Origin of the sequence: Paenibacillus sp. ACRRX (assembly GCF_022346885.1) — a bacterium.
Classification (GTDB): Bacteria; Bacillota; Bacilli; order Paenibacillales; family Paenibacillaceae; genus Paenibacillus_B.
Genome location: NZ_JAKRNK010000001.1, coordinates 1,211,100 through 1,308,331 on the forward strand (window position 1 = coordinate 1,211,100; position 97,232 = coordinate 1,308,331).

At 44.2% G+C, this 97,232-nt stretch carries 74 protein-coding genes and 1 pseudogene (1 of these 75 only partly in view); 63 read left to right on the forward strand and 12 right to left on the reverse strand.

Translation table 11 applies throughout. The annotated features are described in order from the left end of the window. From MH117_RS05540 to MH117_RS05560, 5 genes are all read left to right on the forward strand, one after another. Window positions 1-105, forward strand: partial view of a non-ribosomal peptide synthetase gene (locus tag MH117_RS05540; RefSeq protein ID WP_239327631.1) — the 3' end only. Its footprint begins 13,275 nt before the window's first position; only the last 105 of its 13,380 coding nucleotides appear in the window; its start codon lies off the left edge, out of view; its stop codon occupies window positions 103-105. Between the two features lie 55 nt (window positions 106-160). Continuing rightward, window positions 161-4,345, forward strand: coding sequence for a type I polyketide synthase (locus MH117_RS05545; protein ID WP_239327632.1), 4,185 nt, complete (start codon window positions 161-163; stop codon window positions 4,343-4,345). Then, complete coding sequence (locus MH117_RS05550; protein WP_239327633.1) at window positions 4,342-9,285, forward strand: type I polyketide synthase; 4,944 nt, start codon at window positions 4,342-4,344, stop codon at window positions 9,283-9,285. Before MH117_RS05545 ends, MH117_RS05550 begins: the two co-directional genes overlap by 4 nt. Window positions 9,286-9,347: 62 nt before the next feature. Continuing rightward, window positions 9,348-9,731, forward strand: coding sequence for an aspartate 1-decarboxylase (gene panD, locus MH117_RS05555; RefSeq protein ID WP_239327634.1), 384 nt, complete (start codon window positions 9,348-9,350; stop codon window positions 9,729-9,731). A 22-nt stretch (window positions 9,732-9,753) separates the two neighbouring features. After that, window positions 9,754-14,412 carry a non-ribosomal peptide synthetase gene (locus MH117_RS05560; protein WP_239327635.1) on the forward strand — a complete coding sequence of 1,553 codons (4,659 nt, stop codon included), beginning with the start codon at window positions 9,754-9,756 and terminating at the stop codon, window positions 14,410-14,412. Between the two features lie 73 nt (window positions 14,413-14,485). Here MH117_RS05560 and MH117_RS05565 read toward each other — a convergent pair whose 3' ends face one another. Together MH117_RS05565 and trhO are read right to left on the reverse strand one after the other, a co-directional pair. After that, on the reverse strand, window positions 14,486-15,550 hold the full coding sequence (locus tag MH117_RS05565; RefSeq protein WP_239327636.1) for a BtrH N-terminal domain-containing protein: 1,065 nt from the start codon (window positions 15,548-15,550) through the stop codon (window positions 14,486-14,488). 283 nt (window positions 15,551-15,833) lie between these two features. Then, on the reverse strand, window positions 15,834-16,730 hold the full coding sequence (gene trhO, locus MH117_RS05570) for an oxygen-dependent tRNA uridine(34) hydroxylase TrhO (RefSeq protein ID WP_239327637.1): 897 nt from the start codon (window positions 16,728-16,730) through the stop codon (window positions 15,834-15,836). Between the two features lie 346 nt (window positions 16,731-17,076). On the opposite strand from trhO, the gene MH117_RS05575 reads away from it, so the two are divergent. From MH117_RS05575 to MH117_RS05595, 5 genes are read left to right on the forward strand one after another with little or no spacing between them, the layout of a single operon-like run. Beyond that, the gene (locus MH117_RS05575; RefSeq protein ID WP_239327638.1) at window positions 17,077-18,609 is read left to right on the forward strand and encodes a spore germination protein; all 1,533 of its coding nucleotides are present in this window, start codon (window positions 17,077-17,079) and stop codon (window positions 18,607-18,609) included. Beyond that, the gene (locus MH117_RS05580) at window positions 18,602-19,768 is read left to right on the forward strand and encodes a Ger(x)C family spore germination protein (protein ID WP_239327639.1); all 1,167 of its coding nucleotides are present in this window, start codon (window positions 18,602-18,604) and stop codon (window positions 19,766-19,768) included. Before MH117_RS05575 ends, MH117_RS05580 begins: the two co-directional genes overlap by 8 nt. Window positions 19,769-19,777: 9 nt before the next feature. Further along, entirely contained in the window at window positions 19,778-19,993 is a 216-nt protein-coding gene (locus MH117_RS05585) for a hypothetical protein (protein ID WP_239327640.1), read from the forward strand. Between the two features lie 16 nt (window positions 19,994-20,009). Further along, a complete protein-coding gene (locus MH117_RS05590; RefSeq protein WP_239327641.1) occupies window positions 20,010-21,107 on the forward strand; it encodes a GerAB/ArcD/ProY family transporter in 1,098 nt (365 codons plus the stop codon). A gap of 34 nt (window positions 21,108-21,141) precedes the next feature. Further along, window positions 21,142-21,636, forward strand: a complete 495-nt coding sequence (locus MH117_RS05595; RefSeq protein WP_239327642.1) for a hypothetical protein — start codon at window positions 21,142-21,144, stop codon at window positions 21,634-21,636. Window positions 21,637-21,869: 233 nt separating this feature from the next. Here the strand turns inward: MH117_RS05595 and MH117_RS05600 are convergent, their stop codons facing one another. Then, entirely contained in the window at window positions 21,870-22,556 is a 687-nt protein-coding gene (locus MH117_RS05600; RefSeq protein WP_239327643.1) for a chitinase N-terminal domain-containing protein, read from the reverse strand. Window positions 22,557-22,806: 250 nt separating this feature from the next. Here MH117_RS05600 and MH117_RS05605 point away from each other — a divergent pair, with 250 nt between their 5' ends. From MH117_RS05605 to MH117_RS05705, 21 genes are all read left to right on the forward strand, one after another. Continuing rightward, window positions 22,807-24,225, forward strand: a complete 1,419-nt coding sequence (locus MH117_RS05605) for an arsenic transporter (protein ID WP_275444491.1) — start codon at window positions 22,807-22,809, stop codon at window positions 24,223-24,225. Window positions 24,226-24,406: 181 nt separating this feature from the next. Further along, the gene (locus tag MH117_RS05610; RefSeq protein WP_239327644.1) at window positions 24,407-25,870 is read left to right on the forward strand and encodes a spore germination protein; all 1,464 of its coding nucleotides are present in this window, start codon (window positions 24,407-24,409) and stop codon (window positions 25,868-25,870) included. Then, entirely contained in the window at window positions 25,851-26,957 is a 1,107-nt protein-coding gene (locus MH117_RS05615; RefSeq protein ID WP_239327645.1) for a GerAB/ArcD/ProY family transporter, read from the forward strand. Before MH117_RS05610 ends, MH117_RS05615 begins: the two co-directional genes overlap by 20 nt. Then, window positions 26,944-28,050: a Ger(x)C family spore germination protein gene (locus MH117_RS05620; RefSeq protein WP_239327646.1), complete on the forward strand. Its 1,107-nt coding sequence runs from the start codon at window positions 26,944-26,946 to the stop codon at window positions 28,048-28,050. Before MH117_RS05615 ends, MH117_RS05620 begins: the two co-directional genes overlap by 14 nt. Window positions 28,051-28,212: 162 nt before the next feature. Continuing rightward, window positions 28,213-29,112, forward strand: a complete 900-nt coding sequence (gnd, locus tag MH117_RS05625) for a phosphogluconate dehydrogenase (NAD(+)-dependent, decarboxylating) (RefSeq protein ID WP_239327647.1) — start codon at window positions 28,213-28,215, stop codon at window positions 29,110-29,112. A gap of 143 nt (window positions 29,113-29,255) precedes the next feature. Further along, on the forward strand, window positions 29,256-29,933 hold the full coding sequence (locus MH117_RS05630; protein ID WP_239327648.1) for a GntR family transcriptional regulator: 678 nt from the start codon (window positions 29,256-29,258) through the stop codon (window positions 29,931-29,933). Between the two features lie 109 nt (window positions 29,934-30,042). Beyond that, entirely contained in the window at window positions 30,043-31,404 is a 1,362-nt protein-coding gene (locus MH117_RS05635) for a GntT/GntP/DsdX family permease (RefSeq protein WP_239327649.1), read from the forward strand. 67 nt (window positions 31,405-31,471) lie between these two features. Beyond that, a complete protein-coding gene (gene gntK / locus MH117_RS05640; RefSeq protein ID WP_239327650.1) occupies window positions 31,472-33,022 on the forward strand; it encodes a gluconokinase in 1,551 nt (516 codons plus the stop codon). A gap of 416 nt (window positions 33,023-33,438) precedes the next feature. Continuing rightward, window positions 33,439-36,582 (forward strand): hybrid sensor histidine kinase/response regulator, encoded by a 3,144-nt coding sequence (locus MH117_RS05645; protein ID WP_239327651.1) that lies wholly within the window; start codon window positions 33,439-33,441, stop codon window positions 36,580-36,582. A gap of 221 nt (window positions 36,583-36,803) precedes the next feature. Next, the gene (locus MH117_RS05650; protein WP_239327652.1) at window positions 36,804-37,418 is read left to right on the forward strand and encodes a superoxide dismutase; all 615 of its coding nucleotides are present in this window, start codon (window positions 36,804-36,806) and stop codon (window positions 37,416-37,418) included. Window positions 37,419-37,537: 119 nt separating this feature from the next. Continuing rightward, the gene (locus MH117_RS05655) at window positions 37,538-38,191 is read left to right on the forward strand and encodes a helix-turn-helix transcriptional regulator (protein ID WP_239327653.1); all 654 of its coding nucleotides are present in this window, start codon (window positions 37,538-37,540) and stop codon (window positions 38,189-38,191) included. Window positions 38,192-38,448: 257 nt separating this feature from the next. Continuing rightward, a complete protein-coding gene (locus tag MH117_RS05660; protein WP_239327654.1) occupies window positions 38,449-39,153 on the forward strand; it encodes a response regulator transcription factor in 705 nt (234 codons plus the stop codon). Then, on the forward strand, window positions 39,146-40,579 hold the full coding sequence (locus tag MH117_RS05665; protein WP_239327655.1) for a sensor histidine kinase: 1,434 nt from the start codon (window positions 39,146-39,148) through the stop codon (window positions 40,577-40,579). Before MH117_RS05660 ends, MH117_RS05665 begins: the two co-directional genes overlap by 8 nt. Before the next feature lie 56 nt (window positions 40,580-40,635). Next, complete coding sequence (locus tag MH117_RS05670; RefSeq protein ID WP_239327656.1) at window positions 40,636-41,166, forward strand: hypothetical protein; 531 nt, start codon at window positions 40,636-40,638, stop codon at window positions 41,164-41,166. Between the two features lie 98 nt (window positions 41,167-41,264). Further along, complete coding sequence (locus MH117_RS05675; protein WP_239327657.1) at window positions 41,265-42,425, forward strand: FtsW/RodA/SpoVE family cell cycle protein; 1,161 nt, start codon at window positions 41,265-41,267, stop codon at window positions 42,423-42,425. Beyond that, window positions 42,422-43,117 (forward strand): phosphatase PAP2 family protein, encoded by a 696-nt coding sequence (locus MH117_RS05680; RefSeq protein ID WP_239327658.1) that lies wholly within the window; start codon window positions 42,422-42,424, stop codon window positions 43,115-43,117. The genes MH117_RS05675 and MH117_RS05680 overlap by 4 nt, the downstream gene beginning before the upstream one ends. A 106-nt stretch (window positions 43,118-43,223) precedes the next feature. Beyond that, window positions 43,224-44,150 carry an EamA family transporter RarD gene (gene rarD, locus MH117_RS05685; RefSeq protein ID WP_239327659.1) on the forward strand — a complete coding sequence of 309 codons (927 nt, stop codon included), beginning with the start codon at window positions 43,224-43,226 and terminating at the stop codon, window positions 44,148-44,150. A gap of 467 nt (window positions 44,151-44,617) precedes the next feature. Beyond that, window positions 44,618-45,151 (forward strand): DoxX family membrane protein, encoded by a 534-nt coding sequence (locus MH117_RS05690; protein ID WP_239327660.1) that lies wholly within the window; start codon window positions 44,618-44,620, stop codon window positions 45,149-45,151. A 98-nt stretch (window positions 45,152-45,249) separates the two neighbouring features. Next, on the forward strand, window positions 45,250-48,432 hold the full coding sequence (locus MH117_RS05695) for an Ig-like domain-containing protein (protein ID WP_239327661.1): 3,183 nt from the start codon (window positions 45,250-45,252) through the stop codon (window positions 48,430-48,432). Between the two features lie 190 nt (window positions 48,433-48,622). Further along, window positions 48,623-49,498, forward strand: coding sequence for an iron uptake system protein EfeO (gene efeO, locus MH117_RS05700; RefSeq protein WP_239327662.1), 876 nt, complete (start codon window positions 48,623-48,625; stop codon window positions 49,496-49,498). Window positions 49,499-49,501: 3 nt separating this feature from the next. Next, window positions 49,502-51,361 carry an FTR1 family protein gene (locus MH117_RS05705; RefSeq protein WP_239327663.1) on the forward strand — a complete coding sequence of 620 codons (1,860 nt, stop codon included), beginning with the start codon at window positions 49,502-49,504 and terminating at the stop codon, window positions 51,359-51,361. Window positions 51,362-51,536: 175 nt separating this feature from the next. Here the strand turns inward: MH117_RS05705 and MH117_RS05710 are convergent, their stop codons facing one another. After that, window positions 51,537-51,692, reverse strand: a complete 156-nt coding sequence (locus MH117_RS05710) for a DUF1540 domain-containing protein (protein ID WP_239327664.1) — start codon at window positions 51,690-51,692, stop codon at window positions 51,537-51,539. 149 nt (window positions 51,693-51,841) lie between these two features. Next, window positions 51,842-52,762, reverse strand: coding sequence for an aminoglycoside phosphotransferase family protein (locus MH117_RS05715; protein WP_239327665.1), 921 nt, complete (start codon window positions 52,760-52,762; stop codon window positions 51,842-51,844). A gap of 374 nt (window positions 52,763-53,136) precedes the next feature. Here MH117_RS05715 and MH117_RS05720 point away from each other — a divergent pair, with 374 nt between their 5' ends. From MH117_RS05720 to MH117_RS05735, 4 genes are all read left to right on the forward strand, one after another. After that, complete coding sequence (locus MH117_RS05720) at window positions 53,137-54,063, forward strand: methyl-accepting chemotaxis protein (protein ID WP_239327666.1); 927 nt, start codon at window positions 53,137-53,139, stop codon at window positions 54,061-54,063. 48 nt (window positions 54,064-54,111) lie between these two features. Then, window positions 54,112-55,731 (forward strand): helix-turn-helix domain-containing protein, encoded by a 1,620-nt coding sequence (locus MH117_RS05725; protein WP_239327667.1) that lies wholly within the window; start codon window positions 54,112-54,114, stop codon window positions 55,729-55,731. Window positions 55,732-55,827: 96 nt separating this feature from the next. Beyond that, on the forward strand, window positions 55,828-56,772 hold the full coding sequence (locus tag MH117_RS05730; RefSeq protein ID WP_239327668.1) for an ABC transporter substrate-binding protein: 945 nt from the start codon (window positions 55,828-55,830) through the stop codon (window positions 56,770-56,772). Window positions 56,773-57,050: 278 nt separating this feature from the next. Continuing rightward, a complete protein-coding gene (locus MH117_RS05735; RefSeq protein WP_239327669.1) occupies window positions 57,051-57,425 on the forward strand; it encodes a TIGR02328 family protein in 375 nt (124 codons plus the stop codon). 156 nt (window positions 57,426-57,581) lie between these two features. Here MH117_RS05735 and MH117_RS05740 read toward each other — a convergent pair whose 3' ends face one another. Both MH117_RS05740 and MH117_RS05745 read right to left on the reverse strand, forming a co-directional pair. Continuing rightward, the gene (locus MH117_RS05740; protein ID WP_239327670.1) at window positions 57,582-58,775 is read right to left on the reverse strand and encodes an oxalate decarboxylase family bicupin; all 1,194 of its coding nucleotides are present in this window, start codon (window positions 58,773-58,775) and stop codon (window positions 57,582-57,584) included. A gap of 119 nt (window positions 58,776-58,894) precedes the next feature. Continuing rightward, the gene (locus MH117_RS05745) at window positions 58,895-59,242 is read right to left on the reverse strand and encodes an EamA family transporter (protein ID WP_239327671.1); all 348 of its coding nucleotides are present in this window, start codon (window positions 59,240-59,242) and stop codon (window positions 58,895-58,897) included. Between the two features lie 308 nt (window positions 59,243-59,550). Here MH117_RS05745 and MH117_RS05750 point away from each other — a divergent pair, with 308 nt between their 5' ends. The 5 genes from MH117_RS05750 (at window position 59,551) to MH117_RS26790 (ending at window position 63,739) form a co-directional block, all read left to right on the forward strand. Next, entirely contained in the window at window positions 59,551-60,594 is a 1,044-nt protein-coding gene (locus MH117_RS05750) for an LCP family protein (protein ID WP_239327672.1), read from the forward strand. 356 nt (window positions 60,595-60,950) lie between these two features. Continuing rightward, window positions 60,951-61,229 carry a CD3324 family protein gene (locus MH117_RS05755; RefSeq protein WP_239327673.1) on the forward strand — a complete coding sequence of 93 codons (279 nt, stop codon included), beginning with the start codon at window positions 60,951-60,953 and terminating at the stop codon, window positions 61,227-61,229. A 91-nt stretch (window positions 61,230-61,320) separates the two neighbouring features. Further along, the gene (locus MH117_RS05760; RefSeq protein ID WP_239327674.1) at window positions 61,321-62,058 is read left to right on the forward strand and encodes an MBL fold metallo-hydrolase; all 738 of its coding nucleotides are present in this window, start codon (window positions 61,321-61,323) and stop codon (window positions 62,056-62,058) included. 288 nt (window positions 62,059-62,346) lie between these two features. After that, a complete protein-coding gene (locus MH117_RS05765; RefSeq protein ID WP_239327675.1) occupies window positions 62,347-63,420 on the forward strand; it encodes a right-handed parallel beta-helix repeat-containing protein in 1,074 nt (357 codons plus the stop codon). 199 nt (window positions 63,421-63,619) lie between these two features. Continuing rightward, on the forward strand, window positions 63,620-63,739 hold the full coding sequence (locus tag MH117_RS26790) for an S-layer homology domain-containing protein (RefSeq protein ID WP_481857246.1): 120 nt from the start codon (window positions 63,620-63,622) through the stop codon (window positions 63,737-63,739). 87 nt (window positions 63,740-63,826) lie between these two features. Here the strand turns inward: MH117_RS26790 and MH117_RS05770 are convergent. After that, window positions 63,827-64,531: pseudogene (locus MH117_RS05770) on the reverse strand (TioE family transcriptional regulator). 289 nt (window positions 64,532-64,820) lie between these two features. Continuing rightward, complete coding sequence (locus tag MH117_RS05775; RefSeq protein WP_481857230.1) at window positions 64,821-64,943, reverse strand: sporulation protein YjcZ; 123 nt, start codon at window positions 64,941-64,943, stop codon at window positions 64,821-64,823. Between the two features lie 805 nt (window positions 64,944-65,748). Between MH117_RS05775 and MH117_RS05780 the strand changes: the two genes are divergently transcribed. Together MH117_RS05780 and MH117_RS05785 are read left to right on the forward strand one after the other, a co-directional pair. Continuing rightward, complete coding sequence (locus tag MH117_RS05780) at window positions 65,749-66,465, forward strand: YiiX/YebB-like N1pC/P60 family cysteine hydrolase (protein ID WP_239327677.1); 717 nt, start codon at window positions 65,749-65,751, stop codon at window positions 66,463-66,465. 186 nt (window positions 66,466-66,651) lie between these two features. Then, window positions 66,652-67,833, forward strand: a complete 1,182-nt coding sequence (locus tag MH117_RS05785) for a hypothetical protein (protein ID WP_239327678.1) — start codon at window positions 66,652-66,654, stop codon at window positions 67,831-67,833. Between the two features lie 172 nt (window positions 67,834-68,005). Here MH117_RS05785 and MH117_RS05790 read toward each other — a convergent pair whose 3' ends face one another. Then, on the reverse strand, window positions 68,006-68,335 hold the full coding sequence (locus MH117_RS05790) for a hypothetical protein (protein ID WP_239327679.1): 330 nt from the start codon (window positions 68,333-68,335) through the stop codon (window positions 68,006-68,008). 90 nt (window positions 68,336-68,425) lie between these two features. Further along, window positions 68,426-69,337 carry a serine hydrolase domain-containing protein gene (locus MH117_RS05795; protein ID WP_239327680.1) on the reverse strand — a complete coding sequence of 304 codons (912 nt, stop codon included), beginning with the start codon at window positions 69,335-69,337 and terminating at the stop codon, window positions 68,426-68,428. A 472-nt stretch (window positions 69,338-69,809) separates the two neighbouring features. On the opposite strand from MH117_RS05795, the gene MH117_RS05800 reads away from it, so the two are divergent. From MH117_RS05800 to MH117_RS05855, 12 genes are all read left to right on the forward strand, one after another. Next, on the forward strand, window positions 69,810-70,550 hold the full coding sequence (locus tag MH117_RS05800; protein WP_239327681.1) for an alpha/beta hydrolase: 741 nt from the start codon (window positions 69,810-69,812) through the stop codon (window positions 70,548-70,550). Continuing rightward, the gene (locus tag MH117_RS05805; RefSeq protein ID WP_239327682.1) at window positions 70,547-71,509 is read left to right on the forward strand and encodes an ABC transporter permease; all 963 of its coding nucleotides are present in this window, start codon (window positions 70,547-70,549) and stop codon (window positions 71,507-71,509) included. Before MH117_RS05800 ends, MH117_RS05805 begins: the two co-directional genes overlap by 4 nt. Before the next feature lie 16 nt (window positions 71,510-71,525). Then, the gene (locus tag MH117_RS05810) at window positions 71,526-72,425 is read left to right on the forward strand and encodes a carbohydrate ABC transporter permease (RefSeq protein WP_239327683.1); all 900 of its coding nucleotides are present in this window, start codon (window positions 71,526-71,528) and stop codon (window positions 72,423-72,425) included. A 55-nt stretch (window positions 72,426-72,480) separates the two neighbouring features. Further along, window positions 72,481-74,076, forward strand: coding sequence for a type 2 periplasmic-binding domain-containing protein (locus tag MH117_RS05815; RefSeq protein WP_239327684.1), 1,596 nt, complete (start codon window positions 72,481-72,483; stop codon window positions 74,074-74,076). Between the two features lie 346 nt (window positions 74,077-74,422). Then, window positions 74,423-76,588, forward strand: a complete 2,166-nt coding sequence (locus MH117_RS05820; protein WP_239327685.1) for a glycoside hydrolase family 3 N-terminal domain-containing protein — start codon at window positions 74,423-74,425, stop codon at window positions 76,586-76,588. A gap of 146 nt (window positions 76,589-76,734) precedes the next feature. Further along, window positions 76,735-80,097 carry a GH36-type glycosyl hydrolase domain-containing protein gene (locus MH117_RS05825; protein WP_239327686.1) on the forward strand — a complete coding sequence of 1,121 codons (3,363 nt, stop codon included), beginning with the start codon at window positions 76,735-76,737 and terminating at the stop codon, window positions 80,095-80,097. A gap of 160 nt (window positions 80,098-80,257) precedes the next feature. Beyond that, a complete protein-coding gene (locus MH117_RS05830; RefSeq protein WP_239327687.1) occupies window positions 80,258-81,253 on the forward strand; it encodes a LacI family DNA-binding transcriptional regulator in 996 nt (331 codons plus the stop codon). 241 nt (window positions 81,254-81,494) lie between these two features. Next, the gene (locus MH117_RS05835) at window positions 81,495-81,974 is read left to right on the forward strand and encodes a DinB family protein (protein ID WP_239327688.1); all 480 of its coding nucleotides are present in this window, start codon (window positions 81,495-81,497) and stop codon (window positions 81,972-81,974) included. 133 nt (window positions 81,975-82,107) lie between these two features. Beyond that, window positions 82,108-84,390, forward strand: a complete 2,283-nt coding sequence (locus MH117_RS05840) for a PA14 domain-containing protein (RefSeq protein WP_239327689.1) — start codon at window positions 82,108-82,110, stop codon at window positions 84,388-84,390. 225 nt (window positions 84,391-84,615) lie between these two features. After that, entirely contained in the window at window positions 84,616-84,966 is a 351-nt protein-coding gene (locus tag MH117_RS05845) for a VOC family protein (protein WP_239327690.1), read from the forward strand. A 203-nt stretch (window positions 84,967-85,169) separates the two neighbouring features. Continuing rightward, window positions 85,170-86,180 (forward strand): ABC transporter substrate-binding protein, encoded by a 1,011-nt coding sequence (locus MH117_RS05850; protein ID WP_239327764.1) that lies wholly within the window; start codon window positions 85,170-85,172, stop codon window positions 86,178-86,180. A 430-nt stretch (window positions 86,181-86,610) separates the two neighbouring features. Continuing rightward, a complete protein-coding gene (locus MH117_RS05855) occupies window positions 86,611-87,264 on the forward strand; it encodes a FusB/FusC family EF-G-binding protein (protein ID WP_239327691.1) in 654 nt (217 codons plus the stop codon). Between the two features lie 356 nt (window positions 87,265-87,620). Here the strand turns inward: MH117_RS05855 and MH117_RS05860 are convergent, their stop codons facing one another. Next, window positions 87,621-88,457, reverse strand: a complete 837-nt coding sequence (locus tag MH117_RS05860; protein ID WP_239327765.1) for a pentapeptide repeat-containing protein — start codon at window positions 88,455-88,457, stop codon at window positions 87,621-87,623. Window positions 88,458-88,782: 325 nt separating this feature from the next. On the opposite strand from MH117_RS05860, the gene MH117_RS05865 reads away from it, so the two are divergent. The 9 genes from MH117_RS05865 to MH117_RS05905 form a co-directional block, all read left to right on the forward strand. Beyond that, window positions 88,783-89,130, forward strand: a complete 348-nt coding sequence (locus MH117_RS05865) for a T9SS type A sorting domain-containing protein (protein ID WP_239327692.1) — start codon at window positions 88,783-88,785, stop codon at window positions 89,128-89,130. A 631-nt stretch (window positions 89,131-89,761) separates the two neighbouring features. After that, entirely contained in the window at window positions 89,762-90,868 is a 1,107-nt protein-coding gene (locus tag MH117_RS05870; protein WP_239327693.1) for a YheC/YheD family endospore coat-associated protein, read from the forward strand. A 264-nt stretch (window positions 90,869-91,132) separates the two neighbouring features. Next, a complete protein-coding gene (locus tag MH117_RS05875) occupies window positions 91,133-91,435 on the forward strand; it encodes an alpha-helical endospore appendage domain-containing protein (RefSeq protein ID WP_239327694.1) in 303 nt (100 codons plus the stop codon). A 40-nt stretch (window positions 91,436-91,475) separates the two neighbouring features. Beyond that, entirely contained in the window at window positions 91,476-91,838 is a 363-nt protein-coding gene (locus tag MH117_RS05880) for an alpha-helical endospore appendage domain-containing protein (protein WP_239327695.1), read from the forward strand. A 110-nt stretch (window positions 91,839-91,948) separates the two neighbouring features. Continuing rightward, window positions 91,949-92,635, forward strand: a complete 687-nt coding sequence (locus MH117_RS05885) for a hypothetical protein (RefSeq protein WP_239327696.1) — start codon at window positions 91,949-91,951, stop codon at window positions 92,633-92,635. Further along, complete coding sequence (locus tag MH117_RS05890; RefSeq protein WP_239327697.1) at window positions 92,598-93,521, forward strand: MBL fold metallo-hydrolase; 924 nt, start codon at window positions 92,598-92,600, stop codon at window positions 93,519-93,521. The genes MH117_RS05885 and MH117_RS05890 overlap by 38 nt, the downstream gene beginning before the upstream one ends. 562 nt (window positions 93,522-94,083) lie before the next feature. Further along, the gene (locus tag MH117_RS05895) at window positions 94,084-95,463 is read left to right on the forward strand and encodes a YheC/YheD family endospore coat-associated protein (protein ID WP_239327698.1); all 1,380 of its coding nucleotides are present in this window, start codon (window positions 94,084-94,086) and stop codon (window positions 95,461-95,463) included. Beyond that, entirely contained in the window at window positions 95,460-96,569 is a 1,110-nt protein-coding gene (locus MH117_RS05900) for a YheC/YheD family endospore coat-associated protein (RefSeq protein WP_239327699.1), read from the forward strand. The genes MH117_RS05895 and MH117_RS05900 overlap by 4 nt, the downstream gene beginning before the upstream one ends. Window positions 96,570-96,607: 38 nt before the next feature. Next, a partial coding sequence (locus MH117_RS05905; RefSeq protein WP_481857231.1) for an alpha-helical endospore appendage domain-containing protein occupies window positions 96,608-97,232 on the forward strand: 625 nt, incomplete at its 3' end.

Consider the following 97,232-nt stretch of genomic DNA (forward strand, 5'->3'; position numbering starts at 1 on the left):
GGCTTGCTGGACTGGGCTAAAATGCGCGAACTGCTGCAACTGATCGTAGAGCTCATGAATCAACTACGTTATGTCACACCGGATGTTGGTGTCATCTCACATTAGACACAAGCAGGGATTGTATATGACTGAACAAATTCATAACTATGGAGGTTCGTTTATGAAAAAGAAATTGTTTGATCTGTCGATTCCTCCAAACGAATCAGCTCGTCCACCTGTTCAGGAAGTATCCAAACACGATATGGCTATTATTGGAATATCGCTTCGGATGCCGGGAGCCGACAACATCCGTGACTTCTGGCAGCTTATGCAGGAGGGAGCAGATTGCATTTGCAAGCTGCCGGAAGCAAGGGAACGTGATGTGCGACGTCTTCAACAACTGGCAAACCGGTCTGAAGCGATTGAATTTGGCGAGGCAGGATATCTCACTGACATCGATGCGTTTGATTATGACTTTTTTGGAATATCACCAAAAGAGGCGGCGCTTATGGACCCACAGCAGCGCTTGTTTCTCCAAGTGGCTTGGGAATCGCTTGAACAGGCAGGTTATGGAGAAGCAAGAGTACGCAGCAGCAGCACAGGAGTCTATGTGGGCTTCAACAGCAATCACGCCGGCATATACCAGCAGATGGTACAGCATGCCGAACCAGAGGCTGTCAATATTGCGTTTGCAGGAAACATGGCGCCAATCATTCCGAGCAGAATAGCTCATTTGCTGGACTTAAAAGGACCTGCAATGTTGGTTGACACAGCTTGCTCATCTTCATTAGTAGCCGTACATCTTGCGTGTCAAGCGATCCGTGCGGGGGATTGTCAGATGGCGATTGCCGGCGGGGTACGAGTACAGCTGCTGCCAGTAAAAAGTGGATTTAAGATTGGAATCGAATCATCTGATGATCGAACGAAGACATTTGATGAGCGTTCTGACGGAACTGGGTGGGGAGAGGGGGTCGCAGCCATCGTGCTGAAGCCTTATTATAAGGCGAAACAAGATGGCGACCCCATCTACGCGATCATTAAAGGTAGTGCAATTAATCAAGACGGACAATCGGTTGGCATAACGGCGCCGAACCGCGAGGCTCAAGAAGAGGTGCTGATGCAGGCTTGGCGGCAGGCGGGCATTCGTCCAGATACACTTGGTTACTGGGAAGCTCACGGAACAGGGACGAAGCTTGGCGACCCGATTGAAATTGACGCAATCCGTAATGCTGTGGCTCGCTTCACTGATCGCAAGCAGTATTGTGCGATTGCTACAGTGAAATCCAATATCGGCCACCTGGATTCGTGTGCTGGTATTGCAGGCGTGATTCGCGCTGCATTGGCGCTTTATTATAAACAGCTGCCGCCGATGGTTCATTTTCAAACGCCGAACCGACAGATTAACTTTACAGATTCGCCTGTCTATGTGGAGACGGTATTGCAAACATGGGAGAGCACGCCAGACCACCCACGCCGATGCGGGGTTAGTTCCTTCGGTTTAAGCGGGACCAATGCACACCTTGTCATGGAAGAAGCACCGCAGCTTCAGTCTGCTTCAGGTGTGCAGCAACGGACTGGGTTCCATCTCTTTACGGCGTCTGCGCGCAATCAATCTCAGCTGCGCGTCCTGCTTAGACATTATCTGGAGCATCTTATGGCAGACGGTTCTGAATCAAGTCAATGTCTTGGTGATTGGTGTTACACCGTCAACACGAGTCGAGGTCATTATGCTTATCGTGCTGCCGTAGTTGTCGATACGTTGGAACAGCTTAAGCGAGTGCTGGAGCACATGGTTCTGGAAGGGACTGATCGAGTAGAACAATCAGATGGGATCTACTATGGTGACGGAGGGCTCGCGACAACTCAAGTCCATTCGTCCAGTGCAAATGAAGTTGATGATCATATGTATGATCGGTCGTTAGCTTTTGACTATAGCATGTGCGACGAGGCTTCACTTCATGTTCTTGCACAACGCTATGTAGACGGGGAAAGACTAGACTGGTCAGCCATGTATAACAATCAGATGTATCGCCGACTACACTTACCTGTTTATCCGTTTGCAAAACTGCGCTGCTGGATTAATCTGGGTCAGGACGTAAATGAAGGAGCTGATAATTGTGATGGTGCCGACTTGCCCGATCTTTATGTCCGCGCCTGGATCCCGTGTGCACCAACTTCATCTGAGGAGGATCATATAGCGGATTCAAGGCTGCCGGGTCAAACAGGAACCTCCCTGCATGCTTTTTCTGGAAGAAGGGTAATGCTTGTGCACCGTGGTCAGGTACGAGCACAGCAAGTAAAGGAATTGTTGTGCTCACGTGGTGTTCGTGTCACAGATCTGAAGCTAGGTACTGCATTTACAGCCCTATCGAAGGATGAATATGTTGTACGCGGCACACAGCATGATTACACGGAAGTGTTAACGCAAAGCGGTACAGACAATGAATATATAACACAAGTCATATTTGATATGACCCCTGATAACGAGGATGGAGATGCCAACGTGATGAACAGCAGGGCTCTGTTTACTCAGAGCCTGGAATGGGGGGTGTACACACAGTTTTCATGGATAAAAGCTTATTTAACTGCAGGTTGTTCACAGCTTTTAGACATGCTAACCATCGTGAGCCATGCCCATCTCGTCACACAGGAAGATAGACTCGTCAGACCGGAATATGGACCGGTTATTGGCTTTACCAAGTCTATTCCGCTTGAATATGGACACATCAGCACCCGGATTTTTGATTGCGACGCATTTACCACGGCTGAAGAGATTGCTGCTGAATTAGCTAACAGATTCGAGACTGCTGTAGTTGCACAGCGAAACAGCAAGCGATATCGAGAACAGATCCAAACGTTAGTATCATGGAATGATGTAAACACGGCATCTGAAGGGAGCGCTGAACTTCGATCACCTGCTATTCGCGTAGAGACGGATTTCTCTTGTGCCAATGGTCGGCAGCTTGAATCTGATGCGACTGCGGCCTCATACCAACAGTTTGATAGCAATCAGATCTTAAAGTCAGATGGTGTATATGTCATGACTGGTGGGACTGGTGGTATTGGACTCACGTTGGCGAGACACATTGCAAGTCAGCATCACATCTCAATTGCATTAATTGGGAGAAATATACCCAGCCAGTTGTTGCAAAGGAATGATGCAGCTGAAGTTTATTTGACTGACGATGCTTCGTATCCACCTAAGCTCTTAGATAAGCTGCGCACAGCTGCACAGGACATCGAATCGCTTGGGTCGCAGGTATATTTCTACTCTGTTGATGTGTGCGATGAAGCAGCCGTGTCGGCGCTAATGGCGAGACTGCGGTCGAAATTCGGCCGAATAAATGGGATTGTGCATAGTGCCGGGGTGCCTGGCGAAGGATTTATTATTCGCAAAGACATGGAAGTGTTTCGTAACGTATTAGCGCCAAAAGTGCAAGGGACATGGAACTTGGAGCATGCGACTGCAGCTGATGAACTTGATTTCTTTATTCTTTGCTCTTCCATGACCAGTGCTTTCGGTGGGGCAGGCCAAAGCGATTATGCGGCAGCCAACGCTTTTCTCGATCACTTTGCTGCTTATCGAAGTCAAACTGGCAGTTCACGTACCATTTCCATACAGTGGCCGACTTGGCGCGAAACAGGGATGGCAGTTGAACGCGGCATCAATATGAATCATACGTGGTTTAAGCCAATTTCGAATCGTCAGGCCTGCATGATCTTGGATCATGTGCTTGCAGGAGGGCCTCCAGTTGTCATGGCAGGAGAATGGCAGCCCTCCGCTCTCCACGGCAGTACTGCGCTTACAGCAGCGCTGCCGCTATCCCCTGACATCCATCAGCGATTACAAGCAGCTGTTGCATCGTCTCAAAAGCAGGATGCAACTCCAGCGAGGCAGTTTAAGCCGGTTGTTGTTAAAGGGGAGTCAATCTCGGAAATGGCAGCCTATATTGCGCAGGTGTGGCGGGAAGTGCTTGGTTTTGAGGAATTTCATGCAGAGGCTAACTTCTTTGATATTGGTGGAGATTCGATCATGATTGTCAGCGTGCATCGCCTGCTTGAGGAGCGATACACAGGTGTGACGACAATGGTAGACCTGTTTATGCACCCTACAATCCAGTCTTTATCGATGTTCATCGACAAGCGACTGCAAGAAATTGACGTTAAAGACTGCATGGAACAGCAAGTTGAAAAGCAGAAATCAGACACGCGAATTGGGGCAGGTCAGAATACGGATGTGAGTTCGTTAGATCAAGCTGAGTATGAAGCAGAGCTGCTTGCTTTATTTGATCAAGTAGAACAAGGGAAGCTATCACAGGGAGAAGCCTATCGTCAGTTGGACCGGAGGGAGGAGAAGCGCCAATGAGCAAATTACGCCAGACTATATTTGATTATACGGTTGCGGGAAAAATGGACAAGCGTGTCGGCGTTGAACTGCTTACTTTGCTTAAACAGGAGGAAACGGGCAGTCCACACGATATAGCGGTCATTGGAATGTCATTTGATCTACCTGGTGCTAACGGCGATGACGCCCTATGGGATGTCCTTGAAGGACGTCAGGACTGTATCCGCCCCTTTCCAGACGCACGTCTACAAGATGTGGCCGCTATGTTGGAGCAGCTTGGCATGACGGGGCTATCACTGTCTGAGTGTGGATATTTAGATGAAATTGACAAGTTCGACTATGATTTTTTCCGGCTTTCCCCTAAAGAGGCCAGTCTAATGGATCCGCACCAACGATTATTTCTAGAAACAGCATGGAAAACGATTGAGGATGCAGGATATGGGGGATCACGACTCAAAGGAAGTCGAACAGGTGTCTATGTTGGGTATAACGGCTGGCCTTTATACGAGCGTATGATTACCAGTACGATGCCAGGTCAGGCACAGATTGCGACTGCAGGCAACGTGTCCTCTATAATTGCAAGTCGAATTGCGTATTTGCTCGATCTGCATGGACCTAGTCTGCTTGTGGATACCGCATGCTCTTCATCGCTAGTGGCCGTTCATTTGGCGGTAAGAGCAATCCGCAGCGGAGAGTGTGACATGGCCATTGCAGGAGGGGTTAAGTTAAATCTGCTGCCTATGGTGCATGACAAAAACAATATCGGCATCCATTCCACTGACTTCCGAACGAAGTCATTTGACGCCAGTTCAGACGGAACAGGATGGGGCGAAGGTGTTGCTTCAGTCTTGCTAAAGCCGCTTGATCGTGCGCTGGCAGATGGAGATGTTATCCATGCGGTCATTAAAGGGAGCGCCACCAATCAGGATGGCAACTCCAATGGCATTACGGCGCCTAACGCAAGAGCGCAGGAGGATTGCATCGTGCGTGCATGGGAGGATGCGGGTATTACGCCGGATACAATTCGATATGTGGAGGCGCACGGAACGGGAACCAAGCTTGGGGATCCGATTGAGATCGAAGGCATCAAGCGAGCATTTGGCCGCTACTCCGTGCAAGGGGAGCGAAGACCTATCGGCACGGTTAAGTCTAATATTGGACATTTGGACAGCGCTGCGGGCATTGCTGGTCTCGTCAAATCGATTGTCATGCTTAAACAGCGAAAGCTGCCGCCACTTCTTCATTACGTGAAGCCTAATTCACAAATCAACTTTGAAGACTCACCTGTTTTTGTGAATACAGAGACAAAGGTGTGGGAAGGAGATGGCCCGCTTCGCGTTGGGATCAGCTCATTTGGACTTAGTGGAACAAACTGCCACCTCATCTTAGAAGAAGCGCCGCTGCGCCGACCTCGACCGGGCTCGGATTTATTACGAGCCACGCCATACGTACTGACTTTATCAGCCAGAAGCCAACAATCATTAGAAACATTAGTCACTCAATACATACATGCGTCCGTTTTATGGGATAAACAGTCGGCGAGTGACCATCATGATGAACCTAATACAGAATTTGAAAAACTATCTTCTATCTGCTATATATCCAATACTGGCCGCGGCCATTACGAGTATCGGCTTGCATTAATTGTAAGCCACCTGACAGACGTGGCTGCACGACTCAACGAATGGCGACAGCAGCCGACAGGTAATCGTTATGTCTATTTCGGACAGCATAAGTTGACAACACGAAAGAAAGAAGACGGCATTGCGATTACTGAAGTAGAACAGCACGAGTTAGGGCGACAAGCAAGTGAAGTTATATCGCATGCCTTGACATATCAAACCAAAGAGCAGACTTCAGTGTATATGGAACATCTGCAGCAGTTGGCTGTGTGGTATGTGCGAGGCGCGCAGGTGCCATGGAAAGAACTGTATTCTGTACATTCTCCTGCTGCAATTAGACTGCCGGTCTATCCGTTTGAGCGCAAGCGGTGCTGGCTTGACGCTTCTTGGTTGGTAACAGCACCTCCCACGACTGAAAGGGAAGATGACGCAGCGGTTCATCCCTTGCTGGAGCGACTTGCTATACGTACATTTGACGAAGAGGTGTTTATTACCTCATTTCATCCTGACAGACACTGGGTACTAAGTGATCATCGAGTGCTGGCTTTTCCTACAATTCCGGGTACAACCTATATCGAGATGGCGCGTAAAGCCTGCTCTGCTTACGTTAACGATGATGTGTTGGAATTTAGCAGTGTTTATTTTCACACGCCGATGGTGTTTAGGCAGAGCCAAGCGATTGAAACACATACCATTGTAAGGCGTGTTGGGAGCGGATTCGAATTCCGTATCGTAAGTAAACAGGACAAACATACTCCAGAAGCATCGGAATGGCTTGTTCATGCAACTGGAGCCATAACCGTCAGGCCTAAGAAGATGGCGCCAGTGCTGGACGTTACGAGTGTTCGCTCACGTCTTAAGCAGCAGGATTGGGGAGCAAATTATGAAGTGCGCAATCCGGCTATTCAGTTTGGCCGCCATTGGACGGATATTCGATTTGAAGAAGTGTACAAGGGTGAAAATGAACTGCTCTTACATTTATCATTGCCGGAGTGTTATGACATGGAAAGGCTGCAAATGCCCTTTCATCCCGCATTGATGGATGTGGCGATCACCTTTTGTGGCGACATGATTACAAGTGGCATGTATTTGCCTTTTATGTATGAAGGATTACGTGTATACGGTGAGGTGCCTTCCACCTTGTATTCTTACATCCGAATGGAGCCTTCTGCCGCCGAAGATCGCGCAAAGGAAGTTGTGCGTATGAAAGTGACGATCTGTGATGAAGCGGGAAATGTGGTCGTGGATGTGGAGCATTTTACGCAAAAGAAAGTTCGTCAGATCGACACGCTTCATCCAGACGAGCCGCATCTGTTTCGCAAAGAATGGGTAACCGATTCCTATCAGGGCAATGAAGCTGTTGAAGGCAATGAAGTCATTAAAAGTCTGAATCCGGGGGAGACAGTGCTGCTATTTACGGACCAATCGCGAATTGCCAAGGACGCGGCAGACGAACTGCGACATCAAGATATACAAGTGATTGAAGTCGAGATCGGAACATGCTTCTCACGCACAGCATCCGGATACACAGTAGGTGCAGCGGCAGCTGATTATGAGGAACTGATTGCAGCCATCCGAGATCATCATGTGTCGTATGTACTGCATATGTTGCTTGCGGGTGAACAGGAACCTGTTGATACACTTCTGGACCTGCATAAGCGATTGGACGATGGTGTGTATAGTCTTTATCACTTGATTCGTAGTTTTGTCAAGTTGATGCCAGGTATCCCTATTCACCTGGCCGCGGTCTTGAGATATGCCGATATCGTGACTGGAGACGAGCCTTATCTACAGCCGGACAGCTATTCGCTGACGAGTCTAATGAAAGTGATTAGCCAAGAGCATCATCATATTCACACGGCCTGCTTTGATTTAGATGATTACACGCCGGCTTCTGTCTGGCTCCAGGAGCTTGCATCGGATAGTACAGGGCTCTATTGTGCTTATCGCAACGGCATCCGCTATGCCGAACGCTTCGGTGTTGTTCCTGCTGCTTCTTTGGACAGACAGCCACTTGAGTACCGTTCTGATGGGGTTTACGTAATAACTGGCGGAACAGGCGGTTTGGGCTTGGAGGTGGCTCATTATTTAGCTGGACGTGGTGCTCGTCACCTTGTTCTTCTAAATAGAGGCGGATGCCCTGATCCTGCGCATTGGGAAGCAATCTTGAGTAGTTCAGATCAACCCAAAACGGCTCGTGTAGTAAGAGCACTTATGGAATTGAAGCAGCAAGAAGTAGAGGTAGCGGTGCAAGGTGTAGATTTGTCGAATATGGATGACCTGCGTACCTGTTTTCAGGACATACGCGAACGTTATGGTGCAATATACGGTTTGTTCCACTGTGCAGGTGTTGCAGGAGAAGGTGTAATTACTCGCAAGTCAGTGCAATCTTTTGCGGGCGTCATGTCACCAAAGGTAGAGGGGACTTGGCTGCTAGATCAGGTTACGTCTGAAGATCAGCTGGATATAATGGTTCTGTTTTCATCCTTTTCCAGCATAGTGGGCGGTTACGGCCAGGCGGATTATGCGACAGCTAATGGATATATGGACGGATATGCAAAATTGAGAAGTCTGCGCGGGCGACGCACGTTATCTATTAATTGGCCTGCGTGGAGCGATGTCGGCATGGCGGTGGATTATAATGTGGACTTCCATAGCAATATACTTCATGCCGTTTCAACTAAGCAGGGATTAGCGATGCTGGAAGAATTGATGGATATGCCAATCACGAATGCAATTGCAGGGAATATCAATTGGTCTATTGCGCTATCGGCAGGTATTTCTGCCATGATGCCGCTATCCATCGAACTGGAAAGCTGGATGAAGGAAAGTGCCCTTCAATTGCGGTTTACGGACAAGCAGCAGGCTGTTCATGAACAGACCGGGACAGCAGGCACCGTAGCAGGTACCGTAAGTCTTCTGGGTACAACTGCTGCAAATGAGATCGAGCAGGGACTGGCACGCGTATGGGGGGAACTGTTTGGTAGACAAGAGATTGATATCGACGATAGTTTTTATGACCTCGGGGGGGATTCCATACTGGCGATCACGATGCTTCCCCAGCTTGAACGTCTCTTCCCAGGCACAATAGATATTTCAGACTTATTTATGTACCCTACCATACGAGAACTTAGCAAGTATATTGAGGATCAAAGAGAACAGGCGAGGAATCAAGAAGCGGCAGCTGCTGATGAAAAACACATGATTGTCGGTACAGATGTGCTTGAGGAATTCGACTTGGATGAACTCTTGACGCAGGTTGAACAGGGAAGCGTGTCCGTGGATACCGCTAGCGATCGTTTGCATACCGTCAACACGCATTCCAGCACTAATTCATAAGAGTGTCATTCATGGTTGCATAACTATCCCTATTAGAACCCCATTTACAAGGAGGAATTTCTATGTTTAGAGAAATGCACAAAGCCAAAATTCACCGCGCTACCGTCACTGAGGCTAACTTGAACTATGTCGGAAGTATTACCATCGACCAAAATATTTTAGATGCAGCGGATATTTTGGAAAATGAAAAGGTACAGGTCGTTAACATCAATAATGGAGCCAGATTAGAAACGTATGTCATCTCAGGTCCACGGGGCAGTCGGATGATTTGTCTGAATGGCGCAGCAGCACGGCTCGTGCAGCCTGGCGACAAGGTCATTATTATGTCTTATGCCTTAATGAGCAATGAGGAAGCGATGATGCACAAGCCAAGAGTCGTCCTCATGGGTGATGACAACGAGATGGTTGATGAATGTTATACGGAGCTACACTCTACGATGGCATAAACACATAGGAGGCCAGGCGCTAATGAACGAGCAGATGCAGCGGCTTATATTAGAACAACTAGCAGCCGGCAAGATTACAAGAGAGAGTGCTAAGGAGCAGTTGTCCAATCTCTTACGTCAAGATCCCTCAAAATTTGGGACTGCGGAGGGACAAAATAAACAATCCTTCGCAGCTTCAGAGACGCGATTGTATGATCTTTCCCATGCCCAGCGCGGGATGTGGCTGCAGCAGCAAATGGAGCCAGGACTTACTACGTACAATTGTCCCTTTTATGTCCATCTGCATACGGATTCCCGCTCTGATGATTCGTCAGAGGAAGATTATCGGATGAACCTTCCTGCCGCCGATCTAAATCGAGCGGCTTTGGAGAAAGCCCTTCAGCTTGTGGCTGAGCGGCATGAATCGTTGCGAACCGCATTTGAAGAAGTAGGGGGGGAGCCGAAGCAAAAGATATATTCTGATGTTAAGGTGAGGCTTCAATATGCAGATTTAAGAGTACAAGCGAAGCCAGAGGAGGAGCTGGAGCGGCAGATTTGGATAGATAAGCAGACGCCATTTGATCTGTCAGTTCCTCCTTTCACTGCTAAGCTCTTCCAACTTTCCGCACATCATTATTGTTATTATGTGAACATGCACCATATCATTATGGACGGCTGGAGCACAAAGGTGATGGTAGATGAAATGTTTGCCTATTACCGGCAGGAAGCGTATGGCATCCCTGCTGGCTTGCCAAAGCTGCCCCTAAGATATGTAGATTATGTTCAGGATGAATTGTTGTGGGAGCGTTCAAATGAGGCGCGGATTATCGAGCAATACTGGTTGAACGAATTATGTCATCCCTTGCCTTCATTGCGTCTGCTTGGTGACTATGAGCCGGTTCTACCCCGCACTCATCGCGGAGGCTATGTAACCTCTTCCTTCAGCGGTCATCTGGTAGAGCGGTTAACGCAGGCGGCCAAACACTCTAATGTTACCATGCACATGTTGTTTCTAGCTTGTTACGTTATGCTGCTGCACAAGTTGACGGGTGAGGATGACATCATAGTTGGTGTCCCAGTACTCCAACGCAGTAAACCCGAGCTCCAGCACATGGTAGGTGTGCTAATTAACGTGACCTGTATCCGAGTTCAGTTCGATAAACGAACTTCGTTGGCTGAAATCGTTGCACAAGTGAAGGAGAAGACGCTGCTTAGTCTAAAAAACAGTAGGCTGCCATTTGAGCGCATTGTGTCCGAAGTGAATCCGAACCGGGTCATGGGTCAGAATCCGATCTTTTCGACATTGTTCCAATTTTTTGATTATATCCCACAAGCGAACGATGGCGTTTCGATGTTTGATTTAAGCTTACAGTGCAGACAGGCTAACGATTCGATATTACTCCGGATGGAGTATGCGAGCGATCTATTTGAACGGGATACGGTAGAGCGTTATCTTTGCTATTACATGAGAGTAATTGAACGATACGCTGCAGAGCCTTCACAGCAGCTATCCGAACTGCAGCTGCTCGAGCGAGGCGAGGAAAATGCATACATTACACGATTGATATCTAGCGGCGAAAATAGGTCAGCGAGTGAGGTCTTGCCGTTTCATCAACAATTTGAGCGGCAAGCTGCCTTAACGCCTAATGCTGTAGCCCTCAAGTGCGGCGACCGCGAGCTGTCTTACAGCAGCTTGAATGCACGTGCCAATCAATTAGCCCATTCGCTGCGGTCGCGAGGAGTAGGTCCTGAGGGTATCGTAGGCCTGCTCACAAGACGTACGCCGGAACTAATAATTGGGATGCTGGGCATTTTAAAAGCTGGCGGAGCTTATGTGGCTATAGATCCGACTTTCCCAGAAGAGCGGATTCGAACCTTGCTGCAGGATTGTGGAGAGCAGCATTTATTGACGGAGAAATCGCTTGCAGGGATGATTCCTTCAGTAGAAGAATGGTATTTAGATGATCCGGAATTATATGCGGATCTTTATGACAATCCCATCTGCTTAACACAAGCTGACCATCTCGCTTATGTATTGTATACCTCGGGATCTACAGGACGTCCAAAAGGGGTTATGATTACACATGGGTCCTTGGCTCGCTTTGTCACTAGTTTTAGTGAGCGGATTCCGTTTACAGCAGGCGCTAAAATGGCTGGTCTTGCTACAGTATCGTTTGATATTTTTGTTGTGGAGCACCTTATTCCGCTTACGTGTGGAATGACGGTTGTCCTGCTGCAAGAACGCGAACAGCAGGACCCACGTCTAATTAACGACACACTGCTGCGGGAGAAGGTGGATATCCTGCAAATTACACCTTCCCGCTTAAAAATGTGGCTGCGTGAAGAGAAGCATCTTGAAAGCTTGCTGCACCTGAAGATCCTTATGATTGGAGCGGAGGTATTAACTTCTAATCTGCTAGCTCAAGTGCAGGCCAGGACAAAGGCTCGTATATATAATTTGTACGGACCTACTGAAACGACAGTTTGGATGATGAGTAAAGAAGTAACATCAACTTGTGAGTCAACGTCCATTCCAATTGGAACGCCGCTGGCAGGCGTGGAAGCGTACGTGCTGGACGAGGAGCTGCGGCTGCAACCACCAGGCGTTGCTGGAGAGTTATGCATAGGTGGGTCTGGCGTAGGGCGCGGCTATATGAATGATGCAGAACTGACAGCTAGTAAATTCGTAGCTCATCCCTTTCAACCCGGTCAGCGGATGTATCGAACCGGTGACAGAGTGAGGCTCAGCAGAACCGGTGAATATATATACTTAGGCCGTACAGATCATCAGGTAAAGGTAAGAGGTTACCGGATTGAGCTCGGAGAGATCGAACAAGTGTTGCTGGCTAATGCGGGAGTCAGCGAGGCGATCGTCCATCCGTGGACAAATGAAGCGGACGACCGTGTCTTGTGTGCGTACTGTGTGAGTCCCGATGCACTAGACGTTGATAGTCTTCGTTCTGAGCTGGCAAAACGCTTGCCTGACTATATGATTCCTACCTTCTTCTTGCGGTTGGCTGAGGTACCCTTAACACCTACGGGAAAAGTTAATCGAAAGGCATTACCAGATCCGTTTCAGCATGCTGATGCTCAAGTCGCCCCGATTACAGAACCAAAAACAGACGCTGAGCGGCAGCTGTTTGAAATTTGGAAGCCGTTTTTTCATCATCGTTCTTTTGGGGTCACTGATGATTTTTATACTCTAGGCGGCAATTCTATCATGGCTATACAAATGAGACATCAGCTGGAAGTACGTGGGTATACGATTGATGTCGCCAATTTGTTTCAATATCGAACTATTCGTGGATTAGCTCCACATATAAGCAAACTAGAGCAAGAGCAGGAACAGGAATGGGGGATTCTATCCGCAAATGTTGAAGGAACTGTTGTACTAACAGACCTTCAGCTACGCTATCTGCAGGCCAATTCCTTTTACACCGTTCAAGGTAGCTATTTTTCAGCCGTGCTCAGCCGTGAATCAGGTTATCAACTAGAGATGGTCAAGCTTGCCCTGAGTCGGCTTGTGGAGCATCATGATGGGTTGCGAATTATGTATTACGGAGGCGGAGAACTGCCAGCTGCATACAATCGGGGTATGTATGAACCTTTGTTCCGTGCTGAGAGATGTCAAGTATCAGATAGTACAGAGACAGCTTCGATTCCAGAGGAACACACGATTTGGGGAGCGTATACAGCAGTGAACATGAGTATATTCGAGCCGCTGATAGAAGCTAAAGTCATCATACTGCAAGAGCAGCAGGTTGACGCCCTAGATAACCAAGTTCTAGCTGAGACAGGATCAGATGCCACACGTATGCCAGAGCCGTTGGCAGGTCCTTTTCTGGCACTGCGCATTCATCGACTGCTTGCAGATGAGCATTCGTGGAGTTTATTACTTAGCGATTTCTCAACCATTTATGAGCAGTTGTCGGCACATACGCAGGTACGTCTCCCGGCAAAAACAGTATCGCTGCGACAGTGTTCGAGATTCATTAAACGGGGATATGAGCAGACGAAGCTCACTATTTCGCCTAACCGAATCGGAGATAGCATGTCGATTAAACGCAGTATGGCGCGTTGGCAGCAAACGCTGATCGTACCGATATTTACTGATCGTAAGTATAAGACCTCGGGTATCAGTGTGCAGGCTTCAGGTGATACGACCATATCAAGACATGTTGATCTGGAGCAAACAGTGCTATGCTTGCTGCTAGATGCGTTGCAGGATTGTCAGTTTATGCATAACCGGCTAGTCATTAGTCGATGGCTGAATTTGCGTGTACATGATCTGTCAGCGTATGATACTTCTCGAACAGTAGGGTGGATGCAGCGGGAAGACTTGATAGCAGCGACTTATCATGCTGAATCGCGATCATGGGACTTTCATGCCGTAGAGCCAGTTGGGCGTGAGGAAGAGGCGAAAACGCGAGGGTGCGATGAAGCGATGAGCGAGGTTGGCTTCCGATTTAGCGATATGCCCGTTGATTCAGAGCAACAACGTCTAGTTCGTTGGACAGCTCCGATTGATGGGCTCCATAACTTGTTTGTAACCATTCACAAGAGCCACACCTACTTGACTGTGCTAATTGACTATGATCAGAATTGTTGGCAGCAAAGTGTCATTGAACGTCTGTATAGAAAGCTGGAATCCGGCTTTGATTTATGGCAACCAGGAATCGAAGTGGCCGCAACCAAATCATAAAAAAGGGTGTTCTCCCGCTGATTACGAGTGGGAGAACACCCTTTTTAGCATAATATGATGACTAATAGTTCATTTATGCATACAACATGGAGTTATTGACCTGCTCTATTTCTTTGAGCAGCAGCTCCACATACATACTTTCCTGATCACGCAATGAATATAACTGCTCAATAATACGCTGATGCACATTGTCTACGCCTTTGAACACATGTTCTACGTACAAGTCGCGAGCGACTTGGGCCTGATCTGCAATCTGGATAAAACCTGCTAGCAGTTGTTGATTGACAGGAATGATCTCATTCCGCTGCAAGTAGGCGACTCGCTCCATCATCGTCTTCTTATGTTCCCAGAGCAAATGAAGCTGGCGGGGCGGATTAGCTCGCAGCAGAAAAGCTTCCCCTTGTTCAACAGCGCGCAAGAAATGGACCAGATGATCGTAACATTCGATTCCAAATGCGAGGCCGTCCGTCTTGAAATCACCACGACCTAAATCAGATCTGGACTGAAGATAGTCCTGCAATTGATGTTGAATCAGATGGACATCCAACTCAAAAGTTACAGCTGGTTTGAAATCATAAAAGAAGCTGTTCTGATCGATACGAAGCTTCTGATCCAATATATGAACGATGGATTGGAACGCTTGTTCTACCTCAAGGAATGAAGTGCGATGATGCCCAAGCTTTAAGTCATGACCAAACCCGTACGTATAAAATACGCGCTCATCCAAATCATAGCCATAGATGAGAATATGATGTGGAAATGCATAAGCTTGATAGGCGGTTGTGTAAGAGATATGCTGTTCGTCAACAAATAGAACGGGGTAATTACCGCTGTTGAGTTGCGTGATGATGATGTCGGTTATTCCGGCGTGTGCAGCATAATCATTTAACATGTTAGTAGTAATAGATGAGGTCATTAAGAAAGGATTATGCAGCATGTCATTCCAGTGCCCATGATAAAAATCAAAAAAAAGCTCTTCTTCCAGCTCGAGAAAGCGCTTATTACAATGAACCTGAATAAAGTTGCTGTAAAGCCATGCGTTGGTACTAGGGTGCTCTGCAGTAATACATAGGGTGTACGCCCAACGCAGCAAACCATAAATAGGCGGGTGATAGATAGGCAACTGCAATCTGGACAAGGATTCAGCCTCCAAAGTCAGGCACAGCCTGATAGTGATGTATCTACATGATAGAAAAGGCGCAGAGTATGGCATATACTCAATATACTGAGTATATGGAATTAGATATGAGCTCAGAGAGACGGTTGAATCGACAGCTATATTCTAAAAAATAGCCCAAAAAGCCGCCGCAATATCATCTCGATATAACGGCGGCTGTTGCTTAAGTTATTTTTAACTCACTTGTAATTCTTACACACATAAGATTCCAAGCAAATATTCATGTGCTGAATGCAAACACAAGTTACGCTGATGGGGAAGCAGCATTGTCATGCTGTTCACAGGAAGTGGAGCAGTAGCCTTTGAATTCACCCTCGCATTCCTCACAGCAAATATGCTGCAAATGACAGCTATCTTCGGCACAATTGATGTACTGGTCAGCAGGCTTGCCGCAGTGATGACATTTGCCAACGATAACATGTTCATCGGTCTGGTTGATTCGCACAGAAATACGCTCATCGAATACGTAACAGTTCCCGTCAAATCCTCTGCCTTGTGTCTCCGGGTCTTGACCGTAGGTAACAATGCCACCATCCAATTGATACACGTCCTTAAAGCCTTCCTCCCGCAGAACCGCTGTCAGCATCTCACAGCGAATGCCGCCTGTACAGTAGGTAAGAACCTGCTTGTCCTTATGCTCTGCTATGTTATCACGAATCCAGGTTGGGAAATCCCGAAAGGCATCAACTTCAGGCCGAATAGCCCCTTGAAAGTGGCCAAGATCATATTCATAACCCGTTCTGCCGTCCAATATGAGCACGTCGTCTCGCTGCATATAATTTTGGAACTCAACTGGACTCAGATGTTTACCACCATCTGTTTGTGGATTAAGCGCTTTGTGGTAACGCAAAGTAACAAGTTCTTGCTTGTGACGTACAAAGAGTTTCTTAAAGGCATGTTCGTTGCTTGGATCTATCTTAAAGACTATATCTGCAAATAAAGGGTTTTGCTGCATATGCTGCATATATTGTGTCGTTTGTTCGATCGTTCCAGACAACGTGCCGTTAATGCCTTCGTTTGCAATTAAGATCCGGCCCTTAACATCAAGATCCTTGCAATATTGGAGATGCTCGGAGGCAAATAATTGTGCGTCCGGGATAGGTACATATTTGTAAAATAGCAAAATTTGATATTGCGTCATGAAGTAGTGCTCACCTTTCCGTATCAGGTTTGAATAAGAAGAACGGAAGAGCAAGGAAACCTTTCTCTTCCGCAAGATTAGATAATAGCAGACATTCATACATGTCGATTTCAGTATACATTTTAGCGAACTACTAATAGTTAGTCAACAATTGGGTTTATAAAGTAATTTTCCAATCTGGCAAGTGTGTCTAAATGTATACTTTCTGAGGGACTCGTGAAGGTGACGGGGTCTATTTTCAAGCCCCATGAAGGTCTTGTTGAGGAAGTGCATATATTTGGATGCTTTGCTTTGTTGTTGGGCATAAAAAAGGTAATACTTTTTGAAGGTGAATGGGGGGATTAACTTGTTTAAATGGATGCATCGTCAAAATCAGCATGTTTCCGCGCAGCGTCAGCAGCACTCCCCATCTCGAACAGTTGAGCAAAGCTACGACAATGCTTTGGAGGAAATACAGGCCCGATTGCAGCACATTGCCGACATTAGCTATCAACAGCTTCATCCAGACAAGAATTCGGCATGCACACTAATTTATATTGAATCCATTATCGATATGACTATCCTGTACGACCAAATCATTGCTCCACTACAAGCTGTTGGTCAAGCAGCTACTGAGGGAGATATGATGTCGGCAGCTCTTGCCGGGTCTATAACTTCTGTGCAAAGTGTTACTGTTCTCGACGTCAAGCAGGTGGTTGCCGGTATCCTTGATGGAAGCGCAGCCCTAATCGTGGATAATCAGACTGCGATGTGCTTGTTTCCCATCTCTAAATACAGCCAACGCTCCATAAGTGAGGCACAAAATGAAGTGCTTATTACCGGCCCTCAAGAAGCTTTTGTAGAGAGCATAAACGCTAATGTGTCCCTGGTCAGACATAAACTTAAGCATCCTGATTTTAAAATGATCAAGTATTCACTGGGTGAATATACACAAACGACTACTTACCTGATGTATATAGAAGGTTTGTGTGATTCAGATACGCTTCAACAGATAGGGAGCAAACTAAGTGAGATTCAGATCGATAGTATTCTTGGTTCCAATTATGTCGCCGAGTTTATTGACCACGAGCCCTTGTCTCCCTTTCCGATCATTCAATTCACAGAACGGCCGGATACATTGGTGGCTTCTTTGCTCGAAGGTAGAATTGGAATTATGGTGGATGGTGCACCGCAGACGTTGATTGTACCTGTTACCTTTTTCTCTTTGATGCAGTCACCTGAGGATTACTTTCAACAATACGTCGCCTCAACCTGGATTCGCTGGATTCGCTTTTTCTTTGTGATAGCTTCTTTTTTGGTTCCTTCCATATACATTGCGATTACGACTTTCCATCCGGAGATGCTTCCATCTGATCTATTGACGACAATAGCAGCAGCAAGAGAGAAGATTCCTTTTCCCGCGCTAGCAGAAGTGCTTATCATGGAGCTGACTTTTGAGGGATTGAGAGAGGCCGGCATCCGGATCCCGAGGCCGCTTGGTCAGACCGTTTCCATCATTGGTGCAATTGTAATTGGACAAGCAGCAGTGCAGGCTGGAGTTGTATCAGCGCCGACTGTCATCGTCGTATCCATAACAGGGATCGCCTCTTTTATTATTCCGCACTTTGAGCTAGGACTCTCTTTTCGACTGCTGCGGTTTCCACTGCTAATTATGGGCGGAGCACTAGGGCTGTACGGTATTATAATCGGGATGTTCATTATGTATTGGCATCTGGTCACATTACGGTCTTTTGGAGTGCCCTATTTGTACCCCTTGGCGCCGTTGGTGTTTCAAGATTGGAAAGATGTATTTTGGCGTGTCAGATGGCCTAAGATGAACAAACGACCGTATTCGTTTGGCTCTAGCCGTGAACAAAGGCAGCAAATTGAAGATGAATAGATCATGGCTACTTATCACGGTTATGTCACTCGTCACACTAGGCATTACAGGTTGCTGGTCCAAAATGGAAATCAATGATCGATCATTTGTTAGTGGATTATTTATTGACGTTACAGACATACCGGGAGAGGTTGAACTTACTATGGTGACACCCTTGCCGAACCGATTCGCATCGATGGGACAATCTTCAGGCACAGAATCGGCTTCACCAGTAGCCATCATTTCAGAAAAAGCAGATTCACTGCCGGAAGCTTTTCGCAAAATTCAGGGGAGCTTGACACGCAAGCTGACCTGGGGGCAGACAAAAGTGATCGTGCTTGGTCGAAAATATGCTGAGAAGGGGATCGAGGACTTAGTGGAGTGGGGAGCTAGACAACAGTCCTTTCAACTGAAATCGTATCTTTTTGTAGCAGAAGGCAAAGCCAAAGATATCACGAGATTGTCGCCCATATATGAACAATCCCCAAGTGAAGTGCTGCGAGAGTTTGCGAATCGCCGTATGCTGTTGAATACCAGACTTAAGGATGTTCTTCAATCCATTAGTGACCATCAAGGACTGGCAGTCAATTTGCTGCAAATGAAGTTCAAAACGATGATTAGTGAACCTGAGAAGCAATCACTGTGGGTAGTCATGAATGGTGCAGCGATGCTTCAGTCCACTAAAATGATAGGCACCTTATCCGAGTCCGAAACAAGAGGCGTGGGATGGGTTTATCGCTCACTAAAAGATCCTCAGTATACGGTAAAGCTGCGTGAAGGCAAGTGCTCTTTAAATATTCATCACAATAAAGCATCGATCAAACCGATTTTGCAAGAAGGGAGCCAGTTGTTTCGAATTAAGATGACTGCGGGGGCGGATATCATAGCAGCTGATACCAGAGTTGACATTACAAAAGCGGAGGTCTTGCATAGTATTGAGCAAGCTATTAATGACAAACTGATCGCTGATCTGCGCAGCGCACTATCAAAGTCTCAGCAGGTGAAGGCAGACGTGCTGCAATTAGGCTCATATCTGGAATGGTGGTACCCCGCGGAATGGAGCCGATTAAAGCCGATGTGGCCTGATTATTATAAGGATAAAGTACGCTTTGACATACAGGCGCACGTAGAAATAAAACATTACAACGGTGAGTTAAAGCCAATCTGGAACTTGAAATAAGGGACACTTATGATCGTAATGATATTGGTTTTTGCAGCGATTGCGGGTATTGAATGGAAATATGTACGCCAGCATCATGCATATCTCAAGCGCGTGTTTATCATATTATGGAGCTTATGTTTGCTTTTCGAAACTGCCGCTATGTTATGGCATTGGATGCCGCTTCCGTATATAGTGGTACATTTTCTGCTGGGGTGGCTTGATCCGGTGATTCAATTTAACTAGACAGTAGGTGGCAGTTATGTGGACATTTACGCCGTACCAGATGGTCCGTTTATGGATGATCTATTTAATATCAACGCCGCTCGCGTTCCTTCTGGGTCAGTTGTTACTGATTGCAGAATATGAGGGATGGATAACGATTTTGCTATCGTGCTGCTGCAGCGTGTTCATCGTATCTTTTGCTGTCAAGTTGGCCTCATATGATCCACAAGTGGAATGGGGTGTATTCGGTGAGCGCATCATCGGCAAGTGGCTGCATAAAATGATTATGATGCTGATTGTGTTTTATTGCATGATGCTCCTCACCGTCGTGTTAACAGCTTATCGTGACTTCTTTGGGTCTACTTACTTGCCCGGAACGCCGGACTGGGTTGTGACTGGAGGCTTTTTAGTATGTGTTGCTGTTGTGTCGAGGAGTGGTTTACAAACGATAGTATTTATGGCTGATGGTATGTTCATTCTTATATTCGGTGTTTCCTTGTTAACGCTTTTCTTCTTGCCTGGAAGTGTCTGGCCAGATATGAGTATTGCGCTGGTCACACACTGGAATGGGACAACGATTTGGAAATCAGTCTTGTTTGTTACGCCCTGGTTTGCGGAAATGATGCTGGTCCTCATCATGCTGCCTCATTTTCAGCTTAACAACAAAGCTATGAAGTATGTCATTATTACGAAGATTAGCTCTTGTTTGCTTATCATGCTGTATTGGCTGATCACGCTGTTTGTGTTTGGTCCACATCTAGGAGGGCATCTGCGGTTCCCGCTTATGGAATTAATTCGTTTTGTGGAAATAGGCAACATCATTGAGAATCTAGATCCAATTATGATCTCACTCTGGTCGTCTTCTTTGTTTATAAAATGCGTGCTGCTGCTGTACATGGCTGCTCATTTATTGGCACAGGTGTTTAAGCTGCCCAGTCATCGTCCATTTACGTTCCTACTTGCGACGCTTGTTTATGTGTTTGCAAATGGGTTTATTAAGCATCCAGCTGAGTTTGGGGCGTTTGTAGGCTCCTCCTCATTTGCGATATTTTTATTAGGGGTCCAATTGGTTCCATTGTTATATCTTATCATAAACAAAGTACGCTCCTGTTTGGTGATGGGGGACAAAAGTTAACGTGTGTTATGATGCAGCAGAGGAGAAGCCAACATTGAAAAGATTAACAATATGGTGGATGATGGCGGTGTTGGTCTTATTGGTATGGATAGGAGGGTGTGGCACAAGTCCGAATGGAACAACATCGGACCATGTGTTGCCCGGCAAGGTGCCAATTCAAATTGATCCAAATGTAAGCAAGCACCATGTTTCCAAGCCACGGAAGCCAGTCCTCATAGCGATAGATCAAACGTTACAACCTGGCTTTTATGGGAATAGCTTTACATTTCAGATTGAGCAAATTCCTAAAGGCTACATGCTTGCGGAAATGCAGTGGATTTCCTTAAAGAGTCGTGTTGTCAACTCGTTGCAGGATGCAATTAATCATGGCGGCAACGGTAAGTTTGGTTTCTATATTAGTGGAGACGGTCAGTTCTCCGGCTTTACCTATCCGAATAAGATGAAAGATCAGCAAGGTCAAATTATCTTTATTTTTCATGATGATCACAACAATAAATTAACCTGGAAGAAAAAAATAATTTTAAAATAACCAGTTTATTATGAAGTGCGGAGACTGTATGTCCAATGCTCTATTGGTAAAGGGCAGTAACCGCTTAATTGAACAGTTCCTATTTGGTAAAGAACGCGAGATAGCAAGAAGCTATTCCGCGTTCTTTGGTTTGGACAGAGATAAACATGAGGTGTCACGATTGTATAATGCTGCTCAAATTAATATTTGCAGCATTGCTCTATGGTTAAAGATTTTCTCATAAGTGAGGTAAATTAGGGAACAACAACCGTAATCGATTGAGAGAAAGCTGTTCCATAGGCATTGCTTAGCTTGATTACATATTGATAAGTACCACTTGCTTTGTCATAAAATGTACGGGAAGCATGCTGAGGTTCCTGTCCATTTTCAAGTAGAAATCCTTGGAACAGATTAACTAGTACACCGTTTTCATAGAGTTCCCATATATCGGCGTTGTTGCCTGATGTGATATTAAAACCGATGATATAAGTGCGAGGTGTTGTAGAGGTAGTATAGATCTCTGGAGTAGCAGGAGCTCCTGTATAGTTATGGATGTCTACTAGCGTGTTGCCAGATTGGTTGCTGATTTCTCGGCCATCAGCCAGTTTGGCTTTGACAATATAACGGAATTGCCCCTTCTCAACACTTACGCCCGCGCAACTTGTTGTAGTCAAGTTTGTGCATCCTTGCACAGATTCGCCGCCCCATGGATAAAGTGTCGGGTAGCGATAGACGTTATAGTATTGGGCGGCGTCACCAAGATTGTCCCATGAAATCTGAACATGATGCAAGCCATTGGTGTCTTTGCCGGTGTAAGACGCGTTTGCCGAAAAAGGAGGTTCGTCTGCCGCAATTGCCTCACTAGTCGCGACAGTTGCTGCCCCAAGGGTAACTAACAAGGCGCTTAGTAGCAAGGTAATTGATTTCTTAAACTTAAACATTCTCTACCCACCACTCTCTACTATAATATGGAATTGTAATGGCATAATGTACCACTGAAGTTGAACATATCATCTTCAATTAAAGATGTAAACTATAATTTGGTTCTTGTTAAAATGAATAATGACGAGTTAACAAATATATAGAATCATGTAGAATTGATAGACGTACGCTTGTCATACAGTGTAAACTTAATTTGGTTTTCTACTTACTACTTATCTAAAACGTATATAACCGACTATGGAGGCATTAATGATACTATCTGCATCTTTCATCTTTGTATTGACTTTGACTTTGGTGATCTGGCAGCCTAGGGGGCTCAGCATAGGATGGTCTGCAGCAGGAGGAGCCATATTGGCTCTAATTTTCGGAATAGTGTCATTTGGTGATGTGCTTGCGGTTACCGACATCGTGTGGAATGCAACACTTACTTTTGTTGCCATTATTTTGATTTCACTGGTGCTTGATGAAATTGGTTTTTTTGAATGGTCAGCGTTGCATATGGCGCGTCTTGCTGGTGGAAACGGAATGATTATGTTTATATATATCATCTTACTCGGCGCTGCGGTTTCTGCATTATTTGCAAATGATGGTGCTGCCTTAATTATGACTCCTATTGTGCTCGCTATGATCCGTGCACTTAAATTCAACGAAATCATGATATTGCCTTTTATTATGGCTAGCGGCTTTATTTCAGACACAGCATCATTGCCATTTACGATAAGCAACTTGGTCAATATTGTATCCGCAGACTATTTTGGAATTGGTTTTGTTGAATACGCAAGTCGTATGATTGTTCCTAACTTTTTCTCCATTGCAGCAAGCATCCTTGTCATTTATGTATGTTTTCGCAAGAGTATTCCAAAAACGTATGATTGTGCTTCATTACAGCCGCCAACGGCAGCAATTAAAGATATGAAATTATTTAAATTATCTTGGTATATATTAGCCGCACTATTAATCGCATACTTTGTAAGCGAATTTCTTGCTATACCGGTATCTATTGTGGCAGGCACCGCGGCGGTAGCCTTTTTACTGGCTGCCCGCAGAAGCCCGGTTATACGGACCAAACAAATGTTAAAAGAAGCTCCATGGACTGTAGTCCTATTTTCCATTGGAATGTATGTTGTTGTGTATGGGCTAAAAAACGCAGGGTTAACTGATTTGCTAGGCGATTTTATACAAATGGTTGCAGACGAAGGGCTTTTTGCAGCAACTGTAGGAACTGGCTTTATTGCTGCCATTTTATCTTCCATTATGAATAATTTGCCGACGGTCATGATCGATGCACTTGCGATAAAGAGTACTTCAACCGAGGGGATAGTCCGTGAAGCATTGATCTATGCCAATGTCATCGGCTCAGATCTCGGCCCTAAAATTACCCCAATTGGGTCATTGGCGACATTGCTTTGGCTGCATGTGCTGGCTCGCAAAGGTGTAAAGATCACGTGGGGCTATTATTTTAAAATCGGGATAGTGCTAACGATCCCAACTCTGCTTATTACCTTGATCGGTCTTTGTGGTTGGCTGCTGCTCATACATATGTTTAGTATTCACGTCTGGGTATGGATAGCAGGCTTCACACTTGTTTTTCTAACTATAGTTGTGTTAATAAAAAAGATCGGCTCCACATCAAGACCGATAGGGACCGAGTATGGTACTCATAAATAGTATATAATGTTTCACAAGCAGCGGCCTATTCTTTTGGAGGGGCCGCTGCTTTGCGTGTCTTGATTAGATCGCCTTACAGCATCATCATGTTTGGTTCAGCATAAAACTCTTCTTAATAATGTGCATACGATTCCAGTTTTCGGTAATCATATCCATAAGTGTAACAAGGGGTGATAGAGCCATGTTTGATCCAACAGCGATGGATGCCATCCATCTGGAGCATCATTTAATGCATACATTTAAGCATACAGAAGACTTAACGATTCAAACGCTCCAAGGTCAGCAGTGCAAAATCTATGTCGCCTATTTTGATACCCTCGCAGATAAAAAGAAGCTGCATCGGTATGTATTTGAAGCACTGATGCCCGTTGTTGCCGGACAGCAAGATATCGCCATTACATCAACGCTGCATTTTAAAATAATGCAGGAGTCAGAGGACCTTCAGGATTTGCTGCTAACAGGTTCATGTTTGATTCAAATAGAAGGGGAGCGTCAGATTTATGCAGTAGATGTATCCATCGAGCCACCCCGTTCCGTGGAAGAACCGGAAAATGAAAAAGTGATTCAGGGCTCTCACGAAGGCTTTGTCGAAGAGCTTAGACGTAACGTTTATTTAATTCGCAAAACGTTAAAAACGAAGGACTTGGTCGTAAAATATATGAAAATAGGGGATAGTGTCCAATCGGAACTGTGCCTAATTTATATGCCAGACCGAGCGGAGCTGCAAGTTATCGGAGAGATTGAGCAGCGGATTTTGACCGCTAAAACAAATGGCCTGCGGAGTGCAGGTGATCTAGAACAATTAATCGAGGATTCTACGATGTCTCCTTTCCCGCAGATGTTAAATACAGAACGAGTAGATCGTGTAATTGCACTACTTAAACAGGGAAAAGTGATTCTTTTTGTTGAAGGTTCACCGACATGCTTGGTAGCCCCTGTTAATTTTAATGACTTTATGCGTGCGTCGGATGACTATAATAGTCGTTGGATGACAAGTATCTTCATTAGTGGTTTGAGATGGCTTAGCATTTTAGTCGCCATTTTTTTGCCTGCCTTTTATATCGCTGTTGTTGCTTTTCATTTTGAAGTCTTGCCGGATGAACTTGTAATGCCCATTAAGACTTCTATTAACGAAATTCCTTTTCCGCCGCTCATTGAAGCTTTTATTATGGAACTAACGATTGAGCTGATCCGAGAAGCGGGTCTCAGACTGCCTGCGAGAATTGGGGCAACGGTCAGCATCGTGGGTGGTCTTGTCATTGGGGATGCAATCGTCAAAGCAGGTTTTATCTCCACGACGATGATTATCGTGGTTGCGATTACGGCTATTGCTGCATTTTGTATCCCTACGCATGAGATGAGTGAGACGGTGAGATTGCTGCGATTTCCATTTATGCTGCTGGCGGCATGTCTAGGCTTCGTCGGCATGTCTTTCGGAATCATTCTTATTTTGGGACATTTGTGCCAATTGGAGTCATTTGGGTCTCCTTATTTTGTACTCTTTACGTTGGAGGAGCTAAAGAAGCAAGTGCGGGTATTCCTGTTTGGGAGGTCTAATCCTTCTACACGTCAGACGAGGTTGCAGCGTATTCAACAGCAAATAAATACAAAAGGATGGAACTTCCTTGTTCGCAAAAAAAGATAACATCCACAAAGATCAGGTTCTTTACATGGTCATACAGGCGCAAGTTGGTGTAGGTATTTTATCCCTACCTTACAACATTGCGAAATATGCCAATCAAGACAGTTGGATCTCAACACTAATTGCCGGGATCATCATGTTGGGTGTTATCTTAATTATGTGGCTGCTGTGCAAAGCATACCCAACGATGATGATGTTTGATATTTTTAAGCAAATAACAGGAAACTGGCTTGGTAAATGTTTAATTATTGGATATACGTTCTATTTTATGCTGCAAAGCAGCTATATTTTGGCTAGATATGGGAAAATTATTGAAAACTGGATTCTGGAGCGTACACCTCACTGGGTCGTGCTCTTGTTGATGGTTTTGACCAGCGCTTACATCGTAAAAGGCTCTGTGCAAAGTATTGTACGCTTCTTTATGTTGGTTACGCCACTCTTAATCTTGCTGTTTGCGCTTAGTTCATACGCGTTACGGGATGCTAATTTTCTATATATTTTACCAATTGGGGAAAATGGATGGATGCCGATCCTTAGAGGTTCTAAAGAAGCCATTTTTTCTATGCTGGGGTTTGACTTGATTTTTTTCTTATATCCTTATATTCGAGCGAGTAATACTCAAATATTAAAATCGGTTATTATCGCACATTTGATGGTTACGCTGCTGTATACGTACCTTGTAATTATCAGTCTAGTGTACTTTGTGAGTCCAAGTGATATTAAGCGAGTACCTGAGCCATTTATATATATGATCAAGTCTTATTCATTTCAGGTCATCGAACGGATGGATCTGTTTTTTATTTCCATATGGATTGTGTCGGTAGCGACCTCCTATATGTATTTGTTACTTTTGTCTGCGAAAGGGATGGCCCATTTGTTTGCATCCCCCAAGCATACGCGGTTTCTACCCTATATTTGTCTCTTTACTTTAATGGCTTCATTGTGGTTCATGGACTTGGACAAGTTAAATGTGGTTAATAACTATCTGACCGTTTGTCACTACTTGTTTCAAGCTATCATTCCGGCATTACTGCTGTTCATATCCATTGTGATGAGAAAGAGGGCAGGTGATAAGCATGAAGTCCAATAAAATATGGCTGCTGATCTGCTGTGGCATGATCTGTACAGGTTGTTGGGATCAGCATTTAATGAAAAATGCAACTCTTGTGCAGACGGTAACGTACGATCTGACACCAAAAAAACTGTTACGTGTAGGTGCTGCTACTCCGGTATTAAATAACACGGACTCTCTGCAAAATGTGACGCTGGTTGCAGAAGCAATCACGCCAGGCGAGGCTCGTATTTTACTAAATCGCAAAGCTTCCGGCTTGCTCGATAGCTCCAAAAACAAGCTGCTCTTGCTAGGTGAAGCCTACGCTGTCCACGACATACTTCCATTTCTGGATATCCATTATCGCAATCCAAGAAATGCTTTAGATGCCAGAGTAGCGGTAGTCAAGGGGGAAGCACTGCCTTTGATTCAATTAAAAAGTAAAAGTGAAATAAATGTAAGCAGATATTTGCTTAACTTGATTCAAAGTGCAGAAGAGAGTCTGCTTATTCCGAAAGAAGACATCCAAGCAATTGCTTCCGAGATTATGGACCCTGGGGAGGATATAACTCTACCCTATATTGAAATGGAAAGTAATAACCAAATTGCAAATGTAAAAGGCATTGCACTGTTTAACGAGAGTAAGTATACCGGCCACTATTTAAATTATGAGCAGTCTCCACTGTTATTGCTGTTAAAAGGAGAAAAACCAAGGCAGAACAGTTTCTCTTTGAACTTTGAGTCGTCCAAAGAGGAATTTCCACGACGTCAGGTTGTCTCGTTCCTAATTAACAAAAGCAAGCGAAAGCTAAAACTTACTGTTGATGAGCAACAAATTTCAGTGGCGGTTCATATGAAGTTAGTATTGCGTGTGATCGAGTACCCAAATGGAGATGTAGAAGCAGATAAAGAAAAATTAATGTGCGAATTAACGGCATATTTCACAAAACTAACAGGTGATGTGATCCATCAGCTGCAAAGTGCAAACTGCGATGCTTTTGGCATCGGTCGTATGATTATAGCTTATCATCCAGACATATGGAGGAGATTGGACAAAGATCAATATTTCAAACAAATAAAGTTTAGTCCAAATATCCAAATCGACGAAATTAAATCGGGTATTGAGCACTAGTAGGCTATGGCATCTGTATAATCATCCAGGATCTCTATTAAGAAAGTTCTATTAAAAATAGCGCTTACAAAAATATCTTTACAGATAAGCAAGAAACAAGTATGATAAAAATCAAACTTGTATACAAGTATACTTGTAGTCTTATTCAAGGAGTGAAACAATATGAAATTAGGGATGATAGGTCTTGGCAAGATGGGATACAACCTTGTACTGAACATGCTTGGACATCAGCATGAGGTCGTTGTATATGATGTGAATGAAGAGCCGCGGCAGCGATTGGCAGCAGAAGGTGCCGTATCTGCTGATTCAATAGAGAAGCTGGTTGCGAATCTGCAAGCCCCGCGTATAGTGTGGATTATGGTTCCTGCAGGCGAGATCGTTGATGGTGTAATCGATACTCTTATTCCTTTGTTGTCTCCTGGCGATATTGTGATGGATGGTGGTAATTCACATTACAAACAATCACTCGCACGCGGAGAGAAACTGCGCGCGCACGATATCCATTTCTTTGATGTTGGAACATCGGGCGGAACTGAGGGAGCCTCACAAGGCGGCTGCTTTATGATAGGTGGAGATCAACAGCAATTTGGCATAATCGAACCGTTGTTCCGTGACATCGCGGTGAATCAGGGATACTTGTATGCAGGTAAGAACGGCAGCGGACACTTCCTTAAAATGATCCATAATGGAATTGAATACGGAATGATGCAAGCGATTGCGGAAGGATTCGAATTACTAGACAAAAGTGACTTCGAATACGACTACGAGCAAGTTGCGCGTGTTTGGTCCAATGGATCAGTAATTCGCAGTTGGTTGATGGATTTAACGCAAAACGCTTTTGCAAAAGACCCAAAGCTGGAAGGAATCAGCGGAATTATGCACAGCTCAGGTGAGGGGAAATGGACAGTAGAAACAGCTCTTGAACTGCAAGCAAGTGCGCCAGTGATAGCCATGTCGCTGTTTATGCGATACCGCTCATTAGATTCTGATACTTTCCATGGCAAGATTGTCGCGGCACTACGAAATGAGTTTGGTGGTCATGGCGTTGTGAAAAGTAATTAAAGCACGATGACAATATACGTCTCCTAAAATGAATATAAGCCCACTATCGTATGGCTTCATGGCATGTTCATAAGTTGATGTGATAGAATGAACATAGCTAGTATATATGGGCGAATAAACACTTATTAGGAGAGTTGAGTCTAATGCATTATCCAGCCGCATGGCTTCAGGGAGCTTCACTAGGGGATTCCATTGCTTGTGAATTACGTCTACAGATCATTAAGGGGACGATTCGACCCGGTGAAGTGATCTCAGAGAACGGAGTAGCTGCTGAATTTGGAACAAGTCGATCTCCAGTGAGAGAGGCATTAAAAATGCTGTCAAATGAAGGCTTAATTCGCTTGGAGCGGATGGGAGCGATCGTGCTGGGGTTAAGCGCCAATGACATGGAGGAATTGTATGATGTTCGTTTCCTTATAGAGAGCTTTGTTCAGCAGCGGCTGGCAGATGCCAATCAAGATTCTTTAGTAATGAAATGTAATCAGATGATTGATAAAATGGAGTTGGCAGTAAAGTATAACGATGTAGTCGACTTCGCCTTTCAGGATTTCTCATTTCATGAAGCTATCGTAATGGCAGCTGAGCATAAGCGGATCCTTCATTTGTGGACAAGCATTCGACATATCGTTATGACAGTGATGCTGATTACAACAGAGGAGATCTTCTCTAAAGGAGATCAGAAGCTAAGTGAGGTTATTGACAAGCATCGAACGATGCTTACTGGGCTTCAGTCACACAATTCGGATACGATTCAACAAGTCGTAAGGGAATATTTTGCAGACTCTCGTCAGACGCTGCATAAGAGCTTACCACAATTTTAAGGGACAAACAGTTCCTTTTGCGCAAACTTGTCGACAAGTATACACGATAAGTAGGGCATGCTAACACCAAGAAAAGTAAATGCTAACATACAGCAAGGGGGATTCATTGATGACTAGTATTTTCGGCCTCAGCCACAATGCAACATTGCTTATCTGGACATTGCTTGCCATTGTGTTTCTGATTGTATTTATTGCAAAATATAAATGGAATCCCTTTGTTACACTGCTCTTGTCAGCCTTGATGCTCGGATTGTTGTCCGGGATGAAGCCGCTAGAGGTCGTGAATTCCATTACGGGTGGTCTTGGCGGAACACTAGGGACGATTGCTATCGTTATCGCACTAGGCACGATGCTTGGCAAGATGATGGCTGAATCGGGCGGTGCGGAGCAGATCGCTTCAACACTTGTTGACAGGTTTGGAGAGAAGAGAGTACATTGGGCAATGATGCTTGTTGGCTTTATCGTCGGTATACCGGTCTTTTTTGAGGTCGGATTAATTCTCTTGATTCCAATTGTATTCACAGTGGCCCGCAAGACTAAGATGCCGCTGCTGCAGATCGGGATACCTATTCTGGCCGGTTTGTCTACTGTCCATGGCCTTGTGCCACCGCATCCTGCACCGATGATTGCAATCGATGCTTATCAGGCTGATTTAGGCAAGACGATTCTTTACTCCTTATTTATTGGTCTGCCTACCGCTATAATTGCAGGACCAGTATTTGGTAAGTTTATTGGTAAGCGTATTCAACTTGAACCACCCGCTAAGTTGGCCGAACAGTTTGCTTTGCAGGGCGATCGGAAGTTGCCTGGCTTTGGCATTACCTTGTTTACGATTATGCTGCCTGTTCTGCTTATGTTGATTGGATCAGTTGCTCACATCGTTGATCCGGAGGCAACACGTAGTATCACTGTATTTTGCGAATTTATTGGTCATGAAATTATGGCCTTGCTTATTGCCGTTGTCTTTTCCTTTTTCTCGCTTGGATTTGCGAGAGGTTTTTCGAAAGAAGATTTGTCGCGCTTTACAAGTGAGTGCTTGGCTCCTACTGCAACCATCATACTGATTATTGGCGGAGGCGGCGCGTTCAAGCAAGTATTGATTAACAGTGGCGTTGGGGGCGCAATCGCTGAAATTGCCACGCAAGCCAACGTTAATATTATTTTGTTTGCTTGGTTCGTGGCGGCTTTGATTCGAGTTGCTACTGGTTCGGCGACCGTAGCGATGACAACGGCGGCTGGTATCGTCGCTCCTGTGCTGGCGATGAACCCAGGAGCAAACGTAGAGCTTGTCGTATTGGCGACAGGAGCAGGTTCAATCGTACTGTCGCATGTAAATGACGCTGGGTTCTGGATGGTTAAGGAATTTTTTAATATGTCCGTCCCTCAAACATTAAAGTCATGGACGGTCATGGAAACGCTATTGTCTCTTGTGGGGTTGATGTTTATACTTCTACTCAGTGTTGTCTTGTAGACACAAAAAGTACAACAGGTACAACAAGAGAATGAACAAGTAGGATAGCGGGAAAGAAGGTTTACCAATGAGTATAATTAATTATATGATCGGTGTTGATATTGGGACTACAAGCACAAAGGCTGTACTATTCGAAGAAAATGGACGGGTAGTAGCAAAGAGCAGCAAGGGCTATCCTTTATATACACCGAATGCGACGATAGCGGAGCAGGACCCGGAGCTTATTTTCGAAGCGGTCATTCACACCGTGAAGCAGGTTATGGCGGAAAGTGCAGTCAGCCCGGGGAATATCATGTTTGTCTCGTTTAGTTCGGCAATGCACAGTGTTATTGCAGTAGATGGTACATGCAAGGCGCTCACACCATGTATGACGTGGGCAGATAATCGCAGCAGTAATTATGCCATGAGGTTGAAACAGGAGCTGAACGGCCATGAATTATATTTACGGACCGGCACGCCTATTCATCCCATGTCTCCACTTACGAAGTTGATGTATTTGAGTGCAGAGGAGCCTGAGCTTGTTCGTCAATCAGCCAAGTTTATTTCAATTAAAGAATATGTGTTTGCCAAGCTGTTTCATGAGTATGTAGTGGATTACTCGATTGCATCCGCAACCGGGATGATGAACTTGAATGATCTGGATTGGGATGAAGAAGCACTGCGTATTGCAGGTATTCAGCGCAGCCAATTGTCGCAAATAGTACCGACAACTCATTTAATGCAAGGACTTGATGCGACGCATGCGGCAGCAATGGGATTGACAGTTGCCACTCCGTTTATTGTTGGGGCGAGCGACGGTGTGCTCTCTAACCTTGGCGTGAATGCTATTGAGCCTGGGGTAGTCGCGGCAACAATTGGAACGAGTGGAGCAGTTCGTACCGTTATCGATCGACCCGTTACGGACCCTAAAGGCCGCATTTTCTGTTACGCTTTGACCGACAAGCACTGGGTTATTGGCGGTCCAGTTAACAACGGGGGCATGCTGTTCCGTTGGGCCCGTGACGAATTCGCAGCAGCAGAAGTAGAAACAGCCAAGCGGCTGGGCATCGATGCTTATGATCTGCTGACAAGTATCGCGGAACAGGTACGTCCAGGAGCGGATGGCTTGTTGTTCCATCCGTACATGACTGGTGAACGTGCGCCATTATGGAATGCAGATGCACGCGGCTCCTTCTTTGGTTTGACGATGCATCATCGCAAAGAACATATGATCCGTGCAGTTCTTGAAGGCGTTATTTTCAATCTTTACACTGTACTGCTGGCGATGGAAGAGCGCATCGGGCGTCCGCGGAAGATTCATGCTACCGGAGGGTTTGCTCGTTCAGCCTTATGGCGCCAGATCATGGCTGATATATTTGATCAGGAAGTGATCGTACCGGAAAGTTACGAAAGTTCCTGTCTAGGAGCAGTCGTACTAGGTTTATATGCGATAGGTCGCATCGATTCCTTTGATATCGTATCCGACATGGTAGGTGCTACTCATCAGCATAAGCCTATTAAGGAACATGCGGAGTTGTATCATCAACTGCTACCGATATTTATTTCGATCCCTCGCAAGTTGGAAGAAGAATATGCCGCGATATCGAAATTTCAACAAAAGTTGTTTGACGTCGAATAGAGCGGTATTGCTTTAAATAATTTACGGATTTACGGGCAGGCTGCATTAGCCTCCTTACATCATTAAGGGTAAGAGATAACAAGTTATTGTTATCTCTTACCCTTTTTTTGTATATTTATTCGCAAATTAGTGGGATTTGTATGTAAAATTCCATCAAATATATAGATGTAAAATACGACACATCTTGTTTCAACATTGGAATTTATTTAACCTCAGGGTTGTCTGCCATGTCCACCAGCTTGAGAACAATAAGTGTCATCAAAACAAAAAAATGAGCTGACTACTCCAAGTAGCTGGCTGTAGAATTAGAAAATTTTCAGTTAAGGGGTATATAAAAACGATTAGCTTGATGGAGATGGGGGATAGTCCCTAATTTGGTGCTTGACACCTTATTCGCCTCCGGCTACCATTGCCCTATGACAAAGAAAAAAGTGTTTCTACTTATCGGTATATTTCTAGCATTCCTTACGGGTATCCGTTTGTGCTGGATCTTCCTTACTGCGCCTGCGGTACATCCGATGGCACAACAAGGACTAATCGATTTGCGATATTGGGAAGTCGGACAGAATCAGTCCGTATCCTTAAACGGTGAATGGGAGTTCTACCCGCATCGGTTTTTGTATACGAACAATCGAGCTGATGATGTCCCGTTTACGCCCAATAAAGGCGTGCCCATACAAGTACCAGGCAATTGGAGTGCACAAATATCCAACGCGACTGACTCGACATTTGGGTATGGTTCCTATCGCCTGCGTTTACTTATGCCAACTTCCAAGCAGCAGCTCTACAGCATTAGAGTGCCGAGTGTGTCATCATCGTCCGCGGTGTATGTGAATGGCCGTTTAATGGGGCATGCGGGTCAACCGGCAACCCGTGCAAATGATTATATCGCTCGTAATGTTCCGTATACAGTCACCTTCACAACGGATCAACGCGAGCTTGAAATAGTGATTCAAGCGGCCAATTATGACGACCGTATGACGGGTGGCCTGTTTGGGTCTGTTAAGCTTGGCAGTGAGCAAGCTATCCGTAACGTGGAATGGTTATCAATCGGCAGTCAATTAGCGGTATGCTTAATTCTTCTTTTACACGCTTTATATCCCGTTCTTATGTTCGCAATCGGAATTCGACATAAAGCTTTGCTTTCCTTTGCTCTCTTGAACCTATTTGCAATCATGGCGATATTAATTGATGATGATCGACTATTGTTACATGGGCTGTCACTATCATTTGAATGGATGCACAAGTTGTATTATCTCTCTTTTTTGGGTGTAGCGTTAAGCTTGCTCCATTATGTCCATCATTTGTTACCAGCATCTTTTTTGTATTTGCGGCGTAAATGGTTGCGTGGTTATATGATGGTGTGTGCTGCGTTTGTACTATGTACTATATTGCAGCCTTTCCCTATGAACATCGTAGTAGATTATATCCATACGATTATAGTGCTTTTCCCGTATTTGTTTGTACCTGTAATGTCATTTCGCGCACTTTGCAGAGGGGATACGGATGCCATATATTTGCTGCTTGGCACAACGGCAGTTACAGCAAATATAATTTGGGGTGTCGTTAAAAATACAGTATGGATGGAAATGGGTTATTATCCCGTTGATGTTATTGCGGGCTTTATCGCCTTCTCCTTATTTTGGTTTAAGCGATATTTACGTAGTGCGCAGCAATCATCCCGACTGGCGGAACAACTACAAGAAGCGGATAAGCGCAAAGATGACTTTTTGGTGAATACGTCACATGAACTCCGCAACCCGCTGCACGGCATACTTACGATTGCACAGACCGTCCTAGAAAACGAGAATTTAAAGGACATAGAAGCCAATCGCGCGAAATTAAAGTTGTTGATATCCGTCGGTAAACGAATGTCGTTGATGTTAAATGATTTACTTGATATTACACGACTGAAGGAAAGTCAAGTAAAACTGCATGTTTCTACTTTTAGTATCCGATCTGTTGCTGTGGGCGCAGTAGATATGATGCGCATAATGGCAGAGGGCAAGCCGATAAAACTTGTACTTCAAATCCCGGATACTTTTCCATTCGTTACAGCAGATGAGAACCGTATCATTCAAGTACTTTTTAATTTGCTGCATAATGCCGTGAAATTTACCGATCAGGGCACGATAACCGTTCAGGCAGGCATCAAAGGAGAGATGGCATTTATCTCTATTACGGATACCGGAGTCGGGATTGATGAAAACTTATTACATACTATTTTCCTGCCCTATGAACAAGGAAATGCGGATGAAAGCAGCAGTGCAGGGGGGCTGGGACTTGGATTAAGCATAAGTAAGCAGCTGATCGAACTCCATAAAGGAGAGCTCACTGTTAGCTCGGTCGTAGGGCAAGGCACTACATTTACCTTTACACTACCGATTGCAAATCAAGGTGTAGAAGAAGATGGGACAACGACGCTGTCTGTAGATGGTGCAATTGATACCCTCAAGGAACATCAAGCAGCAGCAAAATCAGTAGGATCAGTAACAAGGATTCTTGTAAACAACCCAGAAGCCGCAGCAACGGATTGCTTAACAGATTGCATACCGATCTCGCTGTTTCCGCCAGGTCGGCCTCGTGTACTAGCAATAGATGATGATCCCGTTAATTTAAACATATTGAGCAGTGTGCTGTCGCCATCACAATACGATATGTTTACTACAACCAGTGTTCAAGAGGCATTAACACAATTGGAGACTAATGAGTGGGATCTTGTTATCATTGACGTCATGATGCCTAGTATGTCCGGCTACGAGTTGACCGCCTCGATAAGGAAGCGGTATTCCTTAACGGAGCTGCCCATTCTGCTGCTGACAGCGCGCAGTCGGACAGAGGACATCGAATCCGGCTTCCTGTCAGGCGCTAATGATTATGTCACGAAGCCAGTAGATGCGGCGGAATTGAGAAGCCGTGTATATTCGCTGACTGGAATTCGTAAGTCCGTAAACGAACAGCTTCGAATGGAAGCCGCGTGGCTCCAATCGCAAATTCAGCCGCATTTTTTGTTTAACACGCTTAATGCCATAGTGGCGCTAAGTGAATTTGATCTGGAACGTATGAGGATGATGCTGCAAGCATTTAGTGACTATCTACGTGCTAGTTTTGACTTTCGCAACGCCGAGCAGCTGATTTCGATACAACATGAACTTGAGCTGGTTCGCTCCTATTTATGGATAGAACAAGAACGTTATGATGATAGACTTCACGTGGAGTGGGATATAGAGGATGGAATTGAGTTTCAAGTTCTCCCGTTGTCGATTCAGCCTCTCGTGGAAAATGCAGTCAGACATGGCATTGCGAAGCGTTCCAAAGGAGGAACGATCTGGATTCGGATAAGAACACACGGCTTGGAAGCTGAAGTTTCGGTCGAGGATGATGGTGTAGGCATTGCGTCTGATAAGATGAAGTATTTGCTTGAAAAACATCCAAGTCACAAGGGTGGTATTGGCCTCATTAATACACATCAGCGGTTGAAGCAGCTTAACGGCAAAGGTTTGACGGTGAAAAGCGAGTCAGGTCAGGGAACAACGATTAGTTTCCGTATTAAGAAATAGGTATAATGGATTATTAAGTTTGGCATGAGTAAATTTAGTAATGTCACACCCCTATAAGAGAGGACGCATAGATGCGTTCTCTCTTTCTTATTTTTAAAGGGAAGATTACTCTAAAACAAAAAAAGTTTACCTAAGGAAACAAAATTGACAGTATACAAAATTGTTTTATTCTAGTAAACTTAGGGTGATCAAACGAATCAACTTGGAAGGAGAATACTACAATGGGACCTTTTACACTACCAAAATTGGCTTATGCATATGACGAGTTAGAGCCATATTTGGATTCTAAAACCATGGAAATTCACCACGGCAAGCATCACGCAGCTTATGTTGCAAACTTAAATAAATCGTTGGAAAGTTACCCCCAATTCCAACATGCAACAATCGAGGAATTACTGAGTAACTTGGACGAGATTCCGGAGGATATCCGTTCCACCGTGCGTAATCATGGTGGAGGACATTATGGTCACAGTTTGTATTGGTCTATTATGAGTCCAATCGGTGGCGGTCAACCATATGGCGATATTGCCAAAGGCATTGAAAAGCAATTTGGGAGTTACGAGCAATTAAAAGACGAATTAACAGCAGCGGCATTAAGTCGGTTCGGCTCCGGTTGGGGGTGGCTTGTTGTGCATAACGGGAAGTTGGAAGTGATGAGCACTGCCAACCAGGACACTCCACTTATGGAGCAGAAGACACCGATTCTCGTCGTTGATGTGTGGGAACATGCCTATTATTTGCAGTATCAGAACAAACGTCCTGACTTTGTGTCGTCCTGGTGGAATGTAGTGAACTGGGAAGAAGTAAACCGACGTTATAACGAATCCATTCGATAGGAGCTACAGTGGTGTAAATGTCTTTACAGCCTAGAATAAACAGGGCAATCGGAGAATGTCTTGACAGCAATAGTCTCAACTCGGCATCAGATCGCGATTAAGCAGAAGGAGGGATATCCATGCACGATCATGCTGCTGCATTACGCTTTTCCTCAACTAGGCGAGATATTGTATTGTTGTTGAAAAAGCTTGGCGCAGCAAGCATTCAACAAATGTCGGAACAGTTGGAATTAACAGGAATGGCTGTGCGCAGACACTTGATTGCACTGCAGAAAGAGAAATATGTCCGGATCAGCAAGCAGTGCGAGCATGTTGGTGTTGGGAGGCCCAGTTTTGTATATCAGTTAACAATAGCAGCTGAGCAGTTATTTCCGCATCAATACGATGTTCTTGCTACAGAACTAATGGATGAAATTGACCAATTGTTTGGGGAAGATTATATCAATCAGTTATTTGAACAAAGGAGGAATCGGATAGAGCGTAAATACGAAACGGCGATGTTAGGTCGAGGCTTTGAAGAGCGCATAGCAACATTAGCTGCGATCCAGGACAAAGAAGGATATATGGTCACGTTAGAAAAGAATCTGGACGGTTCGTATTCGTTTGAAGAAGCCAATTGTCCAGTGTCCCAGGTTGCACTTCGTTATCGACAAGCATGTGCTTGTGAGCTTGCTCTATTTGGAAGTTTGCTAGATGCAGACGTGAAGCGGATGCAATGTATTGCGGATGGAGACACTAAATGTCTATATCAGTTTACAAAAAGAGACACGTAATGCTGGCGGATAATCGAGGGATAGCGTCGGATGATGTGAAGCGCCTAAAAGATGAAGCTGCCGGTTTGGTTGACATTGTTGACATATAGGGATACCATCGGAAGTAATCTTTTATGTATAAATGGCAACACTCAACTTGTGGAAACGGATAAGTTGATGTGTTTGGAGGTACCCTCTAGTTATACTAGAGGGTATTTTATGTTATTAGGTATAATTTCACATTATAAGTTTGAAATACATGGTTATTAGGAGGCGCTATGACGACCATACCACGGAATCATGTGCATATTGTCGAAGACGATGCTCATATTAGACGTTTTATTACGATTAACCTGGAGCGAAGCGGGTTTACCGTCACAGAGTCTGCTCTGGGGAGGACAGCACTGGAGTGCCTGAAGGAAAGTAAGCCAGATGTTATTGTTCTCGATATAATGCTGCCTGACATGGACGGTTTTCACATTTGCAAGGAACTTAGGGCGATAGATCCACATGTCGTCATCGTTTTTCTAACAGCACGAGGTCAAGATCTGGACAAGATTAGGGGGTTGGAACTTGGGGCTGACGACTACATCGTTAAACCATTTAATCCGCTTGAACTGGTGGCCAGAATTAATACGGTGCTGCGTCGCACGCAGCATGCAGCAATTCCGACGAGAACTGTGCTGACCTCCGGTGCGATCAGACTAGACCTGGATGCTAATCAATTGTATAAGCATGACTGTACAATTGAATTAACACCCAAAGAATACCACATGATGCGCGTATTTTTGGAGCATCCGAACATGGCTCTAACTCGTGATGATCTGCTGAATCTAGTGTGGGGAGAAGACTTTGTAGGTGACCCAAAGACGGTAGATGTACACGTTCGCAAACTGAGGGAAAAAATTGAAGACGACTGCTCCAAGCCCCAGCTTATCGAAACAGTATGGGGAAGAGGGTATCGCTGGAGAAAAGATGATTAAACACTTTGGCATCCAAAAACGACTAGTTGGAAGTTATTTCATCGTTATCTTCATTACAGTATTTATTTTGGAAGTATTGCTAATAACGGCAGTTCGTTATTATTACGTAAACAACGTGGAACGCATCTTAGCCAATCAAGCGGAAATATCCGCTTCTTTCTTTCATCATTATTTTGCTGACGAAAATATCGTAGAGCAGTCTGAACGGCTGCTCAAAGGGTTTGCTGAAAATACCACGGCTCAAGTACAAATTATTGACTCAAGGGGGATGCTCCTTCAAGATTCCTCAGAAGGGTCATACAAGCTGCTGACTCGGCTCCAATTTCCGGACCTGGGGAAGGCACAATACGGAGAGGCAGGAGTATGGAAGGGGCGAGATCCACTTACAAATGAACTTGTGATGGCCGTATCTTATCCGCTACAAGCCAAGCAGACTACAGTAGGTGTCGTTCGATTTATTACCTCTCTTACAGAAACGATGGCAACCATCAGGTACATTACAACAATGCTTATTAGTGTCGGTTTAATAGTGATTGTCATCGTTGCTGGATTGGGCGTTGTACTCTCACGTATGATTACGAGCTCCATTCGAGACCTGAAGCTGGCAGCTGATCGAATGGCGGAAGGGGACTTTACGGTTCGAGCAAAGAAACGATACGCGGATGAGCTCGGCACATTGGCAGATACGTTAAATACGATGGCTGTTAAAATAACACGCAACGAGCAGCTCAAAAATGATTTTATTTCATCAGTCTCCCACGAAATTCGAACACCGTTAACCTCTATTAAAGGCTGGGTGGTCACATTAAAGCCAGATAACACTAAGTGTCAGCAGCTCCTTACAGAAGGGTTGGACATCATTGAATCGGAAACAGACAGGCTTACTCAGCTGGTTGATGAATTATTAGATCTCTCCAAGCTGGATAATGGTCGCATCGAGTTGACTCGTGCTCCAGTTCATTTGTCCGCACTGCTGAGCCATATAAGTGCACAATTGGCACCAAGGGCTGCGAGACTAGGCATTCTACTGGAAGTGAAAGCAGATCAAAATCAGGAAATGATTCTCGCCGATGAGAATCGATTAAAGCAAGTATTGATTAATCTATTGGACAACGCGCTAAAATTTACTGAAGCTGAAGGTCACATTCAAATATACACCCACTCATCTTTGGAACAAATTGTCATTACTATTGAAGATTCTGGTGTAGGGATAGATCCGCAAGACATAGATCACGTGTTAAACAAGTTCTACAAGGGAACGCACAAGAGAGCAGGAAGTGGTCTTGGCTTGTCCATATGTGCAGAGATCATCAAGCTGCACCAAGGCGAGCTCTTGATCGATAGTATACCGGGACACGGTACTAAAGTTCATATTTGTCTGCCGCGAAGCAATAGCAAGAACTTTAACGATTTCATAACCTTTTAGACGAGATGTCTGTATACAATAACATTAGAACGTTGACAAGCGAGGTCAATATCCAAATGACAGGAAGACGAATCTTGGCAGGTATGTCGATAGCATCATTATGCTGGTTAAGCGGCTGTGGAATGCCTGCTGCCCCAGAGGACCTAATTAATCCACCTTCAGGAAATGTAATATTCCCTCATGCAAGCTTTCGAGAATTATTACCTGAGGGCTCCAAGGTGGTGAACTCTGCTCACGGGACAGGAAGCAGTGGTATTTCGTACGGAGATGTGGATGGAGACGGCGTTGATGAAGCTGTTGTGGTGTATGAAGAGAGCACCCGTAACGAGAAGCTGATTAAGGCAGCCTTGTTTAAGCAGCACGGAAATAAGTGGCGTATCATCTGGGACACAGCGGGATCGGGGTACGGCTTGGATTACGCAGCTATTAGAGATGCGGATCAGGACGGAACGTCCGACATTATGCTGGGTTGGAGCCTGGGCAGGGAAGAAAAAGGACTTGATATCTACGTATGGAGGGACAATGACATTAAACTATGGAAGCAAAAGGGATACCGTGGGCCGTCTGACTTGGACCAAGGAGAGTAATCTGTTTCGATACACAGATGATCATTGTAAGCTCTCTGAGAGGGGAGCTTTTTTGATGAGCATTTTGGGATATACCCGGACAAAGGCTGCTGATAATCATGCTTAATAAGCTCTGGAATATGGACAAATGGATGCTGGCAACGCTGCTCTGTCTTCATGTGATCGGCACTATCGCTATCTATGAAGCAACTGCCAATACGGCTTTACATGGTTTACATGTAAACAACATTGTATTGGTTGCCCTGTCTTGCATTCCGATGCTGTGTATCGGGCTTGTGGATTATCGAATCCTTATATCCAAGCTGTCTTATGTGCTGTATGGGGTAGGAATTGGCTTGCTCGTTGTTGTGATGTTTACTGGTGAAAATATTAATGGAGCAATTCGTTGGCTAAGTATTGGAGGTTTTCAACTTCAACCTTCAGAAATGATGAAATTGGCAACGGTTATGCTTGCAGCCTATTTATTAAGTAAGCGTGCTGGCGAAAGTCTTCGTCCTTTACAAGACTTATTACCAATCTGCATCGTATTTCTTATCCCTCTGCTCTTGATTTTGAAGCAGCCAGATTTGGGGACGGCGCTTGTCTTTGTTGGCGTATTGCTTAGCATGTTATGGATTGGCAATATACGTGCTATGTATATGCTGCTCTGCATGGGTGTGATCACAATTTCAATTGGCTTGATATGCTGGTTGTATTATACCGATCAAGAACTGTTAGCGAAAATTGTGCAGCCCCATCAATTATCGAGGATTCAGACGTTTCTAGACCCAACTAGTGATGCCGACAAGGCATGGCATGTAAATAACGCGATGAATGCGATCGGTTCTGGTGGACTGAGCGGCAATATGGGGTTTTACTTGCGCCGTGGCTTTATTCCTTATGCATATTCGGATTCGATTTTTGTTGTTATCGGGGAGCATTATGGATTTTTGGGATCGTCTACCCTGCTATTGTGTTATTTCATGTTAATTTATCGAATGGTGCTTATTGTGAAGCAATGCAGGGATATTGGCGGAGCGTACCTTGTTCTCGGTATTTTGGGTATACTAGTATTCCAAATTTTTGTAAACATTGGTATGCATATTGGCTTAATGCCGCTAACTGGAATCTCACTGCCCTTTATTAGTTATGGGGGAAGTGCATTACTTACAAATATGGTGGCCATGGGATTCGTCTTAAGTGTTCACCTTCATAAGGACGAATTCCTATTAGACATCCCAGTGAGGGTTGAGGCTGCTGTCACCAATACTACGAAATGAAAGAAGGACAGCAAGTGAAATCTATTCAACGTTATTACATTTCGAACCGTTTCTTGATTGGATTAAGTGTGTTACTCTTCACAGCTCTAGGGGCACTCTCAATCGGAATTAATTGTAGAGCTGTTCACGAATACGATCTGAATATGGCAGCATTTGTGCAAAGTTTTGAGTCTACTGGTCTGACCGGAGTAATGAAAGTGGTTACTGCAATAGGTTCGGTTAAACTAGCGGTGCTGCTGGGGCTAATTGCAGGAGGCTTGTTGTACTTTGGGTTAGGACTTCGGATTGAGGTTTTGTTCTTATTTAGTGTATTAGGTGGTGCCGCAATATGGAATCAAATATTAAAGTATTTGATTCAACGGGAACGTCCGATCATTCATCTTTTGGTAGAGGAGAAGGGTTACAGTTTTCCGAGCGGTCATACGATGGGGGCGCTTGCGCTGTATGGTGCGATCACGTTTCTGTTTTGGGGGCACTTGACTTCACGAGCGGGCCGTATTTTGCTTGTTATATTCAACTGCTTGCTAGTTGCCATGATTGGTATTAGCCGTGTGTATCTAGGCGCGCATTTTCCTAGCGACATTATAGGTGCCTTGCTGGCAAGCGGCTTATGGCTAACCATAATGATCCAATGTTTTCAATGGTATAAGAAAAGTCAAATTGGTCCAACACATAAGATGCTGCAGATTTAGGCATCGATATGAAGGCACATAAAATGATTCCCCCAAGCTATATAAATTTTGATATAGTAGAGTCATCATTTACATATTATATCGATAGTTGGAGTGGAGGATCATCATGAACATGAAGCAGAGCCCGTATTCGATGGGGGTGCTTGCAACCGGATTATCGTATCTGATGTGGGGAGTATTACCAATCTATTGGAAATCAATCGGTTCGGTCCCTGCCGAAGAGGTGTTGGCTCACCGCATCGTTTGGTCGTTAGTCTTTATGGTTGTTGTTCTGCTTGCGGCAGGCAAATTAAAAGGAGTAACGGCAGAGATTAAAGCTGTGTTTACCGATAAAAGACAAGCTACTAGTATGATATTGGCCGCAATGCTCATTAGTGTGAATTGGCTTGTATTTATTTTTGCTGTTAAAAGTGACCATGTCCTTGAAGCTAGTATGGGCTATTATATCAACCCTTTGCTGAACGTATTTCTAGCTACCTTTTTCTTGAAGGAACGTTTAAACAAAATAGAATGGGCTTCTGTCGTTATTGCGGGCGTTGGTGTGCTTTGTCTCACGGTTTATTACGGAAGATTCCCGTGGGCAGCCTTAACATTAGCTGCAACCTTCTCCTTTTATGGTCTGATTAAGAAAAAAGTAGGGGTAGGAGCATGGGCGGGGTTAACGATAGAGACGCTGATCATTGCACCTTTTGCCCTTATTTTCCTACTCTTTTTTGATCACAGCGGGGTCTCTATGTGGGATCAGGATATGTCAACCATTTTACTTCTCATGGGAACAGGTATCGTAACTGCGATTCCATTGTTGTTATTTGCAGCCGGGGCACGGCGAATATCATTTACATTAGTTGGTTTTCTTCAATATATTGCGCCTACGATTATGCTGCTATTAGGTTTGTTCTTATTTCATGAACCTTTCAGCCAACCACAATTGTTTGCTTTTATACTCATTTGGCTTGCACTGCTGCTCTTTTCTGTATCGCGATCGAGAGAAATGCTGCGCCGAAAGGCAGAAAGCAGGCTTAATGCTCAGTAATTATAGCAGCTAAAGTCTCATTTGAAGGTAGGATCATTCAGTAAATGGATGGTCCTATTTTTCTGATGAATCGCTTGTATATAAAATGAATAATTTATGTATATAATAAATACCCGCCATTTATTAGATCTATTTATTAATTTGAATTTGGACCAGCGTTAACCGATACGCAGTTGTATAGCGTGTAACTTGCCTTAAAGGTAGGTGTGGTCTTTGATTTTGTTTGGGGTAGGGTGTACACACTTCAAAATAAGTAATTACTGAATTATAAAACTTATAGATCTAAAATGTATATATTTTGAATAATTATAAATTAAACAATATTAAAAGCAATCAGAACAGTTAAAACCTTCATTATGAAGGGACTAACCGTTCTGTTTTTTATTTTAGTGGCGTATTGACAAGTGAACTGAATCTATTGATAATAAGAATCGTTTTCAATTACAACGGAAGAGGAGTTTTACTGGATGAGTTTTTCACAAGTATGGAAGCAGCACTTTTTTACGTTTGCAGTTGTGCTTATGCGAATTTCTTTTGGAGTAGGGTGGTTATTGGCAGGTATTACGAAGATTACGGACAAAGGCTGGTTTAGACAGCCAAGCGTATTTTTGCGTCATTATTTAGAAACGGCCTTAACAAAACCTCATGTACCGCAGCTATACAAGCAGTTTATCAAGCAGATGTGTTTGCCATATGTAGATCTTTATAACTATGTGATCCCTTGTGTGCAAATCGCTGTCGGGATATTGTTGATCGTTGGTTTGTTTACGCTGCCGAGTATTCTCATTTGCTTATTTATGCATATCAACTTTATTTTGTCTGGCAATATGAATGTGATTAGTCTTGTTCTCTATACGAGTTCCTTTGGTCTGCTTCTCTGTGGTACACGTACTTACATACTCAGCTTGGATCGTCTATGGAGAGGAGTATCCTCGTTCACACAGACCTCGTCCGCAACGGTGTCCGGTATCCTTTTTCAAAAAAAGATTGACAACTATTAAATTTTAATTAATAATTTGTCCTGCGGCTAATTGATATTGAGAATCATTTTCAATATTGCAGTATACATATCTATTACATAACAGGGGAGTACACACAAATGAGACAGAAACAGAAAATCTTTAACGTGCTCGTATCTACGAGCTTACTTGCATCTTTAGTTCTACCAGCATGGGTATCTGCAGACAGTACACTTCAGCCAGCACCAATTGATATCCAGCAAAATAATGCTGCAGTTCAAAGCGCAGCACTAACGTCACCTGCTGTGAATCCAGCGAGCGTAACTCAAGCTGTTTATGATATCGTTTCAGTGGAGGCGATTCCAGACTCATCTTATCCCTATCGAACAAGAGCGTTTGAATTTTCCTTGCCGGATAAAGTAAAAGTACAACTAAGCGATGGCAGTGAAACGGAATTATATGTAGGATGGTCATTTAATGCATATAATCCGGAAAACGGTACGGGTGGTACTTTTGTGGCGGAAGGAAAGCTGCGTGGGAATCCTTGGGGTTCTTCGCTCCCTGTGAACATTTCGAACCCGAATCACATCGTAGCTACAGCTAATATTACAATAGATGCACCAAAGCAAGTCGTAAGTATAGCTGCATTACCGGATGTTGATGATGTCCTAAACGGCACTAGCTTCTACAGCCTCGATTTACCGAGGGAGGTAGAAGTGACACTTGATGATCATTCAACTGAAATTATCTCTATTACATGGGATCAAAGCAGCTATGATCCGGACCAAAAAGCAGCTCACAGTGTGGAATTTACGGGCCGATTAGGAGATCGCTACGGAATGCCAGTCGGTGTAGAGAACAAGAGTGGACTGCTGGCAAAAGTGAAGGTGTCCTTTAAAGCTGCCCGTTCCATTACATTCTTTAAGCCAGTTGAAGTGGGTGGTGTACCGTATCATACAACTAAATCAGCAGATGCATTAGGGTTACCGAAGGAAGTGACAGCTACATTAGAAGACCAGAAAGAAATGCATGTTCCGATCAAATGGGATGTGGCAAGCAGTTCCTATGACCCTGACAAGCTGGAAGCACAAACGTTTGAAGTTGTGGGGATGGTTGATGGCGATGTTCGTGGGCTGCAAAACCCAAATGCCATCATCGCAAAAGCGACAGTAAAAGTTGCGAAGGCGAATGAAGTGACCAAGGTTAGCGCAATTGAGGTAGCACATGTGCCTAATGGTATTAGCAAGACAGCACTTGCGTTTTATTTGCCTAAGCAGACAGACATTACGTTAACCAATGGGGATCAAGCTAAAGTTGACATCACATGGGATTTGGTAAACTCAACATATGACCCTGACAATACGCAGCAGCAAGCTATAGAAGTGAAAGGAACGTTGGTTCACCTTCCAATCGGAGTTGCGGCACCTCAAGAACAACTAAAAGCAACCGTTCAAATTGATGCTATGCGTTACGTGGATAAGCTTCATTCGAAGATTGAAATTACAGGAATTAACAACGGCTCCTCTCCAACAGTTGATGCTTTTGGTTTACCTAAGCAAGTAGCTGTTCAATTAACGGACGGCAGCCTAATCAATACGGATGTACAATGGCAATTAAGCAGCATTAGTTATGACAAGCGCATCAAGAAGGAGCAAACCTTCACTGTGTCGGGAGCGCTCATAAATTTGCCTGCTGGAGTGAAGTCCAATACGTTTCAGGCGGTTGCAGCCGTCAAAGTAGATGCACAATCTCTAGCAGTGGTTGATACAAATGTTAAATTAAGTGATGTTGCTGTAACCAAGGCAGGTCGACTGACAACTGAAGTGCTGGGCGAATATTTCTTGCCACTGTCAGGGGATGTCACAGGCTCAAATGGCCAGCCCATAAATGGTCCGGGTACAGCTCTTATGGTACTACAGATGTACATTGATAACGAGGAAGTAAGAACAATAGATTATTTGGGTCGGAGTCTTGCGTTAAATACGAAGTTGTATGTCGGGTGGAGCAATAAGGAAGTTTTAGGTGAAGCAGCTAACGTGTTAAAAGCGGCTTTGTTACATCATCCTAAAGGAAAAAACTATGAAGTAATGACTTCTGAATCTCCAGCAGGTATTATTATAAAACAGAAGCCGGGTAGCGGTTCTGATGAGTTTGTATACTTGAGTGTAGTCGACAATGGAAATGGCTCGGCTGTAGAAGGCTTAGCGTGGGATGACATGCAAACTAAAGTTGCTGGAAGTTTTGGTCAGACTGGCATGAAAGCTAAATTTAGCCTTGAAGTACAGTCGGGTGCTAACACTGCTGGCAATCTGATCGTACATGTTGCAGACGGAGCTATCGACAAGCAGATAGCAGTGGCAGTCAACGCGCAGGATGACGCAGCTATAATTACTCAGAAGATTGCAGCGCAGCTTCTTCTAGATGCTGAAATCGCGCATGCATATATGGTAACAGCTGAAGGAAAATCGCTAGTCTTTACTGCACTGGCAGATGGACCTAAAAAGCCGGCAATATCAATTGTTATGCCAGATCGGAACAACTCTGGTGGCACGGTAACACCTCCTGATCAAGGTGGGTCTGGAACTACGAATAGTGGAGATACAGGAAGTACGAGCGGTACAGGATCTGGTATTAACGGTAGCGATACAAGTCCAAGCGCGAACAAAGACACTGCGACTGATAAAAATAAGGATAACAAGCCATCTACAGATCAAGGCGATAAAGGAGCTAACTCCAATAATAATGGCAGTGTAGAGCAAGCAAAATCGTTCATTGATCTACAGCAGCACAAGTGGGCTCAAAAATCGATTGAATTGCTAAGCAGCAAAGGTATCATTAAAGGAACGTCAGAGCAAACATTTTCGCCAGGTGCTGCGATGAAACGCGGTGACTTTGCACTGCTGCTCATGAAATTGTTGAATGTATCTGCTCAAACAAGCACAGCATTTATTGACGTTCCACAAAACAGTTACTACGCTGAAGCTATATCCAGTTTGAAGGCTGAGGGGATTGTACAAGGTTTTAAAGGAGGTAAGTTTAACCCAGAAGCAGCTATTAGCAGACAAGATCTGATGGTTATGCTGCACAAAGCATTGACGAAGTCCGGTTTTACATTCAAAAATGGCGATTCAAGTGCGCTGCTTCGCTTTACAGATGCAGGCAAAGTACAAGATTATGCCAAAGCAGCTGTGCTGACAATGCTCGCTGAGGGCATTGTTAAAGGAGACGGCAGCAAGCTGAACCCAACAGGTATGGCAACAAGAGCAGAAGTATCCGTGATGCTTGAGCAAGTGCTGAATTTGCTGCCGACATCGTCGAAGTAATCAAATAACAGAGCCTGCTTGATGCCACTCATGAAGATACATGGCGTATCTCGTGGGTGGCTCTTGGCCTCCTTAATGAACAAGCTAGTGCATCCGTGCAAACGGCTTGCTATTATAGAGAGTTTCTGTTCCTAATTGTTATCGTTTGTTTTCAATAGATATACTAAATTAATTTAGAGGAGTTTTTACTATGAATTTACGCAAAGCGATCCCGGCCGTCCTAATTACATCTACACTATTAATGTCAGGCTGTAACTCACAATCCGGCGCAGACGAGAAAAAGCCGGCAGCGCAAGCAAATGAACAGACAACAACTTCTACAGCTCCAGCTGCAGAAAAGGCAGATTTCAAGGATGCGATCGAGCAGTACCGCAAATACGTCATTGAAGAATGTGATAGCTTTGTTACGCTGACGGGTGAGTTTGTTGCAGCTGTCAAGTCCGGCGACATGGAGAAAGCTAAATCATTGTATGCTCCTGCACGGATGCATTACGAGCGAATCGAACCAATTGCTGAAGCATTGGGCGATCTTGATCCGAACATCGATGCGCGCGATGGGGACGTAGAGGCAAAGGACTGGCGTGGATTCCACCGCATCGAACAAGCCCTCTGGGAGAAGAAGACGACAGACGGACAACAAGAGTACGCTGATCGTTTGTTAAGTGACGCCAAGCTGCTTCGTGCCAAAGTGGAGACGGTCGAAATTGAAGCATCGCTGCTAGTGACTGGAGCCGTCGAATTATTAAATGAGGTATCTACATCTAAAGTAACGGGTGAGGAAGAACGTTATTCACACACAGACTTGTATGATTTTGCAGCGAACGTTGAAGGCGCTCAGAAAATTTATGAACTATTGAAACCTCAATTAGAGAAAAAAGATGCTGAGCTTGACAAGCAGATCGAAACAAAATTTAAAGCTCTAACAGATGAATTAGCGCCTTTCAAAAAAGAAGAGGGTTATGTCTCTTATACGGAACTGACAAAAGAAGACGTGCGCAGGCTGAGTCAGAACCTGGACGCATTAGCAGAACCGCTCTCACATATGGGGAAATTGTTGGGAGTGTAAACCATGGCAAAACGTTTCAGAACAAATATGTCTAGTGAAAGTTCACGGATACAATGGATACAACAATGGTTGTGTCCATTGTATCTACTTAGGCCGCTTTCATACACTTCCCGTGCAGTTGGGCGTTCGATAGCGGTGGTTCTAATCGTGAGTATGTTTTTTATACCGACCCGCGTGATGGTGGCAGAGGGAGCTGTACCCTCTGTTGATCAACTGCTGCCTTTAGTTGGCGGGGCGCTTGTTGAAACCGGACAGCAGAACTGGGAGACGGCGGCCACAGAACTGGAGCAGTTTTCTCAGTTTTGGAGTGATATCAAAGATAAAGCGCCCACTGCGATTGCGAGTGACATTAATGTTCACTTAGCGGCCGCAATAGAGTCCGTAAAGCAAAAGGATGCTGCTCAAGCAAAAGAGAGTTTGTCGGCATTAGCGAACAAAGTTAATGAATATGTTGACGGTACGCAGAGTGAAAAAGATAAGCCTTCTGGCAAAGATACTGCCGAGATATTGCTTGGCATGGTCAAGAAAACACATGAGAGTCTGTCACAAGGCGCGATCCAACAAGCCCAGGCGGATTATCGTAAAATCGTTAATGATTGGAAGAAGATTGAGAATCCGATCCGCAACGATAATTTTGCCGTTTACAGTCAACTTGAAACCAAGATGACCTTAATCCGTGTAGCGCTCCAAGCCGATCCGCCCAAGGAAAAGCAGGCGCAGAGTGAACTGACTCATCTTATTGCCATTATTAAGGATTACAGGGCAGGCAAGATGGACGGAACAGCAGGCAAAACAGCAGAGACTCATCGTTTATCAGATGCGCTTGTGCTGCTTCAACAAGCCGATAAGGCTTTACAAGCCAATAACGCTGAGCTTGCCTCGCAGCATGTGCAAGCCTTTATTACGATATGGCCCTCTGTTGAAGGAGAGGTGTCTATCTCGTCTGCTACGGTATATACAGACACGGAGAATCAGATGTCTGAAGTACAGGGGTATTTGCTGTCGAGTCCCCCTAATGTGATGCAGGCGCAAACAGTCATTGGAAAGATGCTTCCTGCTCTTGAAGCTATTGCGAGCACAACTTCCTACAGCGCATGGGATGCAGCTGTCATCTTGCTGCGTGAAGGTCTTGAAGCCATCTTAGTGTTGGCTGCGTTATTGGCCTACGTTAAACGTACGGACAACAAGACAGCACGTAATTATATTTGGGCGGGTGCAGGAACAGGACTAGCGGTTAGTGCCGTGCTGGCTATTGTGCTTACGTATGCAATCGCTCAGGTCGCATCTGGAAGCACACGTGAACTGATCGAGGGAATCACTGGTCTATTTGCGGTTGTGATGATGCTGACGATTGGGAACTGGCTGCATAGCAAATCTAATATGCAATCCTGGAATGCTTATATTGGCAAGCAGGTGGATGGGGCGCTCGCAAAAGGAAGTCTCTGGTCTTTATTTGCTGTATCTGGATTAGCTATATTACGTGAAGGGGCCGAGACTGCAATCTTCTACATTGGAATGGCGCCATCCATTGAGCCGCTTCAGCTTGTAATCGGCATTGCAGGAGCTTTGCTCGTATTAGTCGTTCTCGGTTTCGCCATTATTTATTTCAGTGCAAAGCTGCCAATACGTCCATTCTTTATTGCGGCTACTGTCCTTATTTATTATCTTGTCATTCGCTTCCTTGGCGAAAGTATTCATTCCTTGCAAATAGCAGGTCAAATCCCAGCGCATAGTCAGGCTGGACTCCCTTCTGTTAGTTGGCTTGGAGCATATCCAACTTGGGAGACCTTTGCAGCGCAGCTGATCGCGCTCCTAGTTATTGCATATTTGCTATTACGCGGGATTAGCCGAAAAAGGAAGTAAGGGGTTATGCTGATTGGCGATCTGAAGAAAATACCCCCGTTAAGAAGCCATTTCAAAAAAAAAGATGTAAGATGCATATTATGGATAGAGAATGATAATAATTATCATTAGCAGTGACAATGATTTTTGAAATGTAAAAAGGCAGCTCTTATCAAGAGAGCTGCCCCATAAACCATTAGACTTTAGCTTCAAACGTCTTGCAGTCCGTTTCTTCCGAGTTGTTAGCCTGTTTGCCACGGTTACTAACGACATATATGGAAGAAGCGTTGCATTTGTTGCCTGGTGCCCAGAACTTACAGTTGTTCACTTCACATAATACATCTTTTGCCATTGTTTCTCACCACCTTCCTATGTAATAGGATGGACGGGATGAGTACCATTTTATACTACAAAGAACCCACCTTTTTGAGATGGGCTCTTTGTGTCGTGTAAATTAAGCAAAAGTTATTCATGTGTGCATGCTGCATTCTCAGTTTCCAGTCAAGATAAAGTGCTGCTGTCAGGCTTGTACCAATTGGGAATGTATGTTCTGAATCCGTCATACCATTCCAGCACCTGCTCAGCCCGTTCCAGCATATTCTTGACTTCTTCTTGTCCAAATGGTATGGCCCAATGAATACTAGAGAGCTGATTGCTTGCCACATATAGTGCCATTAATTTAAAAAATAAATCGGGTACCTGGTTGTGAAAATATCCGTTAATACGTCCCGATGCAAATGAATGACTTTGCCCTGCACACCACGATATTCGATTAAATTCTTGCCACGGATCACCATGTCCCATTCGATTAAAATCGATAATACCTAGTGACCCGGACGGAGTTACAATCATATTTCCAATATGGTAATCGCCATGTTGAAAGGACTGAGGGCGGTTTTCTAATAAATGTCTATTGTGTGAAATGTAATCAACCAGTCGATTAGCACCCTTTAAAGGAATACCGCAGGCGTAATAATTCGATATGTACAAGTCAATTTTGGCGTTGTATGATTCAGCCCACGATTGCCGGCCATCTCCAGCCGGGATTTGATGCATAGTTCTTAACGATTGCCCTGCTTCAATACCTAAATGGTATTGTTGATTAACAGTAAGATGGGGAATGACCTGTTGGGCATCTTCTCCTTCTACCCATGTGTACAGGCCATATACGGTATGACCTTCATTACACACGCCAAAATCCACCGGACGGGACATGATTAGCCCCATCTTTTCCAACTGTCTGATCTCCTCAAATTCTTGTTTTTTGCGGTTAAACATTGTAATATCTGACGTTCTGAGAAGTAAAGACGTGTCATCGTCTGTATGTACGTAATATTTTTTGTCTTTTGACCAGCCTTTGTTGACTTCTTCAACTTTGATCCAATTAAAAGAATTGGGTATGTCCTTAAATGCAGGATTCACTTGTTTGTCACCCCTGTGTTGTTATTTGTTTAAATTTAAAAGTAAGATAGGCGAAAAGTTATAAGTAATGGAATGATCTGATTTAACCCAACAGCTGCGTAATAAGTTTCATTGTAAATGATCAAGTGTAACATGCCCACTTTGTAAAGAGATAAATGACACATTCGAGAAAGGAATATCTAGTAATTACGTGTATAAATACGAAGTTTGTTCATGAATATTTTGCTTTATGGAACTAACTATTCCTTGTATACTCTTATTTAGTCTCCTTAAGAAGTGGTTATAAGACGAAAGTATGGACATTGACCAGAATTGAAGGCTATTGTGCCTTTCATTCTGGTCATTTATATCATTTATGAATAAGGAAGTGGCTCATGTTATACGAGAGGCAAACGCTGCAAAGAAGTACACAAGTGCTTGAGGGTGAAGCTGTTATTGCTGCACTGGAGCAGTCTCTGGCTATGATCGAATTTAATGTACAAGGCGATGTACTGTGGGCGAATCAACTCTTTGCTCAGGCAATGGGCTATCAGGTGGATGAACTGCCAGGCAGACATCACCGACAATTTTGCACGCCCCAATATGTAAATAGCAGTGAATATCATTCGCTTTGGAATAACTTGCGGAGTGGACTTAAGTTTCAGGAGAAAATTATCCGTGTAGCAAATGGCGGACGACTCATTTGGCTTGAGGCAACGTATATGCCGATCCGTAACGAGGACGGGCAAGTGGTAGCCGTACTAAAAGTCGCAACGGACATTACTGCACGTGAAGCAATTGCTAGTCAGGTTACGCACGAATTGCAGCAAATGGCCGCTGACTTGTTGACGCGTACAGAGGACGGTATCAGACGCAGCCAACAAGTAGTTCAGACTATCGACCATGTAGCAGTAGATCATGAAACGAATTTAGAATTTCTTCGTGATCTGGAGCAGCAAACGAACGCTGTGCGTGGCATCGTTAAGACGATCCAGCAATTTGCGACACAGACGAATCTGCTTGCTTTAAATGCAGCGATTGAAGCGGCGCATGCTGGAGAGCATGGCCGTGGATTTAATGTGGTTGCCACTGAAGTACGCAAGTTGGCCCAACACGTTCAAGAATCTGCCAAAGCGATCCAAACAACCGTAAATGGCATATCAGAGCAGGTTCACCGCGTTAATGGAAGTACCACAAATTCTAAGCAGGCGATAAGCAGCAGTCAAGAGGAAATACAGCTGGCTGTGGCGGAATTTGTTGGTATTGGAGAAGCAGCAGTTCGTTTGGAAGCACAAGCACAGGCTTTAAGTAAAATGGTCTAGCCGTAGTCTCTAACAGAACGACAACAAATAGCAGAGGAGGGATTTATGTTGTATCGTCTGCTAGATGTGGTTGGATATGCTGAGGGCGCTGCGCGGATTTCTGAAGTTGCATGCAGCAAACAGGGAGCTCTCTTGCTTGTAGTTGTGTCCGGGAGTGGTAAAGTTCTCGTTAGGAATCGACAACATACCCTAAGTGTGGCTGATATCCTGTTAGTGCCCTCATCAGGCATGCTGGACATTCAGGCAGGGCAATCAAATTCCTTGCAAGTGCTGCTTATTCGCTTCGATTTGCTTGAAGAAGTGAAAGATAGAAGCGGAGATGAGAATAATTTCGTTCGATATCGTTCTGTCAAACCGCGCTGGATTGAAGGTTCAGGGTTACGAATGGACGGGATGCGTCAGGCCTTGATTATGGCTGATCGCCTTCATCAATTATGGACCGCTTCTGATATGCAGTTGGAAGCGCAGTCGGTCTTCTCCGAACTGCTGCTTCTGTGTAAGCAGGCGCACGATCGAGGCATACCGGCTGTCCCGGTGGACTGGATTAAGCAAGTGATGAATTATGTTGAACTTAATTATAATAAGCCATTAAGCCGTTCAGAAGTTGCTGGTGCTATCGGCGTTAGTCCCGATTATTTATCGCGTCGGTTTAAAGAAGAGACCGGGGCTGCCTATTCATCATACGTAGCTAATACAAGAGTTCGTAAGGCCAAAGAGCTGCTGTTGGGCACGCAGATGAGCGTTCAAGATGTTGCAGCAGAGGTGGGGTTCAAAGACCCGCACTACTTAAGCCGCAAGTTCAAACAAATTACGGGTGATGCACCTTCCATATATATCCGTAGGCCGAAAACGATCTTATCATTGGAGCCTGTCTGTACGTCAATGCTGTTGACACTAGAAACACCGCCTTTAGCAGGCGTGATTGAACCTTGGATGAGCAAGCACTTTGACATATTGCTGCAGCAGCATGCTGTTCGTACATTATATGAAGAGGGAAGCGATAAACAACAACTCGTCAGCTCGACCAAGGCGGATATCATTATTGGTTACGACAGCCCTGAATTAACAGATTCATACGACCGGAATACACCTTACATTCCTATTGATTGGCGTCGGACAGCGTGGCAGGAGCAATTTTTTCAGATCGCCGATATGGTTGGTAAGTACCAGAAAGCAACAATGTGGGCACAACGCTATCAAGAGCGGGTGATGAGAAGTCGCGAGCTTTTAAAGCAGCATCTCAACTGGAATGAAACGTTTGCTGTTATCTCATTTGAACACCCAGATCTCGCATACGGGGATGTGAAAATACTTGGTCCTTCTTTTGGTCGGGGCAGTCATGTGCTCTATGATTCGCTGCAGCTAATGCCGCCGATATCCATTCAAAGAGATGTGCTTTATCGTGAGGGATGGCTTGATGTAAATATTAGTGAGCTATATCGATATAAAGCCGATCATATTTGTGTCATTCGTGATCCACATTATGCAGCACGCTCCCATCCCAATACCAACTACGCAAATAACCATCCCGTGTGGAACGACATGCTGCAGCATGCTAAGGGAGTGTATGAATTTCATTTTGAGCATCACCATTTTGATCCAGCAGCGACAGATGTTCAGCTGTATCAAATCGTAAAGCGCATTAGTGAGGTTTTATCCACCCAATAAGGACAGATTATTACATGGACGCTATTCCGCAGCGCTTGTTATAATACATCTTGCATTGATAATGATTTTCAATATTATTAAAACGAGGTGTGTAACATGAACGTAAAGAGGATGTCCACGTTAGCCATTTTACTGCTGCTTGCCTTTGTGACAGCATGTGGAAACAGCACGACGGGTGGCGGCGCCGATGATAAGGCAAGAGATAAAGAATCGGATACACGTAAGTATACATCGAAGCATGGTACTGTTAATATCCCGACACATCCACAGCGTATAGTTGCTGGCGGTCATCTTGGCAGCATGATTGCATTAGGTGTAAAGCCAGTTGGGGCTGTTAAAGAGTGGGAGGCGGACAGTCCGTTTTTAGCAGGCAAAGTAGACGGTATAACAGATATCGGAGATCCGCACAACTTGGAAACCATTGCTGCCTTGAATCCAGACTTAATTGTGCTCAGTGCAGGAGAAGATATGGATTCATTTTCTAAAATTGCACCAACAGTGCTCATCCCGTATCAAGATCTGAAAACGGTAGATGAACAAATTACAATTATAGCAGACTTGTTGGGTAAACAAGAAGAAGGAAAGAAATGGCTCGATCAATTTAATCAAAATGCTGCTGAAGCCCGGCAAAAAGTAACGGCTGCAATTGGTGAGGGACGTTCTGCTGCTATTATTGGTGTGATGGATGGTACCATCGGCGTGCTAGGTGATCGATTTGGCAGAGGGGGACAAGCTCTCTATCATGTGTTGCAGATGGCAAAGCCAGACAAAGTGCAGAAACTAATCGATGGTGACGGCACTGTGGAAGCGATATCGTTAGAACTGCTGCCTGAGGTCACGGCAGACTACCTTTTTGTATCGAGTTTTAATGAGAACGATCCTGCGAAACAAGAAATGATGAAAAGCTCCATTTGGAAGGGGCTTGCTCCGGTTAAAGAGCAGCATGTATTTGAATTGGATCATCAACAGTTCTATTTCTCAGACCCGGTCTCCATTCAGGGACAGCTTAATCTATTTGTAAGTATGTTGACCCAAAAATAAATTGTGGGAAGCGGCATATCAGTTATGAAAAGTCACACGCTGTGTGGCTTTTTTATATGTCATATAGAGGAGTTTAATGTCATTAAATAGAATAATAGAGTACAACGTAAAGGAGCGACAGATTACGAGTAAAAAAGAGGATCTCCCAGGTAAGGTAAGATAACTTTCAATAGTAAGGTTAACTACAAATATGAACAAAGATATTGATAATTATTACGAAAAATGAGCAATCAAGCATGGCTCATTGGATAGCAGTGGACAGAATAAGGGGGATTTAGATGAGACTATGGCATGAACAGCTAATTCCAGTGCTTCCAAGGGCTCAGCTGCTAGGTCAGCATCGCGAATGCGCCGCACTTCGAGGAAATGGCTGGAACAAGAAACATCGAACCGTGGATTATGTTTTTCTGTACAGTCCATTTAAATTATATCTCTATCATGTGCTTATTATGGATGAAATGAAGCAGCGTGGATACCATGTTGATCCGTTGTGGCACGATGCGAACTATCGCGGTAAAATATGCGGCCCATGGGACGGGCTCCCGACTGATGCTCATGACGCAGATACCGTGATTTACCCGGAGCACAATAGGGCTTACTTGGAGGAATGTGTGTCTAATTTGCAGGCCAAAGGCATTACCATATCATTGTAAGTAAACAGGCTAACTTTAGAGTGAAGCGATACTATTTGTGCTGTGGAATAGCATTGTAATTAATGATATAAAAACGATGTAAATGAAAGGGAAAGGGACAACTTGCTGCTAAGGTGCATGCAAGTGTCCCTTTTTGTGGTGTGCTTATCAGTAGGGTTACTTGGGATAATAAGAAAACCCAGGATATTTTACTACCGACCATTTCTCTTTGCGCAGTGCTTGTATGGTATCTGGACCTACATGCAGATTGTGAGCAACTAGTTCAGGAGGTGTAAGGGCCATCCATTGGTTAAGAGACACATCTTGGAATCTGTCGCTTTTGAATAGTTCCAGAAACCAGAGCGACTGAGTGCCTGTATTCTGGATGTAGTGCCCGAAGGCAAATGGAACGTAGCCTACATCTCCGGCCCGATAATCAAATGTTCTCGCGGCCCCATTTCCCGCAAAAACGGTCATTCGACCTTGTCCAGTCAAATAATATTGCCATTCATCATTGTTGGGATGCCAATGCATTTCTCTCATGCCACCCGGAACGACCTCAACTAGAGCGGCCGCTACCGTTTTGGAAATACCGAATAGGGAGGAGTCTACGATCCACACACTACCTCCAGGGAATTGGAGCGGAGGCTGTGTGAGCAATGGGTATGTGAAGGATAGGGGGACCGTTCCGAAAGGAGATGTAATTTTTTGCGATTCTAGCGATCCAGGTACAGAATCTTGATAGATGTAAACCTGTTCACAGGGTATGGTATCAAATGCGCTGATGGGAACACCAAAGTTTCCAGATAGAACATCCCGTGGTGTATGGGCAAACCAATCGGATATCGACAACGTGTTCAAGTCGGAGAAATGTCCATCGTCGAAAACAAGCAGAAACTCACATCCCTCCTCCAAGCCTTGAATGGAATGAGGAATGCCTGGAGGAAAGTACCATAAATCACCAGGGCCGACATCCGCGATGAAATTACGTCCATCTTGGTCTACAGCTGTAATCCGCGCCCTGCCTAAAATCATGTAGGACCATTCTGCTTGTTGATGCCAGTGTAATTCACGAACGCCACCAGGGGTCAGGCTCATATTAACGCCAGCCAGCGTTGTGGCGATGGGTAGTTCTCGAACCGTAATCTCGCGGGACCAACCTCCATGATTTAATTGCATGTGAGTGTCAGAGTATGAAAACCTCAAATTGGGAATAAGCCCCGCATCTGTTACGGGCGGGACAAGCATATCAGGATTCTCACAGTCTCTCATGATGTCACGGGGACCTTTGTCGAACCAACCGGCGCCATCCTCACGTATTGGCTGAGGGATATGGGGAATATTTGCAACATTTCGCCGTGGAGCTTCCATGATGTAAACCTCCTTCATTCATGTCGGCCGTATTACGGGCATGTATGAAACAAAATATGATGATTCTCTATTAAGTATGCAGTTCGCGAAGTGTTTATTTTTCTTTCACCTAAGCATATCTATTTTTGCTTGACAAGTACGATGCCTGCCACAATTATAGCCAGTCCGATCCACGTTTTCCAATTGGGTATTTCTTTAAGAAACAAGTACCCCATGATAATGGAGATCACAATTTCCATACATTTGGCGACGACTAACACGTAACTAAGATTTCCGGTGGATTTGAGGCCGAACTTTACACCATACCCAACACTCAAGTTAGCGATTAGAAACACAGGGATCATCCACAATTGGAACTTCAATGTTGACCAGAAATGGGCGTCAATATGTTTGCCTTGATAGGAAAAGACGAAGTTAATGGCAAAAAGACCTCCGAATAGGAGCATAAGGCTGTACAAGTAATTCATAAGGTCCTCCTTTCTAACGGTTTACTGTGATGCAGGTTCAAAACAGTATTCAATGCACTCATTTGAAGTTAATGTTTCCTGAATCCAACAATTTTATCCTTGTGCATAACGAAGCGGCAAGGTGTTGAGCTTCCTGTTTACTTTTTCATAACCACTTCGACTTCTGATCCTAATAAAATAAAGCGGTGCCCGACAGGAGAGGAAATAGCAAATTTATTCCTCTAATTGAGTCATGCAGGTATACATTTATTTAATAGAAACCTGCTCTATCCGTTAAATACCTTAGACTGAAAGAAAGAAGTGGTAAGATGCAGACCGAACAACATGCAAACACGAAACGAAACACAAGTCGAACAACAACTAGAAAGAAAAAGTGGATAAGAGGATTCATTTGGCTGGGCCTTGTTACTGTGCTTGTACTCAGCGCCTTTGTCTTTCGGAAGCAGCTGGCAGTGTTTACATTTGATGCTTTGATGTCGGGTGTTGTCGAGAATAAACTAAACGAGTCGTACAAGCCTATTGAAGGTAGGCAGGAAGTAGATAGGAAAATTACAGAACCATTCTCAATATTGCTGCTGGGCGTAGACCAACGTGATGATGAGATTGGGCGTGCGGATACAATTATTTATACGATTGTCCGTCCACAGGACAACAAATTACTGTTTGTATCCATTCCACGAGATACATATACGGAAATCGTTGGCCATGGTTCATCGGACAAGATTAATCATGCATATGCATTCGGAAGCGTAAAAGATAATCGGATCGGCGGTCCGCAGATGACAATCGCTACGGTCAGTAAGCTTCTGAATCGAGATATTCATCATTACGCAACGATTAACTTTGAGGGTTTCAAAGACGTTGTAGATACCATGGGTGGAGTAAAGCTGCCAATCTATGAAGATATCATTAATAAAGCAGTTGTTCATGACAAGTTCCGTATTCAAGCTAATAAGCCGTTATACAGTGGACTTGAGGCTTTGAATTATGTGCGTTATCGAGAAGATTCCGATATGAATCGGACTGAACGACAACGTATTTTCCTTAAGGCAATTATGGATCGAGCAATTGAGATGGAGCAGGTAGGCAAAATTACGGAGCTTATGGATATTATGGGTAAAAATTTTACAACAGATATGAAACCGCGCTCCATAATCGAACTTGCCAAATATATGTTTCAAGCAGAGGGGGCCCCATCTATAAGCAGCTATATGCTTCATGGGGACGGCAAACGAATGCATAATATATGGTATTATATCCCTGAGGAAGAGGATATCAACTATATTAAAACACTGACGAACAATTGGTTAAATCCAAATACAGCACCTACGGAACTTATAATTCCTCATTGATGGGGAACTGTTCGACGATGTAGCTATTTCTTTACACCTTAATGGGCTGAAGCGGGACATGGAATACGCCGAAACGATATTCGAAGTCTCTAATAAAAAGCAACGAAATGCACATGTAAGAACAGCTTAGTTCAACTCTTGTGCTATGATTATGTGATTCAAAGGTTTATAGTAAATTACAACTGAACGCAGTCAAAGGAGCTGATTGTATGCTGCCCATGCTGGTTAGAACAGCCGAATATGGCTCTAAGCAAAGAGTTTCAGTGGATCTTTGTTTGGGGCCTACACACAATTAACATGCTGGGGCTCTTTGCTTCTCTATATATGAATTTTGTAATATAGATAGGAGCAAAGAAATGAATTATATCAATGCACAGGAAGTATTGCCGGAAGAGTTGCTGCACGTTATACAACAATATGTACATGGAAGTTATTTATATATACCGATTCGACCAGATGGCAAGAGACGGTGGGGTGAAAGAACAGGCTCAAGACAACTGCTGCAGGAGCGTAATGATGTGATCGCACAGGCATATGCTAATGGGGCCGCGATTCCCTGGCTTGCACAGCACTATTTTTTATCTGAACATAGTATTCGAAGAATTATTCGTGAACACAAACGCGTACAACTTTGATGCGGTATTATGTTCGTCCTTTTATCAGCAGGGCAATTGCTTTAAACTTATGGAGCAGAGCAGTTAATCAAGCAGGAAGGACGTTTATAGCATGAGCAACTACGTTGTACTGAATATTGAATTTGAATATCAAGGTCAGCAGCAGGTTATTTCCCCGGTGTTGATCCAGGATGCGGCAGATACGATCCTTGTTGATTGTGGATATCCTGACTTTTTACCAAAAATAGAAGAAGCAGCCAATCGTCATCACATTAGTGTTGCATCAATTACCAAGCTGATCTTGACACACCATGATATGGACCATATGGGATCACTCGCGGCTTTAAAGCGAGCTTATCCACAACTTACTGTCATTGCACATGAACTTGAAGCGCCTTACATTGCAGGGCAGCGTAAGTCACTGCGTCTTGAACAAGTTGAATCGACATGGGGAGAATTGAGAGCTGAAGATAAGCCCCATGTAGAGCAGCTGATGTTATTGCTGCAGTCGAACGAGCCGGCTGCTGTTGATCAAACGGTCCGCCATCAGGAAAGGCTGCCCTTGTGCAGTGGAATTGAGATTATCCATACGCCAGGGCATATGCCTGGACACATGTCGTTGTATTTGCCAGCAAGTAAGACATTGATTGCAGGAGATGCCGTTGTCATTCAAGAAGGAGGGCTCGCAATTGCGAATCCTGAATTTACCTTGGATCTAGAAGAGGCGGTTCGCTCCGTTCGTCGACTGCTGGATTATAACATCGAACATCTCATTTGCTATCATGGCGGCCTGTATCAAGGTAATGTGAAACAAGCATTAAGAGCACTCCTGCAAGCCTATGATTCATAAATAATGTCGCGTTTTGTATCTATCGATGTATCCCTCTTTATGTTCTCGTTATTTGCGGGCAGATGAAGGGGGATTTTTTAATTGTATTTCGTTTGGGTAGATCTTAAGTTCTATTACCATACGCTTCTATTCGACAATAGCACTTGGGGGAAACTACTTGTACCTAGGTCGCTAATCACATTCGAAATGATGCAGCGCATATAATTGGAGGCCTAATCGTATCGTGATGAAGAGCGCTTCTTATGTAAGTTCGCAGCGCACAACAAACGTTAATAAGGAGAGATGACATTGAGAAAGGGTACACGTACAACATCTAAGCTGATCTCTATCGCGGGCAGTGGATTTGTGATTTTATGTATAGCGACTTTTATGTTGGCATCAGAACTTGCACATGGCAGTGTCAATCACGTATCTGCGCAAGTTATGCAACCGAACATTCTGCTACATGAACCAGTATCTGTCGCACCAATGGATTCAAAGATGATTGCCTGCGGTACAGCATCCTGCTTGAGTAGTGCATTAAAAAAAGTGGTTCCAGGCAGTAGTATTGTGCTTGCACCAGGCACTTACAAAGGCAGTTTTTCTTCTGATGTGAATGGAACAGCAGGGGAGCCCATTACAATTCAAAGTCAAGATCCTGCTCATCCTGCTGTGTTATCGGGGCATTCTACAGGCTCAGGGTATAGTCTGCGCATTCGCGGAGACTATTGGGTTATTCGTGATCTACAAATGACTAATGCTCAGAAAGGGATCGTACTGGATCATTCGGACTACACGCTCATTAGTGATGTTGAAGTATACAATATCGGCTATGAAGGCGTACATTTTCGCGATGGCAGCTCCTACGGTACGATTCAGAACTCTCGTATTCATCATACAGGCAGAACGTCACCGGGATATGGGGAAGGTGTATACGTGGGTTCTGCCGAAGGAGGAGGCTATAATCAAGCCACACACTACAATACGGTTCGGAATGTAATCTTCGGCCCTCACGTAACAGCGGAGCATATCGACATTAAGGAGCGAACAATTGGTACGCTTGTCGAAAATTGTACGTTCTATGGGGAAGGAATTAGCGGCGACAATTATGCCGATAGCTTTATTGATATAAAAGGGAATAACGCGATCATTCGAGGAAATGTGGGGTACCAATCAAATAACAGTAATATCGTGGATGCGTTCCAACTGCATGAGATTGTAGCCGGGTGGGGAGTGGGAGGCAGCGTGACACACAATACCCTGTATTTGGATAACCCGGCAGTATTTCTGCTGGCAGGATACAGTAACACAAGTGCGTTTGCGTCGCAAAATACGCGTAGTCCAGCTGGCAGCATGTACAAAGGGAACATCACAGTTAATTAACCGAGCATGTGCGAGGCTGCTGCCGAAGCACAACCCGAGTTCCGCAACCAGACTAAGGGATTAAGCTATCAATGGTCAGAAGCAACGGATTATCGTTACCCTGTGGAAAGATGTTGGATTTGACTCTTCGGTGTTTCAACCTAGGATGCTTCCTTTACCACGACGATTAACGATTCCCTAAGTGGCAATTTGAACATTCATCAGCGAATGGGCTCGAAAAGAAGTTGATTTGGCACTTCGAAATGGTATTGTTAAAGGCAAAAGTAACAAGTTTGCCCCGCAAACACATGCGACACGAGCGAAGCAACAGTTATGCTGAAGAGATTAATGGATATAGTGGGGAGGACACTGCTTAAGCACATATTGTGATGCAACTTGCTGTTTGAAATGCAATGTGTGGCTCATCTTAGAGCAGCTCAAGTACCATACATAATTCCATCAGCTGATGTATGCCGCGAAGTTGTTGGCGATTGCGCTCATGAATTCGTCTGATCGCTTCTTCAGTCACCTTTCTAGCCTGGTCGATACTGTGGTGCTCCACAGCATCAATAATCTCTTTCACACGCTCCAAATAATACACGGTGCTGCGCAGTGTACGAATAAGCAGTATTTTACGGACATGCATAGGTGTGAACATTCGGTATCCATTTTCCGAGTTCCGTATGGGAATAAGTAAGCCTTCTTTTTCCCAATGGCGAATAGATGAGGTTCTAATGCCTGTAAATTGTGCGACTTCCCCAATTGTCATTTCTGGTTTAAGTTTATGGTTCGCATCGGATGGAAGATGCAGATGCTGCAGCAGCTCAAGTGTCTGGTCTGCGTTCATTTTTTCTTGCTGCAAGTTCGCTTGTTCTTTGTTGACCAGCCAAAAAGCTGCATCTAAATTTGCAGCTTGTAAATGACGCAGTACCTCGCAAGTAATCGCAACCCCGAACCCTGGAAACATGGCGCGCAAACAGCGAAAATAGGACAAATGCAGCTGTGTTTACAGGCGATAGCCATTTGCAGCACGAGCTGGGATGGGGATCACACCCCATGATTCATAATGGCGCAAAGCACTTGTACTAATGTCCAGTTCTTTTGCAATCTCGATTGGTTTGTAGTAACGTATTGGTATCACCCCACACCGTACACATTTGATACTTCACTGTACCAAATGTGTTACAGTGTGGCAAACATTATGTAACACCTCTGCTGCCTCCAAATAAAGTCTGAATCATTGAAACGAATCCCATAGATATGAACCCAAAAGTTTGAAATTTACGAGCTAACAACAAACTATTTACATTTGTGTGATTGTCAGTTGTGCCCGACAAAGAGGTAATAAATCCCCCCTGACCACGGTATTGATGGTGAGGGGGGGGTATTAATTACCGTATCACAGGAGGGTCAGCGAATACTTAGTAGCCACATATCGATCTGCTAATAATTACAAGCAAGATAAACAATACAAGAATGACACCAACACTTGTAAAACCTCCACCACATGCACCGCCAAAACCACGAACCTCAGACACAGACATCCACCTCTCTTGATTGAATTCGTTTCGTTACCGTACAATTGTATGTAGGTGACTTGAATGATGATTGGACGAATGGATAGTATTTAGCAAAAAATCACTTTTATTCAGTCAAGCTACGTCTATTCTCTATCCGAATGGATTTACTTAAAGGGAGATGCGACTATTCACAGACGTCAGTGCATATTGTTAAGCCTCGAATGAATATGCTGCATAATTCCCGCTTCATGAACGCCAGCAGAGATAAGCATCATATCAAATCGTATCCAGGCTATAACGGTAGTCAGTTAACCATTCGATCTAAATTTGAACATGATCTCAGATGCGGGATTTTTCCTTATCTGTATATAACAATGGAGCTAAAGAAAAAATGTGAACGGATATTGTTAGATAAAAGGTTTACCTTTTGCAAAGGAATAAGAACGTGTATGCTGCGATATGACAAATCAAGAAATAAGCCTTCAGGTCTATTAGGAGCAATCGTGAAAGTGGAAGATGTTGTCGCCGCTGTTTGTAAATAATTCGCTTAATGCGTGTTGAATCGACAGTTTACACGTCACCTGGACAAGTGTGTAGGGCTAAATAACCATATATCACCGATTATCTCTGATTCGGGGAGATGCTCAGTAATCTGAATAAAAGAGAGTCTATCAATTAAAAATCTGTGTCAAGATGTGTGAGCTCTTGTTTGTTAAAATTATATTAAATGGGTTGACACTGCATTTTTGATGACATAGTCTACAAGTAGAAATTTATCTGGCCAGAAGATTTCTGAGTTTGTATAAACTCTACTTGAGAGGAATGAATAATGAAGATGAAGAAGTTTTGGTTCCTTGCGTTGTGCACACTGCTGCTGATGGCAATGCCTGTGCAGGCTGGTGCTAGTTCAAACGACAAACTGTTGGATCAAATCATTTCTCTCCATGGTAACGGCTTAACGAAGCAGGAGTTGAAGAAAAGTATTGTTCAGATGACGAAAGAAACTCGATTGAGCGAAAAACAAGTATCTGAACAAATTTATAAAGAATTAGTATCGAAGCAATCCGGACAAGTAAATACATTGTCAGCAGGCGGTGGAAGCGGCGGCAATTATCCACTTGATCCAAGTCGAAAAGGCACTTTTTTCTTTCAGCCAGCATCCACACTTGGTATACCGCATGGACATGTCGGCTTCTATTACTCTAATAGCGAAATCGTAGAATCACACATTGATGGTGGAGTACGGAAAGTAAGCGTTTCCAGTAGAAATGTGGCCAGCGGTGCCCGAATTCAAGCTGTCAATGTCACGACCAAAGCGCAAGATGAGCTCGCTGCAGACTGGGCCAATGGCAAATTAGGCGGCTCTTACAACCTTAATTTCTTCAACAATCGCTCCTGTACAGGCAAATCCTTTAATTGTTCGCAGCTAGTCTGGTGCGCATTCAAGGAAAAAGCCAACATTGACATCGATCAAGACGGTGGTTGGGGGGTTTACCCAGTTGATATTCGTGATTCAAATAAAGTAAGCACGCTTAAAACATATTAGTCATTCGTATTAAACATTAAAGACTGGTAATAAGGTTTGGGCGTGAGTCTGAACCTTATTACTACCCAATACCTCAATCTGTACCTCGAGCATAACCACACAGACCACACTATTTTAGATTCCTTTTACCCTCTTTTTACAGTGTGTATAGTTATCATCCCTAAAATCGTGAACAGGAGTAACCACATGAGATTTATGTATAGTTGTAAGCTTGTCAGATTTGTTGCCTGTATTGTCCTCTGTGCAGCTATTGTTGGTACGATGGGTGGATGCGGCAGTGCACCGTTGACTACAACGCCAGAGTACAGAGGTAACCCGTTAGCAGCCCTCTATTATTCGACTGACTTGCCGCACGAGAAGTTAGGGGACGGATTAAGTTATGTGTTTCTCATTGATCAGCAAGGCGCACTACTTACACTCCCTTATCGCGGGTTAGAATTAAATTCGCTTATCCCTTTCGAGAGCAGCTTACTATTGCATCAAAAAAAGCAGCTGCTAGCGATTCAAGATACAAAGTCTACTACGTCAGCGTCTTATGAGGATGCGTGTAAGGTGTACGCAGGATATGGACAGTCTTCAGGGCGGATAAACGTCAACAATATGTATTATGCATTATTTAATGGACGCTTCAGCGATGATCGACAGCACTACATTTCTACAATGCGATGGGGCAATGAATCCAATCATTATTGTCAAGATCTGAATGATTATATTGAAGTGTCGGGGGACGATGGAGCAGACGTCTACTTTATCTCATCGGATGCAGGAGATTCAAGTATTAAATCTTTCAACAAAATGTCTATTCAAGGGGAACGGGTCAAATCAGAGAGATCTTTTCTGGAACGAAGTAAAGTGGACGGCCGGTTCATGTTCACTAAACTAATAGCAGATGGTCCTAACATGCTGGGCATTTATGCAGATTTATTGGAGGACAAAGTTCAGCTAAATCTTATGCAGATAGACAAGAAAAATAAGTCTGCTGTTCAAAAGTACTCGCTGCTGCAATATGACGGCAGCAACACACATTATTACTTTTTTAACAAAGAGAGTATCTATGTCAAAGGGAGAGATGTCTATTTCGTTGACGGATATGGCGATGTATACGCTTATAATCTGACCGGGAAACGTTTAGAACTTAAATTCCATCTCAAAGATTATACGCGTGAGTCTCAACTACAAGATGAAATGGTATATTTCTATCAAGATTACTTATATTTCTACCGCTTTAATTCTAATACCTCACAACATCAGATTGAACAATATAACCTGCAAGGCGATATTATAAAGACGGTTAACCTTCCAGATTTGAGCAAGCAGCTAGGACAAAATACCATGTTTTTATACGATTTTAAAATACTGAATCTCTAATGGGTGCACATGCAGACTTGATGTCCAACCAACCCTGCATCATGATTTCCCCTCAGACATGACTGAGCATTGAGCGTAACATCCAGCATGCAGAAAGAGGATAGGATTTGGGGGATGTTAGCATTACGATCAATACCTGAGGGGATCTGGTTAACAAAGTGGATATGTGGAGTTAGATGAGAAACGGGAATCCGAAGAAGGGGCATGCAAATAAGAGGGCAATAAAGGCTAGAGATATAATAAATCCCCCGCCTCCAAATCCGCAGCATGGAAAAAACGAAGAAACAGACGCTTTGTCACGGAGTTGAGAGAGTCTAGCCTTAGCCTTGGTTCGCCCTGTAGGTACGGTTTGGGCACCTTTAAAGCTATCTCTGAAATATAACTTGCCGTCTCGAACATCGGTTACTGTCCCGTAAATACAAGTTCCGTCTTGTTGGACTGCCCAAATTGTTTTTCCGATATAAGAACGAATGTTGGCTTCTACGACAGGTATTGAATGCATGTTACGATCACCTCTTTTCGAGTAAAGTGCTCTACTATACATGTGTATGATGATAGGGTGCATACGGTTTGGACGAATGGGGATCGTCAATTACAATAACGGCAAAATCTCTCTCCAAACGGCGTCTAGTATGTCCTGCATGCGATCTTCCTCACTATTAATAGCTATGACGGCTTCGTAATCAGGAAGGATGATACAGAATTGCCCATGCGCTCCGTCTGCTCGATAAGCCCCGTGTAGACACCTCCAAAATTGATAACCGTAACCTAAGCTCCAATCGACACTCCCTTTATTTTCAATCTGTTTAGCGGATGCTTGCTGTATCCAATGTGCAGGCACGAGCTGCTGCCCTTCCCAAGTGCCATTCTGCAAAAGAAGCTGGCCAAATCGACCCAGTTCCTCCGTACTAATCTTCAGTCCAGCACAGCCCAGTGTAATGCCAAGGGGGGATGTTTCCCAGGACACATCCTGAATCCCCAGTGGCTCAAATAAACGCGGCGTTAAATAAGACTGCACCGATTCACCGACAGCAGCCTGCACCAACGCTGAAATCATAAACGTATCACCGCTGCTGTAAGTAAATTGCTCACCTGCAGGTCTGTCCAGCGGCTGTGACAAGTAATATTTGACCCAGTCCTTTTCGGTTAAGTATGCTCTCTCCTCAGCCCGTAGCGGGGGGACATCATGTCCAGAAGACATGCGGAGCAGGTCACGCAGCGTAAGTTGGTAGGGATGAAGGGGAGAGTCGTTCTCCATATAAGGTGAAGAAGGAGCACGGAGGAATTCTCCTAATCTCGTGTCAAGCGTGAGCTTGCCCTCCTCAATTGCCAGACCAACAGCCATTGAAGTAAATGATTTACTGACCGAATGCTGTAATCGTCGGACATCTGCTGTTAAATCCCATTTTGCGCACAAAGTGCCTTGCGTCAGCATTCGAACGGAGAGAACTTGCAACTGCTCAGCGGTTATACGATTCACAAAGCCAGTTAATATATTCGTCATGATTTCTTCTTCTTTCTTACTTCATTTTATGTAATAGAAACGTTTTTACTAAAGTGGTTATCTGGATATGTAGCCATCTTACAACTCTCCTGCTAGAGTGTCAACGAAATAATAGCAAGCGCTTTCATTTGCTTAAAACTATTAATAAATGGTTTAAATAACAATTAAATAGAAAAAACAACGTAATAAAAATCATATTCTTTCCTGGTTAATAAAAAAGATATTGACAGCGGCCCACATCTGGAACTATGATTTAGTCGAAACGATTCGAATAAATCGCTTTCATGTCTGAAAGATATGTTTTTATCTTTTTTTTCGTGAGCAGAAGGCGGTATCTACAGCGGCTGACGAGCACGCCAACATATACAAATATAGGGGATTGCAACAGAAGCCGGCGATTTTAAATTAAGTAAAATGAAAGGGATTACATATGGCGCATATAACGATAGAAACAGGTTCAAATACGTTATGCATGTCAACAAGCATCCATGTCGTCTATCCCTTAGAGTCACGCCATCCATCAAGCAGCACGCTTTATCTGCTGCACGGCGCTGGTGACAATGCAAGTACTTGGCAGCGATTGACGACTATTGAAATGTATGCACAGCAGTACGGTTGTACGGTCATAATGCCGGAAGCTAATCGAAGTTACTATACGGATATGATGTATGGATTAAATTACTTTCAGTTTATTACAGAGGAGCTGCCCGAATTGTGTGGGCAACTGCTTCATCTGAACTCTGATCCGGAAAGGACATATGTCGCCGGATTATCCATGGGCGGGTATGGTGCTTTGAAATGTGCCCTTACGTATCCGAAGCGTTATGCCAAAGCAGTGTCGTTATCAGGAGTGACGGATATTAAAAGGCGACTCCGAGATCCTGAGATGCCGCAGGGCATGGTGAAAGAAATGCAGGCTATATTTGGGCGAGAGTTAACGATATCTCATGATCAGGATTTATACGCATTGGCGGCTGGGCAAAAAAGTGATAGACATCCACTTCCATCGCTCCTGTGCTGCTGTGGATCAAGTGATCCGTTTATAGACATGAATCGCGATTTCGCCGCTTACATGACGGATAAGGCATTTGATTTCAATTATGTGGAAGGCCCTGGAGGCCATGATTGGCTGTTCTGGGAGAAGCACTTAAAGACCACATTTGATTTTTTGTTTGACCGTAACACAGAGATAGAGAGGGGAGATGCGTTTTGAAATCTGCTGCTTTAGAGGGGCCGGGGAGAAATGGTAAGGGACGTTCTAAATTAGGGTCACTTTTCATTGAGATGTGGAAACATCGTATGGTCTACACGTTGCTGCTTCCCGGATTAATTTGGTTAGTGCTGTTTGCTTATCTGCCTATGGGAGGCTTGTCACTGGCTTTTAAAGAGTACAAAGCGAATCTAGGCATCTGGGGAAGTCCTTGGGTCGGATTGGAAAACTTCAAGTATGTATTTCGTGATCCGGCGTTTCTTGATTCCTTATGGAGAACGTTATATATCAACATTGTTAAGCTGGTGATTCAGTTCCCGTTCCCCATTCTGTTAGCGCTGATGCTTAACGAACTGCGAATGCGGCGGGCAAAGAAATGGTTCCAGACTGTGCTTACGTTTCCGCACTTCTTATCCTGGATAATCGTATCAGGGGTTGTCATAAATGTACTTGCTTATGACGGGCTTCTAAACAGCACGTTGACGATGCTTGGATTGCCAACGATTAATTTCCTGGGCTCCGAAAGTATGTTTGTACCGATGATCATTTTTACAGATATATGGAAATCAACGGGATGGGGTGCCATCATTTATTTAGCCGCTATCTCGGGCATTGATCAGGACCAATACGAATCAGCTGAGATTGATGGTGCTTCTCGCATGCAGCAAATGTTCCGCATTACACTGCCTAACATTTTGCCTACAGTGACGATTATGTTTATTTTGTCGGTTGGTGGATTGATGTCGTCGGGCTTTGATCAGATCTTTAACTTGGCAAATGCAGCAACTAAGAATGTGTCGGAAGTATTGGATGTGTACATTTATCGGATTACGTTCCAATCTGCAACCGATTTCTCATTCTCAACTGCGGTGAGCTTATTCCGTTCGCTTGTAAATATGGCGCTGCTGCTGCTTGCTGATAGGGTTGCTAAGATGATGGGCGGAGACGGTCTATTCCGATAAGAAAGGGGCGCAAGAGATGAGTAAAAAAGGAAAACGGTCTGGGTTTCGCAAAGGCAAGATGACGGCCCTTGACTATTTAATATTTGTTGTGTTGTTGGTTGTGGGCTTAATGATTCTGATTCCGTTCTGGAACGTCATCATGATCTCATTCTCGACGCAGAAAGAATATGCCGACAATCCATTGATGCTGTTCCCGAAAAATCCGACACTTGCTTCCTATAAAGCGCTGTTTGCGGACGGTAGTATATTGGTTGGATACTGGAACACGTTTAAGCTGCTTATTGTAGGTCTGCCATTAAGTTTATTCTTGACGAGCAGTATGGCGTATGGACTAAGCAGAGCGAAGTTTCCAGGAAAGAAGATCATTTTCTTCTTAGTCCTCTTTACGATGATTTTTAACGGCGGTATTGTACCGCTTTATCTAGTTATGAAATCGATGCATCTTACAGGTACGTTGTGGTCTGTTATATTTGCTGGCAGCTTTAGCGCATTTAACATGATTCTGATGATGAATTACTTCCAGAGCTTGCCGGAATCATTGATGGAATCTGCCCGACTAGATGGGGCTGGAGAATGGAGAATTATGCTGACAGTTGTTTTGCCGTTAGCTGCGCCTATTATGGCCACGATTACGTTGTTCTACGGCGTCGCGTATTGGAACAGTTGGTATGATGCCATGATCTTCCTGCGCAAAGCAGATCAGCTTCCGCTTCAGAATGTCTTACGAGCCATTATTGTCGAATCGTCCACCAACGCTTCGAACGCCGCCAGTGTAGATTCGGTTGGCAAGCAAGGATTCTCAACGGGGATGAAGATGGCTGCGGTCTTTGTGACCATGGTACCGATTATGTGCTTCTTCCCAATGCTTCAAAAGCATTTCGCTAAAGGGGTATTAACAGGGGCTATTAAAACCTGATTAATGCGATATAGGTTTTTGTAACAAAAATCTAATCAACAAGGGGCGCAAAAACATGGAAACAAGTAAAAAATTGTCATGGAAATCAGTTCTGGCCATCACAATGTGTGTGGTCATGCTGATGGCGACAGCATGTTCAAAGCAAGAAGCGCAGGGTGGAAATGAGAAAGACAGCAACGGAGCTTACAAAGATAAGTTGAAAATTTCCGTTGCAAGTACGCTTCAGCTTAAAGATGGCCAGTTGGACAATGAGTTTCACAAATTCTGGATGGATAAATTCAATCTCGATTGGGATTACAACTTTGTGGAATGGGACTCTTGGGGGGAGAAGCTTCGCCTGTGGATTAACTCAGGAGACTTGCCTGATGTAGCAACCTGGAATTATATTCATGGCGATGCAATGAACTATATTGATCAAGGCTTGTTCTACAAGTTTCCTGATGATTGGAAAGAGCGCTGGCCAAATGTCGCTGCTGCATACAAATTGACAGGGTTAGGCGACAAATTGGAAGAAATGAAAGGCGGCACATATCTCTTGCCACGTCCGGTGTATTACGATAATAAACCGGCTGATCCGCTGACGAATCAGATCGGAGTTATCGCTCTGCGCAAGGACTGGGCGAAAGCAGTAGGCTTTGAATTAAAAGACGTTTATACGACAAAAGAACTGATGACATTTGCCAAATTGGTGAAAGAAAAAGATCCTGGAAAAGTGGGTTCTAAATTAGTGCCGATCTCTTACAATGCAGCTGATGCGTTGACGAATATCATCATGCCAAACAGTGAACATGCCAAAGTGGAATCGGCTTTCTATAAGGGTGATGATGGAAAATATCACTGGGGACCTGCAGATCCAGAGACACTTACCGGCTTAAAGCTGATGCAGGAATCTTACAAAGAAGGCCTGCTTAATCCTGAGTTCTACACTTGGAAAAACAATGAAGGCAACGATAACTTCCGTGTAAAAGGCGCTGCTGCGGTGACCAGTGTTGGGGGATTAGCTTCATTCCGAACAGATGTAGACACCAACATGAAAAAGAACTTGAACATCGAGAGTGACGAGGTCGTTCAGACAGCAATTGTGTTAGGTGAAGATGGAAAATATCGCAACCTAGAACAAGCTAACTTCTGGTCAGCATTGATCTTCTCGCCTAACATCAGCACAGAGAAATTCGAACGTGTCATGGATTTATTGGATTATTCCACTTCCAAAGATGGACAAATGCTGCTGAACATGGGATTCGAAGGCAAGGACTGGAAATACGACGATAATAAAGAACTCGTAAGCTTGCTGCCGAAAGGCAAAACGTTGGATGATCTTTACCCAGCTCGCTTTGAAGGACTTTACCTGTTGGGTGATGACTTCAGCATGATCAACCCGGCTATTAAAAAGGAATACCGTGACAGAGCAGTTCTTCACTTCAAGGAGAAAGCAAAACTTGGCAAAGAAGGCGGCAGATTGGCTGAATACGATTGGACCGTGCAATTGTATGATTCTAAAGTGAAAAATCAGGCTACTTTTGACTATGAAAAAGAGTATACGAACCTGATTTTGCAAAGTGGAGATCTAGAAGCGAACTGGAAGAAATGGGTTGACAGCAAGCAGTCGCTTGTACAACCGGTATTGGACGAATTAAATAATCTAAAGTAATTCGCCACTAAATTACAAGTCGAGCTGGCCAAAGGCTTATGCCAACGGTCCAAGTCTATTGAACCCGGTGTACTCAGCATCATTAGATGCAGCCGGGTTCTTCTCTTCAAAGCAGCAAACCGCTAGGCAAGTAATGTGAGGTATGCCAAGCTTCTGATTGAGGTAGTTGCACAACGTCTGTCCGAAGGTATTCTACTGTAATTTTGTAAATCAGTAGAGATCAGAAATTGGAAGGCTGCGATGGGCATTGTGCAAGTTCCTGAGAAAGGAGAAGACAGATGTACTTCATCCCGTTTTCAACTCGAATATTTACTTGTTCTACAAATACAGCAGTGGAGGAAATAACATGAATAACCAGCAATTAACGGCTTTGTTACAACAAATGACTTTGGAAGAGAAAGTGGCGCAGCTATTGCAGCTTACGGCTCATCTACATGAGGGTGCTGGAAGTGAAGGCCAAGTGACTGGTCCGATGGAGGAAATGGGAATTACAGAACAAATGGTTTCAGCCAGCGGATCTGTTCTTGGATTGTCAGGTGCGAAAGCCATTATCAATGTACAGCAGAATTATCTAGAGAAAAGTAGATTAGGTATTCCGTTGATGTTTATGGCAGACGTTGTACATGGCTTTAAGACGATCTTTCCAATTCCGCTTGCCATTGGCTGCTCTTGGGACATACAGCTTGCAGAGAAAAGCGCTGCGATCGCCGCGAAAGAATCTGCTGTATCCGGTATCCATGTGACATTTGCACCGATGGTGGACCTCGTGCGAGATCCACGTTGGGGACGTGTGATGGAGACGACAGGCGAAGACCCCTATCTAAATAGCTTATTTGCACGGGCATTTGTACGCGGCTATCAGGGGCAGGATGAATTAAAGGAGAACACGGATCATATGGCTGCGTGCGTAAAGCACTTTGCTGCTTATGGGGCACCTGAAGGTGGTCGCGAATATAACACGGTCGATATGTCTGAAAGACAACTGCGAGAGTATTATTTACCTGCGTATAAAGCGGCATTGGACGAAGGCTGTGAGATGGTAATGTCGTCCTTTAACACGGTTGACGGCATCCCGGCTACGGGGAATGAGAAGTTGATGAGAGGCATCCTGCGTGATGAGTGGGGCTTTGAAGGTGTCATTATTTCGGACTGGGCCTCCATTCGGGAGATGATCGCACATGGCGCGGCTGCAGACGATTGTGAGGCAGCATACCGTGCGATGCGTGCAGGCATTGATATTGAAATGATGACTCCTTGTTATGTGCGTCACCTGCCAGAGTTGGTACAGAGTGGGCAGATTGAGGAAGCGCTTATAGATGAAGCGGTGCTGCGGATTCTACAGCTGAAGGAAAAGCTCGGCCTGTTCGACAATCCGTTCCGTGGGGCAGACCCTGAACGTGAGAATGAAGTGCTCTTCTGTGAGGAGCATCGACAAGCTTCTTATGACCTCGCGGCGAAGTCATGCGTATTGCTCAAAAATGATCACGTCCTTCCCCTGCAGCCAGATACCAAGGTGGCCTTGATTGGACCATTTGCAGACAGTGATGACATTTTGGGCTGGTGGTCTTGTGTTGGCCTCAAAGAGGATGCGACGAAGCTAAGCACTGCATTGGCAGAACGAATGCAGGAGGGATCACTTCGGATTGCAGCTGGATGCAGCCTGAACCAAATTTCTACGGAGCATGTGTCGATTGCACTTGAAGCTGCACAAACTGCAGACGTCATCGTACTTGCACTCGGTGAGGATTCAGCGATGAGTGGTGAGGGCGGCTCCCGAACAGATATCCATCTACCAGCCGCACAACTGGAATTGATCAAGCAGCTAAAAACTTTAGGCAAACCGATGGCTGCCGTTATCTTTAATGGCCGTCCGCTTGATCTGCACGGGGTGATTGATGAGGTAGATGCGGTGCTTGAAGCATGGTACCCAGGCAGCGAAGGCGGTGCTGTTGTAGCAGATATTTTGCTTGGCCATGTGAATCCGTCCGGACGGTTGACGATGTCGTTCCCACAATCCGTAGGACAGGTGCCAGTTTATTACAACCACTTTAATACAGGTCGTCCGCTTGATCCGTTAAAGCTGGAGGAACGATATGTATCGAAGTATATCGATAGCGCAAACGAGCCGCTGCTGCCATTCGGATTTGGTCTGTCCTACACAACGTTTGCGTATAGCGAGCTATCATTCTCCAATAAGGAGATGACCGTAAACCAACCACTTTCTATCAGTGTAAAAGTAACGAATACCGGCTTAGCTGCTGGAGTGGAAACCGTTCAACTTTATGTTCGCGATGTAACTGGTGAAGTTGTTCGTCCACTACGTGAATTAAAAGGATATGAGCAGCTTGAACTTGCACCTGGCGAAAGTCGTGTTGTAACGTTCCAACTGACGGAAGATCAGTTGCGATATCACCATTCTGATCTGCGTTTTACAAGTGATCCAGGCACATTCCACGTGTATGTTGGCGCTAACAGCCGTGACGCACTGATGAGTTCGTTTACGCTTGTCTGATTCGGATCATCGAACAGCATAAGCGCTCGTAATACAGTGGGGCGCTCAATTGTAAAAACCATGCAATTATATTCATATATAGATTTTCATATATAGATATTCAGAGATAGACATTCAGGCTAGGAGCTAGGAGGAATGACATACACATGACAACAAACATTGCGAAATTAACGGACTCCAAACTGCACGTTCAGGCTGGCAACGTACGCTTTACCTTTTGGAGTAGTGGTGATTTGTACCAAGCGGTAAGCGGCCGAACGATGATTAACCAACTGATGACAAGCCCAATTGACGGGTCTTTGAACAATCTCTATTTGCGCATTCACGGATCAACTGGCATTAAGTTCTATCAGCTGCTCGGCATCCATTCGGAAAGCAGCATGTCTGCAAACGAGAGATGTATCATCTGGAAAGGCACAGTGGAAGAGGTAGAATACGAGGTCACATTTGCGCTCACAGACCAAGGTATCTGGTTCTGGGACGTAGTGACACGTGGAAACGGTGTGAAGCTTGATGTCATTTACGGCCAAGACATTGGCATTGCAGATACAGGGGCTGTTCGTAGTAATGAAGCATACTTGTCTCAGTATATCGATCACACAATCTTTGCGGATAGCAGCAACGGTTACGTAGTCTGTTCACGTCAGAATCAGCCGCAGGGTGGGCAATTTCCGTATGTACAGCAAGGATCGCTGTCAGGAGCAGCTGGTTATTCCACGGACGGATTCCAATTCTTTGGGCTTTCCTACAAAGAAACGAATGTGCCAGCATGCTTGAGTGAAGCAAAGCTTGCAAATGAAATTTATCAATATGAATTTGCCTACACGGCGCTGCAATCAGAACTTGTTACATTAAATGGCGACGCGCGCTTTGTGTTCTATGGTCTCTTTAAAGAAGATCATCCTGCTGCTGTAACCGAGCTTGAATATACGTGTGAGATTCAACAAGCATGGTCGGCGTATTTATCCGCTGATACGACAGCGCCAGTACATGAACTGCCTCAAGTCAACCTAAAAGCGTTATTCGGTGCGCCGCTGCACACGGTGTCGATGTCGGAAGAAGAAGTTAAGCTTCGTTATCCAGATCGCCATCAGGAAGAGTGTAAAGATGGTGAACTGCTTGCCTTCTTCACGGACACTTACGAGCATATTGTGCGGAAAGAAAAGGAGTTACTGGTTGAACGTCCTCATGGTCACATCCTGATGAGCGGCAACAATGTCGAGCTTGGGGCAAGCGTGATGACAACCACATCATATATGTACGGCATCTTCAATTCGCATGTCGTAGTTGGCAACACGAACTTTAATAAAATGATGAGTAATGCCCGCAGCTCGCTTAACGTTCCTAAAACGTCCGGGCAGCGCATTTATGTAGAGATTGAAGAACAGTTCCAGCTTCTAACCATGCCGTCTTTATTTGAAATTGGCTTTAACTTTGTGCGTTGGTATTACAAGCTGAAAGCAGATATGCTGATCATCACGAATTATACAGCGCTGGATACACCTGAAGTGCGACTCCATGTCCGCTCGGAGAGTGGTCGTGCCTATAGATATCTGGTTACGAATCAAGTAACGATGAATGTAAACGAGTACGAGCTTCCGGTACAGATGACGGAGGATCAAGGTCGACTTACATTTACTGGAGATCAGAAGTCATTGAGTGCCTCTGTGCATCCTCAGCTCCAATATCGGATGTGGGTAGATGGACCAGCCGTCACTATAGGTGATGAGACGATACTCGCTGATGGTTTGCAAGGCGGGCACGCATCACTTGTAGTCATGCAGCTTGCTGAGAGTTCAGAATGGACGCTCACCATTCAGGGATTGCAGTCCGCTGAAGAACTTCCACAGACAGCACGCAGCATGGAAGAGGAGATTACAAGCTATCGTGAATTTTATCGTGATGTGATGAACGGCTTTAACCTTACTAGCGAGAGTGAAGAGAAGACGGAACAACTGTTCAAAGTGAACGCACTTGCTTGGTGGTACACACATAATATGCTGGTCCATTATTCGGTACCGCATGGACTAGAGCAATATGGTGGCGCAGCTTGGGGGACTCGTGATGTATGTCAAGGGCCTGTCGAGTACTTCATGGCAACACAAAAGTTTGAACAAGTACGGGATATATTAAAAATGGTCTACTCTCACCAGTACGAAGATGATGGCAATTGGCCGCAATGGTTTATGTTTGATCAATATTTCGCAATTCAGCAGGAAGAAAGCCATGGAGATATTATCGTTTGGCCGCTGAAAGTACTAAGTGATTATTTGAGGGCAACGCAAGATTATAGCATTTTGCAAGCAGAGGTTCCGTATACCGTTAAGCATAGTTTCCATTTTAGCGAGAAAAAAGCAACGATTCTCGAGCATGCCAAAAAAGAACTGCAATATATTCAAACGCATTTCTTACATGATACTTATTTGTCTTCTTATGGGGATGGCGACTGGGACGATACGCTGCAGCCAGCAAATGCGCAGTTGAAGAAGTACATGGTCAGCAGTTGGACGGTTGCGTTAACCTATCAGACGATGCGACAGCTTTCTAACGCACTGCTGTCCGTCGAGCCGGAACTTGCCGCAGAACTGCTTGGCATCGCATCTGGCATTAGACGAGACTACGAGCGTTATATGCTGCAAACAGACGTGATTCCTGGATTCCTCTATATGGAAGATCCTGCGCAGCCGAAGCTGATGCTGCATCCAACAGATGCGGATACCGGCATCCAATACCGATTGCTGCCAATGACACGCAGCATTATTGCGGAACTGCTAGATCAAGAGCAGGCACAGTCCCACTATCAATTGATTAAGGAAAAACTGTTCTTCCCGGACGGCGTGCGATTGATGGATCGTCCCGCTCAGTATGCAGGTGGTGTCAGCTCACACTTCAAGCGTGCAGAGCAAGCGTCCAACTTTGGACGTGAAGTGGGACTTCAATACGTGCATGCACATATCCGCTATGTCGAAGCAATGGCAAAGCTGGGCCATGCAGACGAAGTGTGGAACGGACTCGCGATTATTAACCCAGTCGGTATTGGCGAAGTGGTGCCAAACGCGGAACTTCGTCAGAGCAATGCTTATTTCAGCAGCTCAGATGGTAAATTCAGCACGCGCTATGAAGCCCAAGAGCATATGGAAGCACTGCGCAGCGGAGAAGTTGGGGTTAAGGGCGGTTGGAGAATCTATTCCAGCGGACCGGGAATCTACATGAATCAGCTGATTTCCAATGCACTGGGTATTCGGCAGGAAACTGGGGATCTCATCGTGGATCCGATACTACCTGCTCGGTTAGACGGTATGAAGTTAGATTTCCAATTTGCAGGAGCAAAGGTGACCTTTGTCTACCATATTACAGGCGAAGCAGTCAATCGTATTGTCATTAATGGAAAACCAGTGCACACTAATCGTCTAGATAACCCATATCGCCAAGGCGGCGTACGTATTATGAACGACGACCTGAAATCTGAGCTGACTCAAGAGCAAAACCAGATTGACATTTATATGTAAATGCAACGCGTTCTCCTAGACAATCTCAAGCTGCCTATAAATCGGAGTGTCTGAGAAAAGCTAGGAGATCAATTTATTTGTACTATCAATATAGGGTTTACAATACCATGCCCATACTTAAAAGAAGGTTTTGGTAAACCGACGGAGGGGCGGGGAAACAGTGGTCAGTATTAAGGATATCGCTAAAAAAGCGGGGGTGTCCATTTCAACCGTATCGTATGCCTTGAACGGCAGTAGTAAAGTGACAGACGAGACAAGTTCGAAAATATTGGCCGTGGCCAAAGAGTTAAACTATGTACCCAATGCGGCCGCAAGAACGCTTAAGAAGCGAGAGTCCAAGATTATAGGCGTATTCTTAACGGACTTTAAAGGGGATGTATACGGTGAGCTGCTCGGCGGCATGAAAGAAGTATGTAATGCGCAGGGATATGACCTGATCGTATGCAGCGGCAAACAGTCCCACCGCATGCTTCCTGAGCGGATGATTGATGGGGCTGTAATTTTGGATCAAACGTTTTCGAGCGAGGAATTGATTAAATACGCGGATCGCAATCATAAGATTGTGGTGCTGGACCGTGAGTTGGGACATCCCAACATCAATCAAGTGCTGTTGGACAATAAGGCAGGAGCTACATTGGCGACAGAGTATCTGGTAGAACAGGGACATCAAAAGATCTATGTCGTTACGGGCCCTTCCGGCTCGTTTGACTCTAATCAACGGTTGAAGGCTGTAAAGTTGGTAGCAGATCGGGCTGACGATGTGGAATGGATTGAAATTGCAGGCGATTTCAAGAAAAGCGGCGGTGAACGTGCTGCGGAACAAATCTTACAGGAGTATGCAGCGCCCGTTGCTGTATTTTGCCTAAATGATGAGATGGCAATTGGCTTATGCAGCCGAATCGCAGAGACCGAACTCCGAATTGGAGAGCACATTCATGTGATCGGCTTTGACCACATCGAGCTTACACGTTATATGCAGCCACCGCTCGCCACAATTGATTACTCCAAGCATAAATGGGGGGCTTTGGCAGCTGAGCAGCTCATCAAAATCATGTCCGGCAACAAGGTGGAGCATGAGCGAATTTATGTAACACTTGTGGAAGGCGAGTCCGTCCGTAAAAGGAAGCGATCTGAGCTGCACCCATCTGGTGCATAGCGTACGAAATATATTTTATGATGGCTAGACACAGGCCTGCGTCATAGATTCGGTTTGTTGGCATTCAGTTGTCGGTAAATACGAAAATGATGAGCGCATGCTTGTGTCTTTTTTTATGCCCATTTTCAAAATAATCGTAATGATTGTTGCTGCTCTTCAATAGCCATAACAATATCCTTGCCGACTAATAATAATGAGGGTAAAATATTCCTGAAAATAGAAGCAAAGGGGTGTAGTTTAGATGAATGCAGCTGATTTAATCCTATTTAATTTTGAAGAGGTAAGGCGTAGAAGTATAATAGTATGGAGAGCAATACCCGCAGACAAGCTAAGTTGGAAACCTGATGAAGAAGCTCTTACTTGCGCTGAAATGATTCGACATCTATTGCAAGCTGACTTTCTTTATCACCATGTTCTTATAGGAAGAGGTGAAAAGGGACTTGCTAATTTGTTTAATCCCTTTGAGGCAAAAGAATTTATTTCAGTAGAAGATGAACTTGAATTTGCACAGCCCTATCGTGAAGAATTCTTGAAATACATCAAAACCATTCATCTAGACGACTATGCAAATATCGAGATAGATCTCTTTGCAGCAGGGGGCTTTATTAGAACGCTTGGGGATATGTTATTACGTATTCCTTACCACGAGGCTGTTCATACAGGGCAGTTGTTAGACTATATGAGAACCATGGGAATTAATCGCCCTAAGATCTGGGATTGATTGTTTAAATCAGATCCTTGCAGCAATTTCGATGGTATGAGCTAGCCATATCTCTTTCTTGCTTGCTAGGGCGGCGGGAATTATGTTGCGTTAACTGCATTAGAACAGAATATAGAAGGAGTGAGGGCATCGAATGAAGTCTGCAAAGTGGGCAGTCTTAAGTGTGGTCATGGCACTGTTATTTACCATTCTCCCCTTGTCAGTGATTGCAGCGGCCACAGGCGTGCCGGGTACACCTGTTGTAGCGCATGATAACTGGGATGGGGATGGCACCTACAAAATCTCTATGAATATGTATTGGGGAGAGAACGGGACGTCGCTGGAACTTTACGAAAATGGAAATTTGATCGATACCGCTGCCTTGACAGATCATTCACCGAACCCGCAATCATCAGTAAAAGATTTTACTGGCAAAGCTATCGGCACGTATACCTACATGGCTAAGCTGATTAACAGTTATGGGAGCACTTCCAGCCAACTAGTTGTGGTTACTGTATTTAATGGTGGCACTAATGTACCAACAACCGGGAATGGCACAGGCTTAACAGGTTATTACTTCGATAATCAGGATTTGACTAACTTAAAGTTAAAGCGTTCAGACTCTGTGATTAACTTTGAATGGGGTTCTAACTCGCCAACTCCAAGTGTGGATCCAGATACGTTCTCCATTCGTTGGTTAGGGGAAGTCCAAGCACAGTACGATGAAACTTACACGTTTACAACCCTATCCGATGACGGGATTCGCCTATGGGTGAACAATCAACTGCTCATTGATCAATGGGACAGTCATGGTACGACAGAGCATTCAGGAACAATTGCTCTCCAAGCAGGCCAAAAGTATGCCATCAAAGTAGAGTACTACGATGATTCGGCTGATGCGACAGCAAAGTTATATTGGAGCAGCACGTCTACTGCAAAAGGTATCGTCCCGCAGACGCAGCTGTACCCATTGGCAGCTCCTGATATTGAAGCAACCAATTTTACGAACAACGCAACGATCCATTACTCGCTGCCGCTCATTCGGGGAATCATCAGCGATACAAGCGCAACATCAATTACGTTAATCAACACTTCCTCCAATCGCAGCACAAAAGTGATGCAAGGCCTAGCGGAGCAAGGGCAGTTTAAAGTGTTTGCCGATCTGGTTGCAGGAGAGAACAACCTGATTATTCAGAACGGTACCAAGCAAACAGCATTAAAATTAAACTACGTGCCCCAGACCAACAAGGCAATTACTCGCATTTTCTGGTATGTCCCAAGTGATGGTAATACAAATTACCAGACGCAATTAGCAAATGATCCTCAGAATTACACAGCAAAGCTCAGCACCTACATGAAAGTTGTCCAATCGTTTACCGCAGAGTCGATGAACAATAATGGATATGGCCGTGAGACTTTTAATCTGGAGCAGAATCAGACGACAGGAAAGGTCGAGGTGCACGTGCTAAAAAGTAATCACCCTGCCTCTTACTACTACAACACGACTTACAACAAAGATAATCTCTATGGAGAAGTAGCTGATTTAATCCCGCAGCAGCACCCTCAAGCAGGCACGAAGAATCTTGCTTTTGTTGGTTTTACAAAGTACGATGCCGCAGCTGAGTATATGTACGCCCATATCGCGCTTGGTGGCGGTGATTATGGTGTGTTTGGAGGCTCTACAGTATGGTTATTCCCAAACGATGAGACCCAGATTCAGAGCAAATTTGCTGATCTGAGCGCGGTTGATCCTGATTATGTGGGTGAGCCGGCTGCTACGGTGCAGAAAGCAATCTCGATCGGCTACGGTGCAGCTTTGCACGAACTTGGACATGCTCTCGGACTCCCGCATGAGGGAGGTCCAAATTCAATCATGTGGCGTGGTTTTGATTGGCTGCACCGATTCTTTGTGTTGAAGGATGCAGGAGGTTATATCTTTAAGGATAACGAACTTCCAGTCTGGGACCCCGTTAGTGCAGTTACACTCCATAACAGTCCATTTTTTAAAACAAATCAGCAGCCTCAAGGCCTTACCGTAGGTGGAACAGTGACGGCAAGCAACTCGAATAGCCCAACCAGTGAAGGAAAAGAAAATGCGTTCGACCATAACGAGGCATCCAAGTGGCTGGTATTTGACAGCAATCCTTACATTCAATATCAATTTTCAGATAACGCTGCCTATGCAGTGAAATCATATTCAATTACTTCAGCGAATGATGCCCCTGAACGAGATCCATTGAACTGGACGCTGTCTGGCTCGAACGATGGAACGAACTGGACGGCGCTGGATACAAGGGCAAACGAGAGCTTCGCGAGCCGTTATCAGACGAAGTCGTACACGATAAGCAATACGAGCGCTTATCGTTATTACAAAGTCAATTTGAGCAACAATAGCAACGGAATACTGCAGCTTGCTGAGATTCATTTATACGATTGAATCGATAACGGAGAGAAGCAGCGGATTTACGAATTCAGCATCAATCTGCTTACAGCTTGTGTATAAATAACGAAGCAGCATACGCTTAGAAGCGCTTGCTAGCGCTGCTTCTAAGCGTATGCTTTATTTATAAGAGTCTGTATTTTGATAATCATTCTTTTGCTGAACAAGCTTAATTGTGTTCAAGTATGATCCTATTAGACAGGCATTGAATGGAGGTTGTACATGAAAGTTACACGAATCATCGCTAATATCCATACGGATAAGATCGAAGCAGCCAAACGTTTTTATCAGGACGTACTTGGACTCGAGCTCTTGATGGATCATGGCTGGATCACTACTTATGGCTCACGTGAGAAGATGTGCGTTCAAGTTAGCTTTGCCTCCGAGGGAGGAGCAGGCACACCCGTACCTGATCTCTCTATTGAAGTTGATGATGTGGATACAGCGTTTGAACGTATGACAGCTGCGGGATTTTCGATTGAATATGGTCCTGCGAATGAGTCATGGGGCGTACGCCGTTTTTATGTCCGCGATCCGTATGACAAGTTGATAAACATCGTTGCCCATTTGTAATGAACAGACTTGCTGCCAATAGAGAGAAGTTGGTAGAAAAGGTTGCGATAAATAGGATTATGATATTAGAATTGTACAAAACCAAATGCGGTTCTTGATTTTGTCCATTGTGATTCGTCTCCAATTTAGATAAGGTTAGCTATGTAAATGATAACGATTATCATTAACACAGCTTTATATCGATGCAGGAGGGAATTATCGTGATGAAGGTCGTAAACAAAACAATTGCAGTAATCGCGCTGACTACTGTGATGGGACTATTATTAATATGGTGCACAGGAGGCGGTAAGGCGGCTGATCCAGCGCAGTCCAGTAACAGCAGTACAACGGATACAACTGCCAAGAGCAGTGCCAATGAAGAAACTGCTTCAACAGAGCAGGCATCTACCCGTACCTATAAAGATTACAAGGGTCATCAAGTAGACATTCCGGCAGCGCCGAAAGCAGTGGTGTTTGCAGGAGAAACAACAGGCGATTTGATCGAACTGAACATACCAATGATCGGCATATATGGAGATGAGCTGAAAGGTCGAGTTTATCAGGAGAAAGCAGCGAGCATTGAAAACGTTGGTTTCCCGATCAATTTAGAGAAAGTTACCTCTTTAAATCCTGATCTAATTATTGTTGGGGATACTGATGAGAAAATTTATGAACAGCTTTCCAAAATTGCACCTACGATTATGTTTGATACGTTCGGATCGCTTGACTATCGAATGAAAGAACTGGGTACTATTTTTGATAAAAAGACGGAGGTAGAGGCATGGCTCCAAGCCTATAACAAGAAGGCTGAAGAGATGTGGAAGCAGCTATATGCAACCGTGCTGAAGCCCGGTGAGACGGCATCTGTGTTTACTTATTATCCGGGGGATCGTTTGTTTGTGATGGCAAGAGCTGGACTGCCACAGTTCCTTTATGCGGAAGGTGGGTTTAAACCAACCGCCCCAATCCAGGGTATTCTGGATGCCAATGAAGGATTCAGAGAGATCTCGGCTGAGAAGATAAATGAATTTGCAGGCGATCGGATCTTTATTCTAGATCCTGTGAACGAAGAAGCTAAACAATCGACAGAAGCGCTGTTGAAAAGTCCTGTATGGAAGACGCTCCCTGCAGTGAAACAGGGAAAAGTATACCGCATGTATATCCAAAGATCCGATTCGGATGCAAATACGCGGCAGTGGATGCTGGAAGAGCTTCCTAAAATGCTGGGAAAATAATTAATAATTATTGCAGAAGTGATTCAGCAGAACGTAGAAGCAAGCTGTTCCAGCCATTGGTTGGACGGCTTGCTTATTCTGTTATGTCTTGTATTGAGGATAACAGCATACAAAAACGTTATCACCTGCATAGAACTGATGATAACTTTGATAAGATCTACATGTAATGACGTGAAGGTATTCTGACATAAGTTGCGAAAATGATGGTTTCTCTTTTATAATATTCTATATCTGGGAGGTGGTAAGAGGTGGTAATACATTTTGCCAGAATGAGCAACGACTCATGCAAAGCCTAACATAGGGGCGATACTTTGCGTGGGGTCGGACAATTAGGTAGTGGGATTATTGTCGCCCAAGAGAGCTGATATCGTTTCTAATAATGGGCTTTGCACCTTGTTTTCTTTTTATTATAAATAAGGGGCTGAAAAGCATGGTCAATCCATTTATTAGAAACCATCAATATAATCATATTAAGAAGCAGGTTGAATTGCTGCGGCGTGCCTGTAATACAGTATCTGATACTAAGGTAGTTGAGTCGGTAAGATACAGTACACATGACAAAGTGACAGCGTTGTTCCCAGACTCGGCAGAAGAGCGTGATCTGGTGGGGAGTTTTGCAGAACAAAGTACTGTGGAGCAATTCCAGCACTATTTGCGATCGTTGGAGCCTAGTCTGTTAGCATTTGAGCAGGTGACGGAGAAGCAGCTTCAGAAATTATTTCCTAAGAACAAGAAGCTGAAAGCTCCTGCAATGCAAGCTATTGATTTCAGGCGGATTACCTATATTGGCTGGATGGATATCGCTACTAATAAGATGTTTTTGGCATACCATCTGGATGGCAAGTTGGTTGGTGTCGAGGGCAGATTTACCCGACTGAACAAAAAGAGTACTTGTTTTCTGTGCAGGCGGCAGGAGGAAGTAGCTTTATTCTCGGCAGTGACGAGATCTAAGCCAGCTAACGCAACGTCAGATTACTATAAAGCAATCGGTAACTATTTGTGTGTGGATAGCCGCACATGTAACAGCAATATAACAGATGTCAGTGCATTGGAGAAATTTATCCATCAGGTAGTGGATAAATAAAATTATAATTCGAGAGGTTGTCGAAGTAATTCGGCAGCCTTTTTTTGCGAATGTAGTCAGTGGGGTTGATAAATGGATTGGAAGGTATCCGTATCAAAAAAGACGAGGAATTAGACGTCGTTAGTATACGGATCAGATGACTGCCTTTATTGGTAAGGCATGGTTATGGCTATCCAAAGAGAGGATCATAACCATGCTAGTACCGATATAGGATAATCGGATGATACCCAATTAGAGTTATTTGATGATTAGCTGTACATCAATTCTAACAAGAAGAATTCAAGCCTGTTGTTTATACAATTTCTTACGTTGGGTTACAAACAAGTCGGATATTTGCAACGTATCCAATTGCTGTGCTAGGCAGTCCAATGTGTTGGGCGAGTAATGTGCGACGGCAACTTAGTAGAGGCATCACCCTTTGCCGCATTAAGTTGGGCTTGAGTCAGAAAAATACTGGTGGTGAGATCTGTTCCGCGAAGATCTGTATCTCGAAAGTCGGCCCCGATAAGATCCGCCCAGCTCAAGTCAGCTCCTCTCAAGTCAGCTGCAATTAAATAGGCACCTCTCAAATTCTCTCCTTTGAGATCAGCTTCTTTCAGCTTCGCTCCGATAAGATCTGCACCGCGGCCGTACGATTTGCGCTTGTGGCGTCCTTTGGTGCTTTTGTCTATACGAACTGCATCCGCCCGCACAAGTTCGCTGACTTGTAGAAGCAGCACATTTACACGGGCCCGATGAGCTGCCATATCCAGCTTGGCAAGTGATTCAGGCTCTAGATTCGTGAAGCCTTCCGTCTCATGAAGTGCTGTACGAAGCGCACTGTGAATAGAGTGCGCGGATTGTAGCGTAAGCGCTTCGGTTAAGTACCAGAGCAATTCATGAAGCTGCCACATGATGGGGAACACGTCAAACATTTGCTGCGCAGATTCTGGAACTTGCCGCCAATCACGACCAGCATAGGTTTCTTGGGAGAGCTTTTGTCCCGCGCCAAAGCAATCATAGACGGTACAACCTCGAAAGCCTCGCTGCCGAAGGCTATTATGCACACCGCACAGGAAATTTAATTGCAAGTTGGAACAGGGTGTTCCTGCCTGCTTGTCTACCGCGAAATCTACCGAAGCTGCAAAGGGCAGCGCCACACAACATAAGCCAAAGCATTCTTCACACTTAGCGCGGAGATGTTGCCGATTCATATCTGGGAGCGTTCCCGTCACATCTTGATGATCCGACACGTTGTATTCTCCCTCCATCTCAAAATATTTTATAGTCATTATATCCTAGTACTGAATAGTTGTCCCGTCAATCGTTATGCAGCTAATAAGTCCAGTAGGAAACGAGTAAAAGGGATATATAGTAACGAAAGAGATGTGAAGTAGGCATAAATTGATCGATAACAAATAGTATCACATCGTATTAAAAAATATATCGAATATTTTATAAACCATATATTTACTGTGACAAATTTGTGTATTATATTATAGTTGCAATCCATCCTACCAACGAAAGGAACGATGTGAAGTGAGAAAAAGAACACTAGTCTTCTTTCTTCTTTGTGTAGCATTATTTACCGCAATTCCTTTATCCATTGCATCAGCCGCTCCATTTTCTACACAGATTACAGGACAGGGTGAACTGGTTGTGACAGGCTCTTATTCGGCAGGTATTCCTAACCAGGGAGTTCCAGCAGAAATGGATGTCAACGTGTACAATCAGAATGGTCAGTTGGTCTATTCTACGACTTTTCTGAATGGATACGGTGGGGGAAGCTTCTACGCAAATACCGCTAACTTACCAAGCGGTACTTATACCGTCTCGTTATTAGGACCTCGATTAATCGTCTCAAATCTTCAAATTTATTTTAAATAACGTGCTTTTAAATATAATGAAATAAATTTCCAATCTACTACGGAGATTGGTCATTTCCCCTCATGGCGGACAACGTACTAAAGACATCTGGTTAGATGGACTTAACGTTGCAGACCGGAGGGGATTTTTTGTGATAATAACAGTGCGTACGGATTACAGTTGTCAAGAGGAGGAAAGTCTAGCGAGTGTAATAAGACATGGTAATGAGATCTATCGAGAGGTCGCAAAATTAACTTTGGATTGTGATATGGAATATGTATAAACACGGGGAACACAGCGTTAGAAAGGTTAATATAATCTTCTTAACAAGAATCTAATAGGGCTACTTTTTATCGATCGAGATATTCAACCTAGATATTCCGTTATGTTATGTGGCACCATTAAGCCAATCTTACATATTCTGATTTATACGCTCTGTACAGACCTTTTCTCCCTATTGGAAGGAGGTCTGGAACAATAAATAATAAACATACATCAATAGGTGATTGTTTGTTGCTCAAACTCCAACAAGCAGTCACCATTTTTCCCATGGTAAGCAGGATGTACTTTTAACAAGAAGCTTCATATATGAAGTATTGCTTTCATGCAGTAAGAGCAAACATTCAGTTGACACATGAAAAGAGTTGATTACATGTCAAAACCTTTGTTAGGCATCCTGACGCTGTACAAGAATAAAAGGAAGGAAATTGAGGAACGTCATGTGTATGAAAAAATGATTGTGGCCGGACATCAATTGGATATGGACGTGTGTGTATTTACGCCTCAAGATGTAGATCATACCAGAAAGAAGGTACACGCTATGGTGTATCATTCTAACACTGGTGTGTGGACACGAAAGTGGTCATTATTGCCGGATCTCATATTTGATAGGTGCCGCAATCAACGCTCCGCACAGTTTTCATCCATGAAACATTTCCGTGCCAAATTTGGGCATTTAACTTTTCTTAACCAGCCGCTGCGTAATAAATGGAAGATCTACAAGATGTTATCCCACAGTCCTGAGTTCAGAAAGGTGCTGCCGGATACTGTACTTTACAGCGAACCCCAAGATATATACAACATGCTTAACAAAGTGGGTATGGTATACGTAAAGCCAATCAATGGTACAGGAGGTAGGGGGATTTTACGTCTTGAGCGCAAAAAGAATCATCCTAACTATCTATATGTAGAAGGACGCAACCGCAACCGCCGTGTGATCCGACCGCAATACGTAAAGCTAAATCGGTTAAGAACATATATGAAAGCTTGGGCGCAGCAGGATCGTTATATCGTGCAACGGGGCATCGCACTCAAGCTGTCAAATGGTAAAGTTCATGACTATCGGATGCTAGTCCAGAAAGATGAATATGGGAAATGGTCTATAACGGGTAGTGTGGGCCGAGTGGGGGCGCATAATAGTGTTACTTCTAATCTACATGGTGGTGGTCATGCTGTTCCCATGAGGGCTTTGCTGCAACGTTGGATCGGAGATCAGCGTCGCATTGATTCTATTCAGCACAATGTCGAGAAGGAAGGTATCCGTATTGTTAAATTTCTTGAAAAAAAATGTGGGTCATTATGCGAGCTGGCGCTGGATTGGGCAATAGATAAGCAGGGCCGCTATTGGTTGTTGGAAGTGAATCCCAAACCTTCACGAGAAGTGTTTAAAGGAATTGGCGACAAGGCTGCGTATCATAAAGCAGTTATCCAACCTATCCGATATGCTAAGTGGATATATATGAATAAGTCTAAACGATAGACGCGTATTCCTCCTCGATGTTCAGCACAGCTAGATGAAGACTAAGGATTTGACATAGAATCTCAGGTCAGCGTGTGCCATCCATCCTAGGTGCGCGCTGTTTGAGCTGCACTGAAAGCCATTGCGTATACGTCTATCCCCGTTCAATTGTATTCATAATTAAATGGATAATCTCATAAGAATATGTCGAGTGTAAACAAGCGTGATGGATTAGGGTGGAGTGTGTTTGTATCATCTAAAAGGATTAAAGGGAGATGAGAGTCCATGTCAATGCCAAATATTCCAGATATTAAACCTGAAATCGTCTTAAAACGGAACGAAGTCATCAACTTACTGCTTACCTCAATTGCACTGGAAGAGATCGGAATGTCCCATATTATTAATGCCGAAGGTGAAAAAATACAGACGATCTTAAAAGACCACTGTGTCACACTTGACGATGCGTTAAGAATAAACCACAGTGTTGAGCGAATGCTGCGAAACGTCATTAAAAATCAAATGCTGCTGCAGTTTAAGTTGGAGGATATTATCTCATTGGAAGAACGAGAAGAGTTTTTCGAAGAATAATTCATAATTCGCGATACGATCAGAAGGAAGGAGGAGTACTGTGAAAATAAATGACGAGTCTTTTTACGAGGAAACCAATTCGAAAGATCAAGCGGTAGCCCATTTAATTAAGGCAATTGCTTTAGAAGAAGAAGCGTTGTCCAAGTTAATGAATACAGAAGCAGACAAGGCTCTAGCGTTTGTTGGTAAAAACCTCGATTTTCCAACAGGCCCCTCTACATCGGAGATTATCCAGTTTAATCATACGGTCATTCAGCTATTGGATACGATGCTCATGGCAGAGTGGCTGCTTCTTAAGAAGATCGACACGTTATCTTTTGTGCATGACTATCGCTCTACAAGTAAGCCAGAAGAAAGGAAAAAACATGAAGTTTCTTATCATGATGACGCATTTGATTATTAAAAAATCAATAAAAAGTAGAGGCGTTAAGGATGTTACACTCTAATACACGAATCAGCGAAATTCCTTTCTCTAGTATGGAAAGTGCAATCTTATATTTAGTTAGAGGTATGATGTCGAGACGTCAGCATTCGAATAAACAAGAAACTACGACTTTTGAATTTCATATTCGTTCGCTGTTACATATCATAACGGAGCTGCATCGATTTCAAGAGCGTAGGGGCAGCAGGATACAGCCGGATCATGCATCAGAAGAACCGAATGTCCAGAAAAAACAGATTATATCCGAAATTATGAATTCAACACAGCTCATCCGAGATAGTATGAACGAGCACCCGTTTGACAACCTTGTACATATGGATCTCATGAATGTAAAGTTGGATATTATTGTAAAATATCATACAGGAAGCCAGTCTTATGACTACAATTCATCTGAAGTGCTTCAAATTACCCCAGTCATACAGGAAAACGGTACTGAAAGTGAAGTGGCTGCAGTTCACCAGGATACAAATGTGATAGAGGTCGTATCCGAAATGATGGAGACGGACTCCGACTCCATCGTGCATCATGAGGATATATCCTTCTTGTATGCGCCTAAGCAGGTCACAACCTTTATTAGAAAGCAACCAAACAAAAATACGAAATCCAGTTCATTACAAATACCTCCTGTGACGAGCTTTATTAAGGCAAAAGTGGGGAGTATGATTTATGAACAAAATATAGAATATGAAGCCGGAACCTTCACTAAAGGGGAATCCATCCATGAAAGATACAAAGTTAGAACTGATAAACGGCAATAGCTACATGTATGATGCTAATTTGGCAGTAGGCGTTTATTTTAATGAGAATAGTCGTGCAGCATTGCTGATTGACAGTGGTGCAAACGAAAACGCCGCGAAGCGGATTGAACATTTTGTCAAGAAAAAAGGATACTACATTTCATCTATTATTGTGACCCACGGACATCTCGCACAGTTGGGCGGACTCCCGTATTTTAAGAAGAACTATGCGAATTTGAGGGTATATGCAACTTCGTGGACAGCTCAATTTATGGAACACAGAGCTCTGGAGAACTGGTTATCTGGGCATGTTCCCTGTGTAGTCAATGAAATCGAAGAAGAAATGGTGAAGAACGCGGTGACTGACATCATACCATTTCGAGATCATGATATCGTTATTGATGAGATAACTTTTTCAATCGTGACTCTTCCAGGGCATTTTCCAGGAATGGTAGGAGTCGTGACACCTGATCAAGTATTTTATAGTGCAGATGCTATCTTTGGAAATAAGACCTTAATCAAACAAAAGTTATTGTATTACACAGATATTAAAGGGGCTAAAGATTCCTTAGATAAACTTGCTGCTCATAAACATGCATTCTATGTGCTGTCTCATGGCGGAAAGTATAATGATGTTAAGTTGTTGATCCAACAACACCAACATCTGATCGATGAAACCTCTAATTTTATTTTTGGAATTATTAGTGAGCATCCGCTGACACTGGAATCCATCGTGCAAAGAGTGATGAAGGAATATCAACTGAAGAATAAACCGGGTCATTATACACTTACGAATACCATTGTTCGATCTTACCTGACTGCATTACATGACGGCTCCCAATTAAGAGCCTCGGTTAACGATGGGATATTGTATTACTATGATCGTGCCTCTGTCGTGCTTGTCTAGTCGCTATTCCTTCCCTCCTTAAGGATGATAATAGATCATGTTAATCATGAAAATAACTAAAAAGATTATCAGGAGATAACGTCTTCACATATGTACCTGTAGTATGCGTTCCGTCATACAGGTACAAACGTGAAGACGTTAATCTATTTTGTAGGACTGCTTGTTACAAATGTCCCGACTGTTAATAGACTAGGTTCTCATAAGCTTCGTTTAGGTTCATCTTGCACTTGAACTATATACATTAGGAACAGGACCTAAAGTAAGTAGTTTATAAGAAAGATAATGGAGTTATCCTTAGCAAAGGTAGAAAAAGGTTTGGACAAATATTAAAAGTGAATGTAAATGGTGTAAACTATCACTTTTCACATTAAAGTAGCTGTGATTAAGAACTAAATAACATATTATGAGCGTCAATTGGACATACATTCATGAGTCAGCTCTTAAAGTGATTTTAGTATAGTTAAATTACAAAAATCACATCAGTCACCAATGCGATCCCCTCTCCGTATAATGTAGCCTCCAACGATCTAGGCAAATGTAATGAATGGCAGGAGGTACATCTATGCACTTCACATCGTCCCCCTCTAAATTTAAGCATTTTACTGCTACTGTCAATCAACTATCCAATCACATATTGGAACAGTTTAAACGCAAAGAGCAATCTGTCCGTTATCAACAACCAGAAAGAGAGAGTAAACCTGCTGCAGCTGAACAGAAACGAAGACGGGTTAAACAAATGATCATTAGAAGAATACGTGAGCACGAAACGGAAGGTCCTTCAGTTCGACACAGCAAAGCAGATACTGTTCCAAATCAGCCCAATATGCACTCGAAACCACTAATCGGTATACTGACGGATGTCGTGTTGCCCTCTACACAATATCCATTTGGTTCACGTACGCCTTTTATTAGGCAATTGGTGAGTGAGGGATTGCACAAAGGTAAATTCATCATTTTTGGCCCTGACGATATACGTTTGCGGGAAAGCAGCGTGCTCGCCTATAGCCTGGATGAACGGGGACGGTGGGATCGTCATCTATCACGACTGCCGGATGTGGTTTACAACCGGCTGCTGAATCGGAAGATGGAACAGTCCGTTGGCATTAAACAGGTGCGACAATTATTTCAGAACAAAAAAATTCCTGTGTTCAATTGGAGTTACTTTAATAAAACAGATGTTTATCAACTCGTATCCAAGAATAAAGCGATGTACAAACATATACCAGAATATTATGTCAATCCTACGATTAAACAGCTCCATAATATGCTTTCTCGCCATCAATTTGTATACCTTAAGCCGACGGCGGGAAGTCTTGGCATTGGTATTTATAAGATTGCTTCGCAGCCTGACAAGAAGTATCTGGTGCGTTATCGTCAAGATGGATCGAACAAACAGGAGAGCTTTCATGGGCTTCAAGAGATGATGAAGTTTCTCCGCCAAAAAGAGGGCAGTAGACTGAAGCAGTATTTTGTACAACAGGGTATTCAACTGATCGAGCTTCATCAGTGCCCAGTGGATTTCCGTGTCCATGTCCACAAAGATGGGGATAAGGGCTGGTGTATCGCCGGTATCGGAGCAAAGAAGGCTGGCCTTGGGAGCATCACGACCCACCAAAGAAGCGGGGGCCAGATTATGACTCCTGAACAGGCACTTAGCCCGACTTTCGGCAGATCAGCAACAAAATTGTTACAAGATGCTAAAAGTGTGGCCATTCATCTCGCACAGGCAATCGAACATCAGTATGCACATTTGGTTGGCGAGATCGGATTTGATCTTGGCATTGATAAGTCTGGGCGGATCTGGATGTTCGAAGCGAATTCAAAGCCAGGGCGATCGATTTTTAAACATCCTGCGCTGAAAGCAAAAGGTAAAGCTTCCATTAGATATATCGTGAATCATTGTGTTTATTTGGGAAAAGCCCGTGGGAGGTCAACAAATTGAAAAAGCGTAGAGCACCACTGGTCGTAGCTGTGTTAACTGCTGCAGACAAGCGGCGCAGTTTCAAAGGCGATCACCGTAATTTTAAAGATATTATTAAAACAGGCACTTCAAAGGGGATACTCACCTATATTGTAACTGTTGAAGATCTTCGATTACGTCAATCCCAAATATGGGGGTACCATTATGTAAAAGGAACTCAGAAATGGGAAAGGAAGAAATCTCCACTTCCTACCGTTATTTACAACCGCCTGCCTTCACGTAGAGTAGAAAGAAAGGCATATGTCAAAAAAAAGCTCCGCGCATGTTTGACAAGCGAGAAGATCAAACTCTACAATCCCTTTTTTTTTAACAAGCGCCGCTTGTTTGAAGGTCTAAAAAAAGGAACATTGTCACGTATTCATCTCCCTGCAACAGAACCGCTTACACCATCCTCTTTTCGTCAAATGGTAACCGAATTTGATCTCTTATACTTAAAGCCTGAAACAGGAAACTCTGGCAAAGGAATTATGACAGCTGCCTATGACCCGACCAATCCGCAGCCGTATTTAATAAAAATTCAAAATAGTCGGCAATCCTCAGCTGTTCGTCATTCAACTAAACAAGAAGCATGGCACACCATTCGAGCACACGCCAAGAACAAGGCTTATATTATTCAACAAGGGATTCAATTGGCGACCATAAAAGGTAGAGCTTTTGATCTCAGGTTGTTGGTCCAAAAAAATAATGATGGGATATGGAAAGTAACGGGGGTCGGCGCCAGGATTGCAGGCACTAAAAGTATCACTACTCATATACCGCGCGGAGGAATGTTAGGAAATCCTGCTGCAATGCTTCAAACTTTATTTGGGAGCAAGAAGGCAAGTGATGTAATGAAGAATGCTAAACTTGCAGCTCTAGAGACGGCAGCTTTTATTGAAGTGAATGAGAAGTACAAACTTGGAGAGATGTCACTCGACGTTGGGGTAGATACAAAAGGGGATTTATGGTTGTTTGAGGCGAACGCAAGGCCGATGAAGTTTGATGAAAAGAAAATTCGTAAGTTATCGCTAACCCGAATTTTTCAGTATTCCTCTTACTTAGCACGTTTGAAAAAGGATAACTCATAAGCGGCTTGCTCGTGAGTTGCGTAGGGGAGAGAACAACCATGTCACAAGCTAATATTCCGAATGTTACACCAAGCATTACGTTAACACGTGATGATTCATTTAACTTGTTACTGTCATCTATTGCCATCGAGGAACTTGGATTAGGTCATATTATTAATGCAGAAGCAGAAAAAATACAGTACGTTGTAGGCTCGCTGCCAGGTCTGACAGTGCCAGCTACAATTAGTGACTTATTACTGATTAACCAAAGTGTAAAATCAACACTGCAAGAAGCGATCAAGACAGAAATTTTGTTAAATAACAAATTAGACTCTATATTATCGGTACTTCCTGGCGCTACAGGAACAGGTGTTACAGGAGCGACAGGTGCCACAGGTGGAGCGGGAGCAACGGGAACGACAGGTGCCACAGGCGGAACGGGAGCAACGGGAACGACAGGTGCCACAGGCGGAGCGGGAGCAACAGGAGCGACAGGTGCCACAGGCGGAGCGGGAGCAACGGGAGCGACAGGTGCCACAGGCGGAGCGGGAGCAACAGGAGCGACAGGTACCACAGGCGGAGCGGGAGCAACAGGAGCGACAGGTGCCACAGGCGGAGCGGGAGCAACAGGAGCGACAGGTGCCACAGGCGGAGCGGGAGCAACAGGAGCGACAGGTGCCACAG

What these genes read in the sequence shown, in the direction of transcription:
- MH117_RS05735 (WP_239327669.1), top strand. Translation starts at nt 57,051, where the DNA reads ATGAGACTATGGCATGAACAGCTAATTCCAGTGCTTCCAAGGGCTCAG.
- MH117_RS05875 (WP_239327694.1), top strand. Translation starts at nt 91,133, where the DNA reads ATGTCAATGCCAAATATTCCAGATATTAAACCTGAAATCGTCTTAAAA.
- MH117_RS05780 (WP_239327677.1), top strand. Translation starts at nt 65,749, where the DNA reads ATGAAGATGAAGAAGTTTTGGTTCCTTGCGTTGTGCACACTGCTGCTG.
- MH117_RS05600 (WP_239327643.1), bottom strand. Translation starts at nt 22,556, where the DNA reads ATGTTTAAGTTTAAGAAATCAATTACCTTGCTACTAAGCGCCTTGTTA.
- MH117_RS05655 (WP_239327653.1), top strand. Translation starts at nt 37,538, where the DNA reads ATGCACGATCATGCTGCTGCATTACGCTTTTCCTCAACTAGGCGAGAT.
- panD (WP_239327634.1), top strand. Translation starts at nt 9,348, where the DNA reads ATGTTTAGAGAAATGCACAAAGCCAAAATTCACCGCGCTACCGTCACT.
- MH117_RS05660 (WP_239327654.1), top strand. Translation starts at nt 38,449, where the DNA reads ATGACGACCATACCACGGAATCATGTGCATATTGTCGAAGACGATGCT.
- MH117_RS05750 (WP_239327672.1), top strand. Translation starts at nt 59,551, where the DNA reads ATGCAGACCGAACAACATGCAAACACGAAACGAAACACAAGTCGAACA.
- gntK (WP_239327650.1), top strand. Translation starts at nt 31,472, where the DNA reads ATGAGTATAATTAATTATATGATCGGTGTTGATATTGGGACTACAAGC.
- MH117_RS05710 (WP_239327664.1), bottom strand. Translation starts at nt 51,692, where the DNA reads ATGGCAAAAGATGTATTATGTGAAGTGAACAACTGTAAGTTCTGGGCA.
- MH117_RS05870 (WP_239327693.1), top strand. Translation starts at nt 89,762, where the DNA reads ATGTCAAAACCTTTGTTAGGCATCCTGACGCTGTACAAGAATAAAAGG.
- MH117_RS05720 (WP_239327666.1), top strand. Translation starts at nt 53,137, where the DNA reads ATGTTATACGAGAGGCAAACGCTGCAAAGAAGTACACAAGTGCTTGAG.
- MH117_RS05665 (WP_239327655.1), top strand. Translation starts at nt 39,146, where the DNA reads ATGATTAAACACTTTGGCATCCAAAAACGACTAGTTGGAAGTTATTTC.
- MH117_RS05785 (WP_239327678.1), top strand. Translation starts at nt 66,652, where the DNA reads ATGAGATTTATGTATAGTTGTAAGCTTGTCAGATTTGTTGCCTGTATT.
- MH117_RS05585 (WP_239327640.1), top strand. Translation starts at nt 19,778, where the DNA reads ATGATCGTAATGATATTGGTTTTTGCAGCGATTGCGGGTATTGAATGG.
- MH117_RS05680 (WP_239327658.1), top strand. Translation starts at nt 42,422, where the DNA reads ATGAAAGAAGGACAGCAAGTGAAATCTATTCAACGTTATTACATTTCG.
- MH117_RS05630 (WP_239327648.1), top strand. Translation starts at nt 29,256, where the DNA reads ATGCATTATCCAGCCGCATGGCTTCAGGGAGCTTCACTAGGGGATTCC.
- MH117_RS05885 (WP_239327696.1), top strand. Translation starts at nt 91,949, where the DNA reads ATGTCGAGACGTCAGCATTCGAATAAACAAGAAACTACGACTTTTGAA.
- MH117_RS05545 (WP_239327632.1), top strand. Translation starts at nt 161, where the DNA reads ATGAAAAAGAAATTGTTTGATCTGTCGATTCCTCCAAACGAATCAGCT.
- MH117_RS05675 (WP_239327657.1), top strand. Translation starts at nt 41,265, where the DNA reads ATGCTTAATAAGCTCTGGAATATGGACAAATGGATGCTGGCAACGCTG.
- MH117_RS05810 (WP_239327683.1), top strand. Translation starts at nt 71,526, where the DNA reads ATGAGTAAAAAAGGAAAACGGTCTGGGTTTCGCAAAGGCAAGATGACG.
- MH117_RS05560 (WP_239327635.1), top strand. Translation starts at nt 9,754, where the DNA reads ATGAACGAGCAGATGCAGCGGCTTATATTAGAACAACTAGCAGCCGGC.
- MH117_RS05650 (WP_239327652.1), top strand. Translation starts at nt 36,804, where the DNA reads ATGGGACCTTTTACACTACCAAAATTGGCTTATGCATATGACGAGTTA.
- MH117_RS05730 (WP_239327668.1), top strand. Translation starts at nt 55,828, where the DNA reads ATGAACGTAAAGAGGATGTCCACGTTAGCCATTTTACTGCTGCTTGCC.
- MH117_RS05635 (WP_239327649.1), top strand. Translation starts at nt 30,043, where the DNA reads ATGACTAGTATTTTCGGCCTCAGCCACAATGCAACATTGCTTATCTGG.
- MH117_RS05850 (WP_239327764.1), top strand. Translation starts at nt 85,170, where the DNA reads ATGAAGGTCGTAAACAAAACAATTGCAGTAATCGCGCTGACTACTGTG.
- MH117_RS05645 (WP_239327651.1), top strand. Translation starts at nt 33,439, where the DNA reads ATGACAAAGAAAAAAGTGTTTCTACTTATCGGTATATTTCTAGCATTC.
- MH117_RS05860 (WP_239327765.1), bottom strand. Translation starts at nt 88,457, where the DNA reads ATGAATCGGCAACATCTCCGCGCTAAGTGTGAAGAATGCTTTGGCTTA.
- MH117_RS05760 (WP_239327674.1), top strand. Translation starts at nt 61,321, where the DNA reads ATGAGCAACTACGTTGTACTGAATATTGAATTTGAATATCAAGGTCAG.
- MH117_RS05825 (WP_239327686.1), top strand. Translation starts at nt 76,735, where the DNA reads ATGACAACAAACATTGCGAAATTAACGGACTCCAAACTGCACGTTCAG.
- MH117_RS05610 (WP_239327644.1), top strand. Translation starts at nt 24,407, where the DNA reads ATGTTTGATCCAACAGCGATGGATGCCATCCATCTGGAGCATCATTTA.
- MH117_RS05740 (WP_239327670.1), bottom strand. Translation starts at nt 58,775, where the DNA reads ATGGAAGCTCCACGGCGAAATGTTGCAAATATTCCCCATATCCCTCAG.
- MH117_RS05620 (WP_239327646.1), top strand. Translation starts at nt 26,944, where the DNA reads ATGAAGTCCAATAAAATATGGCTGCTGATCTGCTGTGGCATGATCTGT.
- MH117_RS05890 (WP_239327697.1), top strand. Translation starts at nt 92,598, where the DNA reads ATGAAAGATACAAAGTTAGAACTGATAAACGGCAATAGCTACATGTAT.
- MH117_RS05800 (WP_239327681.1), top strand. Translation starts at nt 69,810, where the DNA reads ATGTCAACAAGCATCCATGTCGTCTATCCCTTAGAGTCACGCCATCCA.
- rarD (WP_239327659.1), top strand. Translation starts at nt 43,224, where the DNA reads ATGAACATGAAGCAGAGCCCGTATTCGATGGGGGTGCTTGCAACCGGA.
- MH117_RS05840 (WP_239327689.1), top strand. Translation starts at nt 82,108, where the DNA reads ATGAAGTCTGCAAAGTGGGCAGTCTTAAGTGTGGTCATGGCACTGTTA.
- MH117_RS05895 (WP_239327698.1), top strand. Translation starts at nt 94,084, where the DNA reads ATGCACTTCACATCGTCCCCCTCTAAATTTAAGCATTTTACTGCTACT.
- MH117_RS05790 (WP_239327679.1), bottom strand. Translation starts at nt 68,335, where the DNA reads ATGCATTCAATACCTGTCGTAGAAGCCAACATTCGTTCTTATATCGGA.
- MH117_RS05855 (WP_239327691.1), top strand. Translation starts at nt 86,611, where the DNA reads ATGGTCAATCCATTTATTAGAAACCATCAATATAATCATATTAAGAAG.
- MH117_RS05695 (WP_239327661.1), top strand. Translation starts at nt 45,250, where the DNA reads ATGAGACAGAAACAGAAAATCTTTAACGTGCTCGTATCTACGAGCTTA.
- MH117_RS05745 (WP_239327671.1), bottom strand. Translation starts at nt 59,242, where the DNA reads ATGAATTACTTGTACAGCCTTATGCTCCTATTCGGAGGTCTTTTTGCC.
- gnd (WP_239327647.1), top strand. Translation starts at nt 28,213, where the DNA reads ATGAAATTAGGGATGATAGGTCTTGGCAAGATGGGATACAACCTTGTA.
- MH117_RS05775 (WP_481857230.1), bottom strand. Translation starts at nt 64,943, where the DNA reads ATGTCTGTGTCTGAGGTTCGTGGTTTTGGCGGTGCATGTGGTGGAGGT.
- MH117_RS05580 (WP_239327639.1), top strand. Translation starts at nt 18,602, where the DNA reads ATGAATAGATCATGGCTACTTATCACGGTTATGTCACTCGTCACACTA.
- MH117_RS05705 (WP_239327663.1), top strand. Translation starts at nt 49,502, where the DNA reads ATGGCAAAACGTTTCAGAACAAATATGTCTAGTGAAAGTTCACGGATA.
- MH117_RS05845 (WP_239327690.1), top strand. Translation starts at nt 84,616, where the DNA reads ATGAAAGTTACACGAATCATCGCTAATATCCATACGGATAAGATCGAA.
- MH117_RS05835 (WP_239327688.1), top strand. Translation starts at nt 81,495, where the DNA reads ATGAATGCAGCTGATTTAATCCTATTTAATTTTGAAGAGGTAAGGCGT.
- MH117_RS05815 (WP_239327684.1), top strand. Translation starts at nt 72,481, where the DNA reads ATGGAAACAAGTAAAAAATTGTCATGGAAATCAGTTCTGGCCATCACA.
- MH117_RS05605 (WP_275444491.1), top strand. Translation starts at nt 22,807, where the DNA reads ATGATACTATCTGCATCTTTCATCTTTGTATTGACTTTGACTTTGGTG.
- trhO (WP_239327637.1), bottom strand. Translation starts at nt 16,730, where the DNA reads ATGACGCAATATCAAATTTTGCTATTTTACAAATATGTACCTATCCCG.
- MH117_RS05690 (WP_239327660.1), top strand. Translation starts at nt 44,618, where the DNA reads ATGAGTTTTTCACAAGTATGGAAGCAGCACTTTTTTACGTTTGCAGTT.
- MH117_RS05820 (WP_239327685.1), top strand. Translation starts at nt 74,423, where the DNA reads ATGAATAACCAGCAATTAACGGCTTTGTTACAACAAATGACTTTGGAA.
- MH117_RS05795 (WP_239327680.1), bottom strand. Translation starts at nt 69,337, where the DNA reads ATGACGAATATATTAACTGGCTTTGTGAATCGTATAACCGCTGAGCAG.
- efeO (WP_239327662.1), top strand. Translation starts at nt 48,623, where the DNA reads ATGAATTTACGCAAAGCGATCCCGGCCGTCCTAATTACATCTACACTA.
- MH117_RS05590 (WP_239327641.1), top strand. Translation starts at nt 20,010, where the DNA reads ATGTGGACATTTACGCCGTACCAGATGGTCCGTTTATGGATGATCTAT.
- MH117_RS05550 (WP_239327633.1), top strand. Translation starts at nt 4,342, where the DNA reads ATGAGCAAATTACGCCAGACTATATTTGATTATACGGTTGCGGGAAAA.
- MH117_RS05755 (WP_239327673.1), top strand. Translation starts at nt 60,951, where the DNA reads ATGAATTATATCAATGCACAGGAAGTATTGCCGGAAGAGTTGCTGCAC.
- MH117_RS05670 (WP_239327656.1), top strand. Translation starts at nt 40,636, where the DNA reads ATGACAGGAAGACGAATCTTGGCAGGTATGTCGATAGCATCATTATGC.